Genomic DNA, 115,343 nt, shown 5'->3' on the forward strand with positions numbered 1-115,343 from the left:
CCGCCCCTCCGCTCCCGGGAGCGGAGGGGCGGCGGGGCGGACGGGCCATGGGCGGGTGCCTCCTCGATCGCGGCGGGGGAAGTGGAGCGGCCCCGGCGCCCGCACCGAGGTGCTGGGCTCCGGGGCCGCTCCGGCGTGCCGAGACTACGCGGAGAAGCGCGGGAAGGCGGAGCGACCCGCGTAGGTCGCCGCACCTCCCAGGATCTCCTCGATGCGCAGCAGCTGGTTGTACTTCGCGACGCGGTCCGAGCGGGCCGGGGCGCCGGTCTTGATCTGGCCGCCGTCCACCGCGACCGCGAGGTCGGCGATGGTGGTGTCCTCGGTCTCGCCGGAGCGGTGCGAGAGGATCGCGGTCATGCCGTTGCGCTGGGCGAGCGCCACGGCGTCGAGCGTCTCGGTGAGCGTGCCGATCTGGTTCACCTTGACCAGGATCGAGTTGCCGGCCTTCTCGGCGATGCCGCGGGCGAGCCGCACCGGGTTGGTGACGTACAGGTCGTCTCCGACGAGCTGCACCTTGTCGCCGATGGCCGCGGTCAGGTGGGTCCAGCCGGCCCAGTCGTCCTCGTCCAGCGGGTCCTCGATCGAGACCAGCGGGTAGTTGGCGACGAGGTCGGCGTAGTAGGAGGAGAGCTCCTCGGCCGAGAGCTTCTTGCCCTCGAACGTGTAGGCGCCGTCCTCGTAGAACTCCGAGGAGGCGACGTCGAGCGCGAGCCCGATGTCCTTGCCGGGGGTGAAGCCGGCGGCCTCGACGGCCTTGAGGATGAAGTCGAGCGCCTCGCGGTTGGTGGGCAGGTCGGGGGCGAAGCCGCCCTCGTCGCCGAGGCCGGTGGCGAACCCGGCCTTCTTCAGCTGCGCCTTGAGCGCGTGGTAGATCTCGACGCCCCAGCGCAGGCCCTCGGAGAAGGACTCGGCGCCCAGCGGGACGGCCATGAACTCCTGGATGTCGACGCCGGTGTCGGCGTGCGCGCCGCCGTTGATGATGTTCATCAGCGGCACGGGCAGGGTGTGCGCGTTCGGGCCGCCGACGTAGCGGAACAGGTCGAGGTCCGACGACTGCGCGGCGGCCTTGGCCACGGCGAGGCTGACACCGAGGATCGCGTTCGCGCCCAGGCGGGACTTGTTCTCGGTGCCGTCGAGCTCGATCAGCTCGGCGTCGACGAGGCGCTGGTCGGTGGCGTCGAAGCCCTCGATGGCCGGGCCGATCTCGTCGATGACGGCGTCGACGGCCTTCTGCACGCCCTTGCCGAGGTAGCGGTCGGAGTCGCCGTCGCGGAGCTCGTACGCCTCGAACGCGCCGGTGGAGGCGCCGGACGGGACGGCCGCTCGCGAGGACGCGCCGTCCTCGAGCAGGACCTCGACCTCGACCGTGGGGTTGCCACGGGAGTCCAGAATTTCTCGGGCGACGACTGCCTCGATAAGGGCCACAACTATCTCCTCTTGACGGGTGGGCTCCCGGAGACGGGAGCGGTCGGGAAGGAGTCTACTGACCGCCTCCGAAGCGCAGGAGACCGCGGCCGGTCGTAGACTCCCAGGGCCCGATCGCCGGACGGCCCGGGCGCACCCGCCGACCCGGAGGTTCCCCGTGACCACGACCGCCGCCGACCACGTCGACCGTCTCACCGCCGTCGTCCCGGACTTCCCGAGCCCGGGCATCCTGTTCCGCGACCTCACGCCGGTCTTCGGCGACGGCGAGGCCCTGCGGGCGGTGGCCGACGCGCTGATCGAGCCCTACCGCGGCCGGATCGACGCGATCGCGGGCGTGGAGGCGCGCGGCTTCCTGCTCGCCGCAGCGGCCGCCTACTCGGCCGGTCTCGGCGTCGTCACCGTCCGCAAGCCCGGCAAGCTCCCGCGGGCCGTGCTGCGCGAGCAGGCGACCCTCGAGTACGGCGAGACGATGCTGGAGGTGCACGAGGACGCGGCGCCCCGCGGCTCGCGGCTGCTGCTGGTCGACGACGTGCTGGCGACCGGGGGCACGCTCGACGCGAGCCGCCGCCTGATCGAGCGCGCAGGGTGGAGCCTCGAGGGGATCGCGGTGGTCATGGAGCTCGACGGGCTCGGCGGCCGCGAGGTGCTGGCCGGCCACCGCGTCGACGCGATCGTCACCGTCTGACCCGGCCCCGTCGCTCCGCTCCCCCTGCCCTCCCCTTCCCGCGAGACGCCACCGGCATATGCGACCCACCGGGCGAGCCGCACTCGAGTGGCGTCCCGCGGAAGGGGGAAGCGACGGAGTCAGGTGAGGGAGAGGGACATCCGGGAGAGGACGAAGGTCTCGAGCACCTGCACGAGCATGTAGAGCACGAGCGAGACGCCGGTCACGAGCACGACCGCCGACCAGACGTCCGCGAACCGGGCCTGGGCGGACCAGGCGTTGATCGCCCCGCCGATGCCCGCGCCGGTGGAGAGCCACTCGGCGAGCAGCGCGCCCGTGATCGCTCCGGGCACCGAGATGCGGATCGCGGCGAAGAGCGAGGGCAGCGAGCCGGGGATGGCCACCTTGCGGATCGCGGTGAGAGTGCTGCCGCCGTAGACCGCGACCACGTCGAGCATCTGCGGGGAGGCGTTGTTGAGGCCGAAGGCGATCGTCACCAGCGCGGGGAACAGGACGACGATCCCGCCGATGACCGCGACCGAGGCGATCGAGCCGGTCCCGAAGACCAGGATGATCAGCGGCGCCATCGCGATCAGCGGCACCGAGCGCAGCAGCATCGCGAACGGCATCAGCGCGTGCTCGATGCCCTTCGACAGGCGGAACAGGATCGCGCCGAGGATCGCCACGACCAGGCCGGCCGCGAAGCCGATCAGTGCGTCGCCCATGGTCACGGCGAAGAGGCCGCCCAGCTCGGCGCGGTGCTCCGCGGCCTTCGCATCGGTCACCAGGTGCTGCCAGACGTCCCACGGGCCCTTGACCACGTAGGGCGAGACCCCGCTGAAGAGGACCACGCCGATCCAGATCGCCAGCACGATCACGATCGTCGACAGGGCGACGAGCAGGCTCTTGCGCAGGCTCTTGAGAGTCGCGCCGAGGGCGGCCGTGCGCAGCTGGCGGCGCAGCTCGTCGACCGCGAGGATCGACGTGGCCGTGGACTGCTCCGTGCGGTCGGGAACGGTGGTCGTCATGGTCATGCCCGCTTTCCGGAGGACCAGGGCGCGATGAGGCGCCCGATCAGTCCGACGATGCCGTAGCCGAGGAGCGCGACGCCCGCGCAGAGGAGGAAGAGCGCCCAGACGCGGGGCGAGTTCAGCGAGACCTGCGCCGCGACCAGGATCGGGCCCACGCCCGTCTCGATCTTGCCGAAGTACTCGCCGAGGATCGCGCCGAGGAAGGCCGCGGGCACCGCGATCTGCAGCGCCGACAGGATGTTGGGCAGGGCCGCGATCAGACGCACTTTGCGCAGCTGGGTGAAGCGCGAGCCCCCGTATACCGTGACGACGTCGAGCGCCGCCTTGTCGGCCGCCTTCAGCCCGAGCAGGCTGCCGACGACCGTGGTGAAGAACACCGAGAGGCCGGCCAGGAAGATCGCCGTCGCGCTCGCCTTCCCGGGAGCGTCCGCACCGCCGAGGATCAGCAGCACGATCGCTCCGATGGCGACGATCGGCACGCAGTAGGTGATGACCGCGAGCTGCGAGACGACCCCCTCCAGCCAGGGCAGGACCAGCACGAGCGCCGAGAGCAGGAGCGCGAGGAGGTTGCCCCAGAAGTAGCCGACGGCCGCCTCGCCGATCGTGACGGAGAAGTTGCGCCAGTAGAAGCCGGCGCCGTCCTCCATCGCGGTCTGCACGACCTGCACGGGAGTGGGGACGGGCGCGTAGGTCGCGGCGCCGGTGGGCGCGGTGACGAGCGCCACGATCCACCAGACGGCGACGATCGCGGCGACGCCGATCAGCCCGGTGAGCCACGGAGGCAGGGACAGGGCGCGGCGCGGGGCCGCGGGGAGCGTGGTGGCCACGGTGCCTCCTAGACGCGGTCGTCCGCGGCCGCGCCGCCGTCGCCGAACAGCAGCTCGGAGGCCTGGTCGACGTAGGCGTGGAACTCGGGGGTGCGCTGCATCTCTGGGGTGCGCGGGCGGGGGAGGTCGATGTCGATGATCTCCTTCACCCGTCCCGGGCGCGGGCTCATCACCGCGACGCGGTCCGAGAGGAAGATCGCCTCCGAGATGCCGTGCGTGACGAGGAGCGTCGTGGCGGGCTTCTCGGTCCAGATCCGCAGCAGCTCGAGGTTGAGCTTCTGCCGCGTCATGTCGTCGAGGGCGCCGAACGGCTCGTCGAGCAGCAGGACCTCGGGCTTGAGGATCAGGCACCGCGCGATCGACACGCGCTGGCGCATGCCGCCCGAGAGCTGGGCCGGCTTGGCCTTCTCGAAGCCGCGGAGACCGACGAGGTCGATCAGCTCGTCGATGTAGGACTGGTCGACGCTCTTGCCCGCGATCTCGAACGGCAGGCGGATGTTCGCCATGACGCTGCGCCACGGCAGGAGCGCGTGGTCCTGGAAGGCGATGCCGAGCTTGTTGTCACGGCGCAGCTCCTGGGGGGTGCGGCCGTCGACCCGGATGGAGCCGGACGTCGGCTCCTCCAGTCCCGCGAGGATGCGCAGGATGGTCGACTTGCCGCACCCCGACGGGCCGAGCAGGGCGAGGAAGCTGCCCTGGTCGGTGTGGAGGTCGGTGTCCTGCAGCGCCGCGACGCTGCGCGAGCCCATCCGGAACGTCTTCGACAGGCCGTGGATCTGGATGCCGGTGCCGCCGGCACCCTGGTCGCGCAGGGTGCCGGCGTCGGTCGTGTCGGTCACGAGTGGTGCCCTTCGTGGATCAGGATCAGGCCGCGTACTTCATCAGCTCGGGGTTCTCCTCGTAGACCTCGTCGAGGAGGGTCAGATCGAAGAGGTCCTCGGCCGTGACGTCGATCCCGGCGCCCGCGAGGGACGCGATGGTCTCGGACTGCAGCGTCTCGGAGATGGTGAAGAGGCCGTTCGAGACCGTCTCGTCCGAGACGACCAGCTCCTCGGCCTGGATGGTGGCGCCCTTCTTGGAGGACTCCTCGTTGAGGCCGAGGTCCTTGCCGTAGTTCTCGACGGCGAGCATCGCGCCCGCCTCCGGGTCGTTGACGGCGTCGGTCCAGCCCTTGATCTCGGCGACGAGGAACGCCTTCAGAGCGTCGCGCTTCTCGGCGATCGCCTGCTCCGACACCGAGAAGGTCTCGGCGACGAAGGGGAGGCCGTTGTCGGCGAAGGGCAGGTTGACGACCTCGTAGCCCTCGGCCGCGACCGTGATGGCCTCGTTCGTCAGGTAGGCGATGAAGCCGTCGACGGTGCCGTTGACGAGGACGGAGGGGTCGTACTCGACGGGGACGACCGTGAGGTCGGACTCGGAGAGGCCGTTCGCGGCGAGCAGCGCCTGGAACAGGGAGGTGTTCGACGCCTGGACGCCGATCTTCTTCCCGGCGAGGTCGGCCGGAGTGGCGATGTTACCGGCGGTCTTGATCGAGAGGACCGTGAAGGGGTTCTTCTGGTAGGTCGCGCCGATGATCTTGAGCGGGGCCTCCTGCTGGGCGATCGCGGTGCCGATCGAGACGGCGTCGCTGAGCGCGACGTCCGCGCTGCCCGAGAGGAGCTCGGCCACGCCCGTCGAGGGGCCGGGGGTGAGCGTCACTCCCGCCAGGCCGGCCTCGGTGAAGTAGCCCTTCGAATCGGCGAAGAACTCGCCCGCGAACTCCTCGTTCTTGATCCAGGAGAGCTGGACCTTGAGGGTGCCGAGGTCGCCGCCGTCCGCGGCGGACGCGCCGGAGGAGTCGGAGGCGCAGGAGGCGAGGACGGAGGCGCCGCCGATCGCGAGGCCGGCGACACCCGCCAGGCGGAGGAGGCTGCGGCGGTCGAAGGCCGGGAGGGAGCGGAGGGGCGACAGGGTCAAGGGGACTCCTCGGGTGGGGATCGTCAGGGCTGCTGCGGTGCGGTGCGCGGGGTCGCGACGGGGAGCCCGTGCAGGCGCGCCAAGCCGCGCCGATCGGGTGCCTCGACGCTATCCGGGGGAGATTTCTCGGGTGTGTCCGCAGATTTCGCGGGTATTAAGGCTCTCACGGATCCGACAAGGATCCGACCAGATCGGCATGATCCCCCGACGGATCGGCTGAGACCCTGTTCAGGCCCGACAGGACGGCCCCGGCCCCTCCCGCGGGCGCGGCTCAGCGCCGGCAGCCGGCGACCCTCACCCGGCGCCGCCGGCGCGGATCAGCCGAGGTCCTTGAAGGAGAGGTCGGCGGCGGAGGCGGCATCGCGCGGAACGAGAGCGAAGCGGGTGAAGCCCGCGGCGGCCGCGCGGTCCAGCAGCGGGGTGAGGTTCTTCGCCCGGCGCTCGAGGCGCACGCGCGAGCCCCGGGCGATCAGCTCCTGCTTGAGCGCGAGCAGCAGCTCGGGCGCCGCGTCGCGCTCGTGGACGAGGACGACGGCGTCGGGGCGCTCGACGACGGCACCGCCGATCAGCTCGACGATCCGCTCGAAGCCGATCGAGAAGCCGCAGGCCGGCACGTCCTGACCGAGGAAGCGGCCGATCATCCCGTCGTACCGCCCGCCTCCGCCGACCGAGGAGCCCGAGGACGGGTGCGCGATCTCGAAGATCGTGCCGGTGTAGTAGCCCATGCCCCGCACGAGCGTCGGGTCGAAGCGGAGCGAGACGCCGGCGGGCAGCGAGCGCAGCGACCGGGCCAGGGTCTCGAGCGCGAGCACCGCCTCCGGGTCGATGCCCTCGGGCAGCACGTCGAGGATCGCGGACTGCTCGAGCGCCACTCCCCCGGCGGCGACCGCCTGCTCGATCCGCGCGAGGTAGCCCCCGAGGACCGCGGCCGCGTCCGGCCCGTCGGCCTCCAGCTCGGCGACGACTCCGGCGGCGCCGATCTTGTCGAGCTTGTCGATCGAGATCAGCGCCGGGCCGAAGCGCTCGGGGGCGAAGCCGCAGTGCTCGAGGATTCCGGTGAGGATGCGGCGGTCGTTGATGCGGATGGTGCAGTCCTGGAGGCCCAGCGCGTCGAGTGCCGCCGCGGTCGCCGTGATGAGCTCGACCTCGGCCAGCTGCCCGGGCTCGCCGATGATGTCGATGTCGCACTGCACGAACTGGCGGTACCGCCCCTTCTGCGGGCGCTCGGCGCGCCACACCGGCGCGATCTGCACCGAGCGGAAGACGGCCGGCAGCTCGGCGCGGTGCGAGGCGTAGAAGCGGGCGAGCGGCACCGTGAGGTCGAAGCGCAGGCCGAGGTCGGCGAGGGCGGACGCGTCGTCGACCGCCGCCAGGTCGTCGCGGGTGAGCCCGCGGCGCAGGACGCTGAAGGCGAGCTTCTCGTTGTCGCCGCCGAGCCCGGAGTGGAGGCGGTCGAAGTCCTCGACCACCGGTGTCTCGATCTCGTCGAACCCGTGGGAGGCGTACACGCGGCGGATGACGCCGAGCGCGTGCTCGCGCTTCGCCTTGTCGGCGGGGAGGAAGTCGCGCATGCCGCGGGGCGGGGTGATCGGGGAGGCCATGACGGCGATTCTCCCAGATCGGCCGGGGCGGGCCGGCGGACGCCTCAGTCCGCGCGCCGCTCCTGCTCCACCGCGCGGATCTCGTCCTGCAGGTCGCGCGTCGCCGTGCGGAGCGCACGCTCGGCGTCGAGCCCCTGGGCGCGGGCGGAGGCGACGATGGCCAGCAGCAGCGGGCCGAGGTCCTCCTCCGACTCGATGGGAAGCGGGCCCTGGCCGGCGTCCACGACGCCCAGCGAGGTCGCCTTGCCGATCACCTTGTCGGCGAGCGCGAGAGCCGGCATGCCCTGCGGGATCCCGTCGAGCACGCTCGTGCGGTGCGGCTTCTCGGTGCGCTTGAGCTCGTCCCACACCGCGATGACGTCGTCGGCCGTCTCGGCCGTGGCGTCGCCGAACACGTGCGGGTGGCGGCCGATCATCTTGGCGTTCATGTGCGCCGCGACGTCCTCGATGGTGAAGGGCTCGGCGCTCTCGGCCGCCAGGTCGGCGTGGAAGAGCACCTGGTAGAGGACGTCGCCGAGCTCCTCGATCAGGTCGGCCCGGTCCCCCGCCTCGATGGCGTCGACGAGCTCGTGCGACTCCTCGATCAGGTAGCGCACGAGCGACTCGTGGGTCTGCTCGGCGTCCCACGGGCAGCCGCCCGGGGCGCGGAGGACGTGGACGGTGCGGATGAGCTCGTCGAGCCGGGGATGCGCGGTCACCCCGCCATCCTCGCATCCGGTCCGGCCGCCTCCGCGGACATCCGGGCGGCGCGGGCGCCCGGTAGCCTCAGGCCCGCGCGAGACGCCGCCGCGCGACGAGGAGGCAGCCGCCGGCGACGAGCGGCACCGCGGCGAGGAGCCCGGGTGACGCCGCGACGGACACCGCGGTCGAGGCACTGGCCAGTGCACCCGCCAGGTTCCAGAGGACCACCGCGACTCCCGCGCCGTCCCCGATCGGGAGCGGCACCGGGCTGAGCAGCTGCGGCGGCAGCGGACCCCGGGTCGCATCCATCGCCCGCGCGGCGACGGCGGCGACGGCGGTCGCGGCGGCCACCGGCACCGCCGCGCCCGGGAGCAGCAGCGAGGCGGCGAGGGCGCCGAGCACCGCGACTCCGACCGCGAGCACCAGCGGGAGGACGGCGTGCAGGAGGAGCAGCTCGAACGGGCCGGGGGCGAGGAGCGCCGGCTGTCCCGCGGTCGCGGCGGCGTGACGGAAGCCGTCGCTCCAGACGCCGGCGCCGAGGTAGGCGAGCACGCCCGCCGCGGCGGCCGGGAGCGCGAGGAGGGAGGACGGCACGATCGCGGCGAGCACGGCGGCGGCGCCGGCGGCGGCCAGCGCGACGACCGCGACCGCCGAGCGTCCGGGAGTGCGCAGCGCGCCGATCGCGTCGCGCACCGGCACCGCGAGGGCGAGCGGGGAGAGGCGGACCGCTCGGAGCCCCCGCCCGATCGCCGGAAGGGCGCGGTACCCGTCGAGCGACTCGGCGAGATCGCCCGTCGCTCCGAGCCGGGCGGTCGCCGACCACTGCCGGGCCTGGGCGAGGAGCCGAGGTCCGCGCGCGGCGTCGAGCAGGCGGGGCGCCGCGGCCAGGAGGACCGCGGCCGACGCGAGCAGCACGGTCGCGTCGCGCACCTCCTCCGCTCCGCTCACGGCCGAGGCGAGGAGGCCGCCCGGCGTGGGCGCACCGGGCAGGAGGGCCCCGAGGACCGCGAGGGAGGCGAGGAGGCCCGCCGCGAGCGCGGGGAGGCGCGAGGGCAGGCACTGACCGGCGAGCCAGGCGACGGCGAGGAGGCCGGCGAACGCGGCGCCGCCGACGACGGCCGCGAGGAGCGGCGCGGAGGCGGCGACGGCGAGGAGCGACGCGACGGCGGAGCAGCACGCCACGAGACCGGCCGACGCCCGGACCACGGGCAGGCGGAGCACCGCCCAGCGGCGCAGATCGGTCGCGAGCAGCACGGCCGTGGTGTGCGGCTCGCCCACCGCGGGTCCGCGCACCCGACCCAGGAGCACGGCGGCGGGCAGGGCGAGACCCGCGGCGAGGGCGATCAGCGGCTCCGGCGCGGCTCCCGCCTCGGCGGCGAGGAGCGCGAGGGCCCGGGCGACGGGGAGGGCGACGACGAGGACGGTCATCGCGGCGAGGTAGCCCACGTAGGCGCGCGGACTCGGCGGAGCCGCGGCGCGGTGCCGGTGCAGAGCCCGCACCTCGGCGACGCGAGCCCTCTCCGCGCGCGTCACGCCCGCTCCAGCTCGACGACCCGCGCGCCCAGACCCTGGATCAGCACAGGGCTGTGGGTCGCGACGACGAGTGCCCGGGACGCGGCTGCGCGCCGCAGGACTTCCGCCACCAGCGGCACCCGCTCGACGTCGAGCCGCTGCTCCGGCTCGTCGAGCAGCAGCACCGCCGAGGGCCGGGCCAGCACGAGCGCGAGGGAGAACAGCTGCGTCTGCCCGGAGGAGAGCTCGTGCGGGAAGCGGCGGGCGAGCGGAGCGAGCGCGAGCGCGTCGAGACCTGCCGCGGCCTCGCGGCGGGCATCGGCGACCGGCGCGCCCCACGAGACGGCCACCATCGCGAGGTGCTCCTCGAGGGTCAGGTCCCGCTCGAAGGGCGGGGTGCCGATCAGGGCGGCGACGGCGCGGCGGTGGGCGGCGGAGCGCTCCTCCGGGGCGCGCCCGGCCACCGCCACGACTCCCTCGCTCGGAGCGGTGAGGCCGGCGATCACCCGCAGGAGCGTGGTCTTGCCGGTGCCGTTGCGGCCCGTCACCGCGACGCGCTCCCCCGCCTCCACCTCGAGCGAGCACGGGGCGAGCAGCTCGACCCCCGAGGCGCGGACCGCGACCCCGCGGACGGCGACCAGCGGGCCGGCGAGCGGCTCCGGCTCTCGAGGACGTCGGGCGGCGAGGAGCGGCATGCCCTCCATCCTGCCAGCGGGCCCTCCCGCAGCGGCGACGGCCGCCGGAGCGGGGCGGCGCGCCTCCGGGGAGCGCCGCCCCGAGGACCTCAGACGGTGACCGGCTCCGGGAACAGCGAGTCCAGGAGCGACGCCACCCACTGGATGAGCGCCCGGTCGCCGAGCGGGACGCCGTCGAGCACGGGCATCGGCACGACGACCGCGTCGGCCTGCTGCAGGTACTTCGCGGTCGGGTACATCCGGCGCAGGCGCACCTGGATCGAGTCGGGCAGGTGAGCGGGAGCCACGCGGACGTTCGAGCCCATCGCGACCACGTCGCTGAGGCCCGCCTTCTGCGCGCGCATGCGCAGCCGCGACACCAGGATGAGGTTCTCGACCGCCTCGGGCAGCTCGCCGTAGCGGTCGGTCAGCTCCTCGACCACGAGGTCGATGCTCCCCTCCTTCGCCGTCGGCGACGACGCGGCCGACAGCTTCTGGTACGCCTCCAGGCGCAGCCGCTCGCTGTCGACGTACTCCTCCGGGATGCGCGCGTCGACGGGCAGCTCGAGCCGCAGCTCGGTCTGCCCCTCGGCGACCTCGCCGCGGAAGGTGTCGACGGCCTCGCCGATCATCCGCAGGTAGAGGTCGAAGCCCACGCCCTGGATGTGCCCGGACTGCTCGCCGCCGAGGAGGTTGCCCGCACCGCGGATCTCGAGGTCCTTCAGCGCGATCTGCATGCCGCCGCCGAGATCCGAGTTGGCGGCCAGCGTCTGCAGCCGGTCGTGCGCGGTCTCGCTCAGCGGCTTCGTCTCGTCGTAGAGGAGGTACGCGTAGGCGCGCTCGCGGCCGCGGCCGACCCGCCCGCGCAGCTGGTGCAGCTGCGAGAGACCGTACTTGTCGGCGCGGTCGACGATCAGCGTGTTGGCGTTCGGGATGTCGAGGCCGGTCTCGACGATCGTCGTCGACACCAGGACGTCGAACTTGCGCTCCCAGAAGTCGACGATGATCCGCTCGAGCTGCGACTCGCTGAGCTTGCCGTGCGCGACCGCGATCCGCGCCTCGGGAACCAGCTCGGCGAGCTGCGAGGCGACGCGGTTGATCGTCGAGACGCGGTTGTGCACGAAGAACACCTGGCCCTCGCGCAGGAGCTCCCGGCGGATCGCGGCCGACACCTGCTTCTCGGAGTAGGGGCCGACGAAGGTGAGGATCGGGTGGCGCTCCTCCGGCGGGGTCGCGAGGGTCGACATCTCGCGGATGCCGGTCACCGCCATCTCGAGCGTCCGCGGGATGGGCGTGGCGCTCATCGAGAGGATGTCGACGTTCTTCTTCAGCGCCTTGAGCTTGTCCTTGTGCTCGACGCCGAAGCGCTGCTCCTCGTCGATCACGAGCAGGCCGAGGTCCTTGAAGACGATGTTGTCGCTGAGGAGCCGGTGGGTCGCGATGACCATGTCGACGGTGCCGTCGGCCAGGCCCTCGATCGTCTCCTTCGACTCCTTCGCGCTCTGGAACCGGCTGAGCGCCCGCAGGTGGACGGGGAAGCCGGCGAAGCGCTCCTGGAACGTCTCGAGGTGCTGGCGGACGAGCAGCGTGGTCGGCACGAGCATCGCGACCTGCTTCCCGTCCTGGATCGCCTTGAACGCGGCGCGCACGGCGACCTCGGTCTTGCCGAAGCCGACGTCGCCCGAGAGCAGGCGGTCCATCGGGATCGGCCGCTCCATGTCGGCCTTGACCTCGTCGATGACGGTGAGCTGGTCGGGGGTCTCGGCGAACGGGAACGCCTCCTCCAGCTCGCGCTGCCAGGGGGTGTCCGGCGGGAACGCGTGCCCGCGGGAGGCCATCCGGGCGGAGTAGAGCTTCACGAGCTCGACCGCGATGTCGCGGACCGCGCGGCGGGCCTTGCTCTTGGCCTGCGCCCAGTCGCTCCCGCCCATCTTGCTCAGCGCCGGAGCCTCGCCGCCGACGTAGCGGGAGAGCAGGTCGAGCTGGTCCGTGGGGACGAGCAGCTTGTCGCCGGGGAAGCCGCGCTTGCTGGGGGCGTACTCGAGCACCAGGTACTCGCGGCGCGTCTTGATCGCGTTGCGGCCCCCGCTGGAGACCTCGCGCTGCGAGAGCTCCACGAACCGGCCGATGCCGTGGGTGGCGTGCACCACGAAGTCGCCGGGGGTGAGCTGCAGCGGGTCGACGACGTTCTTGCGGCGCGACGCGAGCTTCTTCACCGCGCGGGAGTCGTAGCCGACGGTGCGGCCGTAGAACTCCGTGTCGGTGACCAGGGCGAGCTTCGCCTCCTCCACCTCGAAGCCGTGATCGACGGAGGCCTGGACCACGTAGGCCAGACCCGTCTCGAGCCCTGCGGGGAGGTCGGCGACGATGCGGGCGGCGACCTCGTGCTCGGCGAGGACCTGGTCGGTGCGCTCGACCGTGCCGGTGCCGGGCGCGGTCAGGACCACGGTCCAGCCGTCGGCCAGGCGCGCGCGGACGTGGGCGAGGGCGCCCTCGACGCTCGCTCCGAAGCCGGGGACCGGCTCGCCCTCGACGCGGACGGCGAGGATCTCGTCGATCCCGAGCTCCTCCGGCAGCACCTCGGCCTCGCCCGCGGCGGGGCCCTGGCGGAACGTGCTCATCGTCCACCACGGGTGGTCGGGAGCGTCGGCGCCCGGGGCGCTGAGCTTCACGGAGTCGCGGAGCGCGCCGAGCGAGATGAACTCGCCCGAGGCGAGGTCGATGGGGGCCTCGGCGCCGGCGGTCGCCGCGCTCCAGGCCGCCTGCAGGAACTCGCGGTTCGTCTCGGCGAGGCTGATCGCCCGCGTCGCCACGCGCTCGGGGGCGAGGACCGCGACGGCCGCCCCCTCGGGCAGGTAGTGCGAGATCGGGACCAGCCGCTCCAGCAGCGCGGGGGCGAGCGACTCCATCCCCTCGACCGGGATGCCCTCGGCGATCTTGGCGAGCATCGCCGACAGGCTCGGGAACTCGTGCAGCATCTCGCGGGCCCGCTGCCGCACCGCCGGCACCAGCAGCAGCTCGCGGCTCGGCGGGAGGACCACCGAGTCGACCTCGCCCGGGAGCGAGCGCTGATCCGCCACGGAGAAGCCGCGGATGGAGTCGACCTCGTCGCCGAAGAAGTCCACTCGGCTCGGATGCTCGGCCACCGCGGGGAAGACGTCGAGGATGCCGCCGCGCACGGCGAACTCGCCGCGGCGCGTGACCATGTCGACCCGGGCGTAGGCCAGGTCGACCAGCTCGGCCGAGATGCGGCCGAGGTCGTAGCCGCGGGCGCCCTTCACGAGTCGGATCGGCTCGATGTCGGCGAGGTTGTCGGCGACCGGCTGCAGCGCCGCGCGCACGGAGGCGACCACCACGAGGGGCCGCTCGCCCGACCACTGCTTCATCCGCCGCAGCGCGTCCAGGCGCCGCCCCACGATCTCGGCGCTCGGGCTGAGGCGCTCGTGCGGCAGCGTCTCCCACGCGGGGAACTCGACGACGTCCGCGTCCGGCAGCATGCAGCCGAGGGAGGCGCGCACGTTCTCGGAGTCGCGGCCCGTGGCCGTGACCACCAGCGCCGCCTGCGGGCGTCCCGCCTCCGCGCGCCTCTCGATCAGGCCCGCGAGCAGGGGGACCCGGAGGCCGTCGGCCACCGAGAAGTCGGCGTCCCGCACCGCGTACGCGAGAGCATCGTCGAACGTGGAGGCGCGCGACAGCGCCGAGATGATCTCGTTGAGGGGCACGGGTCCAGTTTACGGCCGCCCCGCGGGCCGACCGCCGAGGGAGCCCCGAACCGTCGAGGGAGCCCGGGGCTGCGATCTCCCTCGCCGTCCGGGGTCCCCTCGGCGAAGGGCGGGTCAGGCGCTGGTGTGGAACTTCAGCTGGGCGGCGGAGAGGCCGGAGTCGGCGATGAGCTCGACGGCGTCGGCGGCGTCCGAGACCAGGATCGGGAGCGCCTCGCGCTCCGGGCCGGCGAAGTCCTTCAGCACGAAGTCGGCGGCCTGCTGGCGGCCCGGCGGGCGGCCGATGCCGACCCGCACGCGCAGGAACTCGGCTCCTCCGGTCGCCGCGAGGATGTCGCGGATGCCGTTGTGCCCTCCGTGACCGCCGCCCTGCTTGAGGCGCAGGGTGTCGAAGGGGATGTCGAGCTCGTCGTGCACGACGATCAGGTGTGCCGGGTCGACCGAGTAGAAGTCGAGCAGCTGCGCCGTCGGCCCGCCGGAGAGGTTCATGAAGCTGTTGGGCTTGCCCAGCACGAGCTTCGGTCCGCCCGGGCGGAGGAAGCCCTCGGCGACCACGGCGTTGGCGCGGTTGTGCCGGCGGAACGAGCCGCCGATCCGCGTCGCGAGCTCGTCGAGCACCATCTGGCCGACGTTGTGCCGGTTGCGCGCGTACTGCGCGCCCGGGTTGCCCAGTCCGACGACCAGCCAGGTGTCACCCATGTCGTTCCTCTTCCTCGGGGGCGGCGGAGGGACTCCCCCGCCGGACGCGGAACGGGCCCGCCGCGGCTGCGAGCGGGCCCGTTCCCGGGGTGGTGCGGACTACTCCGCGGTCTCGGCGACGATGTCGCCCGAGGCCGGGGTCTCGTCGTCCTCGCCCAGGTCCTGCTCGACCTCGGCGGTGACGTTGACGATGAGCACCTCGGCGTCGGTGACCAGCGTGGCGCCCTCGGGGAGCGTGACGTCAGCGGCGGTGATCTGCGTGCCGGCCTCGAGGCCCTCGACGGAGACGACGATGTTCTGCGGGATGCGCGTGGCGTCGACCTCGAGCGAGAGGGTGTTCGACTCGATCGAGACGAGGGTGCCGGGAGCGGCGTCGCCCTCGACGTGCACGGGGATGTCCACCTCGACCTTCTCGCCCTTGTTGATGACGACGAGGTCGATGTGCTCGATGATCTGGCGCACCGGGTCGCGCTGGATGTCCTTCACCAGGGTGGTCTGCGCGGCGCCCTCGATGTCGAGCTCGAGGATCGCGTTCGCCTTGCGGGTGAGCAGGAGCACCTGGTGGCCCGGGAGGGTGAGGTGCTGGGGCTCGGTGCCGTGGCCGTAGAGGACCGCGGGGATCTTGTCCTGCGCGCGGATCTTGCGGGCGGCGCCCTTGCCGAACGAGGTGCGGACCTCGACGACGACCTTGTTGGTCAGTTCAGCCATGATGTTCTCCTTGGGCGGCGCGCACGCCACCGGATCGGGTCGTGGCCTGCGGCCACGGACGGTTTGTCGACTCGAACGCATGTCAGCGTGAGGAGAAGTCCGTGGCGCCCCGTGGGGGCCTCGCCTGCTTCCACCGCGTCGATCACGGATGCACGTGCATCCCTCGCCGAAGTTCAGCTGCCGATCCTACCCGGCATCGCGGCCGCCCGCCAGCAGAGCGGTCGCGCCGCCGGACTCGGAGCCGGACGTCCAGGCGGACCGCCTACCGTGCGGGTATGACGAGCGACGACTTCGGCTCCTACGTCGAGAAGAACGGCTTCCACCGCGACACGAACTACATCCCGACGCGGATCACCGCCGACGGCCGCGACGGGTACCCGGTGGAGGCGGGGCGCTACCGCCTCGTCGTCTCCCGCGCCTGCCCGTGGGCGAACCGCGCCGTGATCGTGCGGCGCCTGCTCGGGCTCGAGGACGCCCTCTCGATGGGCATCTGCGGGCCCACCCACGACAAGCGCAGCTGGACCTTCGACCTCGATCCGGGCGGGGTCGACCCGGTGCTGGGCATCCCCCGCCTCCAGGACGCGTTCTTCGCCCGCTTCCCCGACTACCCGCGCGGGATCACCGTCCCGGCCCTCGTGGACATCCCGAGCGGCCAGGTCGTCACCAACGACTACCCGGTGATGACGCTCGACTTCTCCACCGAGTGGACCGCGTTCCACCGCGACGGCGCCCCCGACCTCTACCCCGAGGAGCACCGCGAGGAGATCGACGAGATCGCCGAGCTGGTTTTCCACGACGTGAACAACGGCGTCTACAAGTGCGGCTTCGCCGGCTCGCAGCGCTCCTACGACCGGGCCTACGACCGCCTCTGGGCGCGGCTGGACTGGCTGGAGGAGCGGCTGAGCACCCGCCGCTACCTGGTCGGCGACACCATCACCGAGGCGGACGTGCGGCTCTTCACGACGCTCGCCCGCTTCGACGCCGTCTACTACAGCCACTTCAAGGCCAACCGGAACCTGCTGTCGGCGATGCCCGCGCTCTGGGGCTACGCCCGCGACCTCTTCGCCACTCCGGGGTTCGGCGACACGATCGACTTCACCCACATCAAGTCGCACTACTACGAGGTGCAGCGGGACATCAATCCGACCGGCGTCGTCCCCAAGGGCCCGGACCTCTCCGGCTGGCTCGTCCCCTCGCGCCGCGAGGAGCTCGGCGGCCGCCCGTTCGGCGACGGCACTCCCCCGCCGCCGCCGATCCCGTCGGAGCGCGTCCCCCTCGGCCACGGCGCCTGACCGGCTCCGGTCGCGGTCGTCGCGGCGCGCGCAAGACCGTGCGCGCGCCGCACGACCGATGTGCAGCCGGGAGACGGCTCGGACCCGGGCTCCCCGGAGCGACCCGGGGCTAGCCTGGGCTCGCCCCTGAACGCGAACGTCGAGGAGAACCGTGTCTGACAAGCCCACCGCCACAGCCAACATCGGAGTCGTCGGTCTGGCGGTGATGGGCTCGAACCTCGCCCGCAACCTCGCCAGCCGCGAGGGCAACACGGTCGCGGTGTTCAACCGCTCCTACGGCCGCACCGAGACCCTCATCACGGAGCACCCGGAGGCGGGCTTCGTCGCGTCCGAGACCATCGAGGACTTCGCCGCCTCGCTCGCCACCCCGCGCACCGCGATCATCATGGTCCAGGCCGGCCGCGGCACCGACGCCGTGATCGAGCAGCTGACGAAGGTCTTCGAGCCCGGCGACATCATCGTCGACGGCGGCAACGCGCTCTTCACCGACACCATCCGCCGCGAGAAGGCCGTCCGCGAGACCGGCATCCACTTCGTCGGCACCGGCATCTCCGGCGGCGAGGAGGGCGCGCTCAAGGGCCCGTCGATCATGCCCGGCGGCTCGGTCGAGTCCTACAGGACGCTCGGCCCGATCCTCTCGTCGATCGCCGCGGTCGCCGAGGGCGAGCCCTGCGTCACCCACATCGGCACCGACGGCGCCGGCCACTTCGTCAAGATGATCCACAACGGCATCGAGTACGCCGACATGCAGCTCATCGCCGAGGCGTACGACCTGCTCCGCACCGTCGGCGGACACGAGCCCGCCGCCATCGCCGAGGTCTTCGACGCCTGGAACAAGGGCGACCTCGAGTCGTACCTCATCGAGATCACCGCCGAGGTGCTCCGCCAGGTCGACGCCGACACCGGCAAGCCCTTCATCGACGTCGTCCTCGACCAGGCCGGCTCGAAGGGCACCGGCGTCTGGACCGTGCAGAACGCGCTCGACCTCGGCGTCCCCGTCGGCGGCATCGCCGAGGCCGTCTTCGCCCGTGCCGTGTCCTCCCACCCCGAGCAGCGCGGGGCCGTGCAGGCCCGCGTCACCTCGCGCCCGACCCCGGTCGAGAAGTACGAGGGCTTCGAGGACGACGTGCGCGCCGCGCTCTACGCCTCCAAGGTCGTCGCCTACTCGCAGGGCTTCGACGCGATCATCGCCGGGGCCGAGAAGTACGGCTGGGAGATCGACAAGGGAGCGGTCGCCAAGATCTGGCGCGCGGGCTGCATCATCCGCGCCCAGTTCCTCAACCGCATCGTCGACGCCTACGACGAGAACGCCGGCATCACGACCCTCCTCGAGGACCCGTACTTCGCCGAGGCCGTCGCCAACGGCGAGGCCGCCTGGCGCCGCATCGTCTCGACCGCCGCGCTCTCGGGCGTGCCGATCCCCGGCTTCGGCGCCGCGCTGTCGTACTACGACTCGCTCGCCTCCAAGCGCCTCCCGGCCGCTCTCGTGCAGGGCCAGCGCGATTTCTTCGGAGCGCACACCTACAAGCGCGTCGACAAGGAGGGCACCTTCCACACACTGTGGTCGGGCGACCGCACCGAGGTCGAGCAGGACCCCTCCACTCACTGACCCGCGTCGCACGGGAAGGCGCCCCCGCCCGCAGGATCCTCGGATCCTCGGGCGGGGGCGCCTTGCTCGTCGCGGAGGGAGCTCCCCCGTCGTCAGCGGAGCCGGGCGGTGGCGTCCGGCTCCCCGAGCGGGCGCTCGACGCCCGGGCCGGCTGACCCCTCAGCTCCGGAACGCCCGCGCGATCAGGAGCGCCGCCAGGAGCACCGCTGCGGCGGCCGCCGTGGCAGCCGGGAGGGCGAGCAGGAGCAGCAGCGAGACCGCGGCCGACGCGAGGGCCGGGCCGCTCGCCCCGGCAGCTCCGTGGTCGAGGCGCCGCACGATGGTCGCCACCAGCAGGGCGGCCACGGCGAAGGCGAGCAGCGCGTCGGCGTCGAGGATCACGACCGCGAGCACGGCGACCAGGCAGAGGACCAGCTGGGCCGCCGCGGGCACGCCGGTCCTGCGGTTCCTGGCGGCGAGCACCGCCGGCATCTCCCCTGCGTCGGCGAGACGCACGAGGGCGCGCGCATCCCTCCTCCCGAGGTCGAGGAGCGCGAGCAGGACCGCGATCACAGCGGCGGCCCCGACGAGCCCGGTGGCGGGCGTGCCCCGGGTGACAGCGCTCAGGGGGGTCTCCGAGGACGCGAGGACCTCGGGACCGGCCGCCAGGAGCAGACCGGTGGCGAGCGCGGCGGCGGCCGCCGTGGCGATCCCGATGCGCAGCAGGGCTGGGCGGAGAGCCGTCACCGCGCCGGAGCGGGACGTCGGCAGGAGGATCAGGAGCAGCGCCGCGGCGGTGCCGGCTCCCAGCGGCCCTCCGTCGCGCAGCGGGTCGAGCGGCGCGGGGTCCGGAGGGGACACCAGCACGATCACGGCGGCGGCGGCCAGCAGGACGACGACCGCACCGACGAGGAGCAGGACCGGGCGAGCGGGGAGGCGCCCGCCGCGCAGGCCGAAGAGCGCGACGGCCACGAGCAGCAGGACGGCCAGGGGCCGGGCCGCTCCCCCGAGGACCGACTGGGCCGCGGTCAGGGCCAGCGCGGCCGAGGCGAAGGCGCGCCCGACGATCCCGAGCCACTCGGAGGAGGGGCCGTCGTGGACGGTGCGCCCGGCGTCGGCGACGGCGCTCAGGGCCGCGGCGGCCGCAGCGACGGCGAGCCCGAGGAGCAGCCACCAGCCCGCTGCGGCGGCGGCCGGCGACCAGACCAGGAAGACCGCCGCCAGGGCGAGGGTCGCATCCGAACGCTGGGGCACGGCCTCACCCTAGGCGGTGGAGCCGGGGCGGGACCCGGGTGCGCTGTGCAGGGCGCACCCGGGGCGCGGGGTCCTACGCGTCGCCGTCGAACATCGACGTCACGGAGCCGTCGTCGAAGACCTCGTGGATGGCGCGGGCCAGCAGCGGAGCGATGGGCAGGATCGTCAGGCGGTCCCAGGTCTTCTCCGGCGGCAGCGGCAGGGTGTCGGTGACGACGACCGAGTCGATGAACTCGGAGCTCAGGAGCTCGACCGCCGGGTCCGAGAAGACGGCGTGGGTCGCCGCGACGACCACGCCGATCGCGCCCGCCTTCTTCAGCGCCTCGGCCGCCTTCGCGATGGTGCGCCCGGTGTCGATGAGGTCGTCGACGAGGAGGCAGACGCGGCCCTTCACCTCGCCGACGATCTCGTGGACGGAGACCTGGTTGGCGACCTTCGGGTCGCGGCGCTTGTGGATGATCGCCAGCGGGACGCCGAGCTTGTCGCTCCAGATGTCGGCGACGCGGACGCGGCCCATGTCGGGCGAGACGATGGTGAGGGTCGAGGGGTCGAGCTTCTCGCGGAAGTGCTCGAGCAGCACCGGCATCGCGAAGAGGTGGTCGACGGGGCCGTCGAAGAAGCCCTGGATCTGCGCCGCGTGCAGGTCGACCGACATGATCCGGTCGGCTCCCGCCGCCTTGAAAAGGTCCGCGACGAGGCGGGCCGAGATCGGCTCGCGGCCGCGGCCCTTCTTGTCCTGGCGCGCGTAGGGGTAGAAGGGGGCGACCACGGTGATCCGCTTGGCGGAGGCGCGCTTGAGCGCGTCGACCATGATCAGCTGCTCCATCAGCCACTCGTTGATCGGGGACGTGTGCGACTGGAGGACGAACACGTCGCCTCCGCGGACCGACTCGCCGTAGCGGACGTAGAGCTCGCCGTTGGCGAAGGTGCGCCCCTCGGTCGTGACGAGCTCGGTCCCGAGCTCGGCGGCGACCGCCTCCGCCAGTGCCGGATGCGCCCTCCCCGAGACGAGGACCAGGCTCTTCTTGTTGCTGGCGGTGATGCCGGTCACTGTGCTCCGCTTCCTCCGGTGGGCGCCTGGTCGGATCCGGTGGGATCCGACGCCAGGGCCGCCTCGGCGGCGTCGGCCGCTGCGGTGCCCGGACGGTGGGTCTGCACCCACCCGGCCATGTTGCGCTGCGGAGCGACGGTGATCCCGAGGGCTCCGGCGGGGATGTCCTTGCGGATGACCGTGCCGGCGCCCGTGTACGCTCCGTCACCGATTCTAACGGGGGCGACGAAGACGTTGTGCGACCCCGCACGCACGTGCGAGCCCACCACGGAGGACGCCTTGCTCACCCCGTCGTAGTTGGCGAAGATCGAGCCGGCGCCGATGTTCGACTCCTCGCCGATGACCGCGTCGCCGACGTAGGAGAGGTGCGGGACCTTCGATCCCTCCCCGATGACGGCGTTCTTGGTCTCGACGTAGGTGCCGATCTTGCCGCGGGCGCCGAGCACGGTGCCGGGGCGGAGGAACGAGAACGGGCCGACCTGGGCCTTCGCGCCGATGACGGCGAGCGTCGCGTCGGAGCGCTTCACGACCGCGTCCTCGCCGACCTCGCAGGAGTCGAGCGTGGTGTCCGGGCCGATGACCGCACCGGTGGCGATGACGGTCGGGCCCTTGATCTGCGTGCCCGGGAGGATCTCGACGTCCGGGGCGAGGACCGCGTCCACGTCGATCCAGGTCGTCGCCGGATCCTGGATCGTGACGCCCTCGAGCTGCCAGCGGCGCACGATGCGCGCGTTGAGCTCGAGCGCCGCGTCGGCGAGCTGGGCGCGGTCGTTGATCCCGGCCACGAGCCAGCGGTCCTGCACGGGGACGGCCTCGATCGCGCGGCCGGCGGCCTTGAGCGCGGCGGCGGCGTCGGTGAGGTACTTCTCCCGCTGGGCGTTCTCGGTGCCGATCGCGCCGATGACCGAGCGGAGCGCGGCGGCGTCGAAGGCGTAGACGCCGGCGTTGATCTCGCTGAGGTCGAGCTCGTCGGGGCTCGCGTCCTTCTGCTCGACGATGGAGGCGAAGGCGCCGTCGCCGCCGCGGACGATCCGGCCGAAGCCGGTCGGGTCCTCGAGCACGCAGGAGAGCATGGTGAGCGCGTTCGCCGCGGCGAGGTGCTCGTCGAGCAGGCGGCGGAGGGTCGGCGCGTCCAGCAGCGGGACGTCGGCGCTCAGCACGACGACCGTGCCGGCGAAGGACTCCGGGAGCGCCGCGAGGCCCTGCTCGACCGCGCGGCCGGTGCCGGGCGTCTCGTCCTGGTCCACCACCAGCGCGGAGGGGGTGTGCTCGAGGACGGCCTCGGCGACCCGGTCGCGCTCGTGGCGCACCACGGTGACGACGTGCGCCGCGTCGAGCGAGGCGGCCGTGTCGAGCACGTGCCCGAGCAGCGGCCTCCCGGCGAGGCGGTGCAGGACCTTCGGGGTGCGGGACTTCATGCGGGTGCCCTGGCCTGCCGCCAGGATCACGACGGCGAGCGTGCTGTCTGCCATGTTCTTCGCGTTCTCCTCCGTGAGCGCACCGTCCTGGTGCCGCTCCGCCACCAGGATTCGAACCTGGACCGGACAGCTCCAAAGGCTGCCGTGCTGCCGTTACACCATGGCGGACCGCGCGATCGCGCGCCGTCCATCCTGCCATCCCCGCGCCCCCGGCCCCGCCTCGGGCGCGGGCGGCCGCCGCTCGGGCGGGCGACGGCGGCCCGGGAGGCCCCCGCCTCCCGGCCCGTCCGCCTCCCGGCATCCCCCGAGCCGCCCAGCCGCCACAATGGACGGGTGAGTGCGAATGACGAGGTCGACGGGATCGTCGACGCCTGGGTCCGGGAGCGGCCCGATCTCGACTTCACGCCGCTCCAGGTCTTCTCGCGGATGCGCCGGCTGGCCAAGCAGCTCGAGCGCGCGCGCGGCAGCGCCTTCGGCCGGTCCGAGCTCGAGACGTGGGAGTTCGACGTGCTCTCGGCCCTGCGGCGCGCGGGAGCGCCCTACCGGATGAGCCCCAAGCAGCTCCTCCAGGCGACCATGGTCACCAGCGGCACCATGACCAACCGCATCGACCGGCTGGTCGAGCGCGACCTGGTCGAGCGCCTCGACGACCCGAACGACGGGCGCGGCGTGCTGGTGCAGATGACGCCGTCGGGACTCGCCCGGGTCGACGCGGCGATCACCCGCCTGGTCGACGCGGAGCAGGAGCTGCTCGGCGCGCTCACCCACGCCCAGCAGGAGCGGCTGGCGCAGCTCCTCCGCAAGCTCTCCCTCGACTTCGGCTGAGCCGGTCGCCCCGGGCCCGGGACCGCGTCCCGCACACGCGGTACGGGACAGCTGCCGGAGCGGCGGAGGAGACCGGCGTCAGCCCTCGAGCTGCTCCGAGAGCTCCAGCCAGCGCAGCTCGAGCTCGGCCGTCTCGTCCTCGTAGGCGCGGAGCGAGGCGTTGAGCGCCAGGATGCCGTCGTAGTCGTCCTGGTCGTGCGTCGCCATCTTCTCGTGCACGGTCTTCGTCAGCTGCGTGAGCTTGTGCAGGCGCCGGTCGATCGCCGACACCTCCTTCTCGGCGGTGCGCCGCTCGGCCCCCGCGAGTCCGCTCGACGCCGGCGCGGCGGAGGAGGAGCCCGACGACGCCGCCGCGGGCGCACCCTTCTCGAGCGCGCGGCGCAGGTCGAGGTACTGCTCGACGCCGCCGGGCAGGTGGCGGAACGCGCCGTCCATCACGGCGTACTGCTGGTCGGTGACGCGCTCGAGCAGGTACCGGTCGTGCGAGACGACGAGGAGGGTGCCCGGCCAGGAGTCGAGCAGGTCCTCGATCGCGGCGAGCATGTCGGTGTCGAGGTCGTTGGTCGGCTCGTCGAGGATCAGCACGTTGGGCTCGCTGAGCAGGATGAGCAGGAGCTGGAGCCTCCGGCGCTGACCGCCCGAGAGGTCCTTCACCGGCGTCGAGAGCTGCGCGCTCGAGAAGCCGAGCCGCTCGAGCAGCTGGCCCGGGGTCATCTCCTTGCCGCCGATGGAGTAGCTGGTGCGCTGCTCCGCGATGATCTCGCGGACGGGCCGGTGCTGGACACCGGTCAGCTCGCGCAGCTGCTGGTCGAGGATCGCGACGCGCACGGTGGTGCCGCGCTTCACCCGTCCGCTCGTCGGCTCCACGCTGCCCGCGACCAGGCCGAGGAGGGTCGACTTGCCGGCGCCGTTCACGCCGAGGATGCCGGTGCGCTCGCCGGGCGCGATCCGCCACTCGATGCGGTTGAGGACGGTCCGCTCGCCGTAGCGGACGGTGACGTCGAGCAGGTCGACGACGTCCTTGCCCAGGCGCGAGACGGCGAGCTGCGAGAGCGAGACCGAGTCGCGCACCGGGGGCTCGTCCTCGATCAGCTGGTTCGCGGCGTCGATCCGGAACTTGGGCTTGGCCGTGCGGGCGGGGGCGCCGCGCCGGAGCCAGGCGAGCTCCTTCTTCATCAGGTTCTGTCGCTTGGCCTCCATGGTCGACGCCATCCGATCGCGCTCCACGCGCTGCAGGATGTACGCCGCGTACCCGCCCTCGAACGGCTCGACGAGGCGGTCGTGCACCTCCCAGGTGGCGGTGCAGATCTCGTCGAGGAACCACCGGTCGTGGGTGACGACCGCGAGCCCGCCCGACGACGCCGCCCAGCGGCGCTTGAGGTGCTCGGCGAGCCAGGCGATGCCCTCGACGTCGAGGTGGTTGGTGGGCTCGTCGAGGAAGACGACGTCCCAGTCGCCGACGAGCAGCTTCGCGAGGGCGACCCGGCGCCGCTGGCCGCCCGAGAGGGAGCCGACCACTCCGTCCCAGGGGACGTCGCGCAGCAGGCCCGCGATCACGTCTCGGGTGCGCGCATCGCCCGCCCACTCGTGCTCCTGGAGCCCGCCGACGACGGCCTGGGCGACGGTGAGGTCCTCGTCGACCGTGTCGGCCTGGTCGAGCATCCCGAGCGTGACGCCGCGGCGGTGCGTGACGCGGCCGCTGTCCGGCTCGAGGCGCTGCGCGAGCAGGCGCAGGAGGGTCGACTTGCCGTCGCCGTTGCGTCCGACGATCCCGATGCGGTCGCCCTCCTCGATCCCCAGGGAGACGTCGTCGAAGATCACGCGTGTGGGGTACTCGAGTCGCAGCGCCTCGGCGCCCAGCAGATGTGCCATAGGGATCCAGCCTAGGCGGTGCCGCCTGAGCGGTCCGCCGCGGGTCGATCACAGTGCGGCCGGGTCGCGGCCCCCGGACCTCAGCCCGCGGGTGCCGGCTCCGAGACGGACACCGAGCGGCGGTGCAGTCCCGTGGCACCGTCAGGAGCGGGCGGGCGCTCGACCGTGGTCTGCACCGTGCCGTCCGCGTCGGTGGCGCGCACGGTCACGACGTGGTCGCCGACCGTCGCGTCCCACTCGAGGACCCACTGGATCCACGTGTCCGCGGTGACCTGCTCGGCGAGGCGCGCCTCCTGCCAGGCGCCGCCGTCGATCTGCACCTCCACCTTCGCGATGCCGGTGTGCGGCGCCCAGGCGACTCCCGCCACGGCGACCGTCCCCGCCTCGACGGGCTGGCCCTGGCGCGGCACATCGATCCGCGACTCGATCTTGATCGGACCGCGCTCGGTCCAGCCGCGCGTCGACCAGTACGCCAGGTCCTCCGCGAAGGTCGTGACCTTCAGCTCGACGACCCACTTCGTCGCCGAGACGTAGCCGTACAGGCCGGGGACGACCATCCGGACGGGGAAGCCGTGCTCGACCGGGAGCGGCTCGCCGTTCATCCCGACGGCGAGCAGGCTCGCGCGGTCCTCGTCCTGCAGCACGTCGAGCGGGCTGGAGGCGGTGAAGCCGTCGATGCTCCGCGAGAGCACCATGTCGGCGCCGGCGGTCGGCCGGGCCCGGGCCAGCAGCTCGCGGATCGGGTAGCCCAGCCAGAGGGCGGTGCCGATCAGGTCGCCGCCGACCTCGTTGGACACGCACGACAGGGTGACCAGGTGCTCCTCGAGCGGCAGTGCGAGCAGCTCGTCCCAGGTGATCTCGATCTCCTCCTCCACCATGCCGGTGATCTTGAGCGACCAGTCGGCGGGCTCGACCGACGGCACCGAGAGCGCGGTGTCGATCCGGTAGAACGAGGCGTTGGAAGTGACGTAGGAGCTGATGCCGTCGATGTCGTCGAGCACGGCGCCGGCCGGGACGGGCGCGGCGGCCGAGGCGGGAGCCGGCAGGGACACGGCCTCGCGCACGGCGGTGACGGCGGCGGAGGCGGACGTGAGGAAGCGGGCGCCGATGCCGGCGGCGACCGCGGCGACTCCGGCGATCCCGACCAGGCGGAGGAACGACCGGCGGTCCGGGGAGTCGCTCTCGCGCTCCTCCTGCCAGCCGCGGAGGCGGACGGAGGCCGAGCGGAGCACCGCGGCACCGGCCACCATGCCCACGACGCTCGGCGCCGCGTCGATCCCGGACGCGCCTTCGCGGCTGACGGCGGCGAGCGCACCGGCGCCCGCGACGACGGCCAGCAGCAGCACGCCGAACGGCGGGCGGCGGTACTCGAGGACTCCCGCGCCGACGGCCAGCAGCGCGATCGCGAGGCCGATCGAGACCAGCAGCACGAGCTTGTCGCCGGTGCCGAAGAGCGCGATGACCGTGTCCTTCACGCCCGGGGGCACGATGTCGATGACGAAGCCGCCGACCGCGACCAGCGGACTGCCGCCCGCTCCGGTGAAGACCGCGACGACCTCGGCGGCCGCGAGGGCGACGACGGCGGCCACGATCCCGGAGAGGATCGCGAAGAGGGTGGCTCGGCGGGACATGAGCGGCACTCTAAGCCACGAGGTCGGAACTTCTCTGCGGACCGTCTGTGGAGGGCGCCGGACGCGAGGCTCGCGAGCCCCGCTCCGGAGGCACCGCCTCCGCGACTAGGTCGAGAGCAGGCGAGCCCCGTGGACCGGGCCGGACACCCGCACGGCGCTCAGCCGCGCGGAGCTCAGCTCGCGCTGCAGGTCGGCCGCCGCATCGGCGTCCGGAGCGAGGAACGCGACGGTCGGGCCGGACCCCGAGACGAGGCCGCCGAGCGCCCCGCGGCCCTCGCCGAGCTCGAGGATGCGGGCGAGCCCGGGCTGCAGGTGCAGCGCCGGCGCCTGGAGGTCGTTGTGCATCGCGTCGGCGAGCATGGCGGCGTCGCCGGCGCGGAGGGCCTGCAGCACGTTGGGATCGATGGCGGGGGTCGCCGAGATCGGGCGGAAGTCGTGCAGGTGGCGCTCGCGGTGCCGGTCGAGCTCGCTGTAGACCTCGGGGGTCGACAGGCCCTCCTCCGAGAGGACCAGCACCCACTCGAAGCGGCCCTTGGCGAGCGCCGGGCTCAGCTCGTCGCCTCGGCCGACTCCGATCGCGGTGCCACCGGTGAAGGAGAAGGGGACGTCGGCGCCGAGGCTCGCGGCGATGCCCAGCAGCTGCTCCCTCGTGCACGCCGTACCCCAGAGCGCGTCGCAGGCGAGCAGGGTCGCGGCCGCGTCGGCCGAGCCGCCGCCCATGCCGCCGGCGATGGGGACGTTCTTCTCGATCTCGAGGTGCACGCCGCCGCGGTAGCCGGTCGCCCGGGCGAGCGCCCGAGCCGCCTTGATCGCGAGGTTGGAGCCGTCGACGGCCAGGCGGGAGGTGTCGATCGAGCCCGAGAAGGAGACCGAGAAGTCGGCCGCCTCCTCCGCGAACACGTCCTCGTAGAGGGAGAGCGACTGGAACGCGGTGGCCAGCTCGTGGTACCCGTCGTCGCGCACGGCGCCGACCTTGAGGAACACGTTGATCTTGCCGGGCGCCCGCGCGTGGACCCGGTTCGACGTCGCGCGGTGGGCCATGCATCCACGCTACAGGGTGGCGGAGGCGCCCTCGTCCGCACCCGGGGCGGGCTCCCCGTCGCCGTCCGTGTCGTCCCCGTCGGTCTCCGCCGGCGACCCGTCGGGCACCGCCGCGCCGCGCACGGGGACCCGCGCCGGATCGAGCTCGCGGCCCAGGCGGACGAAGGCGGCGACGTCCAGCTCCTCGCCGCGCGCGGTCTGCGGGACGCCGGCCCGCTCGAGCGCGACGATCGCCGCGGCGCTGTCGCCGAAGAGGGTCGCGAGCGACTGGCGGAGCATCTTCCTCCGCTGCGCGAACGCCGCGTCGACGACCGCGAAGACGGCGCGGCGCAGGGTCTCGTCGCCCGGCTCCTCGCCGCGGTCGAACGCGACGAGCACGCTGTCGACGTTCGGCACCGGCCAGAAGATCTGACGCGAGACCGCGCCGCCCGTCGTCCAGGAGCCGAACCACGCCGCCTTGACGCTCGGGCCGCCGTAGACCTTGGAGCCGGGACCGGCGGCGAGCCGGTGCCCGACCTCGGACTGCACCATCACCACTCCGGACCGGATGCTGGCGAAGTGCTCGAGGAAGTGCAGGAGCACCGGCACCGAGATGTTGTACGGGAGGTTGGCGACGAGCCGGACCGGCTCCCCCGGCAGGTCGAGCACCTTCATCGCGTCGGCGTGCACGACCGCGAGATCGGCGCCCGGCGCCATCAGCTCGACGGTGCGCGGCAGCTGCTCGGCGAGGCGCCCGTCGATCTCGACGGCCACGACCTGCGCGCCCGCCTCGAGCAGGCCGAGGGTCAGCGATCCGAGGCCGGGGCCGATCTCGACGACGGTCTCCCCCGGGCGCACCCGAGCGAGCTTGACGATGCGGCGGACCGTGTTGGCGTCGTGCACGAAGTTCTGGCCGAGCTTCTTGGTCGGCGTGACGTCGAGGAGGCCCGCGAGGTCGCGGATCTCGGCCGGGCCCAGCAGGCGCGGGATCGCGGCGGCCGTCGGCTCGGCGGCGTGGCGGCCGCTCATGCGAGGGGTCCGACCGGCTCCGTCGGCTCGGAGCCGACCTCGCCGCCCCACTCGCCGTACACGGCCTCCGTGTTCGAGGCGATCGTCGCGGCCAGGTGGCCGACGTCGGTCTCGAGGGTCGCGGCCATCGAGCGCAGGGTGTGCGGGAGGAGGTAGGGCGCGTTCGGGCGGCCGCGGAAGGGCGACGGAGTGAGGTACGGCGCGTCGGTCTCGACCAGGATGAGGTGCCGCGGAGTCGCGACGAGCGCCTCCCGCAGCGGCTCGGCGTTCTTGAACGTCACGGTGCCGGCGAAGGAGAGGTACCAGCCCTCGTCCGTGCACATCCGCGCCATCTCCGCGTCCCCGGAGAAGCAGTGGAAGACGGTGCGCTCGGGGGCGCCGACGCGGCGCAGGGTCTCGATGACCTCGCGGTGCGCGTCGCGGTCGTGGATCTGCAGCGCGAGGTCGTGCTCCTTCGCGATGCGGATGTGCTCCTCGAAGGAGCGGAACTGCGCGGCGCGGCCGCTCTCGCCGGTGCGGAAGAAGTCGAGCCCGGTCTCGCCGATGGCGCGCACCCGCGGCTGCTCCGCCAGCTCGGCGATCACGGCGAGGGCGGCGTCGAGCTCGCCGCGCTGCTCCAGCTCGGGCGCCTCGTTGGGGTGGATCGCGACGGCGGCCAGCATGCGCGGCTCGCTCGCCGCCTGCTCGGCCGACCAGCGGCTCGTCTCGACGTCCGTGCCGACCTGGACGACGCCGCGGACGCCGACGGTGGAGGCCCGGTCGAGCTGCTCGCGGTGGTCGAGCGGCTCGAGGCCGTCGGCGATCTCGAGGTGCGTGTGGTTGTCGTAGACGGGGACGACGAGCGCCTCGGGCAGCGGCGGGTACGTCAGGTCGCGGCCGGACGAGGCCTCGCGGGAGCGGACGTGCTGGCTGTCGGTCATGCGCTCCAGGCTACCGGGAGGGCTCGCGGGGGCCGGAGTCCCGGGCGGACGAGGGCCGAGAGGCGGCCAATGAGGCGCCCTGAGCGGATCGGGTCAGCACCCGATCGGATCGGGACAGCCCGCCTCCCGCGCCGCCGGGAGGCTGGAGCCATGACAGACACCGAGCTCCTCGCCCCTTCCGCACCCGGCTCCCTCGCCGGGCGCCACGCCCTCGTCACCGGATCCTCGAGCGGGATCGGTGCGGCCATCGCCCGCCGCCTCGCCGGGGCCGGCGCTCACGTCCTCGTGCACGGACGCGACCCCGAGCGGACCGGGTCCGTCGTCCGCGGCATCCGCGCCGACGGGGGCACCGCCTCAGCGCTCGTCGCCGACCTCGCGGGCACGCCGGAGGAGACACGCGCCGTCGCCGCCCGGGCGCTGACCCTCCTCGACGGGCGGATCGACGTCCTGGTCAACAACGCCGGAGTGTTCCCGGTCGGGCCGACCGCCGACCTCAGCGACGCCGACGTCGAGTCCCTCCTCACCACGAACATCCGCGTGCCGCACCAGCTCGTCGCGGCCATCGCCCCGGCCATGGCCGATCACGGGAGCGGAGTGGTCGTCAACATCACCTCGTGGATGGGACGGGTGGGAACGCCCGGGACCGCGCTCTACCCCGCGACCAAGGCGGCGCTGGAGCACCTCACGCGGGCGTGGGCGGCCGAGTACGGCCCGAGCGGCGTGCGCGTGGTCGCCGTCGCGCCCGGCGCGACCCTCACGCCCGGCAACGAGCACGCCGCGGCGATCCTGGAGCAGATGACCGCGTCCGCCCCCGCCGGCCGGCCCGGACGTCCGGACGAGATCGCCCTGGCCGTGCGCTGGCTCGTCTCGGACGAGGCCTCGTACGTCCACGGCACGACGCTCGACGTCGACGGAGGCATCGTCGGCGCCCGCGTCTGACGCCGCGGTACGCACCGCTCGGAGTCCCGCGACAGCGCCCGCCGCTCAGTGGATCTGGACGAGCGGCCCGGGGTGGAGCGCAGCGTCGGCCGCGGGGGTCGTCTCGTAGGCGCGGCGGTAGTCGCGCCCGAAGTGCGACGCGCTCGCGTAGCCGACCGCGGCCGCGGCCTGCGCGGCGGTGTCGCCCCGGACCAGGAGCAGTCTCCTGGCCTCCCCCAGGCGGAGCCGCCGCAGGTAGCTCAACGGCGACATCCCGGTCAGCTCGCGGAAGCGGCGGGTGAGCGTGGGCACGCTGGTGCCCGCCTCCGCGGCGAGCGCGCCGAGGGTCCAGCCGCGCGAGAGCGACGCGCTCATCGCCTCGACCGCACGGGAGACGGCCTCCGAGCGGACGGTGCTGGACGCGGCCAGCAGCCGGAGCGCCTGGTCCGTCTGCAGCAGCCGCAGCACGAGCTCGCGCGTGATCGCGGGGGCCAGCACCGGGATGTCGGCGGGGGCGTCGAGCAGACGGAAGAGTCGGCGCAGCGAGTCCGCCATCTCCTCCGTGACCGTGCCGATCCGCGGGGCGGGAGCCCGCGGGGCCGTCCGGGGGGCGAGCGCCGCGATCTCGGCCACCACGAGCGGGTCGAGACGCCAGTTGGCCGACAGGAAGTCGCCGCGGTCGCCGGTCTCCACGACGGCCGCCACCACCGGCAGATCGACGGGGGTGATCAGGAAGCGGCCGGCGCCCCACCGCTCGTCGGAGTCGCCGACCACCGAGCGCTTCCGGCCGGCCAGCACCAGGCTGAGGGTCGGCGGGAACCGGGTGTAGACGAGCTCGGTCGGAGCGGTCACCCGGTGCAGGCGCAGGGCGAGCGCGGCGGCGCGCTCCGGGTGCCCGACGTGGCGCCGGGTGAGCTCGGCCGCCTGCTCGAGAGCGTCGAGGACCTCGCGCGTCATCAGCGCCCCGCCGTCCCCGGAGCGGAGGACCGCTCGCACCCGGCCCCTCGCGTGCGGATCACGGTCATCGGGCACTCTCCTGCGGATCCTCCGTCGGCGACTCCAGGCCGCGCGGCTGCTCCGTCCACGGGTCGAGGCGCGGCCGTCAGGACGCGGGAGCCTCGATGCGCGGGAAGAGCGCGGCGAGCGTCCCGACGGTCGTGCCGACGGGGAGGACCCCCCACCGGCCCGCCTCGCGGATCGGCTGCGCGGTGAGGGCGCCGAGCGACTCCGTCACGCCGAGCGCCTCCCAGAGGGACGCCGTCGCGCGCGGCACGACCGGCGAGAGCAGCACGGCCAGGGCGCGGAGCCCCTCCGTCGCGGTGTAGAGCACCGTGCCGAGGCGCTCGCGCTCCTCGCGCTTGGCGAGTGCCCACGGCTCCTGCTCGGTGATGTAGCCGTTGAGCTCCTCGACGATGCTCCACACGGCGGTGATCGCATCGTGGATCGCGAGCGCGTCGATCGACCGGTCGGCCGACGCGGCGGCCTCGGCGACGATGCGCTGCACGCGCTCCTCCGCCTCGGTCGGCTCGCCCGGCGCAGGCACGACGCCGTCGTAGTAGCGGTGCAGCATCGCGACGACCCGCGAGGCGAGGTTGCCGAAGCCGTTCGCGAGCTCGGACTGGTAGCGCGCCGACAGGTCCTCCCACGAGAACGAGCCGTCCTGGCCGAAGGTGATGGCCCGGAGGAAGTAGTAGCGGAAGGCGTCGGAGCCGAAGGTGTCGGTGATCTGCTCGGGCGCGATGCCGGTGAGCTTCGACTTCGACATCTTCTCGCCGCCGACCAGCAGCCAGCCGTGGCCGAACACCTGCCGGGGGACCTCGAGGCCCGCGGCCATGAGCATGGCGGGCCAGATCACCGCGTGGAACCGCAGGATGTCCTTGCCGACGATGTGGGTCGCCGGCCAGCGGCGCTCGAACTCCGCCTCGTCCTGGCCGTAGCCGACCGCGGTGATGTAGTTAAGCAGCGCGTCGAACCAGACGTAGACCACGTGGGAGTCGTCCCACGGGACCTTCACGCCCCAGTCGAAGCTGGAGCGGGAGATCGACAGGTCGGCCAGGCCCTGGCGGACGAAGCTCACGACCTCGTTGCGCGCCGACTCGGGCTGGACGAAGTCGGGACGCTCCTCGTAGAGCGCGAGCAGCCGCTCGGTGTACTCGCTCATCTTGAAGAAGTAGTTCTTCTCCTTCAGCAGCTCGACCGGCTTCGAGTGGATCTTGCAGACGTACTGGCCGGCGTAGTCGCCGGTGCCCTCCTCGAGGTCGGACAGCTGCTTGTACTCCTCGCAGCCCACGCAGTAGTAGCCCTCGTACTCGCCGGTGTAGATCGCGTCCTCGTCGTACAGCTTCTGCAGGAACTTCTGGACGTTGACCTCGTGCCGCGCGTCCGTGGTGCGGATGAAGTCGTCGTTGGCGATGTCGATGGTCTCGAGCAGCGGCTGCCAGGCGGTCCTCACGAGGCGGTCGGCCCACTCCTGGGGGGTCGTGCCGTTGGCGGTGGCGGTGCGGAGGATCTTCTGGCCGTGCTCGTCGGTGCCGGTCAGCAGCCAGGTGTCGTCGCCCGCCTGGCGGTGCCAGCGGGTGAGCACGTCGGCGGCGACCTCGGTGTACGCGTGCCCGATGTGCGGGACGTCGTTCACGTAGAAGATCGGGGTCGTGAGGTAGAAGGAGGCGCCGTCGGACATGGCGACCATCCTATTCACCGCGCGGCACCGCTCCCGGCGTGTGACGGAGGCCGTGGACGACCGGCCGCGGGCGCCGTCTGGGAGGGAGCTCTCAGCCGCGGCGGGAGGCGAGCGCCGCCTCGTAGAGAGCGCGGCGCGAGAGCCCCGTGATCTCGGCGACCTCGGCCGACGCCTCCTTGAGCCGCGATCCGGCCTCGACGCGGGCCAGCACGTCGGCCAGCGCGTCCTCGAGCGACGCCTCCCTCGCGGGGGCTCCCTCGACGACCAGGCAGATCTCGCCGCGCAGGCCGTCGGCCGCCCACTCGGCCAGCTCGGCCGCCGTGCCGCGCCGGACCTCCTCGAACATCTTGGTGAGCTCGCGGCAGACGACGACGCGCCGCTCCGGGCCCATCGCCTCGACCAGGTCGGCGAGCGCGTCGCCGATCCGGTGCGGGGACTCGAAGAAGACCATGGTGCGGCGCTCGTCGACGAGCGCCCGGAAGGTCGAGACCCGCTCGCCGTGCCGGCGGGGCAGGAACCCCTCGAAGCTGAAGCGATCCGTCGGGAGCCCGGACACGGCGAGCGCCATGAGCACCGCCGAGGGACCGGGCAGCGCGGTGACCGCGACTCCCGCCGCCACCGCCGCCTCGACCAGGTGGTAGCCCGGGTCCGAGACCGTGGGCATGCCCGCGTCGCTCAGCACGAGCAGGTCCTCCTCGCGGGCCAGCTCCACCAGCTCGGCGGCGCGCTCGCGCTCGTTGTGGTCGTGCAGGGCGTAGAGGGCGGGCCGGTTCTCGACACCCAGGGCGCGCATCAGCTGGATGGTCACGCGCGTGTCCTCGGCGGCGACGTGGCGGGCGGAGCCCAGCGCCTCCACGAGCCGGCGGGAGGCGTCGCCGAGGTTTCCGATGGGAGTGCCGGCGAGGATGATCATGCCGCCAGTCTCCCAGGCCGGGTCCGGGGCCTCCCGCCGCGGATCGCCGCCGTCCCGGGAGGAGGCGCCCCGTTAGCATGGCCGGGTGACGGACCGACCGCAGCGCGACTTCGACGACCTGCTCCTGGACGCGGCGGGATCGGCGCGCTCGGTTCCGGTGGAGCCCGCCGAGGCGTCCGCACCGCGCGAGCGCACCCCGCTCCCGGACGTGCCGCGCGGCTCCTGGTTCGACGACCTGCACACCCGGCTCGTCGCCTCCCCCGCGCGCCGCCGGCTGTACGAGCTCGGACTGCCGCTGCTGGTGGTCGCCCTGGCCGCGGTGCTGCGGCTGTGGAACCTCGGCCACCCGCGCTCGCTCGTGTTCGACGAGACCTTCTACGTGAAGGACGCCTGGACCCTCTGGAACCTCGGGTTCGAGGGCGCCTGGCCCGAGAACCCGGACCCCGGCTTCGCGGCCGGCGACGTGGACACCTTCACGGGGGCGCCGTCCTTCGTGGTGCATCCGCCGCTGGGCAAGTGGATCATCGGGCTCGGGATGGGCGTGTTCGGCGCGGACGACAGCGTCGGCTGGCGCGTCGCGACCGCCGTCGTGGGGATCCTCGCCGTCGCGCTGGTGATCGTGATCGGCCGCCTCCTGTTCCGCTCCACCCTCCTCTCCTCCTTCGCGGGGCTGATGCTCGCGCTCGACGGCCACGCGATCGTGATGTCGCGGGTGTCGCTCCTGGACGGGATCCTGATGTTCGTCGCGCTCTGCGGGGTCGCGGCGGTGCTGCTGGACCGGCGCTGGGCCGACCTGCAGCTGGCGCGGAAGGTGGCGGCGGGAGCGCTGCCGAGCTGGGGGCCGGTCCTGTGGTGGCGGCCTTGGCTGCTCGCGGCCGGCGTGCTCTTCGGCCTGGCCGCGGGCGTGAAGTGGACGGGCGTCTACTTCCTCGCGGCATTCGGCGTGTACGCGGTGGTCGTCGACGCGCTGATGCGGCGCCGCGCGGGCGTGCCGTTCTGGGGCAGCGGCGCGATCCTCAAGCAGGGTCCGGTCACCTTCCTCCTGGTCGTGCCGATCGCCCTGATCGCCTACCTCGTCACCTGGACGGGCTGGCTGCGCACCTCCGGCGGATGGGCCCGGCAGTGGGCGTCGGAGGCCCCCGGCAACGCCTGGACCGGGGCTCTGGCGTGGGTGCCGGACTGGGCGCAGAGCCTCTGGCACTACCACGTGCAGATGTACGACTACTCGATCAACCTGCGGGCCTCGCACCCCTACGAGGCGAACCCGCTCACCTGGCTGCTCATGCTCCGACCGACCAGCATGTACTTCGTCGACCAGGCGACGGGCGTCGACGGCTGCACCGCAGCACGCTGCGACGAGGCGATCACCTCGGTCGCCAATCCGCTCATCTGGTACGCCGGGGTCCTGGCGCTGGTGTACCTCCTCTACCGGCTCGCGCGGTACCGGGAGTGGCGCGCCGGCTTCGTGCTGATGGGGATCGTCGCGGGCTACCTGCCGTGGCTGCTCTACCTCGACCGCACGGTGTTCCAGTTCTACTGCGTCGTCTTCGAGCCCTACATGATGCTGGCACTGGCGCTGACGGCCGGGATCGTGATCGGGAGTCCGGGCGACGAGCGGAGGCGGCGCACCCGGGGCGTCCTCGTGGTGCTCGTCTTCGCGGTGGCGGCGGCCGCCCTGACGGCCTACTTCCTGCCGCTCTGGATCGGCGCGCAGACGTCCTTCCCCTTCTGGCAGGCCCACATGTGGCTGCCCTCGTGGGTATGATCCGGCGGCTGGGCCCGGGAGTCGCGGCCTGCGCCGTCGCGGCGGTGATCGCGGCCCTGCTGCACGCGACGGTGCCGGCAGTGCCGATGCTGACCGCGGCGGTCGCGCTCGGGATCCTCGTGGCGCAGCTGCCCGCGGCGCGCCCCCTGCTGAGCGGGGCGCTGGCGCCGGGCCTGAAGTTCTCGTCCCGCTCGCTGATGCGCGCCGGCATCGTCCTGCTCGGGCTGAAGCTCTCTCTGATCGACATCGCTGCGCTGGGCTGGGGCGCGATCCTGGTCGTCGTCGGGATCGTCCTGGCCACCTTCGGCCTGACCTGGGCGCTGGGCCGGGCGCTCCGGCTGCCCGGGCAGGAGCCGCTGCTGCTCGCGGCGGGCTTCTCGATCTGCGGGGCCTCGGCGATCGGCGCGATGGCCGGAGCGACCCGGGCGAAGGAGCAGGAGCAGGCGACGCCGGTCGCGCTGGTGACGCTCTGCGGCACGCTCGCGATCGCAGTGCTCCCCGCCCTGCAGCAGCCGCTCGGGCTCTCCGACGTGCAGTTCGGGCACTGGGTCGGCGCCTCGGTCCACGACGTGGGCCAGGTCGTGGCGACGGCCCAGGTGGCCGGAGCGTCGGCGCTGGCCGTGGCGGTCGTGGTGAAGCTCACCCGAGTGGTCATGCTGGCGCCGATGGTCGCGGTGGCGGCGGCGGTCACGAGGCGCCGAGGCGGGACCGGCGGGACGCGCCCGGCGATCGTGCCGCTGTTCGTGGTCGGGTTCCTCGCCGCGGTGCTGCTGCGCACGCTCCTCCCCCTGCCGGAGGGACTGCTCGCCGCCGCCGACACCGCGCAGACCTGGCTCCTCGCCGCGGCCCTCTTCGCGCTCGGCAGCGCCGTCCGGGTGCGCGCGCTCGTGACGACGGGGTGGCGTGCTCTCCTCGTCGCCCTGGTGTCGTGGGCGGCGATCGCGGCGATGGGACTGGCCGCGGTGCAGCTGGCGCTCTGATCGGCGCTCCGATCCGCTCGACCGCTCTGTCGCGCACGGTCGCTCTGCACTGCGGGACCGCTCTGTTACGCGATGCGTCGCTCCGGCGCGGCGGTGTCGGCGGCTCCCGCTAGCGTCGATCGCATGGCAGATCGTGAGTACGGCTTCAAGACGCGTGCGATCCACGCGGGCAACATCCCCGACGCGGTGACGGGCGCCCGCGCTCTGCCGATCTACCAGACCAGCGCCTTCGTCTTCGACGACACCTCCGACGCCGCGGCCCGCTTCGCGCTGCAGAAGTACGGCAACGTCTACTCGCGCCTGTCGAACCCCACGGTCGCCTCCTTCGAGGAGCGCGTCGCGAGCCTCGAGGGCGGCCTCGGCGCCGTCGCCACGGCCTCCGGGCTCTCGGCGCAGTTCATCACCTTCGCGGCGCTCGTCGGCGCGGGCGACCACGTGGTGTCCTCCGCCAACCTCTACGGCGGATCGATCACCCAGCTCGACGTCACGCTCCGCCGTTTCGGAGTGGACACCACCTTCGTCCGCTCGAGCGACCCGGCCGACTACGCGGCGGCGATCACCGAGAAGACCAAGGTGCTCTACGCCGAGACGATCGCGAACCCCTCCGGCGAGATCGCCGACATCGAGGGCCTCGCCGCGGTCGCGCACGCCGCCGGCATCCCGCTGATCATCGACTCCACGGTCGCCACGCCCTACCTCGTCCGCCCGATCGAGTGGGGCGCCGACATCGTCATCCACTCGGCCACCAAGTTCCTCGGCGGACACGGCACCACGCTCGGCGGCGTCGTCGTCGAGTCGGGGCGCTTCCACTACTCCCCCGAGAAGTTCCCGCTGCTGCACGACCCGGTGGCCTCCTACGGAGACCTGTCGTGGGACGGCAACTTCGGGGAGTACGGCTTCCTCACGCGCCTGCGCGCGGAGCAGCTGCGCGACATCGGGCCGGTCCTCGCTCCGCACTCCGCGTTCCTGCTCGCCCAGGGCGTCGAGACGCTGCCGTACCGGATCCAGGCGCACGTCGACAACGCGCGCCGCGTCGCCGAGTGGCTCGACGCCGACCCCCGCATCGAGGCCGTCTACTGGGCCGGGCTCCCCGCGCACCCGCACCACGACCGTGCGCAGAAGTACCTGCCGAAGGGGCCGGGCTCGGTCTTCAGCTTCGTGGTCAAGGGCGGCCGCGCCGTCGGCCAGACCTTCATCGAATCGGTCGACCTCGCCAGCCACCTCGCCAACATCGGCGACGCGAAGACGCTGGTGATCCACCCCGCCTCGACCACCCACGCCCAGCTCACCGAGGACCAGCTCCTCCACGCGGGCGTCCTCCCCGGACTCGTCCGCCTCTCCGTCGGCATCGAGGACGCGGACGACATCATCTACGATCTCGACCAGGCGCTCGCCCGCGCGGTCGAGGAGCACGGCACTCCCGACGCTCCGACCGAGCTCCCCGAGGACACGACCACCACCCTGCACACCCCGGCCGTGGAGGTCTGAGCATGAGCACCACCGACACCGCCGACACCGCCGACACGGTCGTCCAGCTGTCCAACGGGCTGAGCTGCTCGGTCCCGGCGAACTCGCCGCTGGCGAAGATGCTGCGCTCGCAGCGCACCTGGGTGGGCCCCGACGCCCGCAGGCGACTCGACATCCTCCGCCGCGCGAAGACCGTGGCGATCGTCGGCGCCTCGCCGAACCCGGCCCGCTCCTCCTACTTCGTCGCCACCTACCTGCAGCAGTCGAGCGACTACGAGCTCTACTTCGTGAACCCGAACGCCACCGAGATCCTGGGGCAGCCGGTCTACCGCAGTCTCGCCGAGCTCCCGGTCGTGCCCGACATCGTCGACGTGTTCCGCAAGGCGAGCGACATCCCCGCCGTGATCGACGACGTCCTCGCCGTCGGCGCGCCCACGGTCTGGGTGCAGCTGGGGATCTGGAACCAGGAGGCGGCCGAGTACGGCGAGTCGAAGGGCCTGACCGTCGTGATGGACCGCTGCATCAAGGTCGAGCACGCCCGCTTCCACGGCGGCCTGCACCTGCTCGGCTTCGACACCGGCCAGATCTCGGCGCGCAAGACGCTGCGCTGATCCGCCGCCGACCCTCGTCGACGCCGGATCTCCGTGGCTCCTCGTCGCGGGCGCGGCTCGGGCGGCGCACTCCGCCGGCCCCGGCGTAGTCTCGGTGGATGAGCGCCTACGTCTCCGTCCTCGACCTGTTCAGCGTGGGGATCGGCCCGTCCAGCTCGCACACCGTCGGACCGATGCGCGCCGCCCTCGCCCTCGCCGAGCGGATCCGCGACGCCGGGCTCCTCGGCCGCGTGAGCCGGGTGGGATGCACCCTCTACGGCTCGCTCGGCTCCACCGGGATCGGCCACGGCACCCCCGACGCGGTGGTCGCCGGTCTCGCCGGCCTGGACCCCGAGACGTGCGACCCGGCGCTGGTGCGCGGGGCATGGCAGCGCCTCGACGCGGAGGGGACGATCCTGCTGGCCGGCGAGCAGCGCCTCGCGATGACGCGCGACGACGTCGTCTTCGAGCCGCGCACGAGGCTGCCGGAGCACCCGAACGCCCTCACCTTCAGCGTCTGGGTCGGCGACGACGCGCTGCCGGTGTGGGAGGAGACCTACTACTCGATCGGCGGCGGCTTCATCCGGCGCGCGGGCGAGCGTGCCGAGCTGGCTGCCCTGGCCCCGCACCCCTACCCCTTCGTCTCCGGGCTCGACCTGCTGGCGACCTGCGATCGGACCCGCTCCGGCATCGCCGAGATCGCCGCCGCGAACGAGCGCGCTCTGCACCCCGGGGTCGACATCGACGCCCGCCTCGACGCGATCTGGGACGCCATGGCCGCCTGCGTCGAGCACGGCCTGGCGACCGACGGCGTGCTGCCGGGCGGCCTGGGCGTCCGCCGCCGGGCCTCGGTGCTCCGCGAGCGGCTCGAGGCCTTCGAGGAGGATCCGCTCGACCGCGCCCGCGCGACCTCGGTGGAGTGGCTCCACGCCTTCGCCCTCGCGGTGAACGAGGAGAACGCCGCAGGCGGGCGCGTCGTGACGGCTCCGACGAACGGAGCGGCGGGCATCATCCCCGCCGTCGGGCACTACTACCTCCGCTTCGTCCCGGGCGCCGACCGCGCGGGGCTGCGCCGCTTCCTCCTCACCGCCACCGCGATCGGCTCGCTCTGCAAGACGAACGCCTCGATCTCCGGTGCGGAGGCGGGCTGCCAGGGCGAGGTCGGCTCGGCCTGCGCGATGGCCGCCGGAGCGCTCTGCGCGGTGCTCGGCGGCAGTCCGCGCCAGGTCGAGAACGCGGCCGAGATCGCGATGGAGCACCACCTCGGACTGACCTGCGACCCGGTCGGCGGGCTCGTGCAGATCCCCTGCATCGAGCGGAACGCGATCGCCTCCTCCACCGCCGTGAGCGCAGCCCGCCTCGCGCTGCACGGCGACGGCGACCACCGCGTCTCGCTCGACGCGGTCATCGAGACGATGCGCCAGACCGGCATCGACATGTCGTCGAAGTACAAGGAGACGAGCGAGGGCGGCCTCGCGGTCAACGTCATCGAGTGCTGAGCGCCCGGCGGCGTCCGTGACCGTGCGTGACGCACGGGGGCGCGCCTGTCAGCGGTCGCGCCTACCGTGGGGCGGGTGAGCACCTCCTCCGCCCCGTACCTCGCCCGGCCAATCGTCTCGACCCAGTGGCTCGCCGACCAGCTCGGCCGCGAGCACCTCGTCGTCGTCGACGCCAGCGTGCTGCTCGTGCCCGGCTTCGACGGGCGGCCCGGCTACCTCAGCGGCGACGAGCAGTACCTCCTCGAGGGGCATGTCCCCGGCGCCGTGTTCGGCGACCTGCTCGAGCAGCTGTCGGATCCGGCGGCTCCCCTGCCCTTCACCCGGCTCGACCCGGAGCGCTTCGCCGCCGCGACCGCCGCGCTCGGCATCGACGACGACTCGGTGGTCGTCGTGTACGACTCCGCGGTCGGCCAGTGGGCCTCGCGCGTGTGGTGGCTGCTGCGCTCGGCCGGGCACGACGCCGTCGCGGTGCTCGACGGCGGGCTCCCGGCCTGGCGGCGGGAGGAGCGCCCGATCGAGACGGGGCACGTCGAGCCCGCGGTGAGCGGAGGCATCAGCGTGCGCGAGGAGCGGCCGCTCTGGATCGACAAGGCCGGCGTCGAGAGGGTCGTGCGCGGCGAGGCTCCCGGGGCGCTGGTCTGCGCGGTCCCGCCGAAGGAGTTCACCGGGGAGGAGGGGCGCCGCCCCCGCCTCGGACACCTGCCGGGCTCGCGGAGCGTCCCCGCCGGGCGGCTCGTCGACCGCGCCGACAACACGCTCCTGCCGCCGGAGCGGCTGCGGTCGCTGTTCGGAGACGCTCTCCAGGCCGAGCGGATCGTCCTCTACTGCGGGGGCGGGATCGCCGCGACGGCCGATGCACTCGCACTGGCGGTGCTCGGAGTCCACACGGCGGTCGTCTACGACGGCTCGCTCAACGAGTGGGCCGCCGACCCCGCGGCGCCGCTGGTGGTCACGGCCGCGTGAGCAGCTCCTCCGGGAGGCGGGTCGTCGGCAGGGCGCAGACGAAGGCCTCGCAGGAGTAGGCGGTCGGCAGCCCCTCCCGCGAGATCCGCCCCTCGAACAGCTCGAAGCCCGCGTCCGCCCAGTCCCGGGCGCCCTCGTCGGACACGCCGACCAGCACGCCGATCCCGGCGGACCGCGCGCCCTGCACCGCCTCCGCCGCGCCGGGGCCCACGACGACCAGCTGCCGCACCGGGCGAGCCAGCCGCGAAGCAAGCCCGAGCACGGCGCCGAAGCCCATCGGCCGGCGGATCGCGCCCGGAGCGATCGAGGCGACGACCGCCTCGGCCGCCTCCCGGTAGCGCTGCGATCCGGTGAGCAGGTACAGCTCGTGCGCCGCGTCCGCCGTCGCCGACAGGCCGGAGGGGTAGGCGCCCTCGGAGGGATCGGCCGCGAGCAGGAGTCCCCGCGCGGTCAGCGCCGGGTCCCCTCCCCCGGGCAGCGCGAACGGCAGCGGGCCGTCGGCCGCGTCGAGCGCGCCGTCGATCAGGGTGCGCGCCGCGACCGCGTAGAGCGGGCGGCCCTCCGCCAGGGCGAGCTCGAGGAGCCCGCCGGCCAGCATCCCGAGGTCCTCCAGCGCCGGGCGGGCCGCGGAGACGGCACCGTCGAGGGAGGCGCGCACCGCGACGCGGCCGTCGACGAGGTGCCGCTGCAGCACCGCGTCCGCCGCGCCCCGGGCGGCGTCGATCCACTCCTCCCGTCCGAGCACGCGTCCGGCGCGGGCGAGCGCGCGGATCGCCAGGCCGTTCCAGCCGGTGACGACCTTCTCGTCGAGAGCGGGAGGCGCGAGGCGGGACCGGTCCTCGGCGAGGTAGTAGCCGCCCTCCGAGCGCTGGCCGTCGACGATGCTCTCCGAGTCCTGCGCCGATGCGAGGCCGCCGCCCGGCCGCTCGAGAGTGGTCAGGAGGAACGCGGCGACGCCCTCCGCGATCCCGGTCAGCTCCTCCACCCGGGCGCCCTCGTGCCCGAGCAGGACGGCCGCGACGTCGAGCAGCTGCGCGTTGTCGTACAGCATCCGCTCGTAGTGCGGATCGCTCCAGTCGGCCTGCGTCGCGTAGCGGAAGAAACCCCCGTCGCGGTCGCGGAGCGGGGACGCGGCCAGCGCGAGCAGCGTGCGCTCGGCGAGCGCCGCTCCCGAGGGCCGCGAGGCCAGGAACCCGAGCACGGGGGCCACCGGGAACTTCGGGGCGCCGCCGAAACCGCCGTGCACCCGGTCCTCCTCGTCCTCGAGTGCGCGGACGGCGCCGTCGAGCTCGGCGTCGCCGGGCAGCGCGGAGTCGGCGGGCAGCGCCGCGGTCGCCTCGCGCAGGGCCGCGGCCAGGCCGCCCGCCGTCGCCTGCACCTCGTCGCGCCGCAGCCGCCACGCCTCCGAGACCGCGTCGAGGACGTCCGAGAAGGCGGGCACGCCGCCGACGGCGCGCGGCGGGAAGTAGGTGCCGGCGAAGAAGGTCTCGCCGGCGGGGGTGGCGAAGGCCGTCAGCGGCCAGCCGAGCTGCCGGGTGAACGCGCTCGCGGCCGTCAGGTAGGCCGTGTCGACGTCCGGGTGCTCCTCGCGGTCGACCTTCACCGCGACGAAGTCCGCGTTCAGCCGCGCGGCGAGCACCGGATCCGAGAACGACTCCCGCGCCATCACGTGGCACCAGTGGCAGGTGGAGTAGCCGATCGACATCATCACCGGGACGTCGCGGCGCACCGCCTCGGCGAACGCCTCCTCGCCCCAGGGGAACCAGTCGACCGGATTGTCCGCGTGCGAGCGGAGGTAGGGGCTGACACTGGAGCGCAGACGATCGGGCATGCGCTCCACGCTAGACGCGGGCGGAGCCTGCGGTGAGGGGGTTGCCGCGGGACGGAGGGCAGGAGGTCCGCGGAGCGCCGACGTCCGCGGGTCTCCCCCGCCGTAGGGCCGCCCGACCGCTCAGCGCTCGAAGAACCAGCCCGACGGCCGCTCCGTGCCGCGCACGACCGTGCCGCCTCCGCCGCTCCCGCCGCGACGGCCCACCGCCAGGTAGGCGAGGCTGCCGATGAACGGCGCGATCACGATGAACGCCACCCAGGAGACCTTCGCGACCTTCGAGAGCCTCGGGTTCGACAGCACGCCCCGGATCGCGAAGAGCAGCAGCACGATGTTCAGCACGACCAGCAGGGACTGCGGATTCATCGGGGTGCTCCACGGGATCGTGCGCCGCGGTCGACCGGCGCCGGAGCGCCCGACCGGGCAGGGTGGCCCGCGATGATTCACGAGACAGGGCATTGTCGCACGCGGCGTAGGATGGAGGGCTCATGTCAGACGTGCTCAGCATCCGCTACCCGCCCGAACTCCCCGTGTCGGCGCGGCGCGAGGACATCGCCGCCGCGATCCGCGACCACCAGGTGGTCATCGTCGCCGGCGCGACCGGATCGGGCAAGACGACCCAGCTGCCGAAGATCTGCCTCGAGCTCGGCCGCGAGAGCATCGCGCACACGCAGCCCCGGCGCATCGCCGCGCGCACCATCGCCGAGCGCATCGCGGAGGAGCTCGACGACGAGGTCGGCGGGCTGGTCGGCTACCAGGTCCGGTTCACCGACAAGGTGTCCGCCTCGACGCGGATCAAGCTGATGACCGACGGCATCCTGCTCAACGAGATGAACCACGACCGGATGCTCAGCCGGTACGACACGATCATCATCGACGAGGCGCACGAGCGCAGCCTCAACATCGACTTCCTCCTGGGCTACCTGCACCGCCTGCTGCCGCAGCGCCCCGACCTGAAGGTGATCATCACCTCGGCGACGATCGATCCGCAGAGCTTCGCGGCCCACTTCGCCGACGCCGCCGGCGAGCCCGCGCCGATCATCGAGGTCTCCGGCCGCACCTACCCGGTCGAGATCCGCTACCGCCCGCTGGTCGCCGAGGAGCCGGAGGAGGACGACGACACCGACGTCCCCGACGCGACGAGCGGCAGCCGCGACCTGATGACCGGCATCGCCGACGCCCTGGCCGAGCTGGCGCGCGAGGATCCGGGCGACGTCCTGGTGTTCCTCTCGGGCGAGAACGAGATCCGCGACGCCGAGGACGCCATCCGGGGCCGGAACCTGCCGGGCACCGAGGTGCTCCCCCTCTACGGGCGCCTGTCGGCGGCCGATCAGCACCGCGTCTTCGAGAAGGGGCGCACCCCCGGCGTCCGCCGCCGCGTCGTGCTCGCGACCAACGTGGCGGAGACGAGCCTCACCGTCCCCGGGATCCGCTACGTGATCGACGGCGGCACGGCCCGCATCTCGCGCTACAGCGCGCGCTCGAAGGTGCAGCGGCTGCCGATCGAGGCGGTGTCGCAGGCCTCCGCGAACCAGCGCTCCGGCCGCTCGGGCCGCACCAGCGCGGGCATCGCGATCCGCCTCTACTCCGAGGAGGACCACCTCCGCCGCCCCGAGTACACCGATCCCGAGATCCTGCGCACGGGCCTGGCCGCGGTCATCCTGCAGATGATCTCGCTCGGACTGGGCGACATCGCCTCGTTCCCGTTCCTCACTCCGCCCGACTCCCGCGGCATCAAGGACGGCCTCGACCTGCTCACGGAGCTCGGCGCCCTCCGCGTCCCCGGCTCCCCCTCCGCCGCCTCCGCTGCTCCACGGGATGCCGCTCCGGTGCGCGGCACGCCGCCGAGCGCGCACTCGAGCGGCATCCCGCGCAAGGGGGCGGAGGCCGCGCCGCAGCTCACGCGCATCGGGCGCGACCTCGCGCGGCTCCCCATCGATCCGCGCTTCGGCCGGATGGTGATCGAGTCACGCCGCCACGGCGTCAGCCGCGAGGTGATGGCGATCGTCGCGGGCCTCACGATCCAGGACGTCCGCGAGCGCCCGCTCGAGCGCCGCGCGCAGGCCGACCAGCAGCACGCGCGGTTCGTCGATCCCACCAGCGACTTCCTCACCCTGCTGAACCTCTGGAACTACGTGGAGGAGAAGCAGGAGGAGCTCTCCTCGAGCGCCTTCCGGCGCCTGTGCAAGGCCGAGTACCTCAACTACCTGCGCGTGCGCGAGTGGCAGGACGTGTTCCGCCAGCTGCGCCAACTCGCGCGCCCCCTCAAGCTCGAGCTGGGCGAGCCGAAGGTCGACCCCGACGGGATCCACCGGAGCCTCCTGGCCGGCCTGCTCTCGCACCTGGGCATCAAGGACACCACCTCGCAGCAGGCGCAGCGCGCGGCGAAGAGCCGCGAGCGCCAGAACGTGCAGTACATCGGCGCCCGCAACGCGAAGTTCTCGATCTTCCCCGGCAGCGCCCTGGCCAAGAAGCTCCCCGACGCGGTGATGAGCGCCGAGCTGGTCGAGACCAGCCGCCTCTTCGCTCGCTCGAACGCCGCGATCGATCCGGCCTGGGCCGAGGCGATCGCGGGCGACCTCGTCAAGCGGCAGTTCAGCGAGCCGCACTGGGAGAAGGCCCAGGGCGCGGCCGTCGCCTACGAGAAGGTCACGCTCTACGGCGTGCCGATCATCGCCCGCCGCCGCGTGCAGTTCTCGCGGATCGACGCCTCGTACGCCCGCGAGCTGTTCATCCGGCACGCCCTCGTCGAGGGCGAGTGGGAGTCGCGCCACGCCTTCGACCGCAAGAACCGGGCCCTGCGGGCCGAGCTCGAGCGGCTGGAGGAGCGCACGCGCCGCCGCGACCTGCTCGTCGACGACGAGGCCGTGTTCGACTTCTACGACCGCCGACTCCCGCGCGACATCACCTCGGTGCGCTCGTTCGACTCCTGGTGGCGGACGACCCAGCACGACGAGCCCGACCTGCTGACGATGACGCAGGAGACGCTCCTCCCCGAGGACGCGGAGCAGATCGACGAGACCGCGTTCCCCACGCAGTGGCGCCAGGCCGACCAGCGCTTCCGCCTCTCGTACCGGTTCGAGCCGGGGACGGAGGAGGACGGAGTGACGGTGCACGTGCCGCTCGCGCTCCTGCCCCGCGTGACGCCCCTCGGCTTCGACTGGCTGGTGCCGGGACTCCGGGCCGAGCTGGTCACCGCGATGATCAAGGCGCTGCCCAAGCACCTGCGCCGGAACGTGGTGCCCGCGAACGACTGGGCGCGCAAGCTCACCGCGTCCCTGCCGCACGACGTGCCGAACCCGCCGACGGAGTCGTTCGCGGCGACCCTGGCCGGAGCGATCCGCCGCGAGGCCGGCGTGGTGGTGCAGCCCGAGGACTTCGACCTCGAGCGCATCCCCTCGCACCTGCGGGTCACCTTCGCCGTCGCCGACGAGCGGGGGCGCACGGTCGCCGCCGGCAAGGAGCTCGCCCCGCTGGCCGAGCGCCTGCGCGGCCGAGTCCGCGACGAGGTCGCCCGCGTGGTCGAGGCCCGGGTCCCCGACGCGCTCGAGCGCCGGGGCCTGAAGACCTGGGACATGCCGGAGCTGCCCCGCGTCACCGATACCCGGCAGGGCGGGAACACCATCCGCGCCTACCCCGCCCTGATCGACGACGGCGACTCGGTCTCGATCCGCCTGCTGGCCACGGCCGAGGACCAGGCGCGCGAGCACCCGAGAGGCGTCCGCCGCCTCCTCCTGCTCGCGACGCCGAGCCCCGTCGCCTACGTGCAGCAGCACCTCACCTCGAACGAGAAGCTCGTGCTCGCGCAGAGCCCGTACCAGAACACGACCGCGCTCTTCACCGACTGCCTGCTCGCCTGCGTCGACGCGGTCCTCTGGCGGATGAAGCCCGACGGGATGCTCTTCCTCCGCGCCGAGTTCGACGCCGTGCGCGACCGGGTCTCGGCGAGCGTCATGGACGCGATGTTCGAGACCGTGAAGACGGTCACGACGATCCTCACCACCGCCCGGGGCGTCGAGAAGGCGCTCAAGGCCTCGACGAGCATGGCGCTCCTGCCCGCCCTCACGGATGCGCGGGAGCAGCTCTCCGGCCTGGTCTACCCGGGTTTCGTCTCGGCGACCGGAGTGGAGCGGATGCGGCACGTCCCGCGCTACCTCGGCGGGATCACCGAGCGCTTCGGAAAGATCGCCGAGAACGTCGGGCGCGACCGCGTCTGGCTGAACGAGGTGCAGGCGGCCCAGGAGCTCTACCGCTCGGCAGGCGGCGTCGTGCCGCTGCCCGCGCACGCCCCGGAGCGGATCGCGCGCGCCCGCTGGATGATCGAGGAGCTGCGGGTGAGCTTCTTCGCGCAGTCGCTCGGCACCGCCGAGAGCGTGTCGCTGCAGCGGATCCGCAAGGTGCTGGCCGGCTGACGCGCCCCTCCGCCGAGGGAACCGCGACCCGTCGAGGGGCCCTCGGGCAGCGGTCTCCCTCGACGAACCGCAGTCCCCTCCGGAGCGCTAGTGTCGTCCGGTGGGCAGCTACACCGATCTCCTGAAGACCCCCGGGGTGGGGCGCATCATCCTCGCGCAGCTGACCGCGCGCTTCCCGTTCGGGATGCTCTCGCTGGCGTTCCTCCTGCACGTGGAGCGGGTGCACCACTCCTACGCCGCCGCCGGCCTGGTGCTCGGCTCGATGTCGATCGGGCAGGCCATCGCCGGGCCGCTGACCAGCCGCCTGATGGGGCGGCTCGGGATGCGCCGCGTGCTGACGATCACCCTCGTGGTCTGCGCGGGCGCGATCATCGCGATGGCCGTGCTCCCGCTCGAGGTGTGGCAGTTCGTCGTGATCGGATTCATCGCCGGCCTGAGCATGCCGCCGGTGCAGCCGGCCGTGCGGACCATCTACCCCAAGATGGTCACCAGCTCGCAGCTGACCCCGCTCTTCTCGCTCGACGCCTCCGCGCAGGAGATCATCTGGGTGCTCGGCCCGGTGCTGGCGACGCTCGTGTCGATCCAGGTGTCGACGGTCGCGGGCATCCTGACCGCCGCCGCGTTCCTGATCGGCGGCGGGATCTGGTTCATCGCCTCGCCCGAGGTGGGCCGCGTCCGCATCCCGCGCTCGAAGCGCCGCCTCGGCGTGGTGCTCACGAAGCCCCCGGTGCTGCTGGCCACGGTCGTCGGCTTCCTCCTGATCGGCGCCTGCTCGGCGGTCGAGGCGGGCGTGGTCGCGGTGTTCGGCGAGGGCGGAGTCGAGTCGGGTGTCGTGCTCGCCGTGTTCGCGGCGGGCTCCCTGGTCGGCGGCCTCGCCCTCGGCCACATCCCGATCAGCCGGTGGGCGACCGCGCGGCGGATGCTGATCGTCACGGTCGGCATGGGCCTGGCGGCGGTCTCGACCGACTTCTGGTGGCTGTGCGTCACGCTGTTCCTCGCCGGCATCGGCATCGCCCCCGCTCTCGCGGCGCTGTTCGCGATCACCGCCTCGAGCGTGCGCTTCTCGGACACGGCGGAGGCCTACGGCTGGGTCGGCACCGGTCAGCTGATCGGCGCGGCGCTGGGCTCCGCGATCGCCGGCGTGCAGATCGACCAGGCCGGGCCGACCGCCGCCATCGCCGTCGCCGCTGCCTTCGCCCTGGTCGGCTTCCTGGTGCCCCTGCTCGGCCGCCGGTACCACCCGGATCTCCGCGGGCGCGACGCCAGCCCGCTGCCCGACACCGAGCCGGTCACGCTGCCCTCCTAGGCCGCCACCCCGGTTGTCCGGCGCCTGTCGGGCACCCTAGGGTGAAGGCCCACGACGACGAGGGGACGGCATGGGACTGCGGGAGGACGCGGAGGAGCTGGTGCGCGAGCACCGGCGCGCCGCCGCCCGGACCGACCTCCTCGACCCCTGGTCCGATCCGGAGACCCCGGAGTGGTGCACGGAGCTCGCCGCCGCGCTCTGGCAGGGGTCCTTCCGCCCGAGTCCCGTCTACTTCCGCCGCGAGGAGTCCTCGCACGCCTGGCGCGGCCCGCACTCGACCCGCCTGCACCACCTCGGCTACGGGTGGCAGCTCACCGCGCACCGCGAGCAGCACGGGGTCGTCGCCTCCGAGACGGCGGTGGTCCTCGAGACGGGCTCCCTCTGGTGGGGTCTCGGCATCGGCCGGCGCCCCGTGCGCGCGCTCCGCGGCCGGCTCGGCGTCGAGGGCCTGCAGGCGGGCCACGACGTGCACTTCGCCGTGCGCGGCATCGACGAGCGCAGCGACGCGGAGCGCGCCGAGCGGCGCCTCCTCTTCGGGGTGGCCGGTGTCGCGGCGCTGATCGAGGACGACGTGCACGTGGGACCGCACGGCGAGCTCGACTGGAGCGTCTGAGGCGCATGACAGCATGGGAGGCATGAGCGTCCCCCTGATCCCCCTCAACGACGGCCGCGCGATCCCCCAGCTCGGGCTCGGCGTGTACAAGATCGGCGACGAGGAGGCGGCCCGCACGGTCGCCGTCGCCCTGGAGGCCGGCTACCGGCACGTCGACACCGCCACCCTCTACGGCAACGAGCGCGGAGTCGGCGAGGGGATCCGCGCGAGCGGCCTCCCCCGCGAGCAGGTCTTCGTGACGACCAAGGTGTGGAACGACGACCACGGCTTCGACGAGACGCTCGCCGCCTTCGACCGGAGCCTCGAGCTGCTCGGCACCGACTACGTCGACCTCTACCTCGTGCACTGGCCGATCCCCTCGCGCGACCGCTACGTCGACACCTACCGTGCCCTCGAGCGCCTGCAGAGCGAGGGGCGGGCCCGCTCGATCGGCGTCTCGAACTTCGCCGAGGAGCACGTGCAGCGCCTGCTCGACGAGACGGGAGTGGTGCCCGCGATCAACCAGGTCGAGCTGCACCCGCGGCTGCCCCAGGAGGAGCTGCGCGCCTTCGACGCCGCCCACGGGATCGTCACCGAGGCGTGGTCGCCGCTGGCCCGCGGGCGCCTCCTCGACGAGCCGGCCCTGGCCCGCGTCGCCGCGAAGCACGGCGTCTCGCCGGCGCAGGCGGTGCTGCGCTGGCATGTGCAGCTCGGCGTCGTCGTGATCCCGAAGTCGGTGACGCCGGAGCGGATCCGCGAGAACCTGGACGTCTTCGGCTTCGCCCTGGACGACGAGGACCTCGCCGCGATCGCCGGGCTCGCGACCGGTGAGCGCACCGGCCGCGACCCGCGCTTCGACTGAGGCTCCGGCGATGACGGCGGGCAGGGTCCTGCTCCTGCACGGCCTGGGCGGCTCGGGCCGCACCTGGTGGCGGCTGAGCCGCGAGCTGACCGCGGCGGGCTGGAGCGTCTCCGCTCCCGACCTGCGCGGACACGGCGACGGGCCGCGCGGCGGCTCCTCCCGCCACGACGCCTACGCCGACGACGCCCTCGCGCGGGGACCGTTCGACCTCGTCGTCGGGCACTCGCTCGGCGGAGCGGTCGCGGTGCGCGCCGCCGCCCGCGACTCCGGCTGGGCGGGGCGCCTGGCGCTGCTGGACCCGGTGCTCCGGCTCGCCCCGGAGCAGCGGGCCGCCGTCCGCGCGGGCGAGCTCGCCGGTCTCGCGGTCTCGGCCGAGGAGCTCGCTGTCGCGCAGCCGCTCTGGGACGAGCGGGACCGGGCCGAGAAGCTCGCCGCGGTGCGGGCCGCCGATCCGGCCGCGGTCGCCGCGACGATCGACGACAACGACCCGTGGGACCTGCTGGCGGACCTGCCGGGCCTCCGCCCGCCGGTCCTCGTGCTGGCCGGCGACCCGCAGGTCGAGACGCTGCTCCCTCCCTCCCTCGCTGCCCTGGTGCTGCGCGCGAATCCGCGCATCCGGTACGCGGTCGTGGCGGGCGCAGGTCACAGCCCCCACCGCGACCGTCCGGAGGAGACGCTCGCGATGCTCCGCGAGTGGGCCGAGAGCCCGGCGACGGCCTGACCGACCCGCCGGCCCGGTCCGTGTTTCGTCCGGATGAAATCTGGCAGGGGGGACTGGGCCGCACCGTTTCCTGTGAATACCCTCGCAGAGGACGCGATCCCCTCCCAGTCTTCGGGAGGTGCGCGTCGGGGCCGCCGACGCGGCGGCCCGTTCTCGAGGAGAGGGAGCCCCAGTGGCGCGAACCACCACGAACACCCCGAGCGGCCGCCGACGCCGCTCGCTGATCGGCTCGAGCGCGATGATCGGAGCGGGCGCCCTCGTCGCCGGCTTCGCCTTCGCGCCGACGGCGAGCGCCGTCGAGCCGGTCGACTTCGCCGACACCGTCACGGTCGACGGCATCATGACCCACCTGGAGGCGCTTCAGGCGATCGCGGACGCCAACGGCGGCACCCGCGCGATCGGCACTCCGGGCTACGAGCTGAGCGGCGCGTACGTCGAGAAGGTCCTCGCGGACGCCGGCTACACGACGCAGCGCCAGGACTTCACCACCGCGACGCAGACGATCGACGCGTTCACGCTGACCACCGGCACCGGCGCCGTCGGCACGCCGATGGAGTTCACTCCGTCGACGCCCGAGGGCGGCGTGACCGGCGAGCTCATCGCCCCCGTCGATCCGCTCGGCTGCACCACGGACGCCTGGACCGGCCTCGACGCCACCGGGAAGGTCGCGCTCGTCAGCCGCGGCTCCTGCAGCTTCCTCGAGAAGTCGGTCGCCGCCGGTGCCGCCGGCGCCGCCGCGATCATCATCTACGACAACGCGCCGAGCGACGCCCTCAACGGGACGTTCGGCGGACAGGACGCGGCCGCCGTCCCCGGCGTCGGCGTCACGCAGGCCGAGGGGCAGGCGCTGCTGGCGTCGCTCCCCGCGAGCGTCTCGGTCCTCATCGACCAGACGACGACCGAGGTGGAGACCTTCAACATCGTCACGGAGACGCCGGGCGGCGACCACGACAACGTGGTCATGCTCGGCGCGCACCTCGACAGCGTGCCCGCCGGCCCCGGCATCAACGACAACGGCTCCGGATCCGCGACGCTGCTCGAGACGGCCGTGCAGCTGGCCGCCGCGGGCGACACGACCAACGCGGTCCGCTTCGCCTGGTGGGGCGCCGAGGAGGTGGGCCTGGTCGGCTCCTACACCTACGTCGACTCCCTGACGGAGGAGGACGCCTCGAAGATCGCGACCTACATGAACTTCGACATGGTCGCCTCGCCGAACTACGTGATCTCCGTCTACGACGCGGACCAGTCCACCTACGAGGCCCCCGTGGACGTGCCCGCCGGCTCGATCGCGACCGAGAAGGCGTTCACCGACTACTTCGACTCGATCGACCAGCCCTGGATCGACACCGCGTTCGACGGCCGCAGCGACTACGACGGCTTCATCTCGGTCGGCATCCCGTCCTCGGGCGTCTTCACCGGCGCCGACGACGTCAAGACGGAGGAGGAGGTCGCGCTGTTCGGCGGCACCGCCGGCATCACGCACGACCCGAACTACCACTCCGCCGCCGATGACATCGACAACATCAACCAGGAGGCGCTCGGCATCACGTCGAAGGCCATCGCCTTCGTGACCGCCTCGTTCGCCTCGGACACCTCCGCGATCGACGCCGAGAAGGACCCGACCACGCCGACCCCGACGCCGGAGCCCACCGTGGCCCCGACCGCCGAGCCGACCGTCACTCCGACCGCGCAGCCGACCGTCGCCCCGACGACCGCGCCCACCACCGCACCGACGGCCGCTCCCACTCCGAGCAGCACGCCGACCGCCGTGGCCCCGCACCCCGGCGGCCGCCCGCCCCTGGCCTCGACGGGCGCCGACATCGGCCTGCCGCTGGGCCTCGGCGGACTGCTGATCACCGGCGGCGTCGGCGGGCTCCTGCTCGCCGCGCTGCGCCGCCGAAGCGCCGAGCGCGGCTAGCCGCCACCGCCCCGGAGCCGTCCGGTCGTCGCCCCGCGCGACGACCGGACGGCTCCGTCGTTCCGCCCTGAGGGGACCCCGGACCGTCGAGCTGCGGCGGGTCCCTTCGACGGTCGGGGGCTCCCTCACGTCCGACAGGGCTTCCGGCGGCCGGGGGACACGGTGTTCACTGGGCGCATGCGAGCCATCTGGAAGGGCGCGATCACCTTCGGCCTGGTCAACGTGCCGGTGAAGATCTACAGCGCGACCGAGGACCACGACATCCCGCTGCACCAGGTCCACGACAAGGACGGCGGACGGATCCGGTATCAGCGCAAGTGCGAGATCTGCGGCGAGGTCGTCACCTTCGATCACATCGACAAGGCCTACGACGACGGCGAGCGCACGGTCGTGCTCACCAAGGACGAGCTGAAGGCGCTGCCGGAGGAGCGCGACCGCGAGATCGACGTCGTGCAGTTCGTGCCGAGCGAGCAGGTCGACCCGATCATGTTCGACCGCGCCTACATCCTCGAGCCGGACTCCTCCTCCCCCAAGGCCTACGTGCTGCTGCGCCGCACCCTCGAGGAGACCGACCGCACCGCCATCGTCGAGTTCGCGCTCCGGCAGAAGACCCGGCTCGCGGCGCTGCGGGTGCGCGGCAAGCTGCTGATGCTGCAGACGCTGCTCTGGGCCGACGAGGTGCGCGAGGTCGAGTTCCCGTCGCTCGAGGGCACCACCCGGATCGCCGCCCGCGAGCTGGAGATGTCCTCGCACCTGGTCGACTCCTACTCGGAGGACTTCGACGCGTCGAAGTTCCAGGACTCCTACCAGGCCGAGCTGCGCACCCTCATCGACGCGAAGATCGAGCAGGGCGACGCCCTCGACACCTCCGCGACCTTCGGCGAGAAGCCCGAGGAGGAGGGCGGCGGCGAGGTGCTCGACCTGATGGAGGCGCTGAAGCGCTCGGTCGAGCGCAGCCGCGGGGCGAAGGCGGACCCCGAGGAGAAGGCGCCGGCGAAGAAGCGGACGACGAGGAAGAAGGCCGACGAGGACGCCTCGGCCGACGAGGACTCGGCGCCGAGGAAGACCGCCGCCAAGAAGCCGCCGGCGAAGAAGAGCGCCGCGAAGACCGACGACGAGAAGGCCGCTCCGGAGAAGATCACCCCGAAGAAGAAGCCCGCCGCGAAGAAGGCGGCCTCGACGGCCGAAGCGGAGGAGGAGAAGGCGGCTTCCTGAGCCCCCGCTCCCCCTCGACCTCAGCCGAGGCGGACCGCCGCGCGACTCACGCGCACCACTCGTAGGGCGGGACCGAGCCCTCGGCGAGGGTGATGCCGTCCACGTAGTCCCGCTCGAGGTGGAAGAAGAGCGAGCTGCCGGACGCCCCGCTGACCACGGCGTAGTCGCCGTACATCTCGTCGCGCATCACCGCCGCATCGGGGTGCGCGGCCAGCAGCTCCGCGAGGGACGAGCCGAAGCCGATGTCGCGCCAGCTCCGCGGGGCCGGCGCGAAGGCCGACGAGCCCTGGACCACGACCATCAGGACCCGGTGCTCGTCGCTGTCCGCCCGGGCCACGACGTCCACGGAGACGGCGTCGCTCCCGGTGTCGATGTACCGGGCCCACGTGCAGTACTCGGGCAGCCCCTCGCTGACGAGCGGCACGTCGACCTCCACGTCGTCGAACGACTCGCCGAGCCCGATCGGCCCCACGGCGTCGAGCGTCACCTCCCAGGACGAGACGAGCGACGTCGTGAGGCTGGCCGCCGAGGCGTCGGGTCCGCAGGTGCAGACGACGATGCGGCGGATCGTCCCCGCGACCGCTCCGCCGCTGGAGCCGTCGTAGACGATCCGGTAGCCGCTCGCGCTGCCCGGGGCGGCGGCGAAGTCGGCCGACCAGCCGTCGTCGACGGCGACCGGCGCGGACGGAGCGCCGTAGATCGCCTGCGCGGCGGCGACATCGGCGCCGACCGCGACCCCGTCCGCGGTCGATGCTCCGGTCCTCGGGGTGATGGCGGTGAGCACGCCACCGCGGAACTCGAGCGTCGCGAAGGAGCACTCGACCAGGACGACCTCGACGGTCTCGCTCGTCACCGAGAAGCCGTCGAGCGCGAAGCGCGCCTGCTCGAGGGTCATCCCGAGGCGGGCCCTGCCGTAGCCCTCGGCCGTCACGAGGTCGCCGGTCGCGGTCGCCGCCCGCAGCCGTGCTGCGAGCTGGTTAGCGTCGGCCGCGTCGACGTAGCTGCCGGAGCCGAGGGTCGCGATGCACTGCAGCTGCGACTGCGCCTGCTCGTCGGCGTCGACCGCGAAGCCGATGACCTCGATCGAGAGCAGCGGATGCGCCTTCAGCACCTCGCCCGCGACCTCGCAGGAGGACGGCGGCGAGCAGGTGTCGACGCCGTCGCTGACGAGGACGATCGTCGCCGGCTCGTCGGTGGGCAGCTGCTCCGCCGCCGAGCGCAGCGCCGGGCCGATCGGGGTGAAGCCCGACTCGACGATGCCGGCGATCGCCGCCGTGAAGCCGACGGTGTCGACGGGCTGGACCGGCTGGAGGACGGTCACGTCGGAGCAGCCGGCCGCCCGCTCGGCGTCCGAGTTGCCGGTGCCGGTGCCGAAGACCGTCAGCCCGAGCTCGCTCGCCGGATCGAGTCCCTGGACGAGGGTCGTCGCGGCGGCCCGGGCGGCGTCCATGCGGGTGCCGCCCGTCGGGACGTCGCGGACCATCGAGCCGGAGGCGTCGAGGATGAGCATCGTCGGGACGCCGCCCGGGTCCGGGTCCGGGGCCGCGGCGGGGGCGTCGGCGGCCGGGATTCCGGCGGCGCTCGGGACGGCGTCGACCGGCTCCGGGTCGACCGCGGCGTTCGTCGAGGGCTCCACCGCAGCGCCGGGGAAGGGCAGGCCGGAGCCGCCACCGAGGAGCGTCGGCACCGTCAGCACGGCGCCCGTCACGAGCGTCAGCAGCACGAGCGCGCCGGCGGCGGTCGGCAGGATCCAGGCCCTGCTGCCTGCGGGGCGCGGGGAGCCGGAGGAGCGTGGGGTCATCGTGTCGTCCTCGGAGTCGGAGCGGGTGGCGAAGAAGAAGACGTCGGCGTCATGTGGAGCGCTCGCCGATCAGCACGTCGGCGATCACGAGACGCGTGCCGTCCCAGCGCATCGTCGCGGTGACCGGGCGGGTGGGCTGCGAGCCGCCGAGGTCCTCCCAGTACCAGGAGACTCGGAAGCCTCCATCAGCGTCGGCAGTCAGGTCGAGCACCTGGTCGCGATAGCCGCCAGGGACGATCTCGGGAAGTCCGATCGCATCGAGGACGCGTCCGTCGGCAGCGTAGAAGACGAGTGAGTCGGGCCAGTTGACTCCGCCGTGGCTGCAGCCGATCACCGAGACGCCAGCGGCGTCCGCGGTGGTCGGTGCTGCGAGGACGGCGAGGTGCGCCCCCGTCGAGACGCCCTCGTCGTGCAGGTACACGCCGCCCGGCTCGTCCGCGGGAGTCGGCAGGACGCCGTCGACGAGGGTCCCCGCGTCGAACTCGCAGAGCGCCGGCACAGGAGCGGAGGAGAAGAAGGCGGGCGAGAGCGCCGTCGCCGGCGCCTCCGGCAGGCCGTCCTGCGAGAGCGCCCACAGGCCGGTCGGCTCGGGGTCCGGCGTTACGGGCGTGCCGGAGGCGTAGCCGACCGCGGACGCCCCGTCCGCTCGGTTCTGCAGAGCCAGCAACGCGGATCGGGCGAGCCGCTCGGCGACCGCCTTGCCGAGCCCGGAGGAGTCCGGCGACTGCACGAGCCGGAAGACCTGGAGCACGTTCCCCGTGGTCGCCGTGACCACGGCCGTCGTGACTCCGACGTCGTCGCTGCGGACGCCGGCGAACCAGTGCACCGCATCGTCGGGCCCGTCCGAGGGCGCGGACCCGGTCCCGCTCTCGATCCAGGTCGTCGTCCGGAGCAGGTCGTAGTCCTGCGATCGCTCCTCGATGCGGTGGCAGCGCCCCGACGCACGCAGCAGATCGCCGTAGCGGTCCGCGGCAGCAGTCACGCTGGGCAGCAGGAGCAGCTCGCTCTCGAAGCCGGCGCCCGTGCGCGAGCGGTACCCGGCGGGGTGGAGAGCGTCGGCGTCGAGGATCGCCCGGCAGCTCTCCGGCTCGATCCCTCCACCGAGGAAGTCGGTGACCCGCTCGACGCCGAGCTCACCGTCGCCGGGGTCCACTCCGGTCAGCTCGCCGAGGACGCTCCCGCCGACGACGAGCGCCTCGAGCTCGGACGCGAGGTACGTCTCGTCGCCGGTGAGGGCGGCGGGGCTCGCGGGCACGACTCCGGAGGCGACGTCGCGGACGACGCCGCTCCCCCACGGCGTCGCGAGCGCCGCCCATGCGCCGGCGGCGACGACGAGCGCGGCGACGGTCGCGGTGACCGCTACGGAGACGGAGCGGCCGGCCATGTCAGACCGTCGAGCCGGACAGCGCGAGCCGCGTCCGCTCAGGCACGGGTCTCCCCGAGCAGCGACATCGCATTCTGCGCGTAGGCCTCGAAAGTGACGTCCCGCCCTTTCTCCTCCCAGTGCCGGCCGGCTCGGCGCTGCCCGACCACGCCGTTCGCCCATCCGAACGCGTCGGCGCTCCCACCTGCAGCTCGCTCGAGCATGGCGATGTCAGGGGCCTCGACGCGACTGAAGATCGTCGACCAGGCGATGACCGCGCCTGGCTCAGGGAGCACGACGTCGACGGAGCCGTCCGGCCGGAAAGAGAAGAGGAGGAGGCAGCCCGGCGCGTCACGCGAGGAGAGGCAGACCAGGATGGTCGTCCGCTCCCCGCTCCTCATCAGCACCCGGGCGACCCGGAGCCGATCGGGGCTTTCGGGAAGCCGTCGGAGCGCCGATCGCACCTCCTCCAGCGCCGCCTCCTCCACCGTCGCGCCCAGCGCGCTGCGGGCAGCGAGTGTCGCCCCTCCCACATCCGCGACCGCGTCCGCCGAGAGCAGATCGCCGCCGAAGAGCCCGCTCGTGAGCGCCGAAGCGAGAACCTCGCGACGGTCCTCGGCCTGAGCCAGGAACAGCAGCTCAGCCGAGAACAAGGTGCTGATCGTCTTCACAGCTTCGTCCCCATCCAGTAGAAGAAGTCGTTCGTCGTGCCCGCTACTCCGTCAACGATCGACAGACCGAAGCCGCCGAGGCCCTCGTAGCGCTCGGCGAGTCGGATGTGCTGCTCAGGGGTCAGAGTGTCGAACGATGCGCTGTCACCGAACATGAACCGTGCGCCCTGATCGAGGGCACCTCCTGGGCTGTCGTAGAAGGTGTTCACGCCCTGGTAGATGCCGGTGCCGATGAGCTTGCCGCCTTCCCACGCGAGGCCCGCGCCCGGGATGAAGAGTCCGGCGACTCCCGCAAGGGTGTCCAGAGCCGCTTCCACCTGTCCCCCCGTATCCCCGTCTCGTACCGCGGAGTAGAGGTCCCAACCGATGAAGAGGAATCCGATGGCACTGGCGACACCGCCGAGCGACTTGAACTCCTTGAGCACATCGTCGATGGAGTTCATCCCGGTCCCGCCGGCGTCGACGATCTTCTGCAGGGCCTTGAGATAGGCGGCGCCGTCCGAAGCGAGTCCGTGAACTCCGAGGAGCGCCCTGATCGCCTCGGAGAAGTCCTCCAGCGAGATCTGCCCGACCGTGGTCCCGTCCGGGCGGCCTCCACCGAGTCGAGTACCGCCGTCGCGAGCGCTCGCGCGTTCCTGCTGCTCAGCCTGCTTCAGGACGTCCCGCGAGATGCGCTCGAGGGCGTCCGAGGCGCTCTGCACCTGGCGGCTGTACTCGCTGTCCCACAGCATCCGGAACCGCACGGCCACCGGGCCCATCCAGGCGGCGATGCGGATGCCGCTCCCGATGCGCTGGCGCGAGCCGTTCAGCTGGTCGCTGGCGGACTGGAGCCGCCGCGCCAGGTCGCGCAGCTGCGCCACATCGGCGCCGTACATTCCACTGCTCATCACTTCTCCTCCTCGACGCTCTCGGACGACCGGAGGGGCGGGATCCTGTCGGAACCCGCCCCCGTCGGGTCATCCGTTCGAGACGCTCTCCTGCGCCGACGCGTTCTGCGAGGCGCGCTGCGAGGCGTCCTGCAGGGCGTTGATGACGCGGTTGAGCGCCGCGACGTGCGTGCTCGACCAGTCGTTGCGGAACTGCTCCGCGTCCGGTCCCGTCCACTGCGTGTTGCCGAGCTGGTTCGTGAGGGTCGAGAGCACCTGCTGGATCGTGCTCGCCTCCTGGTTGAGCTTGCTCGAGAGCTGGCGGACCTGCTCGACGTCGAGTCCCCAAACGGCCATGGTGTTCGTCCTTTCGTCGTTGCTCCGGAGCATCCGGAGGCTTGGTTCTCCGGCCGTCCGGCTCCCGCTGGCGGGTTCCCGGTCGACCTGTGGAGAAGTTATCGAGGGCTGGACGGGGGGTCGATGGGCACGGGTGCCCATGCCTCCCCCGGGTGCTTCAGCCCGAGTCCGTGGCGATCTGCAGCTTCACCGACCGGCCGCGACCGATGAGGAACCCCCGGCCGGGCGGAAGATCCGCGCGGCGGATCCTGCCGAGTGGAGTGCCGAGAAGTGTGTCGCCGTCCGTCTCGCCGGGAACGACCAGGAGGCCCCGCCTGCCCGCCTTGAAGGGCTGCGCGAGCGTGTAGGACTGGCTCCATGTCGACGACTCCCCTTCGCCGACCACGAAGACGCCGGCCCGGACACCGGCTCGCACGAGCCGGTCGAGCGCCATCTCGGCCTCGGTCCCGGTGAAGTCGGTGAGCCCCTCGATCACGAGGGCGCTGCCCGCCGGCCCGAAGCGTCCGAGCTCGATCTCGCTGGTGAGCGAATCGGCCGCCGCCGCGACCTCGGGGACCCCGACGACGCTGGCACTCCAGGCGGGCCTGGCCCCGAGACCGGACCGCCGAGAGGCGAGGTGGACGACGCGCGCTCCGCGCCCGCCTCGCCGCAGTGCCGCAGCGAGCGAGGCGAGCGCGGTCGTCCGTCCTCCCCCCGGCGACCCTGCGACCAGGAACGCACCGGAGGCGTCCACTCCGATCGGGGCGAGATCCTCGTCGGCGAGTCCGATGCAGACGCCGGACGATGCGACGGCCGGCAGGCCGGCAAGAGGTACGACCTCCGGGAGGCGCTCGACGGGCGAAGCAGCCACAGCGCCCTGCCGGCGCATCGCGTCGGCCAGGCTGGCGATCTTGCGGGCCTGGATGGCCACGTTCGACTCGCCGCCGAGCACGGCGATCTGCACCTCGCTGCCCTCGCTCACGCCGCGTCCCGGAGGCGAGGTGGCGGAGAGCACGTCCTTGGGCACGCCGAGCAGCAGGTAGTCGTCCTCGGCGGCGAGCCGGAGCACGACGCGGCGCTGGATGGTCGAGTTGAGGGAGGTGGGCACCGAGTTGGGACGGTCGCCCGCGACGACGATGTGGATCCCGAGCTGCCGCCCGTCGGTCGCGATCTGCGTGAAGACGCTGAACCAGGCACTGGTGCCGGCGTACTCGTAGGCCTCCCGGAAGGCGCCGATGCCGTCGACGAGCAGCAGGATCCGCGGTTCGTCGGGGCGATCCGCGAGCCGGCGGTACTCCCCGATCGTCGAGGCGTCGACGGCGCCGAAGCGTTCGGCGCGGTCGGCGACGAGGTCGCGGAGCATCCGGAGCAGGCGCACGACCCGCTCGTCGTCGTCGCCGCGGACGATCGCGCCGACGTGCGGCAGGTCGTTGAGCATCTGCAGGCCGTTGGCGCCGAAGTCGAGGCCGTAGACCTGCACGGGGCCTCCGCGCGGCGTCACGGCCGCCGCGACCGCGATCGAGCGCAGGGTCGTCGACTTCCCCGAGCCGCCGGTGCCGAAGACGGCCATGTTGCCGTCGCGGTCGGGCTCGTAGAAGACAGTCGGCTGGCTCTGCGTCTCGGGGCTGTCGACGACCCCCAGCAGCAGGCGGTCGTCGGTGCGCGGGTGCGGCAGCTTCGAGAAGTCGTAGGCGGGGGCGAGCTCGTCGAGCCAGGGCTTCCGCGGTGCGGGGACGCGCGCCTCGGCGGCCGCCCGGCCGATCGTCGCCACCATGCGGGCGATGTCCGTCGGACCGGGGTCCCCGGTCTCCTCCGCCTCGACCGTGCTCTGCTCCCAGGCGGCGCCGGAGCCGAAGGCCATCTCCTCGATGTCGATCCGGGGCGGCGGCGCCTCACCGGTGGTCCGCCCGCCGGCGTAGCCGGTCTGGAAGCCGGCGATCCGGCCCGGTCCCGTCTTGGCGGCCCCGCGCCCGGGGATGCCGGGGTCGAAGGAGGCCGCCATCGGCGTGCCCAGGATGTCGGTCGAGTCGTCGGCGTCCGCCATCCGCAGGGCGATGCGCAGGTTGGTGTTCGCGCGGAGGTTGTCCTTGATGACGCCGGCCGGCCGCTGCGTGGCGAGGATCAGGTGCAGACCGAGCGAGCGGCCCCGCTGGGCGACGTCGACCACGCCGTCCACGAACTCCGGCACCTCATTCACCAGCGCGGCGAACTCGTCGACGATGATCAGCAGGCTCGGCGGGGTCTCCGGGTCGCCCGTCTTCTCCATTGAGACGAGGTCCTTCATCTTCTTGCGGTTGAGCAGGTGCTCCCGGTAGCGCAGCTCGGCCCGGAGGCTGGTCAGCGCGCGGCGGACGAGGTGCGGCGAGAGGTCGGTGACCAGGCCGACGGTGTGCGGCAGCTGCACGCAGTCGGCGAAGGCCGCGCCGCCCTTGTAGTCGACGAAGAGGAGGGCGACGCGGTCGGGGCTGTAGGCGGACGCGAGGCCGAGCACCCAGGACTGCAGGAACTCCGATTTGCCGGCTCCCGTGGTCCCGCCGACGAGAGCGTGCGGTCCCTGGCTGCGCAGGTCGAGGTAGAACGGCTCGGTGCCGGCCGAGCCGACGAGCGCCCGCAGCGAGCCGGCCGAGCGGCGCCGCACGGGGGCGGACCCGTCGCGCACGGTGATCGACTTGCTCTCGCGCCAGCGGTCGATGACCGCGCCGGACGCGGCGATCAGCTCGGGACCCGCCAGTGCGGCGTAGGCGACCTCGCGCGGCAGATCGGACGAGTCCTCGACCGGGACCCCGCCGTCGACGACGGGCGAGAGGGAGCGCGCGAGCGCGAGGGCCGTGCTCGCGTCGACGGTCTCGAAGACCACCGGGTGCGAGTGCTCGCCGAGGCGGACCTGCCCGGTCGTCGCGGGCGAGCCCGGGTCGGCGACGAGCAGGAAGCTGCGGGCGGCGGCGGGGAGCTCGGCGATGCTCGCGGAGCACCACAGCACGTGGACGCCCGCGTCCGGCCCGCGCTCGGCCAGCCGGATCAGCCGAGCCCGGTCGACGGGAGCGTCGTCCTCGACGACCACGATCACCGCGGGCGTCACGGGATCGGGCAGGTGGTCGGCCTCCTCGGGGCCGACCGAGCCGCGCAGGGCGGGCCCCTCCTCGCGCCGCTCCTCGACGAGCTCCTCGAGCCGGGACAGCAGCGACGCGCCGGACCCGGGGTTGTCGGCGAGGTGCTCCCCCGCGAGGGGCGAGTGCACCGAGCCGGTGTGCGGCAGCCACTCCAGCCACGACCAGGTCGAGCGCGAGGCGGGCGAGGTGAGCGCCGCGACGGCGAGCTCGGCCGGCGAGTGCGTGCCGACCAGCTGCACGGCGATCGCGCGGGCGACGTCGGCGCGGACGGCGGCCGGCCCGGCGATCCCGAGCGCACCGCTGCTGCGGAGCTCGGCGACGACGGGAACGCCGTGCACGAGGCGGTGACGCTCGACGGTCGCGGCCAGCTCGCGGAGGAACTCCGGCTCGGTGTCGTTGCCCGCGGTCTGCTCGATCCGGCAGCGGGAGGGGAGCGAGCCGACGCCGAGCCGCACCGCGAGGAAGCCGCGGTGCTCGGGGCGGTGGGTCCAGAGGTCCTCGCCGCGCTGGGCGATCGCGGTGACCGCGTCGGCGGCCGACGGCTGCTCGGCGAGGCGCACGGCCCGCTCGACGGCCTGCGCGGCCCGGACGTCCTCCTCGAGGGCCTCGAGCGAGCGGGAGAACGCGGCGACCTGCGCCTTCCGGGTCCGCCGCTCGGTGACGGTGTGGTCGATCCAGGTGCCGATCGCGAGCAGCGGGCTGAGGGCGACGAAGATCACGCTCAGCAGCTGCTGCGTGAGCACGTAGAGCACGGCGCCCATGATCAGCGGGGCGACGAGCGCGAGCAGCGGGAACCGCTGGGGCGTCGGCCGGGACGGCGGCGTCGGAGCGGGGAGCACGCGCTCCTCGAACCGCACGACGACCCGCGGTGAGCGCGTGAAGTCGATCACCGGAGTGGTGGGCGGGGCGCCGCCGAGGCGGGCGAGCGGAACGACGCTCATGGCGCTGTCGCCGATCACGACGACGTCGGCCGGGGTGAGCATCGCCCTCTGCACGAGCCGCCCGCCCATGCTGAGGCCGTTCGCGGAGTTGGTGTCGATGATCTCCACCGTCTCGCCGATGCTCACCCTCGCGTGCCGCTTGGAGATCAGCGGGTCGGAGAGCCGCACGTCGACCCCGCGCTCCCGGCCGAGACGGCTGGTGCCGGCAGGGAGCGGAAACTCGCGGCCCGCGTCGGGGCCCGAGAGCACGCGCAGCACGGCGACCGCCGGGCCGCGGTCCCGGTCGGCGCCGTCCGCGGCGGCGGCCCGCGAGATCTGCACGGTCCCCCCGGAGCGGATGCCGGCCTCCACGATCGCGAGATCGGGGTGGATCGAGCGCGGGCGGTCGAGGCCGCTCGCGCCGAGGACGTCGAGGGTGACCGGTCCGGCGCCGCCGGATCCCGCGTGCTCGCGGTCGGTCCGCAGCGGGTCTGCCTCGAGCAGGGCCGCGGCCACCGCGCCGACCGAGACGGTCGCATCGACGGTGACGACGACGTCCGTGCTCGTGCCGGACGCGCGTCGGAGTGTCAGCTTCAGGCGCATCAGTCGGTCCCGTCCTCGTCCGGCTCGTCCTGCGGCGCGTCCAGGAGCGGGAGATCGGCGCGGGTGACCAGCCGGCTGGTGACCGCGTACTCGACCAGGCGGGTGCGGCGGTGGGTGGCCAGCGAGCCGGTCTCGCCGCGCACGCCCTGCACGCCGACGCGGGCGAGCTTCTCGCAGACGTTGTCGAGCTTGCGGTTGAACCGGGTCTGCGTCCAGCCGAGCCGCGCCGCCGCCTTGGCCGAGCTCGGGATCACGCTCGTGCCGGTGCCCTCCCGGCGCAGCATCGGCTCGCAGAGGGCGACGATCAGCAGCCGCTGCGACGCCGTGAACGGGGTCACGCCGATCGTCGTCGCCCCGGTGAGGGCGCGCGGTGCGAGCACGGAGTCGAAGGTCGGCCTGCTCGAGTACAGCGTCAGCTCGTAGGTGGTCGGACCGGCCGTGAACACCACCATCGTCGTGCCGAACACGATCGGCAGGCGGCTGCCGGGTGAGAGCCAGGCCTGGATGCCGCCCGAGCCGTCGGTGACGGTCGCCGACAGCCGGCTCCCGACGTTGCAGAGCCACCAGAGACCCTCGGCGCGGACGATCTGCAGGAACCGCCGGTGCAGGAACGGATTGTCGTCGAGGTCGAGGGCGCCCTCCCGGCCGATCTCGAAGGGCTCGTCGCCGAGCGGGAACCACTCGCCGCAGAACTCGACGCTCAGCTCGGCGTCGGCGACGACCGGCATCGGCACGGTGCCGCTCACGGCGCGCACGCCGTCGTCGGGGCCGAGGCGCGGCCGCTCTGGCGGAGCAGCGTCACCTCGAGGCAGGTCTGTCCTGAGGCGTCGGCGGGGACCGTCACGGTGCTCTCCTCCTGCGTGCGGGGATCGGGGATCGAGCCGGTGCCGGCCGGAGCCCAGAGGAAGCGGTCGCCGTCCTCCGGCTGCGGGTTGGTCCAGGTGAAGACGACGCCGTCGGCACCGACCGCGCCGGCGAGTCCGGTGACGGCGGGGACGTCGACCCGGCCGACCGGATCGGCGGGCGCCTCGGGCGCCGTGGTGCGGCGGGGGTCCGCGGTCGAGGTCGGCATCGCCGCGACCAGTGCGGCCCCGCCCGCGACGGAGGCGGCCGCGAGTACCGCGATCCCGGTGATCACGAGCGGCCGGCGACGGCGCGCGGGCGCCGGTGCGCTCCGCGGCGGCTCCTGGACCGGCGCGCGGGGCTCCGACAGCGGAGCCGGGGCGACGAAGGAGGCGGCGGACCCGCGCGCCATCGTCCGCTCCAGGTCGAACGCCGGGACGCCGGAGATCTCGGCGAGCGCCGGCGCGGCCGCGCGAGGAGCGACGGGTCGCGGCACCGGATCGATGCTGACGATGCCGCGGATGCGGGTGTTGCCGTCGTCCTCCTCCTCCACCCGCTCCTGCGGCAGGGCGTCGTCGAGCACGTCGGCCGTGGTGACGGCGAGGGAGAGCTCGACCTGGATCCGCTGCAGGGCGCGGCCGAACTCGAGGGCGGTGGTGAAACGGCCCTGCGGCGCCTTCGCCATGCTGATGGCGAGCACCCGGTCGAGCGAGGCCGGCGCGTCGGCGCGCCCGAGCGGCGGCAGCGGCGCCGAGCGGATCCGCTCGATCAGCTCGTGCGAATTGATCGAGCGCCCCGGCAGCTCGAACGGCGAGCGCCCGGTCAGCAAGGAGTAGACGGTCGCGCCGAGGGCGTAGACGTCGAGGGCGACCTCGTTCGGGATCTCGGCGCCGAACGCCTCGGGGGGCGACCATGGGATCGACAGTCCTGCGAGGTCGGCGGAGCCGTCCAGGAGCGCTCCGGCGATGCCGAAGTCGGTGAGGGCCGGCCGGTCGTAGGCGGTCACGAGCACGTTGGCGGGCTTGATGTCGCGGTGCAGGATGCCCGCGCGGTGCACGGTCTCGACCGCGCCGGCCACCTGGATGCCGATGCGCAGCGCGTCGGCGACGGCCAGCCGGCCGCTCTTCAGCCGGACGGCGAGGTTGGGGTTCGGGCAGTACTCCATCGCCAGGTAGGGCCGGCCGTCGGCGGCGATGTCGGCCTGGTAGATGGTGACGATCGACGGGTGCGTCGAGAGGGAGGCCATCAGGTTCGCCTCGGCCTCGAACGCGTCGCGCTCGCGATCCGTCGTCAGGCCTGCGCGGAGCACCTTGATCGCGACGGTGCGCCGGGGGCGGGCCTGCTCGTAGAGGAAGACGTCGGCGAAGCCGCCGGAGCCCAGCGGCCGCTGGAACTCGAAGCCCTGGATCGCGGGGGGCGGGGACGACCGCGGCGCGCTCATGCCTGCTCTCGGATCGTCACGGTGACGCCGTCGCCGAGGTCGAGGACGTCGCCGCCGGCGAGCACCATCGACTCCGACCCGGTGAGCCGCACGGGCACCTGCCCCGAGCGGAGCAGGAGCGTGCCGTTCACCGACGCCAGGTCGCGGACGACGACGAACCGGCCCTCCGCGCGGACCTCGACGTGGCTGCGCGAGATGTCCTGGAGCGGGCTCGGCACGGTGATCAGCCGCGGCAGCTCGTGCGCGGCCACGCGGCCCGCGGAGGGGCGCCGGCCGATCACGACGGGACGGTCGAGCTCGACGACGTCGCCGGTGGAGAGCTCGAGGCGGGCGATCGCGCTCGTCGGCGTCGCCGGGGCGGGCGCGAGGGCGCGCAGCTCGGCGATCGAGATCGTGTGCCCGTCGTGGTCCCCGTCTCCGACCTCCGGAGACGGCGACGCGGCCGGGACGAGGTCGATCAGCCCGTGCTCGTCCTCCGGCTCGCGGATCGCGGCGTCCTCGACGACCCGGGCAACGGTCTCGCCGAAGAGGTGGTCGTACTCGTCGTCGGCGGCGCGGACCGTGTCGGAGACGGGCACGCGGGTCTCGTCGTGGCCGAGGGGGGCGGCGGCGGGCTCGGGCGCGGCGGCCGGCGCGGAGACGGCGGGCGGCGCCGGAGCCGCAGGGGGCGCGGCGGCGGACGGGGCGGAGTAGCCCCACTCGTCGAGCTCGCCGGTCTCGGCCGCGGGCTCGGCGGCGGGGATCCGCCCGACCGACGCCGGGTCCGCGTCCTGCGGCTCGACGACCACCGGATCGACGACGACCGGCTCGACGAGCACCGGCTCGACGGTGACCGGCACCGCGACCACCGGCGCCACCACGACCGGGACGGCCTCCTCGGCCGGCGGCGGCGCGGCGGGAGCCTCGACGGCAGCGACCCCGACGACCTGCGGCTCGACGATCGCCGTGTCGACGACCGGCACGACCTCGACGACCGGCTCCTCCTCGGTCGGATCCGCCACGTCGCCCACCTCCGCGCCGACCGGCCGGGCTTCGAGGGTCGCGCCCCGGAACGTCGCCGTCAGCCGCGAGCAGAGCACGACCCCGCTGCCGATCGGCAGGCTCAGCGCCGCCCCGCGCCGGCCCGCCTTGACGCGCAGGCTGATCGAGACCGGAGCGGCGATCATCCGCTCGTTCCAGGTGGTCACCCCCTCGCCGGAGAGTGCGACGACGGGCGCGTCGTCGCCGAGCTCCTCGATCACCTCGACGAGCAGATCGCCGCGGACCGCGACCCGCGACAGGTCGTCCTCGAGGGAGACGACGGCGAACGGCGGGAGCGCCAGCAGGCCGGCCCCGAAGACTCCGGTGAGCGACTCGAGCACGCCCGCGAGGCCGCGGCCCGCCGCGAAGGCCTCGGAGACCTGCTTGACGCCCTCCTCGCCCAGCACGTCGGGCAGCAGCGCCATCCCGCGGTCGGAGACGACGCCGAACCAGCGGCCGGGTCGATAGCGGATCTCGGTCACGGGCGAGCCCCCTCGGTGTCGGGAGTGCCGGCGACGAACGGTGCCGCGACGATCTCGCGCGTGACGATCGCGCGCGGCACGGTGTCGTCGCTGACGGCGGTGGCGAGCGGCAGCCGGTCGCTCGGCACGGTGCGATCGAGGTCGTCGCCGGCGCTGACGGCCGTCGCGTCGATGACCAGCACGGTCAGGTTGTCGCGGCCGCCGTGGAGGAGCGACTCGTGCAGCAGCCGGGTGGCCGCGGCCTGCGGGTCGGCCTCGTCGCGCAGGACGAGAGCGATGCGGGCGTCGTCGAGCTCGGTGGTGAGCCCGTCGGAGCAGACCAGCATCCGGTCGCCCGTCGCGGCGGGGAGCAGCCAGAAGTCGGGCGCACCGGCGCTGCCCGCACCCAGCGCCCGGGTGATCACGTTGCGCTGCGGGTGGGTCTGCATCCCGGAGGCGTCGAGCTCGCCCGCCTCCACGAGCTCCTGCACCACCGAGTGGTCGACGCTGACCTGCTCGAGGGCGCCGTGCGCCATGCGGTAGGTGCGGGAGTCGCCGAGGTTGAACACGAGCCAGTAGCCCAGGTCCTCGATCTCGGCGATGGCCAGTCCGCTGACGGTCGTCCCGGCGCTGCGCTCGGTGCTGAGGGCCAGCTCCGCGATGCGGACCTGGGCGCCGGCGAAGCACTCCTCGATCTCGGAGACGCGGACCGTGTCGTGGCCGACCAGGCTGCGGAACTCGTCGACGGCGATCGCGCTGGCGACCTCTCCGGCGTCGTGCCCGCCCATGCCGTCGGCGACGACGAAGACCGGGGGTTCCGCGACGTGCGAGTCCTCGTTGATCGCCCGCTTCATCCCGCGGTCGGTGGCGCTGCCCCACTGCACGGCGATCGGGCTGCCCGCAGCGCTCATGCCCACTCCACCGCCGCCGTGCGGTCGCCGAAGGTCAGCGTGGCGCCGACGGGCACCGCGGCGCGACCGCCGGGCGGCACCGGGGTCGCCGTGCCGTCGATCACGACCCCGGTCCCGTTGGTCGAGTGCCGGTCGATCACCGAGAGCTCGTCGCCGAGGAGCTCGAGCCGCGCGTGCGTCTTCGAGATCGAGCGGGTCGTGTCGGCGAGCGCCACCAGCTCGCCCGCCGCCTCGCCGGTGCGCGGCGCGGGGTTGCGGCCGACGAGCGCGGAGTCGGAGACGACCACGACGGTCCCGTCGTCGAAGCGGAGCCGGACCGCGCGCGGGCGCGGTTGCGCGGGGGCGCCGGCGCTCATCCGGGTGAGCTCGAGGTCCTCCGGCTCGTGCGCGGGGGCGCTCGGCCGGGCCGGAGCCGGGGCGGCGGAGCCGGGCACGGCGGAGATCACGCCGCCTGCGGGCGGTCCCGCGAAGCTCGCCGGCGCGGCGGCCGGCGCGGAGTACACGGCGGGCGCGGCGGTCGCGGGCGCGGAGGCGAGGGGCGCGGAGTACGCAGCGGGCACGGCAGCGGCGACCGACGACTCCGCTGTCGCACGCGGAACGACCGGCTCGTCGAGGTCGGCGACCACGGCCACCGACGAGGTCGGCACCGGCGCCTCCCGCAGGGACGAGACGGGACGCGACGCGCCCGCCGAGCGGGTGTCGATCATCCAGGTGCCCGTGGCCTGGTCGTGCCAGCCGCGGTTCTCCCCCGAGGTGTCGAACAGCGGCGAGAAGTAGCCGACGATGATCGCGGCGCAGAGGTTGAAGACGACGTTCCGGCCGGCCGCCTTCCAGAATCCGAGCGGTTCCCCGCTGTCGTAGCGCACGAGGCGCAGACCGAGCATCCGCATCCCCGGGGTGCCCCGCCCGCCCTGCGCCTTCGTGTAGAAGAGGCCGAAGGCGAGGATCAGAATGGTCGGCCCGAACGCTCCGAAGTACGCGATCGCACTGTAGGCGCCGGTCGTGGAGGCCGTCTGCCAGAGCGCCCAGGTGAGGAGCCAGACGATCACGTAGGAGAGGAAGAACCAGACGCCGACGATGACACTGTCCAGCAGGTAGGCCCCGACCCGGGGGCCGAGCGCGGCCGGAACGCCGAACGGCACGGCCGCTGTCCGGCGCGGAGTCCCGGCGCTGAGGGCAGCCGCCCCGCAGCCGCGGCAGAACGCCGCGCTCGCGTCCATCGTCGTCGAGCAGCGCGAGCACACCCAGCCGGACGTCGTCGTGTCAGCCATGGAGATCCTCGTTCCTCGCGGGTCGCCCCGTCGTGTTCGTCCGGGCGCCGCGGGCGGCGGTGGTGGCGCGGGTCAGCCAGGCCGGCCGCAGGGAGCGCAGGGACAGGCGCGCCCGGAGCCGCCGCCAGGGCGAGACGGTGGCGTGCAGCTCCGCGACGAGCGCGTCGGTCTGCTCCCAGAAGGCGGCGACCTCGGCGTCGACCGGATCCAGCGGCCCGAAGACCGCGGCATCGGCCCGCCGGGCCAGGACCGCCACCCCTGCGCTCGGGTACTCGGAGTGCAGCAGAGCCGCGTCCTCGAGGCGGGTGGCCCCGGCCGGGACGACGGTCCCCAGGTCGGCGGCGCGGTCGAGCACCTCGTCCCAGCCGCCGCTGATCCGGTCGGCCGCATGCTCGGCGCCCACCCGCGCCCGGCGGCGTCGGCGCTTGAGGGCCGCGATGAGCAGCGCGGGGCCGAAGAGCAGCGCCGCCAGGCCGACGACTCCGCCGGCGACCGCGAGCACGACGCCGATCCAGCCCAGGTCCGGGCCCCGGTCGTCCTCGGTCTCGTCCTCCTGGACCACGTCCGGCGGCACGACGGCCGGCTCCTGCGGGGGCGGCGGCGGCTGGAGGACCTGGGCCTTCGGCTGGGCCGCCGGCTCGGGCTGCTGATCCTGCAGGATCTGCTCCTTCGGCGGCGTGGGATCGAAGGCCACCCAGCCGTGCTCCGCGAACGCGACCTCGACCCACGCGTGCAGGTCGTCGCCGGTGAGCGCGACGTCGCCGGAGAGATCCGACCCGGCCGCCGGGTAGTAGCCCATCACCACGCGGGCCGGGAGACCGAGCTCGTCGACCATCAGCGCCATCGTGGTCGCGTAGTGCTCGTCGTCGCCGACCATCCCCCTCTCGTCCGTGAGCAGCAGCTGCAGCCGCTCCGAGCCGTGACCGGGGCGGGACTCCGCCTCGCCCTCGAGGCCGTGGCTGAAGTAGCCCTGCGTCGAGAGCGTGGTCGCGATCGCCCGCACCTGGCTGAGCGCGGTGGTCGCCTCACCCACCGAGGCGAGCGTCGCGTCGGTGAGCGCCTCCGGGACGTCGACCGGCGTCGGCACGGTGACGGGTGCCGCGACGGCGTCGGCGAGCTCCTCGTCGCTCGGCACCGGGGGGAGGGTCGTGGTCAGCGTGTAGGAGTCGCCGGCCGCGAGCCGCGAGGTCACGACCGCGACGCCGGTCTCGTCGTTGTAGTGCAGCGATCCGCTCAGCGCCTCGGCCCGCGGCCCGGCGAACTCGATCGACGACGGGTAGCCCGCGTCTGGCAGCCAGACTCCGCCGAGGTCCGCCGCGGTGAAGCGGAGCACGGCCGGCGTGCCCTCGTGCTCGCCGGCGATGGTGCTGCCGACGCGGGCGAAGCTGCCGGAGCCGCCCCCGCCGCCGGTCACGTCGAAGACGGTCCCGGTGTACGCGTCCATGGTCGCGAGGCGCACCCGCACGCCCTCCTGCAGGCCCGACACCGTGAACAGGGTCGCGTCCTTCTGATCGCGGACGGTCTTGCGGAAGGAGGCGAGCGGCGTCGGGTAGTCGTCGAGGTCGAACGGCGGCACGATGTCCTCGCGGAGAGTCGAGCGCGACCCGGCCGGGGCGACGGCGCCGGCGGAGACGCCGACGACTGCGGCCGCGAGCGCCAGGACGAGGGCGCCGGAGCCGATCCGGCGCAGCCGCAGCTGACGGACCGCGGAGGGGTCGACCGCCCCGTCGCCGCCGGCGGCGGAGGTCTGCGCCGACTGGCGGCGCCAGGCCGCCCAGGCCAGCCCGACGACGCCGAAGGCGATCGCCTGGGCGAGGGGCGCGACGGCGTCCGCGGTGCCGAAGAGGATCGAGACGAGCACCAGAGCCGCGGCCGGCACGAGCGCCCAGACCGGGCGCGGGGCGCGCAGGGCGATCGTCGCCGCGACGACGGCGCAGACCAGCGCGGCGCAGAACGGCACGACGAGCAGCTCCGGGAAGCCGTTCGCCGGCGGCTCGACGGTGAGCAGGCTCTTCCACGAGGTGACCAGCGCGGTCGCGAGGCCCAGGAGGCTCTCCGGGCTCGGGATGACGCCGAGGAGGCCCGCGGAGCGGAACGCCGCCGCGGTGCCGACGAGGGAGTAGGCGGCGGCGGTCACCGCGGTCGTCGTCAGCAGGCCCCAGCGGGCTCGCGCCGCGAGGGCGCCGACCGCGAGACCGGCGACGATCCCGAGGCCGCCCGCGACGAGGTGGTCCGCGCCGGCGAAGACCCGGCCGAAGCCGACCGCGCCGACGGCGAGCAGCACCGCGAGGGCGACCAGATCGACGGCGACGGCCGCCGGTGCCCGGCCCCTCACGCGGCACCTCGCCGCACGGCCGCCGGCAGCTCCTCGAGAGCCGGGACGCTGAGCAGCGCGAGCTCCCCGATGCTGCGGCGGGCGGCGGGCCGATCCTCGTCGCAGCTCACGCCGAGGACGCGGGCGTCGGGGGGCAGCTGCCGGGCCGCCGAGCGGAACCGCGGTGCCGTCACCTCCGAGCCGACGACGAGGATCACGACCGACGCCTGCGGCACCGAGCGGGCGAGGGAGCGCGACAGGCCGACGAGGTCGCCCCTGCTCTGCCCGAGCTCCACCCCGGAGAGGTCGTCGAGCAGGCGCTTGCCTATGCCCGCGTGCAGCGACCGGCCCTGCACGAGCACGCTGAGCTGCTGCCCGTCGCGCAGCGCCTGGAGGCCGAGGGAGGCGCAGCTGGAGACGGCGAGCTCGAACTGCTCGTCGTCGCGGTAGTCGGCGGGATCGAGCGACAGGCCGATCGCGAGGTGCGAGCGCCGCGTCTCCTCGAACTGGCGCACCATCAGCGTGCCGGTGCGCGCCGTGGTCTTCCAGTGCACGTAGCGGCGGTCGTCGCCGGGCGCGTAGGCGCGGAGGGCGTGGAAGGAGACGTCGTTGTTGGAGAGCTCCGGGGCCGGCCGGCCCTCGAGGTCCTTGAGGAAGCCGGACGACGAGCCGCCGACGGCGACGGTGCGCGGGTGCACGAAGAGGTCGCCGGGCACGGTGTGCGGCACGACGCGGCGGAAGAGCCCGAGGCCGTCGCCGCGGACCGAGCGGACGGGTCCGACGCGGATCACACCGCGCCGCGCCGTCGGGATGGTGAAGAGCTCCTCGTGCACGGCCGCCGCCTCCAGCCGCGGGAGCGGGAACACCGCCAGCCCGCCGCCGACCGGCAGCTCGACCCGCGCGGGCAGGAGCGAGCGGGCCGAGGCGTTGCGCACCTCGACGCGGCCGACCGCCCGCTCCCCCGCGACCACCCGGGTGGTCGCGAGATCGAGGTCGACGGAGTAGGCGGAGCGCCCGATCATGAACGGAGCGGCGGCGATCAGCACCGCCAGCGCCAGGACCGCGAGCAGGACCAGCTCGCTCCAGCCCTGCACCGCGCCGACGATCCAGGCGAGGCCGGCCAGCGCGAGGAGGACCCAGGCGAACGAGGTCGCCACCGCGACCACGGGCACGGCGCGGGAACGCACGGGCGCGAGCAAGACGCCGGCCGTCTCGACCACGTGGCGCGACCGCTCGACGGCGGCGCCCGCGCGTCGCGCGAGCCCCTCCCTCCGGAGCACTCCGATCCCGGTCATGCCGCTTGACGCTCCTGCGGCGCGGCGACCTCGGCGAGCACGCGCCCGAGCACGCCGTCGGCCGTGGCGCCGGCGAACTCGGCCTCGGGATCGAGGACGAAGCGGTGCAGCCAGACCGAGGCGACCAGCTGCTTGACGTCGTCCGGAAGCACGTAGTGCCGGCCGTTCGCCGCCGCCCAGACCTTGCAGGCGCGGATCAGCGCCATCGAGCCGCGGACCGAGACGCCGATCCGGGTCTCCGGCGCCGAGCGGGTGGCCTCGGCGAGCTGCACGACGTAGCGCAGCACGGCGCCGTCGACGTGCACGGTCGCCGCGAGGTCGGCCATGTCGGCGACGGCCTGGGTCGTGATGATCGCGCGCAGCCCGGCGGAGGGGTTGCGCTCCCCCGCACCCGCCAGGATCCGCTCGGCGGACGCCGCGTCGGGGTAGCCGATCGAGGTCTTGATCAGGAAGCGGTCCAGCTGCGCCTCGGGCAGGCGGTAGGTGCCGGCCTGCTCGATCGGGTTCTGCGTGGCGATGACGAGGAAGGGCCGCCCGACCTCGTGGCCGACGCCGTCGACCGTGACCCGCGACTCCTCCATCACCTCGAGCAGCGCCGACTGCGTCTTCGGCGAGGCGCGGTTGATCTCGTCGGCGAGCACGATCGACGCGAAGATCGGGCCGCGGTGGAAGTCGAAGCGCCCCGACTTCTGGTCGTAGATCGTCACGCCGGTGACGTCGCTCGGCAGCAGGTCGGGCGTGAACTGGATCCGGTTGCTGGTGCCCTGCACCGTCGCCGCGATCGCCTTCGCGAGGCTGGTCTTGCCGGTCCCCGGCGCGTCCTCGAGCAGCACGTGCCCCTCGGCGAGCATCGCCGTGAGCACGAGCGAGACCACCTCGGACTTGCCGAGCACGGCCTGCCCGACGTTCTGCACGAGCTTCTCGAACGTGGCGGCGAACCAGGCGGCCTGGTCGGGTGTCATGGTCATCAGTGCGATCCCTCTTCTCGGTGCCGACGCGGGGTCAGCACGGCTTGATTCCCGGTACGCCGGTGTCGGTAGAAGCGGCGGAGACGTACCAGCCGTCACCCATGCGGTACCAGCGGTAATTGCCGACGACCTGCTTCCGGGACCAGTCGGAGTAGCAGTAGACGGTCACGTCGCCCCTGACCCAGTAACTGCTGCAGGTCTTCGAGCTGGAGTTGAAGTGCAGCGGGGACGAGTCGCTGTCCTCGGCGCACGAGTCGCTGGGGACGTTGATCACCCAGCTCGTCGGGGCCGGCGGAGGCCCGCTGGAGGCCTGCGACGTCGATTCCCCGCTGACCTGGCCCTCGGCGTCGAATGCCCGCGCCGTGATCGAGTGGTTCTCGTTGTACGCGTCGCCGATCGTCTCGGTTCCGCCGTTCAACCCGCCGTCTCGCCAGTTGCCGCCATCCGTCCGGATCTCGACGCGAGTGATCGCGCGTCCGTTCGACGGGGGTGTCGTCCAACTCAGAGTCACGCTCCTGGCGTTCGGGACCGCGTTGGTCTTCGGCGCGAAGACCGGGCCGAACGGAACGACCGTCACCGATTGGACCTCACCCAGTTCGCTGAGCTCGCCGGCGATCTCCGAGTAGGCACGCACTTCGAGCGTCTCGGGATTGCCGTTCGCCTGCACGCTGATGACCTGCCCGGGAACGGCTTCTCCCCAGTACCCCATCGTCGGGATCTTCAGGTCGTACTTGATCTCGGACGGCGACGCACCGTTGAGCTCCGTCGGCGGGTCGAAGGTGATGGACACCGTCTCGTCCCCCGGCGTTCCGACCAGGTTGCGGACCGTTCCCGGTGTACCGAAGGCGCGTCGGGTCGCGGAGTCGGTGCTGAACAGTGGATCCGTCTTCTTCGCATCCGTCGACTTGTTCTTCGCGGCTACCGAGAACGTGTAGCCCGACTCCGAGTTGTCGACCGTGATGTTCTGAGTGGTGATTCCGGCCGCGAGCTCGATCCTTTTGGTCTCGGCACCGCCCTTCTTCACCACGAGGGTGTAGCCGGTCAGCGCTTCCGCGTTCACCGTCGTCGGCGGGCTCCAGCTCACGGGGAGCTGCGTCTGAGTGCCCAGTTGCACCGAGGCACCGACCTGCGGCGCCGCCGGCGCACTCGGCGAGCCCGCGGGGCTCATCGACATCGGGCCCGACCAGTCGGAGGGCTCCGGGGAGCGGTTCGACGCCCGCACGGCGACCGTGTAGTTCGAGCCGTTCGTCAGCCTGGTGAGCTGCGTGGTCCGGGTACCGCCGGGCACCTCGAACAGGTCGTTGCCGGCCCCGCTGAGCTGCACCTCGTACCCCGTCACCGCGGACCCCGGGTTCGCCCCGTCGGCCCAGGTCACCGTGAGCGAGCCGTCGCCGTAGTCGAGGCTCGTGATCGTCGGGGCGCCCGGGCGGGCGTCCGGACGTGCCACGGCCGACGCGGGCGACGGGTCGGACTCGCCGATCTCGTTGGTCGCGGTGACCGTGAAGGTGTACTCGCGGTCGTTGGTGAGGTTCGCGATCGTGCAGGTGGTCGCCGCGCAGTCCTGGCCGCCCCCCGACCACTTCACCGTGTGCGTGGTGATCTCGGCGCCGTTGCTGGTGCCGTCGGACCAGCTGAGCACGACCGTCCGGTCCTGCACCGAGCTGACCGACGGCGTCCCCGGCGCGGCGGGCTTGCCCTGCACCGTGACGCGGATCGTGCCGAACACCCGGCGCTCGGCGTCGCCGGTGGCGTCCGCCACCTGGTAGCGCACCGTCATCGTGCCCACGAAGTCCGCGTTCGGCGTGACGACGACGGAGCCGCCCTGGGCGCTCGCCGTGCCGGTGTCGGCCCCGGAGTCCACGATCGGATCGTCGACCAGAGTCAGCGGCGTCTCGGGGAACGGGTTCACGTCGTTGGAGAGCACGTCGACCGTGGTCGGCCGGCCCTGGGGTGCCTTGGCGACGACGTCGTCGTTCGCGACCGTCAGCGGCCGGGTCGACGCGGTCACCCGCACGACCACCGAGCCCTGCACGGGCTGCGTGGTGCCGTCGGTCACGGTGATCGCCAGCGTCTCCTGCGTCCCCTTCGCGACCGACTCGTCGGCCGCGACGGAGAGCACCGAGCCCGACACGGAGGCGGTCATCCCGGTGGGCGCGCCCGAGACGCTGTAGCTCAGCTTCGCCAGGTCGCCCTTGTCCGGGTCGCTCGAGAGCGCCCGCAGATCCAGCGTCGACGCGTCCTCGCCGGCCGCGACCTCCATCGCTCCCCCGGCGAACGTCGGCGGCTGGTTCTCCGGCGGCAGCACCGTGATCGGGATGCTCAGCGTCGCCTTCACCCCGGCGGGGTCGTCGGGCCCCGTGCCGTCGGTGACCTCGAAGGTCAGGGCGTCCGAGCCGAAGTAGTCGGGGGCCGCGGTGTAGAGCAGGGTCGACTCGTCCCGGACGAGCACCCCGTCGGCCGAGTGCAGCGCCGACACCCGGTCGGCCTGCGTCAGCCGCACGGTCTTCCCCTCGGGAGCCACGACCCAGTCGGTCAGCGGGATCGTCGCCTGCTCGCCGGCCTTCACCTCGAGCGGCTCGACACCGGGCTTGAGCGAGGGGCCGGTCGAGCTGAGCGCCGGCACCCGGATGAAGGCGGTCGCCACCTGCGAGTCGGCATCGGTCGCCGTGTACGTGAGGAGCTGCGCCTCCTCACCGGGGGTCACGGTCACGACTCCGCCGGCCCCGACCACGGCTCCCGCCGGCTCGCCGGGCAGCGCCACCCGGAGCTCGCTCGCGACGCCGTCCGGATCCTCGTCGTTCTTCAGCACGGGCACCTCGACGGTCTGTGCCGTCGTGATCTGCGCGGTCGTGACCGTGTCGTCGCGGGCGATCGGCGGCAGCAGCGCCGCCTCCTCCGCCACCGTCACGAGCAGGCTGCCGACGGCGGTCGCGCCGCGCGGATCGCCGACCGTGTACTGGACGGCGTAGTCGCCCTCCGCCTCGGGAGTCGTCACCAGCACGCGGCCGGCCGACAGCCGTGCCGTCATTCCCTCCGGTGCGGTGAGGCCGTCCGCGACCAGCGAGAGCGTGTCGCCGTCGGGGTCGGTGTCGTTCGCGAGCACGTCGACGGCGATGCTGCGCGCAGGCTGCGCGGTCACGACGTCCTTGACGGCGTCCGGTGCCTGGTTCTCCGTCGACGCAGGCGCGATGCCGACCTGGATCGTCGCCGTGCCCCGCTTGCCGAGAGCGTCGCTCACCTCGTAGCGGAAGGTGTCGGTGCCGACCGAGTCCTCGAAGGCCGTGTAGGTGAGGTGATCCGCCCCGACCTCGTCGATCCGCCCCTTGCCGGGAGCGCTCGCCTGGCCGACGAGCGTCACGCTGTCGCCGTCCGGATCGATGCCGTCCAGCGGGATCGGGATCGAGACGGTCGTCCCCGAGAGCGTGCGCGCTTCGAGGTTCTCGGGCCGCGGCGGGGAGTTCGCCTCGCGGTTCATCGGCAGGATCTGGATGCTGACGTAGCCGGCGTCCTTCTGGCCCGAGGCGTCGATCGCCTCGTAGGTGACGTAGACCGTCTTCGCGGTGTCGCCCGCCCGGAACCGCACGCGGTCCTCCGAGACGAACGCGACGCCGTCGGCGGCGTCGGGCAGCGGTGCCACGAGGTCGGGCACCACCGTCAGCAGGCCGCCGCCGGGCGAGACGTCGTTGGCGAGCACGTCGATCGTGACGGTGTCGCCGACGCGCACGGCTGCCGAGTCGTCGGTCGCGATCGGCGGCTCGAGGGTCGCCGGAGCGGGTGTCGGCACCACCAGCACCTCGCCGGTCGTCATCCCGGTGCCGTTCGAGACGACGTAGCGGAAGGTCACCGGCTCGGTGATCCCCGGCTGATCCGTGACGCGGAGCACCTCGTGCTCGAGGATCGCCACCGCGACACCGGCGCCGGCGTCCACCTCCACCGAGGAGACGACGAGCAGCCCGCCGTTGGGATCGGAATCGTTCTGCAGCACGTCGACGAGCGCGGTGCCGCCCGAGGGCAGCAGCGCGACGTCGCGCACGGCGACCGGGTTCTTCGCCTCGCTGGTCGCCGGGAGGACGTCGACGCGGACGAGTCCCGGGGTCGAGTCCGGTCCGTCGCTCGCGCGGTACTGCAGGTAGTAGCTGCCGGGTGTCGGCGACGTGAAGGTGAAGGTCCCCGCCGTGTAGTCGGGGGTGACGGTCGCACCGGCGGGCTGCTCGACCTCGGCGAGCAGCAGGGGCGCGCCGGACGGGCTGAGGTCGTTGCCGAGCGGCGCGACCGTCGCGGTCTGATCCGCAAGGGTCGTCACGTGGTCCGGATTGGTCACGGGGACGGTCGAGCCGGGCGCGCGGACGTCCACGTGCAGCACCCCCGCGATCTCGTCGGTGCCGTCCGAGACGAGCAGGTCGACATCCTTCCGGCCGAGCTCGGCGCCGATCGCGTCGAAGGTGACGAGTCCATCGGCGGTCGAGCGCACCTGGTCGTCGCTGGTCGACGTCGCAGCGAGGAGGAAGAGCTCGTCGCCGTCCGGGTCGATCCAGTCCGGCAGCACGTTGTAGGAGACCGAGGCGCCCTGCTCCAGGAGGATCCGCCCCTCGCGCTTCTGCTCGGGAGGCGTGTTGCTGCCCGCCGGCGTCACGGTCAGCATGACGACGGCGTCCGCGGTCTGCCCGCGTCCGTCGTCGGCGGTGTACGCGAACGACGCAGACCCGCTCGCCTCCGGGGGCAGGGTGATCTGCAGGGCGCTGCCGCCGTAGATCGGCGACACCGCGCCCAGTGCGGGCTGCGCCCCGGTCACGGACGCGGTGAGCACGTCCCCGTCCGGGTCGCTGTCGTTGTCGAGCACCGGCAGGATGACGCTGCGCCCGGCGCGCACGCCGAACTCGTCGTCCACGGCGACCGGCGGAGTGTTCTCCTCCGACCGCTCCGGGATCGTGTCCTGCACCTGCTGCTGGGTGCTGGTGTTGTCGTCGTCCTTGGTGGCGTCGTCCTCCGGCGGCGTGACGTCCTCCCAGTCGGAGACCTCCTTCATGTCCTGGTTCACCAGCCAGACGGAGCCCACGGTCAGCTCGTTCAGCACGACCGCGCTGCGATTGACGCGGAAGACCGCCTGCCGGTCGGCGCCGAGGTCCGGCACCTCCTTCGCGACGTCGTCCGCGGTTCCGCCGCAGTCGCGCAGGTACCGCCCCGAGCCGGACCAGGCGGCGTAGGTGCAGCCGTTGACCCGGACCGGCGCGACGGCGGTTCCGGTCCCGCCGGAGTCCACCGTCCGTGCGGCCGAGCCGTCCAGCGGCTGCAGGAGCAGGGCGGCACCGGTCGAGATCGCGACGTCCTCGCCGCCCGTGCTCGGCTGCTGCAGCGTCAGCTCGTCCGCGACTCCGAGCTGCACCGGGTCGTCCCCGTCGATCGACACCGCGCCGCTCCCCGCGTCGAGGAGGACCGGGGTGGAGCCGACGGCGGTGATCGCCGGCGTCGCTCCCTCGGCGAAGCCGGAGACGGCGGAGGTCGAGGGGGCGCCGCCGGTGCGGACCGTGACGAGCTCCTGCTCGCCGGGCGAGTAGGCGAAGACCGTGCCGTCGGCCGCGACGGTGGCCGCCGCATCCGCGCCGAGCTCGGCCGTGGGCTCGTCGGCCTCGACGCTGAACGAGGCGAGCGCGTCGACGGCCCGCACCCAGAGCGCGCCGGTGGCGGCGTCGAGGATCGCCAGCACGCCGCCGCCGAGCACGACCGAGGAGTCGGCGGGCACGGCGACCGCCTCGCCGAGCGCGACCGACGAGGTGTCCACGAGCGAGACGGTCGCGTTGCTCTGGTCGTGGACGACGACGGCGCCCGCCTCCTGCGCGACGTCGAAGCTCGTCCCCTGGGTGCGCAGGGCCGCGTCGAGGACCTCGGAGGGATAGTTGAGCCGGCCCGCGAGCAGCGCGGTCGGCTTGGTCACCCAGACCCCGGCGTCGTTGAGATCCACGTCCTGGGTGGTCACCCCCTGGTAGAGCACGGCCATCGTCGAGACGACGAGCGCGGCGGCGGTCACCGACGCGACGGAGGCGGCGGAACGGGTGCGGCGGGACAGCCGTGAGAACACGCTCGGACCGTTCCTCTCGGGAGTGGGGGGCGGGGTCGTCCGGTCGACGGCGGGCCGTCCGGCGGAACGTGCCCATCGTGTCCGCCGTCCACTCCGGCCACCAGCCGTCAGTTGTCGCGGCACCCGTCCGGGGGTCACGGCGGGTGCCCGCCGAGGACCGGTGGCGAGCGTCCGCCGACGGCACCGCCGGGCCGGGTCCCGCGGAATCGCGCCGATCCTTAGCACTCCAGGACCGCGAGACCACGGATTGGGACGCGGTGTCGCTTCGCCTTGCGACGTCCCGGCGCGCATCGCACACTTCAGCCATCGATGCCGACCACCCGACGGCTCGCCTCTCCCCTGACGATCCAGGACGCCGATGCCCGCCGCCGTGAGCACCCTTTCCCGACCCCTCGAGTCAGCACCTCCCCTCGAGCCCCTCGCTTCTCCCGAGCCCCTCGCTCCCCTCGAGCCGGCCGCTCCCCTCGCCGTCGACCCCGTGCGCTCGATCTGCGTGATCGACGACCACGCCATCGTCCGGTCCGGCATCGCCGAGCTGCTGCGCGGGACCGACGACCTGCGTGCCGACGCCGTCGCCGCCACCGTCGCCGAGATCGAGGAGGACGCCGCGGACTTCGACCTCGTCATCCTCGATCTGCGACTCGGCGACGGCAGCGACGCCGGCGAGAACGTCTCCCGGCTGATGCGCCGCGGCACCCGCGTCCTGATCTTCTCGGCCGGCGACGACCCCGACTCCGTCCGCGCTGCGGCCAGGGCCGGCGCGCTCGGCATGGTGCGCAAGTCCGAGGAGGACTCCGTGCTCCTCGAGACGATCCGCTCGGCGGCGCACGGCGTCGCGGTCGCCTCGACCGACTGGGCCGCGGCCCTCGACGCGGACGTCGAGCTCGCCGACGCCGGACTCAGCGCCCGCGAGCGCGAGGTGCTGGCACTCTACGCCGCGGGCGAGAAGGCGCAGCGCGTCGCCTCCCTCACCGGTCTGTCCCGCGACACCGTCACCCACTACGTCGGGCGGATCCGCGCCAAGTACGCGCGGGTCGGCCGCCATGCGGGGACCAAGGTCGAGCTCTACATCCGCGCGATCGAGGACGGCCTGCTCGAAGGCCCGATGTGAGATCCGGAGCCGCGGCGGCGGAGGAGCCGAGCTTCGGCATCGGCGACCGGTTCGAGCGGATCTTCGTCGTCGCATTCAGCATCGGCGGCATCGCGTTCCACGCCGTCGCGGCGCTCGGCTATGCGGCCACCGCTCTCGGGATCTCCCCGCTCTGGGCCGTCGCCGCATCCGTTCTGGTGCTGCCCGCCCCGCTGGTCACCCTGCTCGTCGCGATGCGCGGCAGCCTCGACGCGGTGCGGACCGTGCTCCGCGCGCACGTCGTCCTGTTCGCCGTCCTCGCTCTCGCGCTGATCCCGGCCGTGCCGCCCGGGAGCGGCCCCGCCGCCACCTCCTGGCTGATCGACGCCGTGCCCGTGGCGATGACCGCCGCGGCCGTCGCCTTCCCCGCGCGCCTCGTGCCGCTCGCCGTGGCCGGCGTCTGCCTCCTGCTCTTCGCCGTCCGCGCCGCCACCTCGGGATCGCCCGTCGTGGCGATCGAGGAGGCGGTCGACATGGCGATGATCGGCACGGTCTTCGCGGGGCTCGCCCAGGCGGTCCTCGGCGCCGGCCGGTCGCTCGAGCGCGCGACGCGCGAGTCGGTGCTCGCGGCCGCCCGTGCCGCCGGCCGAGCGGGGCGGCGGAGCGAGCGCATCCGGGTCGGCGCGCTCGTGCACGACGAGATCCTCTCCTTCCTGCTCAACGTGGAGCAGATCAGCCACTCCGCCGAGCGCTCCCGAGCCGCGGCGCGGATCGCCCTCGCGCACCTCGCGGAGCTCCGGCGGACGGATCCGACGGGCCCGACCCCGAGCCGGGCGATGCTGACCGCGGGCGAGTTCGTGCGCGCCGCCTCCGTCCGGATCACCGAGGCCGCGCCGCTCGCCGTCCTCAGCACCCGGATCGCGGCGGGCGCCGTGGCCGTCCCCTCCCCCGTCGCCGACGCGCTCATCGACGCGACCGTGCAGGCCGCGCGGAACGCCGTGCAGCACGCCCGCTCGACGGACGGCGCCCCCGCCGCCGTCCGCGCGTCCCTCGCCGTCGACGAGCGCGGGCTCTCGATCGAGGTCGGCGACGACGGCGGCGGGTTCGTCGCCGCCGCCGTGCCGCAGAACCGGATGGGACTGACCACGAGCATCCTCGGCCGGGTGACCCAGATCGCCGGGGCGACCGCGCAGATCGCCTCCGAGGCGGGCACCGTGGTGCGGTTGGAGTGGCGCCGGTGACCCGCCCGCGCCGTCTCGAGCAGAGCGCCGACGTCTCCGACCTGCTCGGCTTCGGCGGCGGCCACGTCCGGGTGATCGGGCTCCTCTTCGTCGGCGCCAACGTCCTCCTCGCAACGCTGAACCTCGACTGGTCCCGCCGCCCCGCGCTCACGGCGGCGTCGGTGCTGATCGTCGCCCTCCTCGTCGCCCTGGTCGTCCGGCGCCCCCGCGATCCGCTCCCGCTCCCCGGCACCCTCCTGGTCGCGGCCGGCGCACCGGTCGCCTCGGCCCTGGGCTGGTGGGCCCTCGAGCCCACCGGCTGGGAGGGGAGCTTCGCCACCTGGTTCCTCGGCGGCACCGCGTTCCCGCTCTTCGCCCTCTGCCTCCGCGGGCGGATCCTCGCGGCGGTCGCGGGCCACCTCGCGGTCGGAGCCGTGACGCTCGCCTGCCTCCTCGGCAGCGGCCACAGCGCGCTCTTCGCCCTCGAGGCGATGTCGCGCTACGCGATCCTGCTCGTCTGCGGCGTCCTGTTCCGCCTCGGCCTGCGCTACGCCATCGGCCGGATGGGCGAGGTGCGGGCCGAGCGCGAGCGCCTCGCCACCGAGACGGCGGAGGCCGACGGCCGCTTCGCCGAGCGGGAGAAGCGCGTGCGGCTGGTCGCGGACCTCGCGGAGCCGCTCCTCGCGCGAGCGGCCGCCGGCGAGCCCTACTCCCCCGCCCTCGCACGAGACGCGGCCAACGTCGAGGCCGGCATCCGCGACGGGCTCCGCGCCTTCGGCCTCGTGCGCGACCCGCTGGTCGCGAGCGTCCGCGCCGCGCGGCTGCGCGGGGTCCAGGTGGTGCTCCTCGACGACTCCGACGGCGACCTCGACGAGTCCACCCTCGACCGCGTGGCCGCGACCGCCGCGCGCGCCTTCGAGCAGATCGGCTTCGGGCGCGTCACCGTGAGGCTGCTGCCGCCCGGCCGGGGCGCGGTCGCGACCGTCGTCGCCGATACCGAGCCGGGCCTGCACCTCGAGGTCCGCTAGGCGGCACGCCGCTCGCGGTCCTCGTCCGAGTACTGCACCCGCGGGTTGAGCGCGAGCGCGTCCCGGGCCGCCGCGCGCGCGAGGGTGATCGCCGCCGAAAGCCGGGGCCTGCGGACCGTGCCGGCGGTGCGCCCGTAGACGTCGACGTGCGCGAACGCCGGCGCCCAGGTCGGGCGGGGCCGGCGGTTGCCGATGGTGGCCGTGAGATGCAGGAACGCCTGTGCGGAGCCGAGCGCCGAGGCCGCGTCGACCCCCGGGGCGATCGAGGGCAGCGGCGCCGGAGCGGCCGACGTGACGGCCCGCAGCACCCGGAGGTCGGTGTAGGGCGGGATCACGGGCAGCGTCCTTCCCAGCACCGCCGGGCGCCGCGCGATCTCCTCGAGCGGCAGATCCTCCGTGAAGCCGAGCATGCGCTCCACGGTGTGCCGCGACCTCGGGTGGAACGACGTCGCCTGCGCGGCCCAGCCGACGTTCATCACCCAGAGCACCGGCAGATCGAGCGCGCGGGCGGTCCGCGCCAGCAGCACGCCCACCTCCGGGGTCGTCACCTCCGTCTCGTCGACGACCAGGTCCGCGCCGCGCGCGAAGCCGAGCGCCGTCTCCGGGAGCACACCAGCGGGGAAGACGTCGACCGTCGCGTCGGCGTCGAGCGCGAGCACCGACTCGCGGAACACCTCGGCCTTGTTCCGGCCCACCGCCGCCAGCGTCGCCCCGGGCACCCGGTTCGCGTTCTCCGGCTCGAAGACCTCCGGGTCGGCGACCGCGAACGAGCGCACGCCCATCTGCGCGAGCTTCAGCCCGAGCTGGAACCCGTCCCCGCCGACGCCCGCGAGCGCGATCCGCGCCGAGCACAGCGCCTCCTGCTCCGCCTCGCTCCAGAAGCCGAGGTTCCTGGCGAACCGGGGGGCCGTCACGTCGGTGCTCACGCCGCCAGCTCCTGCTCGTCGTCGATCCCGACCAGGATGTCGCGCGCCGTGAGGAGGCGGCCGGGCAGCCAGCGGCTGAGCCGCCTGATCGGCGGCACCTCGATCGCGATCGCGACGTTGTGACTCCGGTACGCGCCGATCCACCGCCGCTCGCCGATCCTCGTGGCGGTGAGCGAGAGGCGCAGCAACCGCTCGAGCACCGGATCGATCAGCCCGTAGGCGGAGCGCATCCCGGCCTCGTCGAGGAAGGCGAGGACTGCGGCGTACAGCTCCAGCACGCACGCGTGCTGCGCGGCCCGGTTCTCGTGCCGCGCGACGAGGCGCGAGACCTCGACGGAGGGCTCCGGTGCGGGGCTCGAGCCGAAGACCTCCGGCCAGTACCGCTCGACGGGGAGGCGGTCGTCGGTCACCGCGCGGGTCGCGCGACCCTTGACGATCAGGCGGAGAGCGGCGCGGATCCGCAGCTCGCCCGCACACTCCTCGACGACCGCGAAGGCGAGCGAGCGAGCATCGTCCTCGTCGGTCTCCCGGCCGTCGCTCCCGTGCTCGGCGGAGAGGAAGCCGGCCTCGTCGACGTAGATCTCGCGCCGCAGCTCGAGGAAGCGGCGGTAGGCCTCCTCGGCCCCTGGGACGGGGACGCCGCCCGAGGCGATCAGTCCGGTGGTCCGCCCGGTGGTGCCGGACGACGGTCGCTGCTGCACGTCTCGCATGGGGTTCTCCTCGACTCGGAAGCGTCTGTTCCGACGAGACCGATCGTGGAGAGCGGGCGGGCCGCGAAGAATGGGGACGTCTCCCCACGGGCAGAGGTGCCCGTCGGCTCAGGCGAGCTCGTCCACGTCGTCGAGGTCGACCGCGACCGAGCTGACCAGCGCGAGCAGCGCCTCCGCGTAGGCGTTCTCGGCGATCTCGTCCTCGAAGTCGCGCTGCTCGCCGGCGAGCTCGACGGTCACGGCGAAGCGCACCGGCCCGCCGGCCGCGACGCGGCGCAGCGAGCGGAACGTACCGCGGAGCAGCTCGCGCAGCTGGTCCTCGCGCGGCAGCCAGAGCGAGTCGTCGAGCGCCACGGAGTCGAGCGCCCACTCGGTCGTGCCGTTGAAGCCGAGCACCGTGCCGGTCTCGTACTCGTGCGCTTCGATCGTCATGTCGCTCACGGTGAAGACGTCGCCGTCGAACCCCTCGCGCTCGATGCGGAAGCGGTCGCCGGTGACCGGTGCCCAGCGCAGACCCGCGGTCCGCAGCGCCCTGGCCAATTCGAAGGAGATCATCTCCCGATCATGGCCCGCGTTCCCGGACGGAGGCCGCGAAGACGGGACCGCGGCCCCGATGTCGGTGGGTGAGTTTACGTTCATGAAACGTCCGGTTCACAGGCCGGGCACCCGCACTGCATAGCGTGGCTCACTGTGCCCCTTTCAGGGGCGAAGGGTCGCCGTCGCCGTGCGGTGACGCACCACCGCTCTCCGGAGCGGCGATCGAGAGGACCACCATGCCCGACTCCCCCGCACCCCTCGCGGACAGGCCTCGCGCCCGCACACCGAGGAGGCGCCTCGCCCTCGCGGCCCTCGCCGGTCTCGCCCTGGTCGCCACGCCGCTGGTCGCGACCCCCGCCACCGCGGCTCCGAGCGGTGACGAGCTGGTCATCAGCGAGATCTTCGCCCGCGGCGGCTCGGCCGGCGCGACCTACAGCAACCGCTTCGTCGAGCTCTACAACCCGACCGGCGCCGACGTCGCGCTCTCGGGCCTCTCGCTGCAGTACCGCTCGGCCACCGGCACGGCGAACCCGACGACGACCGTCGCGCTCACCGGCACCGTCCCCGCCGAGGGCCACTTCCTGATCGCCGGTGCGAGCAACGGCAGCAACGGCGCGCCGCTCCCCGCCGCCGACCAGACCGCGAACGGCCTCAACATCGCGGCCGCCGGCGGCACGCTCTTCCTGGTCGAGGGCACCGCGACCCTCGTCGCCCCGCCGACCGGCACCGCCGAGCAGCCCGACGCGGTCCTCGACCTGCTCGGCTACGGCACCTCCAACACCTTCGAGTCGGCGGCCGCCACCGCGCCGACGCTGACCGAGTCGATCGCGCGCGCCGACTCCGCGACCGGCGATACCGACTCCAACGCCGCCGACTTCACCGTCGGCGCGATGACCCCCGAGTCCGCCGGCGGCAGCACCCCGGAGCCGACGCCGGCGCCGACCGGGACGGCGACCCCCACGGCGACCCCGACCGCCCCGCCGACCACCGCGCCGACCGTCTCGATCGCCGAGATCCAGGGCACCGGAGCCGCGTCCCCGCTCGTCGGGCAGACCGTCACCACCACCGGCGTCGTCACCGCGCGCTACGCCACCGGCGGCTACAACGGCTACGTGATCCAGACCGCCGGCACCGGCGCGCAGACCACCGGCCGCACCGCCTCCGACGCCGTCTTCGTCTACTCCTCCGCCTCGGTCGGCGCGGTCGCGATCGGCGACAACCTGCGCATCACCGGCGCCGTCAGCGAGTTCAACGGCCTCACCGAGCTCACCCCGACCTCGGCCGCGACCGTCGAGAAGCTCGGCACCCCGGCCGTCGCGCCGATCGCGGCCGCCGTCGGCCTCCCCCGCACCGTCGAGGAGCGCGAGACGCTCGAGAGCATGCTGATCGCCCCGCAGGGCGCGTTCACCGTGACCGACACCTTCGACCTCAACAGCTTCGGCTCCGTCGGCCTCACCGCCGGCGACTCGCCGCTGCTGACCCCGACCGAGGTCGCCCGCCCTGGAACGCCGGAGCTGGCCGCGGTCGTCGCCGACAACGCCGCGCGCGCGATCGTGCTCGACGACGGCGCCTCGATCAACTTCCTCGGCGCCGCCGCGAACAAGGCGATCCCGCTGCCCTACCTCACCCTGACCGCGCCGATCCGCGTGGGTGCTCCGGCGACCTTCACCCGCCCCGTCGTCCTCGACTACCGCAACGGCGGCTGGGCCTTCCAGCCCACCACGCAGCTGACCGTCGAGAACGCCGGCGACGTGCAGCCCGCGACCTTCGCGAACACCCGGACCGCGAAGCCCGAGGCCGTCGGCGGCGACCTGTCGATCGCGTCCTTCAACGTGCTCAACTACTTCTCCACCACCGGCGACTCGATCACCGGCTGCACCTTCTACACCGACCGCGACGGCGACCCGGTCACGGTCAACAGCGGCTGCGACGCCCGCGGAGCGGCGAACGCCGACGACCTCGAGCGCCAGCAGGCCAAGATCGTGACCGCGATCAACACCCTCGGCGCGGGCGTCGTCTCGCTCGAGGAGATCGAGAACTCGGCCAAGTTCGGCAAGCCGCGCGACGAGGCCCTCGCCACCCTGACCGCCGCGCTGAACACGGCGGCCGGCTCCGAGGTCTGGGCCTACGTCCCCTCCCCCGCAGCGCTCCCCGCGCTCGCGGACGAGGACGTCATCCGCACCGCCTTCATCTACAAGAAGGCAGTCATCGAGCCGGTCGGCGAGTCCGTCGTGCTCAACGACACGGTGAACTTCTCGAACGCCCGCAAGCCCCTCGCCCAGGAGTTCCGCCTCCTCGGCGACAGCGCCAGCGAGTTCGTCGCGATCGTGAACCACTTCAAGTCGAAGGGCTCCGGATCCGGCGCCGACGCCGACCAGGGCGACGGCCAGGGCGCCTCGAACGCCTCGCGCGTGAAGCAGGCGACCGCCCTCGTCGCCTTCGCCGACCGCCTCCGCACCGAGAAGGCCACCGAGCTCGTCTACCTGCTGGGCGACTTCAACGCCTACTCGAAGGAGGACCCGGTGAAGGTGATCACCGACGCCGGCTACACCGACCAGGGTGCGAAGGACGGCAAGTACTCGTACTCGTTCGACGGCGCGGTCGGCTCGCTGGACCACGTCTTCGCCTCGCCCGCGGCCGACAGGACGGTCACCGGGGTCGACACCTGGAACATCAACAGCGGCGAGTCCGTGGCACTGGAGTACAGCCGCTACGACTACAACGCGACGATCTTCTACGACACCTCGGCGTACCGCTCCAGCGACCACGACCCGGTCGTCGTCGGCCTCGACCTGCCCGAGACCCAGACGGACCCGGAGCCCGAGCCCGTCACGGTCATCGACGTCGCGACCACCGCCTCCACCAAGCGCCTCGCCGTCGTGCGGACGCTGACGGTGTCGGCGGTGAACAACGGCGACGAGACGGTCTCGATCGAGATCACGACGGCGTACGGCAGCAAGACGAAGAAGACGGTCAAGCCCGGCCAGTCGTTCACGGTGAAGACCGTGACCGTCTTCAAGCCCATCAAGGCCGGCACGGCGACCATCGAGGTCACCGCGCCCGACGGCACCGAGCGCGTCTACAAGCAGGCGTACCGCGGCGCCTGATCCCGCGCGACCCCTGATCTCGGCGAGCTCCGGCTCCTAGAGTTCGGGGATGCCCGAGGGAGACAGTGTGCACCGTCTCGCCGCCCGCCTCAGGCGGGCGGCGGACGGTCGCACCGTCCTCGAGGGCGAGCTGCGCTCCGGGGACGCGGCCGGCACTTCCCTCGCCGGGCTGAGGATCCTCGAGCACGACACCCACGGCAAGCACCTCCTCACCCGCTTCTCCGGCGGAACGACCCTGCACACCCACCTGCGGATGCAGGGCTCCTGGACCGTGACCGCTCCCGGCCGAGCGGTCCCCCGCTCGGTGCAGAAGGACGTCCGCGTCCGCCTCCGCCTCGACGACGACTCGACCGTGTGGGGCATCGACCTCCCGGTCGTCGAGCTCCTCGCCACCCGCGACGAGCCGCGCGCCGTCGGGCACCTCGGGCCCGACCCGCTCCGCGCGGACTGGGACGCCGACGAGGCCGTCCGGCGCCTCTCCCGCCTCCCGGACCGGCCCGTCGTCGCCGCACTCCTCGACCAGCGCTGCCTCGCGGGTCTCGGCAACCTCTGGGCCAACGAGGTCTGCTTCCTCCGCGGGGTCTGGCCCTGGCGGCCGATCGGCTCCCTCGACGTCTGCGCCCTCGTGGCGACCGCGGCGAGAGGCCTCCGCGCCTCCGTCACGATCCCGGGGATGTTCCAGACCACCACCGGTGAAACTCGCCGCGGCGAGCGGCACTGGGTCGCGGGGCGCGCCGGGCGCCCGTGCCTGCGCTGCGGCACGACGGTGCTCGTCCGCGACGAGGTCCGCGACGACCCCGAGCAGCGCCGCACCTGGTGGTGCCCGCACTGCCAGCCGGAGCAGGCGACCGCCGCCTGAGCCCGCGTACCGCCGCCTGAAGCCCGCGTACCGCTGCCGACGGCCCGTGCGTAGGCTGGCCGCATGACGAACGAGTGGGGAACTCCGGATCCGTCCGCCCGGCGAGACCGGTCCGCGGAGGTCGTCCCGGCGGCCGCCTCCGGCGAGGAGGTGGAGACCGCCCGCGTCGAGGACGCCGAGCGCGCGCTCGCTGTGCGCGAGGTCAAGCGGCGCCGCGACTTCCTGGGATCGGTCGGCGGATGGGCGAGCGTCTCGGCGATCACGACCGCCGTCTGGGTCGGCACAGGGGCCGACGGCTACTTCTGGCCGATCTGGCCGATGATCGGGATCGGGATCGGCGTCGTCGGCCAGGCCGCGTCGATCTGGGGTCCCGCCCGCAAGGAGATCACCGAGGCGGACATCGCCGCCGAGATGCAGCGCCGGGAGAAGCGCGGCCGCTGATCAGTCCAGGCGGCCGACCGAGGTGACGCGGACGACGGCCGCACCCTGCTCGTCCGACTCGGCGAGGTCGACGGTCGCCGAGATCCCCCAGTCGTGGTCGCCGGCCGGATCGTCGAGGATCTGCCGCACGAGCCACTGCGTCGGCTCCTCCGTGACGAGCAGCATCTTCGGCCCCCGGGCGTCGGGCCCGATGCCGATGCTGTCGTGCTCGTCGTAGTAGTCGTCCAGCGCGGCGCCCCACGCGTCGGCGTCGAAGCCGGCGGCGGCGTCGAGCTCGCCGAGCGCCTCGTGGTCGTCGAGGGCGGCGAGGGTCACCCGGCGGAACATCTCGTTGCGCACCAGCACGCGGAAGGCGCGGTGGTTCGCGGTGAGGCGGCGCGGAGCGGGCGGCACGATCGCCTGGTCCGCCGCGTGGAGCGCCGGATTGACCAGCTCCTCCCACTCGTCGACCAGCGAGGAGTCGACCTGGCGCACGAGCTCGCCCAGCCACTCGATCAGGTCGTGCAGCTCCTCGTTCTTCAGCTCGTCGGGGATGGTCTGCCGGGCCGCGCGGAACGCGTCGGACAGGTAGCGCAGCACCAGTCCCTCCGAGCGGGAGAGCTTGTAGAAGGCGGTGTACTCGCCGAAGGACATCGCCCGCTCGTACATGTCGCGCACGACCGACTTCGGCGAGAGCTCGAAGTCCTTCACCCACGGCTGCGCCGCGGTGTAGGTCTCGAAGGTCGCGTCGAGGAGCTCCTCGAGCGGCTTGGGGTGCGTGACGGACTCGAGCAGCTCCATCCGCTCCTCGTACTCGATCCCGTCGGCCTTCATCGCGGCGACGGCCTCCCCGCGGGCCTGGAACTGCTGGGCCCCCAGGATCGGGCGCGGGTCGTCGAGGGTCGCCTCGAGCACCGAGATCACGTCGAGCGCGAAGCTCGGCGACTCCGGGTCGAGAACGTCGAACACGGCCAGCGCGAACGGCGAGAGCGGCTGGTTGAGCGCGAAGTTCGGCTGCAGATCGACGGTCAGGCGGATGCGGGTCACGCCGTCGGCGCCGACGCTCTGCTCGACCACTCCTGCCTCCCGCAGCGTCCGGTAGATACCGAGCGCCCGGCGGGCGAGCTGCAGCTGCCGCTTCCACGGCTCGTGGTTGTCGAAGATCAGGGCGTGCACGTTCGCGTAGGCGTCGCCGCCGCGGGCGATCACGTTCAGCAGCATCGCCGAGGTGATCGTCATGTGCGAGGTCAGCGTCTCGGGCTCCGCGTCGACGAGCTTGCGGAAGCTCGGCTCCCCCCAGCTGACGAAGCCCTGCGGCGCGCGCTTGGCGACCCACTTCCTCCGCTTCTTCGGGTCGTCGCCCATCTTGTCGAGAGCCTTCCGGTTCTCGGACTCGTGCTCGGGGGCCTGCACGACCACGGTCCCGGCGGTGTCGTACCCGGCGCGACCGGCGCGGCCGGCGATCTGGTGGAACTCGCGGGCCGAGAGCTGGCGGGTCCGGGTGCCGTCGTACTTGGTCAGCGCGGTGAGCAGCACGGTACGGATGGGGACGTTGATGCCGACGCCGAGGGTGTCCGTGCCGCAGATCACGCGCAGCATGCCCTGCTGGGCGAGCTGCTCGACCAGGCGGCGGTACTTCGGCAGCATGCCCGCGTGGTGCACGCCGATCCCCAGCCGGAGCAGCCGGGAGAGGGTCTTGCCGAACGCGGTGGTGAAGCGGAAGCCGCCGATCACCTCGGCGATGCGGTCGCGGTGCTCGCGGGTGGCGATGTTCGCGCTGGTGAGCGCCTGCGCGCGCTCGAGAGCGGCCGCCTGCGAGAAGTGCACGACGTAGACCGGCGACTGGTTCGTCGAGAGCAGCTCCTCGATGGAGTCGTGGATCGGCGCGATCTCGTAGAAGTAGTGCAGCGGCACCGGGCGCTCCACGCCGGTGACCCGGGCGGTCTCCCGGCCCGTACGGCGGCTGAGGTCGGCGGCGAGCGCCGTCACGTCGCCGAGGGTGGCCGACATCAGCACGAACTGCACGTGCGGGAGGGTGAGCAGCGGCACCTGCCAGGCCCAGCCGCGCGCCGGGTCCGCGTAGAAGTGGAACTCGTCCATCACGACCTGGTCGACCGGGGTGTCCTCGCCGTGCCGGAGCGCGAGGTTCGCGAGGATCTCGGCCGTGCAGCAGATGATCGGCGCGTCGGCGTTCACCGAGGAGTCGCCGGTGACCATCCCGACGTTGGAGGCGCCGAAGACGTCGACCAGCGCGAAGAACTTCTCGGAGACGAGCGCCTTGATCGGCGCCGTGTAGAAGCTGCGGCGTCCGGAGGCGAGCGCCGCGGCGTGCGCGCCGATCGCGACGAGCGACTTCCCGGTGCCGGTGGGCGTCGAGAGGATCAGGTTGGAGCCGGAGGCGATCTCGAGCATGGACTCGTCCTGCGCCGGGTAGAGCGGGAGGCCGCGCGACTCCGCCCACTCGGTGAAGGCCAGGTAGACCGCGTCGTCGTCGACGCGCCCGTCCGCGTCGGGCGTCGGCATGCGGTCGAGCAGCGTCGAGGTCATCCCCCCATCCTCCCAGCCCGCGGCCCGTCGCTCGGGTGCGATCCGTCACGGACGGCCCGTGCGCCCCCGCCTCACGGGCCGCGGGTGACGGATCGGTCCGCCGGAGCGAGGGCCCCGTCGACGAGTCCGACGACGCGGTCGGCGTCGGCCAGCACGGCGGGGTCGTGCGAGACGCAGACCACCGTCGCGCCGCGGTCCGCCTCCGCGCGCAGGACCGACCGGATCCGCTCCGCACTCGCCGAGTCGAGGCCGGTGGTGGGCTCGTCCAGGAGCAGCAGGCCGGCCCCGCGGGCGAGCCCCTGGGCGAGGAGCGCCCGCTGCCGCTGACCGCCGGAGAGCACCGCGAAGGGCTCCCGGGCGAGCGCGGCGATCTCCATCCGCTCGAGCGCAGTGGCGATCGCGTCCGCCGCGCGCGCGTCGCTGCGGCGGAGGCGGCCGAGCCGACCCCAGGTGCCCACCGCGACCACGTCGCGCACCGTCACCGGGAGGCGGTCCGGGATCGACGCCCGCTGCGGCACGAAGGCGATCGCTCCGGTGACGTCCCGCGTGCCGGACGTCAGTGGACGCACTCCCGCGATCACCTCCAGGAGCGTCGACTTGCCGGCGCCGTTCGGCCCGGCGATCACGGTCAGCGAGCGCGCGGCGACGTCGAGATCGACCCCCGCGAGAGCGCGGCGGGAGCCGAAGTCGACGTGAGCGCCTCGGAGGCGGACCGGGGGCTCGGGCGGGGGTGAGACGTCCATCCCGACGAGCGTACAGCAGTGATAACTGTTCTCATTATCGTGTACGGTCGGGCACCATGCTCAGCCTCCTCGCCGGAATCCTCGAGCCGTTCGCTCTCGACTTCCTCCAGCGCGCCCTCCTCGGCGGCGTCCTCGTCGCGGTCCTCTGCGGCGTCGTCGGCACCTGGGTGGTCCTCCGCGGGATGGCCTTCCTCGGCGAGGCGCTCGCCCACGGGATGCTCCCCGGCGTCGCCCTCGCGACGGTGCTCGGCGCGCCCGTCCTCGTGGGCGGCGCAGCCAGCGCGGTGCTGATGAGCCTCGGCATCGCGGCCCTGCAGCGGCGCGGACGACTGTCCTACGACACCAGCATCGGCCTGCTCTTCGTCGCCATGCTGGCGCTGGGGGTCATCGTGATCTCGCACTCGGGCAGCTTCGCCACGGACGCGACCTCGATCCTCTTCGGCGACATCCTCGCGATCACTCCCGTCGACATCGGGCTGCTCGCCGCCGCCGCCGGAGTCGGCCTCCTCGTCGCAGCGGCCTTCCACCGCCCGCTCGTCGCCCTGGCGCTGGATCCGCGCATCGCCGCGGTGCTCGGCCTCGGTCCGCGCTCGGCTCAGGCCGCGCTGGTCGGCCTGGTGACCCTCGCCGTCGTCGCCTCCTACCAGGCGGTCGGCTCGCTCCTCGTCGTCGGGCTCCTGCTGGCTCCCGCGGTGGCCGCCGGTCACTGGACCACGCGCATCCCGACCCGGATGCTGCTCGCGTCGATCCTCGGCGCGGCCTCCGTGCTCGTCGGCCTGCTCGTCTCCTGGCACGCGGCCACGGCCGCGGGCGCCTCGGTCGCCGGCACGGCCATCGCGGTCGCCGCGGTGTCCTGGGCGGTCCGCTCGGCCGCGTCGGCCCTCGCGTCCCGGTCGGGCCCTCAGCCGGTCGCCGCATGAGGCCCTGCCGGCACCGCTCCTCCCCCGCTCACCCTCGAAAGGACTCCGTGCACTCCCGAACCACCGCCTCCACCGTCCTCCTGGGCGCTCTCGCGCTGGGCCTGGCCGCCTGCTCGACCGATGCCTCCGCGCCGGCCGCGGACGACACGGGCTCCGGCCACGGCGCCGTCGCGAACGCCGCCGAGCTCGCCGAGCCGCGCCTGGGGCTGACGTCGATCGACCCGTCGGGCGCCGTGTCGCACCTCGACCTCCTCGACGAGACGGTCACCGGCCTCGGCACCATCGGCGCACCGAGCGCGATGACGACCGACGGCCGCTACCTCTTCGCCCAGACCGATGCGGGCGTCGAGATCGTCGACAGCGGCGTGTGGACCTGGGACCACGTGGACCACTTCCACTACTACCGCGCGGACCCCCGCCTGATCGGCACGGTCGAGGGCTCCGGGACGGCCGTCGTCGCCACGACGAACCTCTCGACCACCGGCGGAACCGGACTCTTCTTCCCCGACTCCGGCGAGGCGGTCCTCCTCGACACCGAGGCGCTGTCGAAGGGGGCGATCGTCGAGCGGTTCCGGAAGGACGTCGAGCCCGGACCCGGGATGGTCGTGCCCGTCGGCTCGTCCGCTCTGGTGACCGAGGGGTCCGGATCCGGAGCGGCCGTCGCCGGCTACGACTCGGACGGCGAGCCGACGGGCCTCCGCGAGGCCTGCCCCGACCCCGCCGGGACGATCACCACCCGCGTCGGCGCCGTCATCGGCTGCTCCGACGGCGCACTCCTGGCGTCGATCGAGGACGAGGAGCTCATCGTCGAGCGGATCCCCTACCCCGCCGGCACCACCGCGCCACCCGCCGCCTCCTTCGACAACCGCGAGGGCCGCCCCACGGTCGCCGGCCTCGCCGGGGACGCGGGCATCTGGCTCCTCGACACCCGGGAGCGCTCCTGGAGCCTCCTCCCCTCTCCCGCCCCGCTGGCGCAGGTCACCGCGGTGGACGACGCGGACGAGACCGTCCTCGCCCTCGCCGCCGACGGCCGCGTGCTGGTGCTCGACGGCTCCGACGGTGCGGTCCTCGCCGAGACCGCGCCCCTCGTCGCGGACACGACCGCGGACGGCTCGCGGCCCGTCCTGATCGCCGACCAGCAGCGGGCCTACCTCAGCGCGCCCGCCGAGCGGAAGCTGCACGAGATCGACTACGCGGACGGCGCGCGCCTCGCCCGCACCTTCGAGACCGCCACCGAGCCGGCCTTCACGGCGGAGACGGGCCGATGAGGCGCCGCTGGGCCGTCGCGTCCGCCGCGGCGGTCCTGCTCCTGTCGGGCTGCACGTCCGCGGAGGAGGACGAGAGGCCCCTCGTCATCGTCTCCACCAACATCCTCGGCGACGTCGTGGGCGAGCTCGTCGGCGACGAGGCGCAGGTCGTCACGCTGATGAAGCCCGACGCCGACCCGCACTCCTTCGAGATCTCGGCGCAGGAGGCGGCGCGCCTGCGCTCCGCCGACCTCGTCGTCTCGAACGGCCTCGGACTCGAGGAGGGCCTGCAGCAGCACCTCGACGAGGCCTCCGGTGAAGACGTCCCCGCGTTCGTCGCCGGCGACGCCGTTGACGTCCTCGACTACAGCGAGGGCGACGCGGAGGGGAGCCCGGACTCGCACTTCTGGACGGACCCCGGCCGGATGATCGACGTCGTCGACTCCCTCGGGCCCGTGCTCGCCGCGCTCGACGGCGTCGATCCGGCCGCCGTCCGGGACCGGACGGCCGGCTACCGCGCCGAGCTCGAGCGGCTCGACTCCGAGATGGCCGCGGCGTTCGCCGCGATCCCCGCCGAGCGCCGCGCCCTCGTCACCAACCACCACGTCTTCGGGTACCTCGCCGACCGCTTCGACTTCGACGTCGTCGGCGCCGTCATCCCGGGAGGCACGACCCTCGCGGCGCCGTCCGCCTCCGACCTCGCCGATCTCGTCGACGCGGTCGAGCAGACCGGCGTCCCCACGATCTTCGCGGAGTCCTCGTCTCCCGACCGCCTGGTCCAGGCGCTGGCGAGCGAGGCCGACATCCGCGTGGAGGTGGTCGAGCTGTTCACGGAGTCCCTGACGGGGCCCGAGGGCGGCGCTCCCGACTACCTCGCCATGATGCGCGTCAACACGCAGCGCATCGCCACCGGGCTCTCCCCGTGAGCCCTCCGATCCACCACCAGGAAGAAGAAGCACCCATGCAGAATCCGCACGTCCGGCGGGCGGGCCTCGGCCTGATCGCCGCCTGCTCGATCACGGTCCTCGCGGCCTGCTCGTCGAGCTCGACCCCGGCCGCCGAGTCCTCGGCGTCCACCGCACCGGCCACCGAGGCCGCGGCGGCCGCCGGCGCCCGCGTCGCCGTCGCCTACGAGGGCGGCATCCTCGTCCTCGACGGCGAGACCCTCGAGACCGTCGCGGACATGGACTCCGAGGAGTTCACCCGCCTCAACCCCGCCGGCGACGACCGCCACGTCATGGTCACCATGAGCGAGGGGTTCCAGCTCCTCGACACCGCCGCCGGCACCGGCGGCGAGCCGGAGCTGACGGACATCGTCTTCCCCGCGGACACCCCGGGCCACGTCGTCCGGCACGCCGGGAAGACCGTCCTCTACGCCGACGGCACGAGCGACACGACCGTCCTCGAGACCGCCGACCTGGCGTCCTCGGACGGGATGCCCGAGACCGAGACCATCCCGGGAGTCGAGGCGCACCACGGCGTCTCGATCGTCCTCGAGGACGGCACCTTCCTCACCACGGTCGGTGATGCCGACGGGCGCAACGGCATCGAGGTGCGCGACGCCTCCGGCGCCGTGACGGCCACGAACGACCAGTGCCCCGGAGTCCACGGAGAGGGCACGGCCGAGAACGAGGTCGTCGTCTTCGGCTGCGAGAACGGCGCCCTGGTCTACGACGGCGGCGAGATCACGAAGCTCGAGGCTCCGGACCAGCCGTACGGCCGCATGGGCAACGCCTGGGTCAGCGAGACCAGCCCGATCATCGTCGGCGACTACAAGGACGACCGCGACGCCGAGGGCTACCTCCTGCACCGCGTGGCGCTGATCGACACCGAGGCGAAGACCCTCGACGTCGTCGACCTGCCCGAGGGCGTCGAGTACACCTTCCGCGGCGTCGCCCGCGGCCCCGACGACCTGGCGTACATGATCGCCTCGGACGGCGCGATCCACGTCCTCGACCCCGAGACCGGCGAGCTGACCGCCTCCTACCCCGTCGTCGACGCCTGGGAGAGCCCGGTCGAGTGGCAGGACCCGCACCCCGCGATCACGGTCGCCGGGGACATCGCCTACGTGACCGACCCGGCCGCCGACAGCATCCACGCCGTCGACCTCACCACGGGAGAGGTCGTCGCCACGGGCGAGCTCGACGTCACGCCGAACGAGATCGCCGTCGCCGCGAGCTGACCATCGGCACGGAGGAGGGGCGCGGGGCCGTGGGCTCCGCGCCCCTCCTGTTCACCTCGAGGGGCCAGGATCTCCGCATGACGACCGACTTCGATCTCGACCAGGTGGTGCGCGACGTGACCGCGAACGTGCGCAAGAAGTTCCCCGACCACTCCGAGGAGCAGGTCGCGCCGCTCGTGCGCGAGGAGCTCGCGGACCTGCAGGACCGGCCCGTGCAGGACTACCTGACGGTGCTCACGGAGCGAGCGGTCAAGCGCCGCCTCAAGCGCGAGGCGCGCGGGGAGTAGACCGGGTCAGGCGAGCGCCCGCTCGATCGACGCCCGCAGCGCCGGAGCCGGCCGGAGCGCGCCCGCCTCCTCCGCTTCGAGGAGCGCCTGCGCGTCCGCCGGGCTGTGCTCGCGGTACCAGCGGTCGACCGGGACGCCGTGCCCGGGCCGGCTCAGCACCTCGACGGCGTCGCCCGCCTCCACCGATCCGCGGTGCAGCACCCGCAGGTACGCGCCGGTGCGCCCCTCGTCGGCGAAGCGCTTCACCCACTGGGGCTCTCCGAGGGCCCGTTGGAACGTCGCGCACGGCGTCCGCGGCATCGTCACCTCGACCTCGACCGCCTCGCCGATCCGCCAGCGCTCGCCGATCACGGCTCCGCTCACGTCGAGGCCCGCGATCCGCAGGTTCTCGCCGAACATCCCCGCGGCCACCGGCCGCCCCAGGCGCTCCGCCCACCAGACCGCGTCCTCGTCGGAGTAGGCGTAGAGCGCCTTGTCGAGGCCGCCGTGGTGCGCGCGATCGGCCTGCACGTCGCCGTAGAGGCCCAAGTCGCGCACTCCGACGGGACCCTCGACCGGCCGCTTGTCGATCGCGGTCACGCCGACCGTGCCGGAGTCGGGCAGGAGGCGGGCGACGCGGCACACGGCGAGCAGGCGGGGCATGCCGCCATGGTGCCAGCACTAGGCTCGCCGCGTGCGCGACGCGACCGCTCCTCCCCGGCTCGACCCCCTCCTCCTCGACGGCCTCGCCGAGGGGTACGCCGGGGACACGGGCGCCCGGGAGCACGCCGAAGGACTGCGCTTCGCCGGCACCGACCTCACCGGCGCCGATCTCACCGCGGCCTCCTTCAGCGAGTGCGTGCTGGAGGGAGTGGTCCTGGACGGCGCCCAGCTGCGGGCCGCGTCGATCGCGGAGTCGCGGCTCGAGCGGCTGGACGTCCCCGGGCTCTCGGCGCCGCGGAGCCGGCTCCGATCCGTCGAGCTGCTCGCCTCGCGGCTCGGCTCGGCCGAGCTCTACGAGAGCACCTGGGAGCAGGTGCGCGTGGCCGACTGCAAGCTCGGCTACCTGAACCTCCGCGGAGCCGCGGTGCGCGACGTGCTGCTCGAGCGCTGCACGATCGACGAGCTCGACCTGGCGGGTGCGACCGGCACGCGGCTGCGCCTGGTCGACTGCGACGTCCGCTCCCTCGATCTCTCCCGGGCCCGGATCGAGCACCTCGATCTGCGCGGCGCCGAGCTGCACGTGCTCACCGGGCTGGACGGCCTCCGCGGCGCCACCCTCTCCGAGCTGCAGCTCAGCCTGCTGCTGCCGCTGTTCGCGGAGCACTTCGGGGTGCGGGTGGGCTGAGCCGCCGGTCCGCCTAGCGCCGGCGGGCGATCAGCCGCGTCAGAGCGCGGCGGCCGAGGAGGAACACGGCCAGCACGACGGCCGTCACGATCACGAAGCTCCACTGCACGCCCTGCCCGGAGGCGATCCGCAGGAGCATCCCGCCCGCGACGGTCACCGCCCAGACGACGAGCCCAGCGGGCACGATCCGGTCCGGGGAGCGCCACGAGCGCGTGACGACCCAGCCGAGCAGGAGCGCCGCCAGGAACGGCCAGAGCGTGGTGAGCAGGCCGATCAGCGCCGACCCCTCGTCGTGGCTCCCGCGGCCGATCAGCACGAAGACCAGGACGAGCACGGCGTCGAGGGCGAGGCCGAGCCCCGCGTGCCGGGTCATGCGGGCTCCGTCACGAAGTCGATGAGCTGCTCGACCCGGCCCAGCAGCGCCGGCTCCAGGTCCTGGAAGGTCCGCACCCGGCCGAGGATGCGCTGCCAGGCGCGCGCGATGTCGGCCTGCTCCTCGTGCGGCCAGCCGAGCGCCTCGCAGATCCCGTGCTTCCACTCGGTGCCGCGCGGGATCTCGGGCCAGCGCTCCAGGCCGATCCGGCCGGGCTTCACGGCCTGCCAGACGTCGATGTAGGGGTGGCCGACGACGAGGACGTGGGCGCCGTGCGGACCGGCGGCGACCTGGTCGGCGATCCGCGACTCCTTCGAGCCGCGCACCAGGTGGTCGACGAGCACGCCGATGCGGCGCCCCGGACCGGGCCGGAACCCGCGCACCAGCTCGTCGAGGTTGTCGACGCCCTCGATGTACTCGACGACGACGCCCTCGACCCGCAGGTCGTGGCCCCAGACCTTCTCGACCAGCTCTGCGTCGTGCCGGCCCTCGACGTAGATGCGGCTGGGCAGGGCGACCCGCGCCTTCGCGTCGGCGACGTGGAAGGAGCCGGAGGCGGAGCGCGCGCGACCGAGGCCGGCGTCGCGCTTCAGCCCGGGCGCCTTGAGCGACACGGGCTTCCCCTCGAGGAGGAACCCGGGCCCCAGCGGGAACACGCGGACCTTGCCGAACCGGTCCTCCAGCCGCACCATCCGCAGCTCCACTCCGAGCACGGCGCCCACGAAGCCGGAGGCGACCTCCTCGACCACCAGATCGCGCTCGGCCTCGACCACCGCCACCTCGACCCTGCCGCGGGCGCGCCAGTCGCCGGCGAGCACGTCCTGCCCGTACCTGTCCTCGTCCATCGCACCGAGGGTAGCTGGAGGCGCGCGGGGCGCCGCGCGGACACGGCGCATGCACCTCTGCTTACATGAGCAGATGACCGAGGACCTCGAACCCGCCGCCGAGCTCTTCAAGGTGCTGTCCTCCTCCTCCCGGCTGCGCCTGCTCCGGGCCCTCGCCGAGGAGACGTCGACGGTCGGGCGGCTGGCCGAGGTGACCGGGCTCTCGCAGCCGCTGGTCTCGCAGCACCTGCGGATGCTCCGCACCGCCGGGCTGGTCGCGGTCGAGCGCGTGGGCCGTGAGGCGCACTACTCCGTCGCAGACACCCACGTCACGCACATCGTCGACGACGCTGTCCGGCACGCCCTCGAGGGGTGACCTCCGTCCTTGTCGGGAACGATGATCGCTCTCGATTAGGCGCATCCATTGCAATGCGTTTATGGATCTGGTCGACTGGAGCCCGTCGCGTCCGCGGCCCCCGCATCCGGAAAGGCAGCACCATGAGCACCACCGATCTCCACGCCGAGCACCCCGTCACCGAGCACGAGCACGGCGAGGGCTGCGGCCACCCGGCCGTGCAGCACGAGGACCACGTCGACTACGTCCACGGCACGCACCACCACGCCCTGCACGGCGACCACTACGACGAGCACGAGTCGGAAGCCGAGCACTCGACCGCCGACCACGAGCACGGCGACGCCTGCGGCCACGAGACCGTGCAGCACGACGACCACGTGGACTTCGTCCACGACGGCCACAAGCACGCCGCTCACGCCGGCCACTACGACGAGCACTGAGGCCGTGCGCGACGGGAGGGCTCGCACCCTCCCGTCGGCGCTCAGCCCTGACGGGCCTTGAAGCGCGGGTTCGGCTTGTTGATCACGAAGACGCGGCCCCGGCGGCGGACCACCTGCGAGCCGGGCTGCGCCTTCATCGACCTGAGGGAGTTGCGGACCTTCACGGATGCTCCTGTCGTTAATGAGAACTGTTATCGATAGAGTAGCGGTCCATGGAGCCCCACCACCCCGCACCCCCCGTCCTCGCCGTCACCCTCGTCAGCGCGACCGACCCCCGGGACGCCGGGCGGACCGCCGCGCTCCTCGCCGGCAGGCCCGAGTCCCGGATCGCCTTCGAGGTCGATCCGCCCGGCGCCGACGGTCCCGCTCTCGCCGAGGAGCTCCACCGGCGCCTCGCGGCCGACGCCGACGACGGCCACCGCGGTCACACGGTCGTCGCCCTCGATGGCCAGGCCGACCCGCTCGAGATCGGACTCGTGCTCGAGCACCTCTGCGCGCAGCGGCATCCCGCCGACACCCGCATCGCGATCCTCGACGTGGTCGCCGTGACGTCGACGGAGGAGATCCTGCGCGTGCTCTGCGGCGGCGCGGGCCCCTCCTTCGACTCGGCGGAGCGCCTCGCCGCCCGCCTGGAGTTCTCGAGCCTCATCGCCCTCGCCGAGCCCCTCTCCGAGAGCGACCCCGAGCGGACCGCACTCGTCCGCGACCTCCTGCGAGCACTCGCCCCCACCGCCGATCTCCTCCCCGCCGGTGAGCTCCCGGCGGCGCCACGGAGGCTCCACCCCCGGCGCGCGCACGCGATCGCCTCCTCGATGGGCTGGCAGTGCGCCCTCAACGGGACCTCGCGGCGCCGCGCCTCGGGCACGACCGTCGAGGAGTTCGCGTTCCGCGATCCGCTGCCCTTCCACCCCGGCCGCCTGAGCGCGGCGGTCCACGGGGAGCTGGTGGCGGAGAAGGTGGGCCGCATCCTCCGCTCCCGCGGCCTGGTGCGCCTGGCGACACGCGCCGACCGGGTCGGCTCGTGGTCGGTCGCGGGCGACGTGCTGACGCTGGACCCGACCAGCCTGCTCAGCTGGGACGAGGACGCGCCCCTCGGCCAGGAGCTCGCCTTCTTCGGGACGGGCCTGGACACCGGGAGGCTGACCGCCGTCCTGCAGAGCTGCCTGCTCACCCCCGAGGAGCTGCTGGCCGGCCCCGCCGCCTGGGCGGAGTACGCGGACCCCTTCCCGCGCTGGGTGGACGAGCACCGGCACTGAGCCGGGCGTCCTCTGCCGCGCGGGACTCGACGAGAGCGACCCGCCGAGGACACCATTAGGCGAATGGTCCTCCGAGCGCGCCATCGGACTTCTGGAACCCGCCCGATCATTGATGATCTGCGATAACCCTGCAATTGTGACTGGTGTCAAAGATGACGTTGAGAGAAGGAGATGTTCTTGCCAGGCGCCAGAAGATCGGTTCGAGCGCTGCTCATGGGCACCGTACTTGCTTTCACTTCATTGGTCGCGACACCTGCGACGGCCGATCCGGGAGTCGTCACAGCGACCCGAACAGCAGAATCGACAGTGCAATCTTTCGGCTTGCTCACGCCTATCGCCGCGTCCAGTGAACGCGCCGCTCGACTAAGCTCCGAATCAGAGCACCCGGAGCCGAGCGGCTCCCTCTCGACGAAGTCCGGCCTCACGGTCGAATACAGGAACCACAGCGTCGGCATCACTCCGGGAACCGCTGTCCGATCGGCGAGCGTCGGGCCTTCAGGCGCGCTCGTCTACAACATGAGCGACTCCTACGATTACGCGTTCACAGGGGCAGGCCATGTTCTCAATGCGGGCTTTGCTCTCATCAAGGACCAGGCAGCCCCATCTGATTACAGATTCGACGTGACCGTGGATGGAGAACCCGCCATCCTTGAGTTCATCGACCACTCGGTTGCGGTGAAGGATTCACACTGACGGACCGTCAACTTCATAAATCCGGCCTGGGCCTCAGATTCCACCGGCGCTCCTGTCAGGACCAGTTTCTCGATCGACGGCGGCACGCTGGTGCAGAGAGTGCATCACACGGGCGCATCCTATCCCGTGGTCGCCGACCCCAGCCTCGCCTGTGACATCGCATTCTGTACAATCATGCTCAACAGAACCGAGACGAAAACCGCGTCGCAATCTACCGCAGCAGCGGCAGGATTACTGTGCGGATCAATGACGGCCGCATTCGCCCCCCTCGGAGCGGTGTGCGGCGCTTACGGCGCCGTATTCCACGTCGCCGCGGTTCAAGCGAACAACTCTGGCCAGCGCCTCGGCGCACGCTACCTCACTATAGGTGGCTCTCTGCACCCGGTCATCCAGCGCTGTTAGAGCGCGCGAAGAACAGCGAAGGAGATTCAATGGCCTCTGATCACGATCTCAGGCGGGCGATGCGCCGAGAATTGCGCAATCCCATCCTTGGAGGATTGGCGCTTCTGCTGTTCGGCGGTACAGCGGTTCTATTGCTTCTGTTCTGGTTCACCGATGCACGCGCCGTTCTCACGCCCTTCGTCGGGCCTGGAACGGGACTGGTCCTCACTGCTTTTACCGTGGAGGTAGCTCGACGCGCTAGGAGGCGCATGCGCGCGGAGGAGCGGGAGAGCTGACCTCGGAGCCTCGATCGACGGAGATTCTCGTCGCGCCATTGAGCGGCGAAAATCTCCGTCGCCGGTGGAGGACATTCCGTGTCTGACCAGCCCGGCCGGTATACGCCAACCGGAGTCGAACGATCGGACTATCCAATTTGGGATGCAACCGACCTCTACGGCAAACGAAGAGTGATCGACGGAGGGGACGCAGCGCGGCCGTCCACCGTGCGGAGACGACGGGCGACCGCAGCGCCGACGGGCTCCGGGACGCACGGAGCCGACCGTGCGCCGGGAGTGTGACGCGCGGAGGCTCCCTCCGGGCGGCGGGTGAGTAGGCTGACCGGACAGCACGTGCTCCGGGGTCGGTGGGAATTCCGAACCGGCGGTCACAGTCCGCGAGCCGCAGCCCCTCGAGAGGGGCGGCGGTTGACCTGGTGGAACTCCAGGACCGACGGTGAAAGTCCGGAGGAGAGGCAGCACGAGCGTCGCGCATCACCGCGCGATGCTGAGCGACGGTGCCCGCGCACCGTCGATCGAGACCCCGGAGTTCGGCGACGAACGGAAGAACCGGGAATGACGATCGACTACGAGCACGCGATGCGCCGGGCGCTGGCGCTCGCCGAGCGCGGGCCCGCCCGCGGACCCAACCCGCGCGTGGGCTGCGTGATCCTCGCGCCCGACGGCACCGTCCTCGGCGAGGGCTGGCACCACGGAGCCGGCACCGCGCACGCCGAGGTCGACGCCCTGTCGCACGTCGCGGCGGGCGCCGCCGAGGGCGCGACGGCCGTCGTCTCGCTCGAGCCGTGCGACCACACAGGGCGCACGGGTCCCTGCAGCCGCGCCCTGATCGAGGCGGGCGTCTCCCGCGTCGTCTACGCCGTGCCGGACCCGGGCGAGCGCTCGGCCGGCGGCGGTCGCACCCTCCGCGAGGCCGGCGTCGAGGTGATCGAGGGCGTGCTCGCCGAGGAGGGAGAGCAGTTCCTCCACCCGTGGCTCACCGCGACCCGCCTGCACCGCCCCTTCGTCACGCTCAAGTGGGCCTCGACCCTCGACGGCCGCACCGCGGCGGCGGACGGCAGCAGCCGCTGGATCACCGGAGCGCCGGCCCGGCAGCGCGTGCACGAGCAGCGTGCCGCGCACGACGCGATCCTCGTCGGCACCGGGACCGTCCTCGCCGACGATCCCGCGCTCACCGCCCGCGGCGACGGAGGCGAGCTCCTCGCCCACCAGCCGGTGCCCGTCGTCGTCGGCACGCGCCCCGTGCCGCCAGGCGCCCGCCTGCACGAGCACCCCCGCGCCGTCGTGGTCGAGCGCACCCGCGACCTCGCCGCGGTCCTCGCGCACCTCTACTCCGCCGAGATCCGCAGCGTCTACGTCGAGGCCGGACCGACCCTCGCCTCCGCGCTCGTCGCCGCCGGACTGGTCGACGAGTACCTCGTGTTCCTCGCGCCCGCGCTCCTCGGCGGCCCCCGCCTCGCGCTCGGCGACCTCGGCGTGGAGAGCATCGGCGGGGCCCGGCGCCTCTCCCTCCGCTCGGTCGAGATCCTCGGCGACGACCTCCTCGTGACCGCGCGCCCCGACGTCCTCCCCGCGGGCGGTGCCGGCACCCCGGCCCGCCTCCCCCACGCCCTGCAGATGGAGACCCACTGATGTTCACCGGAATCATCGAGGAGAAGGGCGTCGTGACCGCTGTCGAGGCGGGCGCCGACGCGATCCGCCTCAGCATCCGCGGGCCCCTCGCCGTCGAGGGCGTGCGGCACGGCGACTCGATCGCGGTCTCGGGCGTCTGCCTCACCGTGGTCGAGCACACCGACCAGGGCTTCACCGCCGATGTCATGGCGCAGACCCTGCGGATGTCGACCCTCGACACCGTGGGCGTCGGCGACCCTGTGAACCTCGAGCGCGCCGCGCTGGTCGGCGACCGGCTCGGCGGCCACATCGTCCAGGGCCACATCGACGGCACGGCGACGCTGCTCGCGATCGCACCGGGCGAGGCCTGGCGGGTGCTGCGGTTCTCGCTGCCGACCGGCATCGCTCCGCTCGTCGTCGACAAGGGCTCGATCGCGGTGGACGGCGTCTCGCTGACCGTCTCGGCGATCAGCCCCGCCGCCGAGCCGGAGCAGTGGTTCGAGGTCTCGCTGATCCCCGAGACGCTCGCCGTCACCACGCTGGGCGCGCGCGCGATCGGCGATCAGGTCAACATCGAGACCGACGTCCTGGCCCGCCACGTCGAGCGGATGCTCGCACTGCGCTCGATCGCGGAGGCCCGCTCATGAGCCTCGCCACCATCCCCGAGGCCGTCGAGGCGCTGCGCGCCGGGCGCCCGATCATCGTCGCGGACGACGAGGGCCGCGAGAACGAGGGCGACGTCATCGTCTCGGCCCAGCTCGCCAGCCAGGAGACGATCGCCTGGATGGTCCGCCACTCCTCCGGGTTCATCTGCGCGCCGATGACAAACGAGATCGCCGACCGCCTCGCCCTGCCGCTGATGGTGGTCGAGAACGAGGACCCGCGCGGCACCGCCTATACGCTGTCCGTCGACGCGGCCGACCGGCTCTCCACCGGCATCAGCGCCTCCGACCGCGCGCACACCCTCCGCGTGCTGGCCGACCCCGAGGCGACCCCCTCCCGCCTGAACCGCCCCGGCCACATCCTGCCGCTGCGCGCCGTCGACGGCGGCGTGCGCGAGCGCGACGGGCACACGGAGGCGGCGGTCGACCTGATGAAGCTCGCCGGCCTGTACCCCGTGGGCGCGATCTCCGAGATCGTCGCCGAGGACGGCGAGATGATGCGGCTGCCCGGCCTGATCGCCCTCGGCGAGCGCGAGGGCGTGCCGGTGACCACGGTCGCGGCCCTCATCGCGTATCTGCAGGAGTTCCACTGCGACGCGGAGGTGCCCGTCACGGTCGCGGTCCCGGAGAGCGCGCGGGTGAGCTTCGAGGTCGAGACCACGGTGCCGACCACCCACGGCCCGTTCCGGATCCGCGCCTACCGCGACCGGCAGACCGGAGCGGATCACGTCGCGATCCTCGCGGGAGAGGTCGCCGCGGGGCGGCCCGCCCTGGTGCGCGTGCACTCCGAGTGCCTGACCGGCGAGGCCTTCGGCTCGCTGAAGTGCGAGTGCGGGCCCCAGCTCGACGCCGCCCTCGACACGATCCAGCGGGACGGCGGCGTCGTCGTCTACCTCCGCGGTCACGAGGGCCGGGGCATCGGCCTGATCAACAAGCTGCGCGCCTACCGCCTGCAGGAGGACGGCCTCGACACCCTCGACGCGAACCTCGCCCTCGGGCTCCCCGCCGACGCGCGGGACTACGGAGCGGCGGTCGGGATCCTCGAGGACCTCGGCCTCACCGAGGTGCGCCTGCTCACCAACAACCCCGAGAAGGTCCGTCAGCTCACCGACCGCGGCATCGTCGTCGCCGAGCGCGTGCCGCTCGTCGTCGGAGTCGGCGCCTTCAACGAGGGCTACCTCGAGACCAAGCGCGACCGCATGGGCCACACCCTCGACAGCGTCCTCGACCACGACCCCCTCGACGCCGGGATCTCCGGCCTCGCCCTCGACGCCGGGATCGCCGGCGCCACCACGAAGGAGTAGCAATGGCCGGTAGCGGCGCCCCCACCACCTCCCCTCTCGACGGCGCGGGACTGCGCGTCGTCGTCATCGCGGGCACCTGGCACGAGCAGATCAGCGACGGCCTGATCGCCGGAGCGGGCCGAGCCCTCGACGAGGCCGGAGCGTCCTGGTCGCTCGTGCGCGTGCCCGGCTCGTTCGAGCTGCCCGTCGCCTCGAAGGCGGCCCTGGAGGCGGGGGCCGACGCGGTCGTCGCCCTCGGCGTGATCATCCGCGGCGGCACCCCGCACTTCGAGTACGTCTCGGACGCCGCCACCTCCGGGCTCACCACCGTCTCGATCCTGACCGGCAAGCCGGTTGGCTTCGGCGTGCTCACCCTCGACACCGAGCAGCAGGGCATCGATCGCGCGGGCCTTCCCGGCTCGAAGGAGGACAAGGGGCGCGAGGCGGCCGAGGCGGCGGTCTCGACCGCTCTGCTCCTCCGCTCGCTGCGCGGCTGAACCACTGCGGGCGGCCCCCGTCCTGGGGCCGCCCGCACACGAACCTGGGAGAACACGGAGTAAAGTGGGGTCACGAGCGACCCCTCTCTCCTCCCCCTCGCCTCAGCGGCCCGCGACGCCCGATCGACGCCCCGCCCCGCCGGCTCGGGGGGAGCCGCCGTCCACACGGAGCCCCTCCCTCATGTCTTCTCCCGCCGTCTCCGACGCGCCAGCAGCCGCCCCGCAGAACTCCCGCGGCCGCGTCATCCTCGCCAGCCTCATCGGCACGTCGATCGAGTTCTACGACTTCTACGCCTACGCGACCGCCGCCGTCCTGGTCTTCCCGTCGCTCTTCTTCGTCAACGAGGACCCGGCCACGGCCCTCCTCGCCTCCTTCGCCGTCTTCGGCGTCGCGTTCATCGCGCGCCCGATCGGGTCGATCATCTTCGGCCACTTCGGCGACCGCGTCGGCCGCAAGGGCACCCTCGTCGCCTCGCTGCTCACCATGGGCGTCGCGACCTTCCTGATCGGCTGCCTACCCACCGCGCTCACGCCCGGCTGGGAGTTCCTCGCTCCGTTCCTGCTCGTGGTGATGCGCTTCTGCCAGGGCCTCGGCCTCGGCGGCGAGTGGTCCGGAGCCGCGCTGCTCGCGACCGAGAACGCACCGGCCGGCAAGCGCGCCATCTACGGCACCTTCCCGCAGCTGGGCGCACCGATCGGCTTCATCGTCGCCAACGTCCTGTTCCTGGTGCTCGCGAGCACGATGAGCGACGAGACGTTCGCGGCCTGGGGCTGGCGCGTGCCGTTCCTGGCGAGCGCCGTGCTCGTGATCATCGGGCTCTACGTGCGGTTCAAGCTCGTCGAGACGCCCGCGTTCCAGAAGGTCGTCGAGAAGGGCGAGGTCGCCAAGCTGCCCCTCGCCCGCGTCTTCGTCACCAGCTGGCGCCCGCTCATCCTGGGCACCTTCATCATGCTGGCGACCTACGTGCTCTTCTACCTGATGACCACGTTCACGCTGACCTACGGCACCTCGCCCGTCGACGGCGCGGTTCCGGGCCTCGGCTACACGCGCAACGACTTCCTCGTCATGCTGATCGTCGGCGTCGTGTTCTTCGGGATCTTCACGCTCGTCTCCGGCCCGCTCGCGGAGCGCTTCGGCCGCCGGCGCACGCTGCTCGTGGTGACCGCGGCGATCCTCGTCTTCGGCCTGCTCTTCGTGCCCCTGTTCAGCGCCGGCTTCGCGGGCGTCATGGCGGTCCTGATCCTCGGCTTCACGCTGATGGGCCTGACCTTCGGCCCGATGGGCGCCGTCCTCCCCGAGCTGTTCCCGACCAACGTCCGCTACACCGGCTCGGCGATGGCGTACAACCTCGCATCGATCCTCGGAGCGGCCCTCGCGCCGATCATCGCGGTCGCGCTGTGGAGGGCGGCGGGCGGCAGCACCGTGCTGGTCGGCCTCTACCTCAGCGCAGCGGCCGTGCTGACGCTGATCGCGCTCCTGCTCTCCAAGGAGACGAAGAACGCGTCGTACCACGACAACGTCTCGTAGGACTCCCTGCAGAGGACGGCCCGACGGGATCCCCCGGCGGGCCGTCCGCGTCTCCGCTCCCTCCCTGAGCACCGGGCCCGCCCTCTGGCGGCCTGCTCGCAGCGACGACGGGGCAGAATGGACGGCGATGAGCACCACCACCTCCCGGCGCGGCGGACGACGACCCTCCCGCGACGACGGACCCCGCGCCTCCTTCTCGCAGCTCGTGCCCTACCTGCTCGAGCACCGCGGCATCCTCTCGGTCGTCGTGGTCCTCAGCCTGTTCGGAGCGGCGGCGAGCCTCGGCCAGCCCCTGCTCGTCGGCCAGGTCATCACCCGGGTCCAGTCCGGTCTCGATCTCGGCCCGCTGGTGTGGGCCCTCGTCGGCCTGGTCGTGGCCTCCGGGCTGATCTCGGGCTTCGCGCACTACCTGCTCCAGCGCACCGGCGAGGGGATCGTGCTCTCGAGCCGCCGCCGCCTCGTCGCGCGGCTGCTGCGCCTCCCCATTCGGGAGTTCGACGCGCGCCGCACCGGCGACCTCGTCTCGCGCGTCGGCTCCGACTCCACGCTCCTGCGCGCGGTGCTGACCCAGGGGCTCGTCGACTCGATCGCGGGCTCCCTCGTCTTCGTCGGCGCGATCATCGCGATGGCCGTCATCGACTGGGTGCTGCTGCTGATCATCGTGGCGGTGGTGGCGGTGGCCCTCGGGCTCGCGCTGACCCTCGGCCGCGGCATCCGCACCGCCAGCCGCAAGGCGCAGGAGAAGGTCGGCGATCTGGCCGCGGCCGTCGAGCGCGCCATCAGCGCCGTCCGGACGATCCGTGCCGCCGGAGCCACCGACCGTGAGATCGCGGTCGTCGACCAGCACGCGACGGAGGCGTACCGCCTCGGGATCCGCGTCGCGCACGTCTCGGCCCTCGTGGTGCCGGTGGCCGGGATCGCCATGCAGGTCGCCTTCCTCGCCGTCCTCGGCGTCGGCGGCTACCGCGTCGCGTCCGGCGCGATCGACATCGCCCAGCTGGTCTCGTTCATCCTCTTCCTCTTCATGATGGTGATGCCGCTCGGCAACTTCATCGGCGCCATCACCTCGGTGAACTCGGCGCTGGGCGCCCTCGGCCGCATCCAGGAGATCATCGATCTGCCGATCGAGGGCGACGGCGACGCCTCCGCGGGCGGCCTCGGCGCCGGCGTGGCGGAGGAGGCCATCTCCTTCGAGGACGTGGTGTTCTCCTACGAGGAGGGCGCCGTGTCCGACGCGGCGGCCGTAGCGGACGAGCGCGACCGCACCGTCCTGCGCGGCGTCTCCTTCACCGTGCCGCGCGGCAAGCGCACCGCCCTGGTCGGGCCGTCGGGAGCGGGCAAGAGCACGATCCTCGCCCTCATCGAGCGGTTCTACGACCCGGAGGCCGGCGTCGTCCGACTCGGCGGTGTCGACATCACGGCCATCGACCGCGACGCGCTCCGCGCGCAGATCGGCTACGTCGAGCAGGACGCCCCGGTCCTGGCCGGCACCATCCGCGAGAACCTCGTCCTCGGCCGCCCCGACGCCGACGACGCCGACTGCCTCCGGGTGCTCGAGGCGGTGAACCTGACCGACGTGCTCGAGCGCAACCCGCTCGGCCTGCACGCGCCGGTGGGCGAGAGCGGAGTGATGCTCTCGGGCGGTGAGCGTCAGCGCCTCGCGATCGGCCGCGCGCTCCTGGCGGCCCCGCCGATCCTGCTGCTGGACGAGTCCACGTCGAGCCTCGACGGACTCAACGAGCAGCGCCTGCGCCTGGCGATCGACGCGGTCGCCGAGAACCGGACCCTGCTGGTGATCGCGCACCGCCTGTCGACGGTGGTCGATTCCGACCGCATCGTCGTGCTGCAGAAGGGCGAGGTCGTGGGAGTCGGCACCCACTCCGAGCTCGTCGAGTCGACGCCGCTCTACCGGGACCTCGCCAAGCACCAGCTGCTCGTCTGACGGACGCCGCAGCGGCGTCTCGCGACCGCCGCTGCCTCATGCCGGTCGACCAGCCGCGCAGCGGCGTGTCGAGACGCCCGCACGTCTCGCCCGGCAGCCTGCGCCCGCTCGTCCCTCAGCGCGGCGGCAGCCGCAGAGCCCCGTCGAGCCGGATGGTCTCGCCGTTGATCATGGGGTTCTCGACGATGTGCCGCACCAGGGCCGCGAACTCCTCGGGGCGTCCGAGGCGGGCCGGATGCGGCGTCGCCGAGCCGAGCGCCTCGCGGGCCCTGTCCGGCAGCCCGGCGAGCAGGGGCGTGTCGAACGTGCCCGGTGCGATCGACACCACGCGCACGAGCCGGGCCGCGAGCTCGCGCGCGAGCGGCAGGGTCATCGCCGCCACGGCTCCCTTCGACGCGGCGTAGGCCGCCTGTCCGATCTGCCCCTCGAAGGCGGCGACGGAGGCGGTCGTGACCAGGACTCCCCGCTCCCCATCGATCGGCTCCCGCTCGGCGATCGACGCCGCGGCGAGGCGCAGCACGTTGAGCGTCCCGGTCGTGTTGATCCGCAGCACCCGGTCGAACTGCTCGAGCGGCAGTGGCCCGTCGCGTCCGAGCAGCCGCCCGGGTGTGGCCACGCCCGCACAGCTCACGGCGACGCGCAGCTCCCCCGCCGCCCCCACGGCGCGCGAGACGGCGTCCGGATCGAGGACGTCCCCGGCGATCAGCTGCACGGAGGCGGGCAGACGCGCGGCCTCCACCGCGTTCGGCAGATCGAGCACGACCACGTGCGCTCCTGCGGCGTCGAGCGCCGTCGCCGTCGCGGCTCCCAGTCCGGATGCTCCCCCCGCGATCAGCGCGGACGTCCCCTCGAGTCGCACGGTCAGCCCGCCGGAGCGGGGGTGGAGTCGGCGTCGGGCTCGTCGGTCGGCTCGCTGCCGGGCTCCCCCGTCGGATCACTGCTCGGCTCTCCGGACGCGAGCGCCTGCGCCGAGCAGTCGGTCAGGGTGGCGTCGTAGGCGTCACGGGCGCGCTGCGCCGCCAGGCGGACCTCCTCCTCCGCGAGCGGGCTCGCGAGCGGCGGCCGGTCGCTCAGGCCGTAGCGGGCGAGGCAGTCGCTGATCAGGCGGGTCATGCGCGCGCCGCTCTCGGGATCGGCTGTGCCGGTGGGCGTCTGGGCGCCGGTCGCGACGGAGCCGGAGTCGCGGACGGTTCCGTCCGGCACCTCCGCGGCGGGACCGGAGCAGGCGGTGAGGCTCAGTGCGAGCGCGACTCCGACGAGCAGCGCGACGGGCGGGCGGAGCGTCGTGCGCAGGAGCATGGACGACCTCGTTCGTGACGGCTGCGGGCAGGAGTGCGGCCACGGTAGCGCAGTCGATGCTTCCGGCGAGCGCTGGGCGCGCTCTCAGGTCTCAGTGGCACCCCCAACGGGGCACAGGCGCACCTCTCAGGAGGGCTCGGCGAGCGCCCACATCGCGACCGCCGACGCCGCAGCGACGTTGAGCGAGTCGATCCCGTGCCGCATCGGGATCTGGACGGCGACATCGGCGGCGGCGAGCGCTTCGGCGGTGAGACCCTGCCCCTCGGTGCCGAGCACGAGGGCGACGCGCTCCGGAGCGCGGGCGGCGAAGTCCCGCAGGGGCACCGCCTCCGGGGTCAGAGCCATCGCCGCGATCGTGAAGCCCGCTCCGTGCAGGAGCCGCTGCGTCGACGGCCAGTCGCCGACGCGCGTCCAGGGCACCTGGAGGACCGTTCCCATGCTCACGCGGATGGCGCGGCGGTAGTACGGATCGGAGCAGCGCGGCGTCACCAGCACCGCATCGGCTCCGATGGCCCCGACGGAGCGGAAGATCGCGCCGACGTTGGTCGGGTCGACCACGTCCTCGAGCACGACGACGCGGCGCGCTCCCGCGAGCAGGCCGGCCGGGTCGGGCAGCACGGGCCGGTCCATCGCCGCGATCAGACCGCGGTGCAGGGTGTACCCGGTGAGCTCGGCCAGGAGCTCACCCGGGCCCGTGAAGACGGGCACGTCGAAGCGGCCGACCAGGCGCTCGGCCTCGCCGGCCGAACCGCCGAGGGCGAGCACCGAGCGCGGCCGGTGCCCGGCGGCGATCGCGCGCTCGAGCACGAGCGCCGACTCCGCGATGTACAGGCCGTGCGGGCCGCGGGCGTTCTTCAGCGCGACGTCGGTCGCGTGCGCGTAGTCGCGCAGCCGCGGGTCGTCGAGCGCGGTGACCTCGATCCGCTCCACCGGATCAGGCGAAGGGGTCGGGGGTGAGCGTGTACTTGGTGCTGAGGTACTCGTGGATCCCCTCGAGTCCGCCCTCGCGGCCGAGGCCCGACTGCTTCACCCCGCCGAAGGGCGCCGCCGCGTTCGACACCACGCCGACGTTGAGGCCCATCATCCCGGTGGCGAGCCGCTCGATCATCCGCTGACCGCGGGCGAGATCGCGCGTGAAGACGTAGGACACCAATCCGTACTCGGTGTCGTTGGCGAGCGCGACGGCGTCGTCCTCGTCGGTGAACGGCACGATCGCGAGGACCGGACCGAAGATCTCGGTGCGCAGGATCTCGCTCTCCCGGTCGACCGCCGCGAGCACGGTCGGCCGGTAGAAGTGGCCGGCCCCCTCGATCCGATCGCCGCCGGTGAGCAGGCGCGCGCCGCGGGAGACGGCGTCCTCCACCAGCGCGGACGCCTTCTCGACCGCGCGCTCGTCGATCAGCGGGCCGATGGTCACTCCGTCCTCGGTGCCGCGGCCGACGCGCAGAGCGCGCACGCGCTCCACGATCCGCGCGGCGAACTCCTCGGCGATCGACTCGTGCACGAAGAAGCGGTTGGCGGCCGTGCAGGCCTGGCCGATGTTGCGGAACTTCGCGAGCATCGCGCCCTCGACCGCCCGGTCGAGGTCGGCGTCCTCGAACACGACGAAGGGCGCGTTGCCGCCCAGCTCCATCGAGGTCCGCAGCACGTTCTCGGACGCCTGCTGCAGCAGCGTGCGCCCGACGGGAGTGGAGCCGGTGAAGGACACCTTCCGCAGGCGGGGATCCGACAGGATCGGAGCCGACACGGCTCCCGCCGAGGACGTGGTGACCACGTTGAGCACGCCGTCGGGGAGCCCCGCCTCGGCGAGCAGCGCCGCGAAGGCGAGCGTGGTGAGCGGAGTGAGCTCGGCCGGCTTCACGACGACGGTGCAGCCCGCCGCCAGCGCCGGAGCGATCTTCCGCGTCGCCATCGCGAGCGGGAAGTTCCAGGGGGTGATCAGGTAGCAGGGGCCCACCGGGTGCTGCGAGACGATCATCCGGCCGCTGCCCTCGGGCGAGACGCCGTAGCGTCCGCTGATGCGCACCGCCTCCTCGCTGAACCAGCGGAGGAACTCGCCGCCGTACACGACCTCGCCCCTCGCCTCCGCGACCGGCTTGCCCATCTCGAGCGCCATCAGGAGCGCGAACTCCTCGGTGCGCTCCTGCAGGAGGTCGAACGCCCGCCGGAGGATCTCGCCCCGCTGCCGCGGCGCCGTCGCGCCCCACGACGGACCGGCGGCGACGGCGGCGTCGAGCGCCCGGACCCCGTCCTCCGGAGTCGCGTCGGCGATCGAGACCAGGACCGCTCCGGTGGCCGGGTCCTCGACGTCGATCGAGCCGCCGCCGGAGGCGTCCACCCACTCACCGCCGATCAGCAACTGCGTGGGGATGCGGGCGAGCAGAGCGGTCTCGGCGGCGCGGGACGCGACGGAATCAGCCACAGGAGGGAACCACTTCTTCGGATCAGAGCGCGCAGACCGCGCCAGGAGGAGCT

At 73.2% G+C, this 115,343-nt stretch carries 94 protein-coding genes, 1 tRNA gene and 1 riboswitch; of the genes, 41 read left to right on the forward strand and 54 right to left on the reverse strand.

The window, feature by feature from the left end:
• Positions 1 to 144: 144 nt before the first annotated feature.
• Complete coding sequence (gene eno / locus C5B95_RS08210) at positions 145 to 1,425, reverse strand: phosphopyruvate hydratase (protein ID WP_104222361.1); 1,281 nt, start codon at positions 1,423 to 1,425, stop codon at positions 145 to 147.
• A gap of 157 nt (positions 1,426 to 1,582) precedes the next feature.
• Here eno and C5B95_RS08215 point away from each other — a divergent pair, with 157 nt between their 5' ends.
• Positions 1,583 to 2,110 carry an adenine phosphoribosyltransferase gene (locus C5B95_RS08215; protein WP_104274327.1) on the forward strand — a complete coding sequence of 176 codons (528 nt, stop codon included), beginning with the start codon at positions 1,583 to 1,585 and terminating at the stop codon, positions 2,108 to 2,110.
• A gap of 119 nt (positions 2,111 to 2,229) precedes the next feature.
• Here C5B95_RS08215 and C5B95_RS08220 read toward each other — a convergent pair whose 3' ends face one another.
• The 11 genes from C5B95_RS08220 to C5B95_RS08265 form a co-directional block, all read right to left on the reverse strand.
• Positions 2,230 to 3,123 (reverse strand): ABC transporter permease, encoded by an 894-nt coding sequence (locus C5B95_RS08220; protein ID WP_104222359.1) that lies wholly within the window; start codon positions 3,121 to 3,123, stop codon positions 2,230 to 2,232.
• Complete coding sequence (locus C5B95_RS08225) at positions 3,120 to 3,947, reverse strand: ABC transporter permease (RefSeq protein ID WP_258059872.1); 828 nt, start codon at positions 3,945 to 3,947, stop codon at positions 3,120 to 3,122. Before C5B95_RS08225 ends, C5B95_RS08220 begins: the two co-directional genes overlap by 4 nt.
• Before the next feature lie 8 nt (positions 3,948 to 3,955).
• The gene (locus tag C5B95_RS08230) at positions 3,956 to 4,696 is read right to left on the reverse strand and encodes an ABC transporter ATP-binding protein (protein WP_104222373.1); all 741 of its coding nucleotides are present in this window, start codon (positions 4,694 to 4,696) and stop codon (positions 3,956 to 3,958) included.
• A 115-nt stretch (positions 4,697 to 4,811) separates the two neighbouring features.
• Entirely contained in the window at positions 4,812 to 5,903 is a 1,092-nt protein-coding gene (locus C5B95_RS08235) for an ABC transporter substrate-binding protein (protein WP_258059873.1), read from the reverse strand.
• Positions 5,904 to 6,220: 317 nt separating this feature from the next.
• Positions 6,221 to 7,504, reverse strand: coding sequence for a histidine--tRNA ligase (gene hisS / locus C5B95_RS08240; RefSeq protein WP_104262849.1), 1,284 nt, complete (start codon positions 7,502 to 7,504; stop codon positions 6,221 to 6,223).
• A gap of 44 nt (positions 7,505 to 7,548) precedes the next feature.
• Positions 7,549 to 8,202: a MazG family protein gene (locus C5B95_RS08245; protein WP_104222356.1), complete on the reverse strand. Its 654-nt coding sequence runs from the start codon at positions 8,200 to 8,202 to the stop codon at positions 7,549 to 7,551.
• 67 nt (positions 8,203 to 8,269) lie between these two features.
• Positions 8,270 to 9,718 carry a hypothetical protein gene (locus C5B95_RS17850; protein WP_258059874.1) on the reverse strand — a complete coding sequence of 483 codons (1,449 nt, stop codon included), beginning with the start codon at positions 9,716 to 9,718 and terminating at the stop codon, positions 8,270 to 8,272.
• Complete coding sequence (locus C5B95_RS08250; protein WP_104274329.1) at positions 9,715 to 10,392, reverse strand: ATP-binding cassette domain-containing protein; 678 nt, start codon at positions 10,390 to 10,392, stop codon at positions 9,715 to 9,717. The genes C5B95_RS17850 and C5B95_RS08250 overlap by 4 nt, the downstream gene beginning before the upstream one ends.
• 89 nt (positions 10,393 to 10,481) lie before the next feature.
• Positions 10,482 to 14,093, reverse strand: a complete 3,612-nt coding sequence (gene mfd, locus C5B95_RS08255; RefSeq protein ID WP_104348919.1) for a transcription-repair coupling factor — start codon at positions 14,091 to 14,093, stop codon at positions 10,482 to 10,484.
• A gap of 114 nt (positions 14,094 to 14,207) precedes the next feature.
• Positions 14,208 to 14,792, reverse strand: a complete 585-nt coding sequence (pth, locus tag C5B95_RS08260; protein ID WP_104233681.1) for an aminoacyl-tRNA hydrolase — start codon at positions 14,790 to 14,792, stop codon at positions 14,208 to 14,210.
• Positions 14,793 to 14,891: 99 nt separating this feature from the next.
• Positions 14,892 to 15,500, reverse strand: coding sequence for a 50S ribosomal protein L25/general stress protein Ctc (locus C5B95_RS08265; RefSeq protein WP_104348920.1), 609 nt, complete (start codon positions 15,498 to 15,500; stop codon positions 14,892 to 14,894).
• Between the two features lie 275 nt (positions 15,501 to 15,775).
• On the opposite strand from C5B95_RS08265, the gene C5B95_RS08270 reads away from it, so the two are divergent.
• Together C5B95_RS08270 and gndA are read left to right on the forward strand one after the other, a co-directional pair.
• Positions 15,776 to 16,792: a glutathione S-transferase family protein gene (locus C5B95_RS08270; RefSeq protein WP_104226929.1), complete on the forward strand. Its 1,017-nt coding sequence runs from the start codon at positions 15,776 to 15,778 to the stop codon at positions 16,790 to 16,792.
• 205 nt (positions 16,793 to 16,997) lie between these two features.
• A complete protein-coding gene (gene gndA / locus C5B95_RS08275; RefSeq protein WP_374953987.1) occupies positions 16,998 to 18,401 on the forward strand; it encodes an NADP-dependent phosphogluconate dehydrogenase in 1,404 nt (467 codons plus the stop codon).
• 159 nt (positions 18,402 to 18,560) lie between these two features.
• Here gndA and C5B95_RS08280 read toward each other — a convergent pair whose 3' ends face one another.
• The 4 genes from C5B95_RS08280 to C5B95_RS08295 form a co-directional block, all read right to left on the reverse strand.
• A complete protein-coding gene (locus tag C5B95_RS08280) occupies positions 18,561 to 19,634 on the reverse strand; it encodes a hypothetical protein (protein WP_104348921.1) in 1,074 nt (357 codons plus the stop codon).
• A 73-nt stretch (positions 19,635 to 19,707) separates the two neighbouring features.
• Entirely contained in the window at positions 19,708 to 20,685 is a 978-nt protein-coding gene (locus C5B95_RS08285) for a ribose-phosphate diphosphokinase (protein ID WP_104222342.1), read from the reverse strand.
• Positions 20,682 to 22,157 carry a bifunctional UDP-N-acetylglucosamine diphosphorylase/glucosamine-1-phosphate N-acetyltransferase GlmU gene (glmU, locus tag C5B95_RS08290; RefSeq protein WP_104308120.1) on the reverse strand — a complete coding sequence of 492 codons (1,476 nt, stop codon included), beginning with the start codon at positions 22,155 to 22,157 and terminating at the stop codon, positions 20,682 to 20,684. Before glmU ends, C5B95_RS08285 begins: the two co-directional genes overlap by 4 nt.
• 42 nt (positions 22,158 to 22,199) lie before the next feature.
• Positions 22,200 to 22,271 (reverse strand) — tRNA-Gln (locus tag C5B95_RS08295).
• Positions 22,272 to 22,436: 165 nt separating this feature from the next.
• On the opposite strand from C5B95_RS08295, the gene C5B95_RS08300 reads away from it, so the two are divergent.
• Positions 22,437 to 22,928 carry a MarR family winged helix-turn-helix transcriptional regulator gene (locus tag C5B95_RS08300; RefSeq protein ID WP_104222340.1) on the forward strand — a complete coding sequence of 164 codons (492 nt, stop codon included), beginning with the start codon at positions 22,437 to 22,439 and terminating at the stop codon, positions 22,926 to 22,928.
• A gap of 78 nt (positions 22,929 to 23,006) precedes the next feature.
• Here the strand turns inward: C5B95_RS08300 and C5B95_RS08305 are convergent, their stop codons facing one another.
• The 5 genes from C5B95_RS08305 to C5B95_RS08325 form a co-directional block, all read right to left on the reverse strand.
• Complete coding sequence (locus tag C5B95_RS08305; RefSeq protein ID WP_104348922.1) at positions 23,007 to 24,800, reverse strand: ABC-F family ATP-binding cassette domain-containing protein; 1,794 nt, start codon at positions 24,798 to 24,800, stop codon at positions 23,007 to 23,009.
• A gap of 80 nt (positions 24,801 to 24,880) precedes the next feature.
• Positions 24,881 to 26,431 (reverse strand): molybdopterin-dependent oxidoreductase, encoded by a 1,551-nt coding sequence (locus C5B95_RS08310; protein WP_104308088.1) that lies wholly within the window; start codon positions 26,429 to 26,431, stop codon positions 24,881 to 24,883.
• 105 nt (positions 26,432 to 26,536) lie between these two features.
• Positions 26,537 to 27,472 carry a 4-(cytidine 5'-diphospho)-2-C-methyl-D-erythritol kinase gene (locus C5B95_RS08315; protein WP_104222334.1) on the reverse strand — a complete coding sequence of 312 codons (936 nt, stop codon included), beginning with the start codon at positions 27,470 to 27,472 and terminating at the stop codon, positions 26,537 to 26,539.
• Between the two features lie 9 nt (positions 27,473 to 27,481).
• The gene (rsmA, locus tag C5B95_RS08320; protein WP_104348923.1) at positions 27,482 to 28,480 is read right to left on the reverse strand and encodes a 16S rRNA (adenine(1518)-N(6)/adenine(1519)-N(6))-dimethyltransferase RsmA; all 999 of its coding nucleotides are present in this window, start codon (positions 28,478 to 28,480) and stop codon (positions 27,482 to 27,484) included.
• Positions 28,477 to 29,400 (reverse strand): TatD family hydrolase, encoded by a 924-nt coding sequence (locus C5B95_RS08325; protein WP_104222332.1) that lies wholly within the window; start codon positions 29,398 to 29,400, stop codon positions 28,477 to 28,479. Before C5B95_RS08325 ends, rsmA begins: the two co-directional genes overlap by 4 nt.
• Before the next feature lie 150 nt (positions 29,401 to 29,550).
• Between C5B95_RS08325 and C5B95_RS08330 the strand changes: the two genes are divergently transcribed.
• Positions 29,551 to 30,339 carry an SDR family NAD(P)-dependent oxidoreductase gene (locus tag C5B95_RS08330; protein ID WP_104348924.1) on the forward strand — a complete coding sequence of 263 codons (789 nt, stop codon included), beginning with the start codon at positions 29,551 to 29,553 and terminating at the stop codon, positions 30,337 to 30,339.
• 45 nt (positions 30,340 to 30,384) lie between these two features.
• On the opposite strand, the gene C5B95_RS08335 is transcribed toward C5B95_RS08330, so the two are convergent.
• The 3 genes from C5B95_RS08335 to rsmI all read right to left on the reverse strand — a co-directional run bounded on the left by C5B95_RS08335 (position 30,385) and on the right by rsmI (position 33,911).
• Complete coding sequence (locus C5B95_RS08335) at positions 30,385 to 31,350, reverse strand: AraC family transcriptional regulator (RefSeq protein WP_258059876.1); 966 nt, start codon at positions 31,348 to 31,350, stop codon at positions 30,385 to 30,387.
• A gap of 70 nt (positions 31,351 to 31,420) precedes the next feature.
• Positions 31,421 to 32,998 carry a methionine--tRNA ligase gene (metG, locus tag C5B95_RS08340; protein ID WP_104226924.1) on the reverse strand — a complete coding sequence of 526 codons (1,578 nt, stop codon included), beginning with the start codon at positions 32,996 to 32,998 and terminating at the stop codon, positions 31,421 to 31,423.
• A gap of 91 nt (positions 32,999 to 33,089) precedes the next feature.
• A complete protein-coding gene (rsmI, locus tag C5B95_RS08345; protein WP_104226923.1) occupies positions 33,090 to 33,911 on the reverse strand; it encodes a 16S rRNA (cytidine(1402)-2'-O)-methyltransferase in 822 nt (273 codons plus the stop codon).
• An 85-nt stretch (positions 33,912 to 33,996) separates the two neighbouring features.
• On the opposite strand from rsmI, the gene C5B95_RS08350 reads away from it, so the two are divergent.
• The 6 genes from C5B95_RS08350 to C5B95_RS08375 all read left to right on the forward strand — a co-directional run bounded on the left by C5B95_RS08350 (position 33,997) and on the right by C5B95_RS08375 (position 41,175).
• Entirely contained in the window at positions 33,997 to 35,676 is a 1,680-nt protein-coding gene (locus tag C5B95_RS08350; RefSeq protein ID WP_258059877.1) for a dolichyl-phosphate-mannose--protein mannosyltransferase, read from the forward strand.
• Positions 35,673 to 36,656, forward strand: coding sequence for a YeiH family protein (locus C5B95_RS08355; RefSeq protein ID WP_104226922.1), 984 nt, complete (start codon positions 35,673 to 35,675; stop codon positions 36,654 to 36,656). The genes C5B95_RS08350 and C5B95_RS08355 overlap by 4 nt, the downstream gene beginning before the upstream one ends.
• Before the next feature lie 123 nt (positions 36,657 to 36,779).
• Positions 36,780 to 38,144 (forward strand): O-acetylhomoserine aminocarboxypropyltransferase/cysteine synthase family protein, encoded by a 1,365-nt coding sequence (locus C5B95_RS08360; protein ID WP_104226921.1) that lies wholly within the window; start codon positions 36,780 to 36,782, stop codon positions 38,142 to 38,144.
• Positions 38,145 to 38,146: 2 nt separating this feature from the next.
• Positions 38,147 to 38,734: a CoA-binding protein gene (locus tag C5B95_RS08365; protein WP_104348925.1), complete on the forward strand. Its 588-nt coding sequence runs from the start codon at positions 38,147 to 38,149 to the stop codon at positions 38,732 to 38,734.
• Between the two features lie 98 nt (positions 38,735 to 38,832).
• Positions 38,833 to 40,212 (forward strand): L-serine ammonia-lyase, encoded by a 1,380-nt coding sequence (locus tag C5B95_RS08370; protein WP_104247354.1) that lies wholly within the window; start codon positions 38,833 to 38,835, stop codon positions 40,210 to 40,212.
• A 75-nt stretch (positions 40,213 to 40,287) separates the two neighbouring features.
• The gene (locus tag C5B95_RS08375; protein WP_146076544.1) at positions 40,288 to 41,175 is read left to right on the forward strand and encodes a sulfurtransferase; all 888 of its coding nucleotides are present in this window, start codon (positions 40,288 to 40,290) and stop codon (positions 41,173 to 41,175) included.
• Here the strand turns inward: C5B95_RS08375 and C5B95_RS08380 are convergent.
• Both C5B95_RS08380 and C5B95_RS08385 read right to left on the reverse strand, forming a co-directional pair.
• Entirely contained in the window at positions 41,162 to 43,006 is a 1,845-nt protein-coding gene (locus C5B95_RS08380; RefSeq protein WP_104347371.1) for a thioredoxin domain-containing protein, read from the reverse strand. The two genes, C5B95_RS08375 and C5B95_RS08380, sit on opposite strands and share 14 nt — an antisense overlap.
• 120 nt (positions 43,007 to 43,126) lie before the next feature.
• On the reverse strand, positions 43,127 to 43,369 hold the full coding sequence (locus tag C5B95_RS08385) for a PLDc N-terminal domain-containing protein (RefSeq protein WP_160033960.1): 243 nt from the start codon (positions 43,367 to 43,369) through the stop codon (positions 43,127 to 43,129).
• A 122-nt stretch (positions 43,370 to 43,491) separates the two neighbouring features.
• Between C5B95_RS08385 and hrpA the strand changes: the two genes are divergently transcribed.
• The 7 genes from hrpA (at position 43,492) to C5B95_RS08420 (ending at position 54,029) form a co-directional block, all read left to right on the forward strand.
• On the forward strand, positions 43,492 to 47,415 hold the full coding sequence (gene hrpA, locus C5B95_RS08390) for an ATP-dependent RNA helicase HrpA (RefSeq protein WP_104348926.1): 3,924 nt from the start codon (positions 43,492 to 43,494) through the stop codon (positions 47,413 to 47,415).
• 100 nt (positions 47,416 to 47,515) lie between these two features.
• A complete protein-coding gene (locus tag C5B95_RS08395) occupies positions 47,516 to 48,721 on the forward strand; it encodes an MFS transporter (RefSeq protein ID WP_104348927.1) in 1,206 nt (401 codons plus the stop codon).
• Between the two features lie 70 nt (positions 48,722 to 48,791).
• On the forward strand, positions 48,792 to 49,334 hold the full coding sequence (locus C5B95_RS08400) for a hypothetical protein (RefSeq protein ID WP_104348928.1): 543 nt from the start codon (positions 48,792 to 48,794) through the stop codon (positions 49,332 to 49,334).
• Between the two features lie 22 nt (positions 49,335 to 49,356).
• Positions 49,357 to 50,175: an aldo/keto reductase gene (locus C5B95_RS08405; RefSeq protein WP_104222368.1), complete on the forward strand. Its 819-nt coding sequence runs from the start codon at positions 49,357 to 49,359 to the stop codon at positions 50,173 to 50,175.
• Between the two features lie 10 nt (positions 50,176 to 50,185).
• Complete coding sequence (locus C5B95_RS08410) at positions 50,186 to 50,896, forward strand: alpha/beta fold hydrolase (RefSeq protein WP_104267539.1); 711 nt, start codon at positions 50,186 to 50,188, stop codon at positions 50,894 to 50,896.
• 172 nt (positions 50,897 to 51,068) lie between these two features.
• Complete coding sequence (locus tag C5B95_RS08415) at positions 51,069 to 52,814, forward strand: M28 family peptidase (RefSeq protein WP_104348930.1); 1,746 nt, start codon at positions 51,069 to 51,071, stop codon at positions 52,812 to 52,814.
• Between the two features lie 177 nt (positions 52,815 to 52,991).
• Positions 52,992 to 54,029 (forward strand): Ku protein, encoded by a 1,038-nt coding sequence (locus C5B95_RS08420; RefSeq protein ID WP_104348931.1) that lies wholly within the window; start codon positions 52,992 to 52,994, stop codon positions 54,027 to 54,029.
• A 46-nt stretch (positions 54,030 to 54,075) separates the two neighbouring features.
• On the opposite strand, the gene C5B95_RS08425 is transcribed toward C5B95_RS08420, so the two are convergent.
• From C5B95_RS08425 to C5B95_RS08495, 15 genes are all read right to left on the reverse strand, one after another.
• On the reverse strand, positions 54,076 to 55,830 hold the full coding sequence (locus tag C5B95_RS08425; protein ID WP_104348932.1) for a VWA domain-containing protein: 1,755 nt from the start codon (positions 55,828 to 55,830) through the stop codon (positions 54,076 to 54,078).
• Positions 55,831 to 55,879: 49 nt separating this feature from the next.
• Positions 55,880 to 57,214 (reverse strand): hypothetical protein, encoded by a 1,335-nt coding sequence (locus C5B95_RS08430; protein WP_104222299.1) that lies wholly within the window; start codon positions 57,212 to 57,214, stop codon positions 55,880 to 55,882.
• Between the two features lie 38 nt (positions 57,215 to 57,252).
• Positions 57,253 to 57,864 (reverse strand): hypothetical protein, encoded by a 612-nt coding sequence (locus C5B95_RS08435; protein WP_104222297.1) that lies wholly within the window; start codon positions 57,862 to 57,864, stop codon positions 57,253 to 57,255.
• Positions 57,861 to 58,751 carry a WXG100 family type VII secretion target gene (locus C5B95_RS08440; RefSeq protein ID WP_146076545.1) on the reverse strand — a complete coding sequence of 297 codons (891 nt, stop codon included), beginning with the start codon at positions 58,749 to 58,751 and terminating at the stop codon, positions 57,861 to 57,863. Before C5B95_RS08440 ends, C5B95_RS08435 begins: the two co-directional genes overlap by 4 nt.
• 69 nt (positions 58,752 to 58,820) lie before the next feature.
• Positions 58,821 to 59,087, reverse strand: a complete 267-nt coding sequence (locus C5B95_RS08445; RefSeq protein WP_104222293.1) for a WXG100 family type VII secretion target — start codon at positions 59,085 to 59,087, stop codon at positions 58,821 to 58,823.
• Positions 59,088 to 59,244: 157 nt separating this feature from the next.
• A complete protein-coding gene (locus C5B95_RS08450) occupies positions 59,245 to 63,699 on the reverse strand; it encodes an FtsK/SpoIIIE domain-containing protein (protein ID WP_104308091.1) in 4,455 nt (1,484 codons plus the stop codon).
• On the reverse strand, positions 63,699 to 64,427 hold the full coding sequence (locus C5B95_RS08455) for a hypothetical protein (protein WP_104308122.1): 729 nt from the start codon (positions 64,425 to 64,427) through the stop codon (positions 63,699 to 63,701). The genes C5B95_RS08450 and C5B95_RS08455 overlap by 1 nt, the downstream gene beginning before the upstream one ends.
• A gap of 14 nt (positions 64,428 to 64,441) precedes the next feature.
• Positions 64,442 to 65,983: a serine/threonine-protein kinase gene (locus tag C5B95_RS08460; RefSeq protein ID WP_104348934.1), complete on the reverse strand. Its 1,542-nt coding sequence runs from the start codon at positions 65,981 to 65,983 to the stop codon at positions 64,442 to 64,444.
• Positions 65,980 to 67,485 carry an FHA domain-containing protein gene (locus C5B95_RS08465; RefSeq protein WP_104348935.1) on the reverse strand — a complete coding sequence of 502 codons (1,506 nt, stop codon included), beginning with the start codon at positions 67,483 to 67,485 and terminating at the stop codon, positions 65,980 to 65,982. Before C5B95_RS08465 ends, C5B95_RS08460 begins: the two co-directional genes overlap by 4 nt.
• Entirely contained in the window at positions 67,482 to 68,375 is an 894-nt protein-coding gene (locus tag C5B95_RS08470) for a PP2C family serine/threonine-protein phosphatase (RefSeq protein WP_104267534.1), read from the reverse strand. The genes C5B95_RS08465 and C5B95_RS08470 overlap by 4 nt, the downstream gene beginning before the upstream one ends.
• Positions 68,372 to 69,646: an RDD family protein gene (locus tag C5B95_RS08475; protein ID WP_104348936.1), complete on the reverse strand. Its 1,275-nt coding sequence runs from the start codon at positions 69,644 to 69,646 to the stop codon at positions 68,372 to 68,374. Before C5B95_RS08475 ends, C5B95_RS08470 begins: the two co-directional genes overlap by 4 nt.
• Complete coding sequence (locus tag C5B95_RS08480; RefSeq protein ID WP_104222281.1) at positions 69,639 to 71,981, reverse strand: transglutaminase-like domain-containing protein; 2,343 nt, start codon at positions 71,979 to 71,981, stop codon at positions 69,639 to 69,641. The genes C5B95_RS08475 and C5B95_RS08480 overlap by 8 nt, the downstream gene beginning before the upstream one ends.
• On the reverse strand, positions 71,978 to 73,255 hold the full coding sequence (locus C5B95_RS08485) for a DUF58 domain-containing protein (RefSeq protein WP_104222279.1): 1,278 nt from the start codon (positions 73,253 to 73,255) through the stop codon (positions 71,978 to 71,980). Before C5B95_RS08485 ends, C5B95_RS08480 begins: the two co-directional genes overlap by 4 nt.
• Positions 73,252 to 74,223, reverse strand: coding sequence for a MoxR family ATPase (locus C5B95_RS08490; protein WP_181068034.1), 972 nt, complete (start codon positions 74,221 to 74,223; stop codon positions 73,252 to 73,254). The genes C5B95_RS08485 and C5B95_RS08490 overlap by 4 nt, the downstream gene beginning before the upstream one ends.
• Before the next feature lie 34 nt (positions 74,224 to 74,257).
• Complete coding sequence (locus tag C5B95_RS08495) at positions 74,258 to 80,299, reverse strand: Ig-like domain-containing protein (protein ID WP_146076546.1); 6,042 nt, start codon at positions 80,297 to 80,299, stop codon at positions 74,258 to 74,260.
• Positions 80,300 to 80,669: 370 nt separating this feature from the next.
• Between C5B95_RS08495 and C5B95_RS08500 the strand changes: the two genes are divergently transcribed.
• Genes C5B95_RS08500 through C5B95_RS08510 form a run of 3 tightly spaced genes read left to right on the forward strand, consistent with a single transcriptional unit; the run spans position 80,670 to position 83,616 of the window.
• Positions 80,670 to 81,410: a response regulator transcription factor gene (locus C5B95_RS08500; protein WP_104317710.1), complete on the forward strand. Its 741-nt coding sequence runs from the start codon at positions 80,670 to 80,672 to the stop codon at positions 81,408 to 81,410.
• Complete coding sequence (locus C5B95_RS08505) at positions 81,407 to 82,609, forward strand: hypothetical protein (RefSeq protein WP_104262873.1); 1,203 nt, start codon at positions 81,407 to 81,409, stop codon at positions 82,607 to 82,609. Before C5B95_RS08500 ends, C5B95_RS08505 begins: the two co-directional genes overlap by 4 nt.
• Positions 82,606 to 83,616, forward strand: a complete 1,011-nt coding sequence (locus tag C5B95_RS08510; RefSeq protein ID WP_104308094.1) for a hypothetical protein — start codon at positions 82,606 to 82,608, stop codon at positions 83,614 to 83,616. Before C5B95_RS08505 ends, C5B95_RS08510 begins: the two co-directional genes overlap by 4 nt.
• On the opposite strand, the gene C5B95_RS08515 is transcribed toward C5B95_RS08510, so the two are convergent.
• From C5B95_RS08515 to C5B95_RS08525, 3 genes are all read right to left on the reverse strand, one after another.
• Positions 83,613 to 84,542, reverse strand: coding sequence for a ThiF family adenylyltransferase (locus tag C5B95_RS08515; protein WP_104267529.1), 930 nt, complete (start codon positions 84,540 to 84,542; stop codon positions 83,613 to 83,615). The genes C5B95_RS08510 and C5B95_RS08515 overlap by 4 nt on opposite strands.
• Positions 84,539 to 85,252, reverse strand: a complete 714-nt coding sequence (locus C5B95_RS08520; protein ID WP_104348938.1) for a hypothetical protein — start codon at positions 85,250 to 85,252, stop codon at positions 84,539 to 84,541. Before C5B95_RS08520 ends, C5B95_RS08515 begins: the two co-directional genes overlap by 4 nt.
• Positions 85,253 to 85,360: 108 nt before the next feature.
• Positions 85,361 to 85,807, reverse strand: a complete 447-nt coding sequence (locus tag C5B95_RS08525; protein WP_104222265.1) for a hypothetical protein — start codon at positions 85,805 to 85,807, stop codon at positions 85,361 to 85,363.
• Between the two features lie 218 nt (positions 85,808 to 86,025).
• On the opposite strand from C5B95_RS08525, the gene C5B95_RS08530 reads away from it, so the two are divergent.
• The 3 genes from C5B95_RS08530 (at position 86,026) to C5B95_RS08540 (ending at position 90,196) form a co-directional block, all read left to right on the forward strand.
• Positions 86,026 to 88,896 carry an ExeM/NucH family extracellular endonuclease gene (locus C5B95_RS08530; RefSeq protein WP_104267527.1) on the forward strand — a complete coding sequence of 957 codons (2,871 nt, stop codon included), beginning with the start codon at positions 86,026 to 86,028 and terminating at the stop codon, positions 88,894 to 88,896.
• Positions 88,897 to 88,945: 49 nt separating this feature from the next.
• Positions 88,946 to 89,755: a DNA-formamidopyrimidine glycosylase family protein gene (locus C5B95_RS08535; protein ID WP_104348939.1), complete on the forward strand. Its 810-nt coding sequence runs from the start codon at positions 88,946 to 88,948 to the stop codon at positions 89,753 to 89,755.
• A gap of 63 nt (positions 89,756 to 89,818) precedes the next feature.
• Positions 89,819 to 90,196 (forward strand): 2TM domain-containing protein, encoded by a 378-nt coding sequence (locus tag C5B95_RS08540; protein WP_104222259.1) that lies wholly within the window; start codon positions 89,819 to 89,821, stop codon positions 90,194 to 90,196.
• Here C5B95_RS08540 and C5B95_RS08545 read toward each other — a convergent pair whose 3' ends face one another.
• Positions 90,197 to 92,722, reverse strand: coding sequence for an RNA helicase (locus C5B95_RS08545; RefSeq protein WP_104348940.1), 2,526 nt, complete (start codon positions 92,720 to 92,722; stop codon positions 90,197 to 90,199).
• Positions 92,723 to 92,793: 71 nt separating this feature from the next.
• On the reverse strand, positions 92,794 to 93,465 hold the full coding sequence (gene aztA, locus C5B95_RS08550; RefSeq protein ID WP_104325685.1) for a zinc ABC transporter ATP-binding protein AztA: 672 nt from the start codon (positions 93,463 to 93,465) through the stop codon (positions 92,794 to 92,796).
• A gap of 56 nt (positions 93,466 to 93,521) precedes the next feature.
• On the opposite strand from aztA, the gene aztB reads away from it, so the two are divergent.
• The 5 genes from aztB to C5B95_RS08575 all read left to right on the forward strand — a co-directional run bounded on the left by aztB (position 93,522) and on the right by C5B95_RS08575 (position 98,101).
• Positions 93,522 to 94,385, forward strand: coding sequence for a zinc ABC transporter permease AztB (gene aztB, locus C5B95_RS08555; protein WP_104233709.1), 864 nt, complete (start codon positions 93,522 to 93,524; stop codon positions 94,383 to 94,385).
• 47 nt (positions 94,386 to 94,432) lie between these two features.
• Positions 94,433 to 95,653 carry an ABC transporter gene (locus tag C5B95_RS08560; protein WP_104250618.1) on the forward strand — a complete coding sequence of 407 codons (1,221 nt, stop codon included), beginning with the start codon at positions 94,433 to 94,435 and terminating at the stop codon, positions 95,651 to 95,653.
• A complete protein-coding gene (gene aztC, locus C5B95_RS08565) occupies positions 95,650 to 96,558 on the forward strand; it encodes a zinc ABC transporter substrate-binding protein AztC (RefSeq protein ID WP_104267523.1) in 909 nt (302 codons plus the stop codon). Before C5B95_RS08560 ends, aztC begins: the two co-directional genes overlap by 4 nt.
• Before the next feature lie 35 nt (positions 96,559 to 96,593).
• Positions 96,594 to 97,814: a zinc metallochaperone AztD gene (aztD, locus tag C5B95_RS08570; protein ID WP_104262880.1), complete on the forward strand. Its 1,221-nt coding sequence runs from the start codon at positions 96,594 to 96,596 to the stop codon at positions 97,812 to 97,814.
• A gap of 77 nt (positions 97,815 to 97,891) precedes the next feature.
• Entirely contained in the window at positions 97,892 to 98,101 is a 210-nt protein-coding gene (locus tag C5B95_RS08575; RefSeq protein ID WP_104262881.1) for a three-helix bundle dimerization domain-containing protein, read from the forward strand.
• Positions 98,102 to 98,107: 6 nt separating this feature from the next.
• Here C5B95_RS08575 and C5B95_RS08580 read toward each other — a convergent pair whose 3' ends face one another.
• Positions 98,108 to 98,743 carry an MOSC domain-containing protein gene (locus C5B95_RS08580; protein ID WP_104255826.1) on the reverse strand — a complete coding sequence of 212 codons (636 nt, stop codon included), beginning with the start codon at positions 98,741 to 98,743 and terminating at the stop codon, positions 98,108 to 98,110.
• A gap of 31 nt (positions 98,744 to 98,774) precedes the next feature.
• Between C5B95_RS08580 and C5B95_RS08585 the strand changes: the two genes are divergently transcribed.
• Positions 98,775 to 99,428 (forward strand): pentapeptide repeat-containing protein, encoded by a 654-nt coding sequence (locus tag C5B95_RS08585; protein ID WP_104233714.1) that lies wholly within the window; start codon positions 98,775 to 98,777, stop codon positions 99,426 to 99,428.
• A 13-nt stretch (positions 99,429 to 99,441) separates the two neighbouring features.
• On the opposite strand, the gene C5B95_RS08590 is transcribed toward C5B95_RS08585, so the two are convergent.
• Both C5B95_RS08590 and C5B95_RS08595 read right to left on the reverse strand, forming a co-directional pair.
• Entirely contained in the window at positions 99,442 to 99,801 is a 360-nt protein-coding gene (locus tag C5B95_RS08590; RefSeq protein WP_104233715.1) for a DUF3054 domain-containing protein, read from the reverse strand.
• Entirely contained in the window at positions 99,798 to 100,646 is an 849-nt protein-coding gene (locus C5B95_RS08595) for a DUF3097 domain-containing protein (protein ID WP_104237706.1), read from the reverse strand. Before C5B95_RS08595 ends, C5B95_RS08590 begins: the two co-directional genes overlap by 4 nt.
• A 73-nt stretch (positions 100,647 to 100,719) precedes the next feature.
• Here C5B95_RS08595 and C5B95_RS08600 point away from each other — a divergent pair, with 73 nt between their 5' ends.
• Both C5B95_RS08600 and C5B95_RS17855 read left to right on the forward strand, forming a co-directional pair.
• Positions 100,720 to 101,001: a helix-turn-helix transcriptional regulator gene (locus C5B95_RS08600; protein WP_104222235.1), complete on the forward strand. Its 282-nt coding sequence runs from the start codon at positions 100,720 to 100,722 to the stop codon at positions 100,999 to 101,001.
• 122 nt (positions 101,002 to 101,123) lie between these two features.
• Positions 101,124 to 101,420 (forward strand): hypothetical protein, encoded by a 297-nt coding sequence (locus tag C5B95_RS17855; protein WP_104222233.1) that lies wholly within the window; start codon positions 101,124 to 101,126, stop codon positions 101,418 to 101,420.
• Between the two features lie 41 nt (positions 101,421 to 101,461).
• Here the strand turns inward: C5B95_RS17855 and ykgO are convergent, their stop codons facing one another.
• Positions 101,462 to 101,584 (reverse strand): type B 50S ribosomal protein L36, encoded by a 123-nt coding sequence (gene ykgO / locus C5B95_RS08610; protein WP_104348941.1) that lies wholly within the window; start codon positions 101,582 to 101,584, stop codon positions 101,462 to 101,464.
• 48 nt (positions 101,585 to 101,632) lie between these two features.
• Between ykgO and C5B95_RS08615 the strand changes: the two genes are divergently transcribed.
• From C5B95_RS08615 to C5B95_RS08645, 9 genes are all read left to right on the forward strand, one after another.
• The gene (locus C5B95_RS08615; protein ID WP_104348942.1) at positions 101,633 to 102,676 is read left to right on the forward strand and encodes a GTP-binding protein; all 1,044 of its coding nucleotides are present in this window, start codon (positions 101,633 to 101,635) and stop codon (positions 102,674 to 102,676) included.
• 213 nt (positions 102,677 to 102,889) lie between these two features.
• Positions 102,890 to 103,369 carry a hypothetical protein gene (locus tag C5B95_RS17175; RefSeq protein WP_146076547.1) on the forward strand — a complete coding sequence of 160 codons (480 nt, stop codon included), beginning with the start codon at positions 102,890 to 102,892 and terminating at the stop codon, positions 103,367 to 103,369.
• A gap of 431 nt (positions 103,370 to 103,800) precedes the next feature.
• Positions 103,801 to 104,046, forward strand: a complete 246-nt coding sequence (locus C5B95_RS17180) for a hypothetical protein (protein WP_146076548.1) — start codon at positions 103,801 to 103,803, stop codon at positions 104,044 to 104,046.
• 331 nt (positions 104,047 to 104,377) lie between these two features.
• Positions 104,378 to 104,510: riboswitch (FMN riboswitch) on the forward strand.
• A 91-nt stretch (positions 104,511 to 104,601) separates the two neighbouring features.
• Positions 104,602 to 105,678 carry a bifunctional diaminohydroxyphosphoribosylaminopyrimidine deaminase/5-amino-6-(5-phosphoribosylamino)uracil reductase RibD gene (ribD, locus tag C5B95_RS08620; RefSeq protein WP_258059884.1) on the forward strand — a complete coding sequence of 359 codons (1,077 nt, stop codon included), beginning with the start codon at positions 104,602 to 104,604 and terminating at the stop codon, positions 105,676 to 105,678.
• The gene (locus C5B95_RS08625) at positions 105,678 to 106,304 is read left to right on the forward strand and encodes a riboflavin synthase (RefSeq protein WP_104233719.1); all 627 of its coding nucleotides are present in this window, start codon (positions 105,678 to 105,680) and stop codon (positions 106,302 to 106,304) included. The genes ribD and C5B95_RS08625 overlap by 1 nt, the downstream gene beginning before the upstream one ends.
• The gene (gene ribA, locus C5B95_RS08630; RefSeq protein WP_104222225.1) at positions 106,301 to 107,623 is read left to right on the forward strand and encodes a GTP cyclohydrolase II; all 1,323 of its coding nucleotides are present in this window, start codon (positions 106,301 to 106,303) and stop codon (positions 107,621 to 107,623) included. Before C5B95_RS08625 ends, ribA begins: the two co-directional genes overlap by 4 nt.
• 2 nt (positions 107,624 to 107,625) lie before the next feature.
• Positions 107,626 to 108,099 carry a 6,7-dimethyl-8-ribityllumazine synthase gene (gene ribH, locus C5B95_RS08635; protein ID WP_104292283.1) on the forward strand — a complete coding sequence of 158 codons (474 nt, stop codon included), beginning with the start codon at positions 107,626 to 107,628 and terminating at the stop codon, positions 108,097 to 108,099.
• Positions 108,100 to 108,280: 181 nt separating this feature from the next.
• Positions 108,281 to 109,627, forward strand: coding sequence for an MFS transporter (locus C5B95_RS08640; RefSeq protein WP_104222221.1), 1,347 nt, complete (start codon positions 108,281 to 108,283; stop codon positions 109,625 to 109,627).
• A 127-nt stretch (positions 109,628 to 109,754) separates the two neighbouring features.
• Entirely contained in the window at positions 109,755 to 111,569 is a 1,815-nt protein-coding gene (locus C5B95_RS08645; protein ID WP_104348943.1) for an ABC transporter ATP-binding protein, read from the forward strand.
• A gap of 115 nt (positions 111,570 to 111,684) precedes the next feature.
• Here the strand turns inward: C5B95_RS08645 and C5B95_RS08650 are convergent, their stop codons facing one another.
• The 4 genes from C5B95_RS08650 to C5B95_RS08665 form a co-directional block, all read right to left on the reverse strand.
• Complete coding sequence (locus C5B95_RS08650; protein WP_104348944.1) at positions 111,685 to 112,428, reverse strand: SDR family NAD(P)-dependent oxidoreductase; 744 nt, start codon at positions 112,426 to 112,428, stop codon at positions 111,685 to 111,687.
• A gap of 2 nt (positions 112,429 to 112,430) precedes the next feature.
• Positions 112,431 to 112,868 (reverse strand): hypothetical protein, encoded by a 438-nt coding sequence (locus C5B95_RS08655; protein ID WP_104348945.1) that lies wholly within the window; start codon positions 112,866 to 112,868, stop codon positions 112,431 to 112,433.
• Positions 112,869 to 112,994: 126 nt separating this feature from the next.
• Positions 112,995 to 113,798 (reverse strand): RNA methyltransferase, encoded by an 804-nt coding sequence (locus C5B95_RS08660; RefSeq protein ID WP_104250606.1) that lies wholly within the window; start codon positions 113,796 to 113,798, stop codon positions 112,995 to 112,997.
• Between the two features lie 4 nt (positions 113,799 to 113,802).
• The gene (locus C5B95_RS08665) at positions 113,803 to 115,290 is read right to left on the reverse strand and encodes an NAD-dependent succinate-semialdehyde dehydrogenase (protein WP_104348946.1); all 1,488 of its coding nucleotides are present in this window, start codon (positions 115,288 to 115,290) and stop codon (positions 113,803 to 113,805) included.
• Positions 115,291 to 115,343 lie beyond the last annotated feature (53 nt).

It is taken from the genome of Rathayibacter sp. AY1A7 (genome assembly GCF_002930845.1).
Classification (GTDB): domain Bacteria; phylum Actinomycetota; class Actinomycetes; order Actinomycetales; family Microbacteriaceae; genus Rathayibacter.

Bases quoted from the DNA above. Each gene is read 5' to 3' on its own strand.
- C5B95_RS08420 (WP_104348931.1), top strand. From the start codon at position 52,992: ATGCGAGCCATCTGGAAGGGCGCGATCACCTTCGGCCTGGTCAACGTG.
- C5B95_RS08405 (WP_104222368.1), top strand. From the start codon at position 49,357: ATGAGCGTCCCCCTGATCCCCCTCAACGACGGCCGCGCGATCCCCCAG.
- C5B95_RS08490 (WP_181068034.1), bottom strand. From the start codon at position 74,223: ATGACCATGACACCCGACCAGGCCGCCTGGTTCGCCGCCACGTTCGAG.
- C5B95_RS08315 (WP_104222334.1), bottom strand. From the start codon at position 27,472: ATGGCCCACCGCGCGACGTCGAACCGGGTCCACGCGCGGGCGCCCGGC.
- C5B95_RS08445 (WP_104222293.1), bottom strand. From the start codon at position 59,087: ATGGCCGTTTGGGGACTCGACGTCGAGCAGGTCCGCCAGCTCTCGAGC.
- C5B95_RS08590 (WP_104233715.1), bottom strand. From the start codon at position 99,801: ATGACCCGGCACGCGGGGCTCGGCCTCGCCCTCGACGCCGTGCTCGTC.
- ribD (WP_258059884.1), top strand. From the start codon at position 104,602: ATGACGATCGACTACGAGCACGCGATGCGCCGGGCGCTGGCGCTCGCC.
- ribH (WP_104292283.1), top strand. From the start codon at position 107,626: ATGGCCGGTAGCGGCGCCCCCACCACCTCCCCTCTCGACGGCGCGGGA.
- C5B95_RS08365 (WP_104348925.1), top strand. From the start codon at position 38,147: ATGAGCACCACCGACACCGCCGACACCGCCGACACGGTCGTCCAGCTG.
- C5B95_RS08580 (WP_104255826.1), bottom strand. From the start codon at position 98,743: ATGCCCCGCCTGCTCGCCGTGTGCCGCGTCGCCCGCCTCCTGCCCGAC.
- C5B95_RS08645 (WP_104348943.1), top strand. From the start codon at position 109,755: ATGAGCACCACCACCTCCCGGCGCGGCGGACGACGACCCTCCCGCGAC.
- aztA (WP_104325685.1), bottom strand. From the start codon at position 93,465: ATGGACGTCTCACCCCCGCCCGAGCCCCCGGTCCGCCTCCGAGGCGCT.
- C5B95_RS08545 (WP_104348940.1), bottom strand. From the start codon at position 92,722: ATGACCTCGACGCTGCTCGACCGCATGCCGACGCCCGACGCGGACGGG.
- C5B95_RS08330 (WP_104348924.1), top strand. From the start codon at position 29,551: ATGACAGACACCGAGCTCCTCGCCCCTTCCGCACCCGGCTCCCTCGCC.
- C5B95_RS08250 (WP_104274329.1), bottom strand. From the start codon at position 10,392: ATGCCGCTCCTCGCCGCCCGACGTCCTCGAGAGCCGGAGCCGCTCGCC.
- C5B95_RS08440 (WP_146076545.1), bottom strand. From the start codon at position 58,751: ATGAGCAGTGGAATGTACGGCGCCGATGTGGCGCAGCTGCGCGACCTG.
- C5B95_RS08575 (WP_104262881.1), top strand. From the start codon at position 97,892: ATGACGACCGACTTCGATCTCGACCAGGTGGTGCGCGACGTGACCGCG.
- C5B95_RS08360 (WP_104226921.1), top strand. From the start codon at position 36,780: ATGGCAGATCGTGAGTACGGCTTCAAGACGCGTGCGATCCACGCGGGC.
- C5B95_RS08455 (WP_104308122.1), bottom strand. From the start codon at position 64,427: ATGCCGGTCGTCGCCGACGCCGAGCTGAGCGTCGAGTTCTGCGGCGAG.
- metG (WP_104226924.1), bottom strand. From the start codon at position 32,998: ATGTCCGACGGCGCCTCCTTCTACCTCACGACCCCGATCTTCTACGTG.
- C5B95_RS08530 (WP_104267527.1), top strand. From the start codon at position 86,026: ATGCCCGACTCCCCCGCACCCCTCGCGGACAGGCCTCGCGCCCGCACA.
- C5B95_RS08385 (WP_160033960.1), bottom strand. From the start codon at position 43,369: ATGAATCCGCAGTCCCTGCTGGTCGTGCTGAACATCGTGCTGCTGCTC.
- C5B95_RS08625 (WP_104233719.1), top strand. From the start codon at position 105,678: ATGTTCACCGGAATCATCGAGGAGAAGGGCGTCGTGACCGCTGTCGAG.
- aztC (WP_104267523.1), top strand. From the start codon at position 95,650: ATGAGGCGCCGCTGGGCCGTCGCGTCCGCCGCGGCGGTCCTGCTCCTG.
- C5B95_RS08425 (WP_104348932.1), bottom strand. From the start codon at position 55,830: ATGACCCCACGCTCCTCCGGCTCCCCGCGCCCCGCAGGCAGCAGGGCC.
- pth (WP_104233681.1), bottom strand. From the start codon at position 14,792: ATGGGTGACACCTGGCTGGTCGTCGGACTGGGCAACCCGGGCGCGCAG.
- rsmI (WP_104226923.1), bottom strand. From the start codon at position 33,911: ATGATCATCCTCGCCGGCACTCCCATCGGAAACCTCGGCGACGCCTCC.
- C5B95_RS17180 (WP_146076548.1), top strand. From the start codon at position 103,801: ATGGCCTCTGATCACGATCTCAGGCGGGCGATGCGCCGAGAATTGCGC.
- C5B95_RS08430 (WP_104222299.1), bottom strand. From the start codon at position 57,214: ATGGCCGGCCGCTCCGTCTCCGTAGCGGTCACCGCGACCGTCGCCGCG.
- ribA (WP_104222225.1), top strand. From the start codon at position 106,301: ATGAGCCTCGCCACCATCCCCGAGGCCGTCGAGGCGCTGCGCGCCGGG.
- C5B95_RS08220 (WP_104222359.1), bottom strand. From the start codon at position 3,123: ATGACCATGACGACCACCGTTCCCGACCGCACGGAGCAGTCCACGGCC.
- aztD (WP_104262880.1), top strand. From the start codon at position 96,594: ATGCAGAATCCGCACGTCCGGCGGGCGGGCCTCGGCCTGATCGCCGCC.
- gndA (WP_374953987.1), top strand. From the start codon at position 16,998: ATGGGCTCGAACCTCGCCCGCAACCTCGCCAGCCGCGAGGGCAACACG.
- C5B95_RS08265 (WP_104348920.1), bottom strand. From the start codon at position 15,500: ATGGCTGAACTGACCAACAAGGTCGTCGTCGAGGTCCGCACCTCGTTC.
- C5B95_RS08655 (WP_104348945.1), bottom strand. From the start codon at position 112,868: ATGCTCCTGCGCACGACGCTCCGCCCGCCCGTCGCGCTGCTCGTCGGA.
- C5B95_RS08355 (WP_104226922.1), top strand. From the start codon at position 35,673: ATGATCCGGCGGCTGGGCCCGGGAGTCGCGGCCTGCGCCGTCGCGGCG.
- C5B95_RS08270 (WP_104226929.1), top strand. From the start codon at position 15,776: ATGACGAGCGACGACTTCGGCTCCTACGTCGAGAAGAACGGCTTCCAC.
- C5B95_RS08410 (WP_104267539.1), top strand. From the start codon at position 50,186: ATGACGGCGGGCAGGGTCCTGCTCCTGCACGGCCTGGGCGGCTCGGGC.
- C5B95_RS08305 (WP_104348922.1), bottom strand. From the start codon at position 24,800: ATGGCACATCTGCTGGGCGCCGAGGCGCTGCGACTCGAGTACCCCACA.
- C5B95_RS08540 (WP_104222259.1), top strand. From the start codon at position 89,819: ATGACGAACGAGTGGGGAACTCCGGATCCGTCCGCCCGGCGAGACCGG.
- C5B95_RS08450 (WP_104308091.1), bottom strand. From the start codon at position 63,699: ATGCGCCTGAAGCTGACACTCCGACGCGCGTCCGGCACGAGCACGGAC.
- C5B95_RS08640 (WP_104222221.1), top strand. From the start codon at position 108,281: ATGTCTTCTCCCGCCGTCTCCGACGCGCCAGCAGCCGCCCCGCAGAAC.
- C5B95_RS08370 (WP_104247354.1), top strand. From the start codon at position 38,833: ATGAGCGCCTACGTCTCCGTCCTCGACCTGTTCAGCGTGGGGATCGGC.
- C5B95_RS08535 (WP_104348939.1), top strand. From the start codon at position 88,946: ATGCCCGAGGGAGACAGTGTGCACCGTCTCGCCGCCCGCCTCAGGCGG.
- C5B95_RS17855 (WP_104222233.1), top strand. From the start codon at position 101,124: ATGAGCACCACCGATCTCCACGCCGAGCACCCCGTCACCGAGCACGAG.
- C5B95_RS08470 (WP_104267534.1), bottom strand. From the start codon at position 68,375: ATGAGCGCTGCGGGCAGCCCGATCGCCGTGCAGTGGGGCAGCGCCACC.
- rsmA (WP_104348923.1), bottom strand. From the start codon at position 28,480: ATGAGCGGCCGCCACGCCGCCGAGCCGACGGCCGCCGCGATCCCGCGC.
- C5B95_RS08600 (WP_104222235.1), top strand. From the start codon at position 100,720: ATGACCGAGGACCTCGAACCCGCCGCCGAGCTCTTCAAGGTGCTGTCC.
- C5B95_RS08595 (WP_104237706.1), bottom strand. From the start codon at position 100,646: ATGGACGAGGACAGGTACGGGCAGGACGTGCTCGCCGGCGACTGGCGC.
- C5B95_RS08230 (WP_104222373.1), bottom strand. From the start codon at position 4,696: ATGGGCTCGCGCAGCGTCGCGGCGCTGCAGGACACCGACCTCCACACC.
- C5B95_RS08400 (WP_104348928.1), top strand. From the start codon at position 48,792: ATGGGACTGCGGGAGGACGCGGAGGAGCTGGTGCGCGAGCACCGGCGC.
- hisS (WP_104262849.1), bottom strand. From the start codon at position 7,504: ATGGCCTCCCCGATCACCCCGCCCCGCGGCATGCGCGACTTCCTCCCC.
- C5B95_RS08485 (WP_104222279.1), bottom strand. From the start codon at position 73,255: ATGACCGGGATCGGAGTGCTCCGGAGGGAGGGGCTCGCGCGACGCGCG.
- C5B95_RS08380 (WP_104347371.1), bottom strand. From the start codon at position 43,006: ATGCCCGATCGTCTGCGCTCCAGTGTCAGCCCCTACCTCCGCTCGCAC.
- glmU (WP_104308120.1), bottom strand. From the start codon at position 22,157: ATGGCAGACAGCACGCTCGCCGTCGTGATCCTGGCGGCAGGCCAGGGC.
- aztB (WP_104233709.1), top strand. From the start codon at position 93,522: ATGCTCAGCCTCCTCGCCGGAATCCTCGAGCCGTTCGCTCTCGACTTC.
- C5B95_RS08325 (WP_104222332.1), bottom strand. From the start codon at position 29,400: ATGACCGACAGCCAGCACGTCCGCTCCCGCGAGGCCTCGTCCGGCCGC.
- C5B95_RS17175 (WP_146076547.1), top strand. From the start codon at position 102,890: ATGGGCACCGTACTTGCTTTCACTTCATTGGTCGCGACACCTGCGACG.
- C5B95_RS08525 (WP_104222265.1), bottom strand. From the start codon at position 85,807: ATGATCTCCTTCGAATTGGCCAGGGCGCTGCGGACCGCGGGTCTGCGC.
- C5B95_RS08310 (WP_104308088.1), bottom strand. From the start codon at position 26,431: ATGTCCCGCCGAGCCACCCTCTTCGCGATCCTCTCCGGGATCGTGGCC.
- C5B95_RS08520 (WP_104348938.1), bottom strand. From the start codon at position 85,252: ATGCGAGACGTGCAGCAGCGACCGTCGTCCGGCACCACCGGGCGGACC.
- hrpA (WP_104348926.1), top strand. From the start codon at position 43,492: ATGTCAGACGTGCTCAGCATCCGCTACCCGCCCGAACTCCCCGTGTCG.
- C5B95_RS08460 (WP_104348934.1), bottom strand. From the start codon at position 65,983: ATGAGCGCGCCGCGGTCGTCCCCGCCCCCCGCGATCCAGGGCTTCGAG.
- C5B95_RS08475 (WP_104348936.1), bottom strand. From the start codon at position 69,646: ATGGCTGACACGACGACGTCCGGCTGGGTGTGCTCGCGCTGCTCGACG.
- C5B95_RS08615 (WP_104348942.1), top strand. From the start codon at position 101,633: ATGGAGCCCCACCACCCCGCACCCCCCGTCCTCGCCGTCACCCTCGTC.